Source organism: Paraburkholderia sp. BR14374, assembly GCF_040948685.1.
Classification (GTDB): domain Bacteria; phylum Pseudomonadota; class Gammaproteobacteria; order Burkholderiales; family Burkholderiaceae; genus Paraburkholderia; species Paraburkholderia youngii.
In genome coordinates this window covers 57,145-172,487 of the sequence record NZ_JBFPKF010000015.1, presented here as the reverse complement: position 1 = coordinate 172,487, position 115,343 = coordinate 57,145, and the positions used below count along the sequence as shown (strand labels likewise).

The following is a 115,343-nucleotide window of genomic DNA, read 5'->3' as shown; positions in this document are numbered from 1 at the left end:
AAGCGCGTGACGCCGTTCCTATCAGCGCATCCGACTGCGAGCTCGAGTCACGTTCGCGGCGCCGCGCACCAACGCATCTTTTGCACGACACACGTCGCCGTTGATTCCCGCTGCCACAAGAACGCGCTCGATGATGCGGGTTTCGCTCGCACCTGCTGCGAACGAAGCGCAGCACTGGTCGCATGCAAAGCCGCCGCGATTGATAACGACAGAACATCAATCGTTCCGAAAGTTGCACTTATCGTTTTGCCGCCTCCAGGCCAATATTTCCAAAACCACAATCGGCCGGACCACCGCGTCTTTTCAAGATCTCAGGAGACACCTCGATGCACCCCTCGTCTAACCTTTCCAGCGGACGTTCGAAGGCCGCCACGGTTTTCCGTGTAACGGCCGGGAATTTCCTGGAGCAGTTCGACTTCTTCCTGTTCGGCTTCTACGCCACGCAGATCGCCAACGTTTTCTTTCCCGCCCACAGCGAGTTCGCCTCGTTGATGATGACGTTCGCCGTGTTCGGCGCCGGCTTCCTGATGCGCCCGCTGGGCGCGATCGTGCTCGGCGCCTACATCGACGACGTCGGCCGCCGCAAGGGCCTCATCGTCACGCTTTCCATCATGGCGAGCGGCACGATCCTGATCGCGTTCGTACCGGGCTACGCGACGATCGGACTTCTGGCGCCCGCGCTCGTGCTGCTCGGCCGGCTGCTGCAGGGCTTCTCGGCGGGCGCGGAGCTGGGCGGCGTGTCGGTGTATCTTGCCGAGATGGCCACGCCCGGCCGCAAAGGGTTTTTCACGAGCTGGCAGTCCGCGAGCCAACAGGTGGCGATCGTCGTCGCCGCGGGCCTCGGCTTCGGGCTCAATCAGTGGCTGAGCGCATCGGCCATCGCAGCGTGGGGTTGGCGCGTGCCGTTCTTCGTGGGCTGCATGATCGTGCCGTTCATCTTCATGCTGCGCCGCAATCTGGAGGAAACGCAGGAGTTCAAGGCGCGCCAGCATCGTCCGACCATGAAGGAAGTATTCGGCACGCTGGTCCAGAACTGGGCCGTCGTCGTCGCAGGCATGATGCTGGTGGCGATGACCACCACGAGCTTTTACCTCATCACGGTCTACGCGCCGACCTTCGGCAAGACGGTCCTGCACCTGAGCACCGCCGACAGCCTGCTCGTGACGCTGTGTGTCGGCGTATCGAACTTCGTGTGGCTGCCGATCGGCGGGGCGCTCTCCGACAAGCTCGGCCGCCGGCCGCTCCTCGTCGCCATGACGGTGCTCGCCATCGCGACCGCCTACCCGGCACTGTCGCTGCTCGCTCACGCGCCGAGCTTCGTCAACATGCTGCTCGTCCTCCTTTGGCTCTCGTTCATGTACGGCATCTATAACGGCGCGATGGTCGTCGCGCTCACGGAAGTGATGCCGGTGCAGGTGCGCGTTGCCGGGTTCTCGCTCGCCTACAGCCTCGCGACGGCCGTGTTCGGAGGCTTCACGCCCGCGATCTCGACGGCGCTCATTCATATGACTGGCGACAAGGCCGCGCCCGGATACTGGATGAGCCTCGCCGCAGCGTGCGCGCTTTTGGCGACGTTCGCGCTCTATCGCCGCCGCGCAGTCACGCTGACGCCGGCGCACTGATGCGCTTGCCCCGCATCCATCGCAACCGCACACGACCATGACCATGAAAAATCTGCTTCTGAAACTTTGCGCCGCGGCGCTCGTCGCGGGCTCGGCCGCTGCGGCGAACGTGCAGGCCGCCGACCTGCACGTCATGAGCTCCGGCGGCTTCACCGCCGCGTACAAGGTGCTCGGCCCGAGGTTCGCGTCCCAGACTGGCAACACGCTCGACACCTCGCTCGGGCCCTCGATGGGCAAATCGCCCGAAGCGATCCCCAACAGGCTCGAGCGCGGCGAGCCCGCGGACGCCGTCATCATGGTCGGCTACGCACTCGACGAACTGATCAAGCAAGGCAAGGTCATCCCCGGATCGCGGGTAGAGCTGGCCGATTCGCGCATCGGCATGGTCGTGCGCGAAGGGGCGGTGAAGCCCGACATCAGCTCCCCCGAGGGCCTCAGGCAGACCCTGTTGCAGGCGAAGTCGATCGCCTACTCGGACAGCGCGAGCGGCGTTTATATAGAGCGAGATCTGTTCAAGAAGCTGGGCATCGAGGATCAGGTCAGGTCGAAGGCGAAGATGATCCCGCGGATTCCGGTGGCGTCGGTGGTGGCAAACGGGGACTACGAAATCGGCTTCCAGCAGGTGAGCGAATTGCTGCCCGTCCAGGGCGCCACGTTCGTCGGCAAGATTCCCGAGTCTCTGCAGTCCGTCACGCGTTTCGCCGCCGGCATTCCCGTCGGTGCGCGGCATCCGAAGGAAGCGAAAGCGCTTCTCGACTATCTTGCTTCACCCGATGTACAAGCGGAAGTGAAATCGACCGGGCTCGATTCCGTCCTGGCGCATTGAGGCAGAACCACGGAAAGGCTTGTCTCAGCCAGCATTCCCGTCACCGCAAGGCGTCTGTCGCGGGATCATTCGCGACGTCCGGGCGGACTGGCTCGGTCGCCCTGAGCATCTGTGCGAGACGTGCTCGATCGCACGCGCCTTCCCACATCGAAACGAAGATCACTGCGCACGCGTTGCTGATGACACTCGTCAGCGCGCGCGCCTCGGACATGAAGCGGTCGATGCCCACCAGCAGCGCCGCCCCGGCAACCGGCAAGTCCGGAATCACCGTGAGCGTAGCGACGAGCGCGACCAGCCCGCTGCCGGACACGCCGGCCGCGCCCTTGGAAGTGAGCAGCATGACGGCGAGCATCGTCGCGGTCTGAGACGCGGATAGCGGCACATCGCACGCCTGAGCGATGAACATCGAGGCGAGCGTCAGATAGATCGCAGTGCCGTCCAGATTGAACGAATAGCCCGCGGGCAGCACGAGCCCGACGACGCCCTTGTCGCAACCGAGCGCCTCCAGCTTCCCGATCAAACGCGGCAGCACCGGCTCCGTCGACGATGTCGCGAGAACGATGAGCAATTCCTCGCGCATGTAGCGCAGGAGTCGCCAAAGCGCGAAACCGTGCAGCCGCGCGAGCGGCGCGAGCACCAGCGCAACGAACATCACGCATGCGACGTAGAACGACACCATCAGCATGCCGAGCGAGCCGACCGAGCGGATGCCGAAGCGGCCCACCGTGAACGCCATCGCGCCGAACGCTCCGAGCGGAGCGAGCCGCATGATCATCGCGAGGACGCGAAACAGGATCTGGGCGACGCCGTCGATGAGCGCCAGCACGGGCCGGCCGGCCTGCGGATATGAATTCAGAGAGAAGCCGAACAGCAGCGAGAGCAGCAGCACCGGCAGCACCTCGCCCTTCTCGAAGGCCCCGAGCATCGTCTCCGGGATCACGCTCAATCCGAACGCCACAAGTCCGCCCGCCTGCGCGTGCTTCGTATATTGCGCGAGGATGCTCGAATCGAGATGATGTACGTCGATGTGCATGCCCGCGCCAGGTCGCAGCACGAACGCGATGCCGAGTCCGAACACGAGCGCGACGGCCGTCAGGCAATAAAAAAGCGCCAGCGCCCGGATGATCGTGCGTCCGATGGCCTTCCCGCTGGCGAGCGACGTAATGCCCGAGACGATCGTGCAGAAGACGATCGGCGCGACCATCATTCGCACGAGCCCGAGAAACGCGTCGCTGAGCGGCTTGAGCTGCGCGCCCGCTGCCGGCCAGAAATGGCCGAGGATCATGCCGAGCACCATGGCCAGCAGGACTTGCACATAGAGCGGTCGAAGCGGTCTTGCCAACCTCACGATGCGGTCTTCCTTCCTGTCTTGACTGTCGCCGTTACGTTATTGCCCACGGCATCACCGCTTGCGGCTCCGGCGCGCTTCATCTCGATGATCGTCCGATGAAACTCCTGGGCGGCCGGTGTGAGCGGCCGTCCGCGCCGTCTTACGATTCCCACGCGTCGTCTCACCACCGGTTCGACGAGCGGCACGCTCGTGAGGATGGGGTGGTCATGTCCGGGCATGGCCATCGACGGCACGGCGGCGACGCCGAGCCCCGCTTCGATCAACCCGAGCATGGTCGTCACGTGTCGCGTCTCGCAGACGCTCGGCGCACGTGGCGCGACGCTCGAGAGCGCCTGGTCGAGCAACAGACGGTTGCCGGAAGTCTTGTCGACCGAGACGTAATCGTGCTCGTAAAGCTCGGTCCAGGTCACGCGCTTCTTGCGTGCGAGGGGATGATCGCGGCGGCAAGCAGCAACAAACCGCTCTTGCAGCAGGACTTTGAACTCGATCTCGGACTCTTGACTGCCCATGAAGCTCACGCCGAAATCAGCCTCGCCGCTGATGACGGCGCCAAGCACCTCGTTGGCGCTCGCATCCAGAAGCTTGACCCGGATGCGTGGAAAGCGGCGATGGTAGCTCGCGATGACGCTCGGCAGAAAGTAGTACGCCACCGATGGCACGCACGCGATAGTCACATGACCCAGGCGGCTCGATGAAACATCGCGAATGCCGAGCAGTGCGACGTCAAGGTCATCCAGCAGTTGTTCCGCGCTCGGGGCGAACACGCGGCCGACAGTTGTGAGTGTGACGCTACGCGTGGTTCGCTCGAAGAGACGCACGCCGAGCGCTTCCTCGAGCTTGTCGATCCGACGACTCAAGGCCGGTTGGGAAATGCTCACCGCCTCGGCGGCCTTGCGGAAGCTGCCCAGTTCCACCACCGCGCGAAACGCCTGCAAGTCGTTCAAGTCGAAGTTGACGCCCACGACCGGTCTCCGCATCTTGGAAACCGATTATTTTGCATTATTCAGGAGGCGCAGCGATCAAAGATGCTGCGTTTGCTCGGGGGGATTGCCCCAGTCATTGTGCAACCCATCCCGATAGATCACGGGCGCACTCAACGCCGCATCGAGATCGAGTTCATCGATGCACATGATATTGACGTTGATATACGGATACCCCGTGCCGTTCGGCATATCGATCCGATCGAATACATGGACCCCGCAGCGCCGGCAGAACGGATGATGCGCGACCGCATTTTTCCCCTGATATTCGCTGAGCGCGGCTTCGTCCGAAAGCAGACGAAAGTCCTCGCGGCGAACCTGCACGTGCCAGAATCGCAGCCTGCTGCAATAACTGCAATTGCATTTCGACGTGCCCTTGTCGAAATCGATGCGAGCCTCGAACTTCACGAATTGGCAATGGCAGCTTCCGAGGTACGTGCGCAGCATGGGGTTCTCCGAGGTTGAGGGCCGCTGCAATTATGGACGGCACGACTTCGCGCTGCCAACGCACGAGCCGTCGCAACCCTCGCAGTAGTGGCGGTCGCGCACCGCGCGATCCACACGCCAGACGTTAGCCTCGGCCGGCCGCGCCGTTCCCACCGAGCGGCCGTTTTCCCGCGCATGAAAGCTCGGCTCGCCCGCCTTGCCGCGGCGAATCGCTTCATCGATGCCCGGCTCGCCGAACGCCGCCTTCAGTTCGGCCACGAACGCCGCGATCTCGGGCATCGGATGCCCGGCCGGCTTGCGCACTCGCATGTCCATTCATCCGCTCCCGAAAAAAGTGCCTATTCGCCATATCTTAAAAACGATGTAGGATACTGTATATCCATACAGGTATTTTCGCAAATGACAACCGCCCTGCCAGCACCGGAAGCCATTCACCCGTCCTTGTGGCGGGCGTCCCAGCTTGGCGCTGGCCGCGGCCGCAGCGTTGATACCGGCTATCCGGCCCTGTCGGCGGAATTGCCCGGCGGCGGCTGGCCGCTCGGCGCGCTGGTCGATCTGCTGGTGCAGCAGGCCGGCGTCGGCGAACTGCGGCTGTTGCAGCCGGCGCTCAGCGCCGTCGGCGAGCGTCCGGTCGCCTTCGTGCAGCCGCCGCACACGCCGGACGGCCTCGGGCTCAACTACATCGGCCTGTCGCTGCAGCAGGTGCTGCGCATCAACGCGCCGAAAACCGCCGACGCGCTGTGGTCCGCCGAGCAAATCCTGCGCGCCGGCAGTTGCGGCGCGCTGATCTTCTGGGCGCAATACGCGCAGGCGTCGTCGCTGCGCCGCCTGCATCTGGCCGCGCAGTCGTCGGAGACGCTGTTCATCATGGTGCGGCCGCTCGCCACCGCGCAGGACGCGTCGCCCGCGCTGCTGCGGCTCGCGCTCAGGCCATCGGCCGAGGGTCTCACCATCGACATCGTGAAACGACGAGGGCCCGCTCGCGCAGAGCCCCTGTCGATTCCCCTTCAACCCACCCCCGTTCTGCTTTCCCGACATGCGCGTCTTTCTCGCCGTTCATCTGCCAAAGTTGCCGCTCGAGGTCTTCAGACCGAAGTGGTCGCCTGAGCCCGCGCATGGCTGCGCGGTGCTGGAGAAAGACAAGGTGGTCATGGCCGATCCCGCCGCGCGCTCGGCGGGCGTGCGTGCGGGCATGAAGCGCGGCGGCGTGCTGACGCTGTCGCCGGAAACCGAGATGTACGAGCGCGACAGCGGCCGCGAGGCGGCGGCTCATCGCGAGGTGGGGATCGCGCTGATGCGCTTCTCGCCCGAAGTCGCGCTGCTCGATGAGGCGACGGTGATCGTCGAGATCGGCGCGAGTCTGCGGCTCTTCGGCGGCCTGCTCGCGCTGTGCCGCGACGCCAAGGCCATCCTCGAGGCGCTCGGCTTCACCGCGCGCATCAGTGCCGCGCCGACCGGCCAGGGCGCGTGGCTGCTCGCGAAGTTCGGCAACCGCCGCGTGCTGAAGCTCGCCTCGCTCGAACAGCGCCTCTCAGCGCTGCCGATGCTCGCCGTGCCCGAAGTCCGCCCGTTCGCCGACTGGTTCACGGGCCTCGGCTGCGAGCGCATCGCCGATCTGCGCCGCCTGCCCCGCGCCGGCTTGCAGCGCCGCTGCGGCGAACATCTGCTCGACTCGCTCGACCGCGCGTTCGGGACCGCGCCCGAACTGTTCGACTGGCTCGAACTGCCGCCCACGTTCTCGGCGCGCATCGAGATGCCGGACCGGCTCGAACACGCGGATGGCGCGGTGTTCGGCGCACAGCGGCTCGTCGTGCAACTGTGCGGATGGCTGTGCGCGAAGCAGCTTGCGGTCAGCGGCATTCGCCTGTCGCTCGAACACGAGCGCGGACGCAATGCGATCGAGCCGACCACGATCGACATCGCGCTCGGCGAGCCGACCTGGCGCGAAGAACATCTGATGCGGCTGCTGAAGGAACGGCTGCATCGCATCGAGCTCGCCGCGCCCGTGATTGCGTTGCGGCTCGACGCATCGAACGTCGAGTCGGCCGCGCCCGCGTCCGCGACGCTGTTTCCCGAACCGGGCGGCTCGCAGGAAGACCACGAGCGGCTGCTCGAACTGCTGGTCGCGCGGCTCGGCGAAGAGAACGTGCTGAAACCCGCGCCGAGTGCCGATCATCGCCCGGAGATCGCGAACCGCTGGCTGCCGGTGTCGCAGCCGGTCAAGCCCGGACCGCTGCCGCAGAATCTGCCGCGCCCGACGTGGATGCTCGACACGCCCGTGCGTCTGTTGATGCGCCAGCACCGTCCGTTCTATGGCTCGCCGTTGCGCATGGTGTCGCCGGGCGAGCGTATCGAGAGCGGCTGGTTCGACGGCGAGCTCGTCACGCGCGATTACTTCGTCGCGCAGGCGGACGACCAGAGCTGCTACTGGATCTACCGCGAACGCGTGAGCAGCCGCGACGCGGAAGAAGAGCAACGCTGGTTCCTTCATGGCCTGTTCGGCTGACAGGCGCGGCTGATATGCGCGGATGAACGGCCATGGACACCACCTTCACGATGCTGCCGGCGTATGCCGAGCTGTTCTGCTTTTCCAACTTCACGTTTCTGCGCGGTGCGTCGCACGCTGAGGAACTGGCCGAGCGTGCCGCGCAACTCGGCTACTCCGCGCTCGCGATCACCGACGAATGCTCGCTCGCGGGAGTCGTGCGCGCGCATGTCGCGGCGAAGGAAGCGAAGCTGCCGTTCATCGTCGGTTCGTATTTCCGGCTCGTCAATGCCGATGGTTCGCCGGCCTTCGGCCTGATCCTGCTCGCCCGCAACCGCAACGGCTACGGCAATCTGTCCGAGCTGATCACGCTCGCGCGCATGCGCGCGCCCAAGGGCGAATACCGGCTCACGCCGCAGGATCTGTCGCGGCCGGAGAAGGAATATCGCCACCTGCTCGGCATGCCCGACTGCCTCGCGATTCTGGTGCCGGATTTCCCGGCCAGCGAAGACGCGCTCGACGCGCAGGTCGAATGGCTCGACGAAACCTTCACCGGCCGCGCATGGGTCGGTCTCGTGCTGCATCAGCGCGCGATGGACGACATGCATCGCGGCGCGGTCGAATTCGTCGCGAAGAGCCGCGACGTGCCCGTCGTCGCGCTCGGCGAAGTCGTGATGCACGTGCGCTCGCGCAAGCCGCTGCAAGACACGATGACCGCGATCCGGGTCGGCAAGCCGGTCCATGAGTGCGGCTATGATCTCGCGCCGAACGCCGAGCAGCATCTGCGCTCGCGGTTGCGCCTCGCCAACCTGTACCCGGAAGACGCGCTGGCCGCGACGGTCGACATCATGAGCCGCTGCACGTTTTCGCTCGATGAGCTGCGCTACGAGTATCCCGACGAGCTGGTGCCGGCCGGCCATACGCCGGCCTCGTATCTTCGCCAGGAGACCTATATCGGCGCGCAGCGGCGTTTTCCGGCGGGGATTCCGCATCACGTGCAGCAGCAGATCGAGCACGAACTCGAACTGATCGCGGACCTGCAGTACGAGCCGTATTTCCTGACCGTCTACGACATCGTCCGCTTCGCGCGCAGCCAGCACATTCTGTGTCAGGGGCGCGGCTCGGCCGCGAACTCGGCGGTCTGCTACTGCCTCGGCGTGACCGAAGTGGACCCGGCGCGCGGCAACATGCTGTTCGAGCGCTTCATCAGCAAGGAGCGCGGCGAGCCGCCCGATATCGACGTCGACTTCGAGCACCAGCGGCGCGAAGAAGTGATCCAGTACATCTATCGCAAGTACGGCCGCGACCGGGCCGCGATCGCGGCGGCGGTGTCGACCTATCGTCCGCGTGGCGCGCTGCGGGAAACCGGCAAGGCGCTCGGCGTCGATCCGCAGATCGTCGATGCGGTCGCGAAGTCGCATCACTGGTTCGATGGCCGCCAAGATCTGCTCGCGCGCTTCGCGGAATCCGGCCTCGATCCGGACAAGCCGCTGATTCAGGCCTGGGCGAAGCTCGCCGCGCAGCTGCTGAACTTTCCGCGCCATCTGTCGCAGCATTCGGGCGGCTTCGTGATCAGCCGCGGCAAGCTCACGCGGCTCGTGCCGGTGGAAAACGCGGCGATGGCCGACCGCTCGGTGATCGAGTGGGACAAGGACGATCTCGAATCATTGGGCTTGCTGAAGGTCGACGTGCTCGCGCTCGGCATGCTGTCCGCGATCCGGCGCACGCTCGACCTCGTTTCGGAACAGCGCGGCGAACGTTTCGAAATGCAGGACATTCCGTCTGAAGATCCCGCGACCTACGCGATGATTTCAGCCGCCGATACGGTCGGCGTGTTCCAGATCGAATCGCGCGCGCAGATGAGCATGCTGCCGCGCATGCGGCCACAGACGTTCTACGACCTCGTGATCGAAGTCGCGATCGTGCGGCCGGGTCCGATTCAGGGCGGCGCCGTGCATCCGTACCTGCAGCGCCGCCAGGGCTTCGAGCCCGTCACCTATCCGAGCGACGCGTTGAAGACCGCGCTGGGCCGCACGCTCGGCGTGCCGATCTTCCAGGAGCAGGTGATGCAGGTGGCGATTCTCGCGGCCGGCTTCACCGCCGGCGAAGCCGACCAGCTGCGGCGCGCGATGGCCGCGTGGAAACGCAAGGGCGGACTCGAAAAATACTATGACCGCATCGTGCTCGGCATGCAGGAGCGCGGCTACGATGAGGCCTTCGCCGAGGCGATCTTCGAGCAGATCAAGGGCTTCGGTGAATATGGCTTCCCCGAAAGTCACGCGGCCAGTTTCGCGCTGCTCGTCTATGCGAGCAGCTGGCTCAAGTGTCACGAACCCGAGGCCTTTCTCGCCGCGATGCTGAACAGCCAGCCGATGGGCTTCTATTCGCCGTCGCAACTGGTGCAGGATGCGCAGCGGCACGGCGTCACGGTGTTGCCGGTCGATGTGACGGTGAGCGGCTGGGACTCCTCGCTCGAACCGCGTGCGGGCGCGCCCCGCCCCGCCGTGCGGCTCGGTCTTTCGCTGCTGCGCGGCATGAAGGACGGCGCCGCCGAACGGATCGAGAACGCGCGCGCGGTTCGTCCGTTCGCGAGCGTCAACGATCTCGCGCGCCGCGCGCAGCTCGACCGCAAAGACCTGCATGCGCTCGCGGATGCGAATGCGTTGGCAGCGCTCGCGGGAAACCGCCGCGAAGCGCTGTGGCAGTCGGTCGCCGCGGTGCCGGACAAGGACATGCTCGCGGCCGCGGCGACTCAGGACGAAACGCCCGAACTGGGCGCACCGAGCGAAGCGCACGACATCGTCGCCGACTACCGCTCGCTCGGCCTGACGCTGAACCGCCATCCGCTGGAACTGCTCAGGCCGCAATTGCTCGCGAACCGGCTGATGCCGGCCGCGACGCTGCGGACCTATCGCGACGGCCGCCTCGCGCGCGCCTGCGGACTCGTGACGGTGCGTCAGCGACCTGGCACGGCCAAGGGCGTCGTATTCGTCACGCTCGAAGACGAGACGGGCAACGTCAACGTGATCATCTGGCCGGGCCTGCTCGAAAAACAGCGCAAGGAAGCGTTAGGCGCCACGCTGCTCGCCGTGTACGGCACGTGGCAGTGTCAGGGAGAAGTACGGCACCTCGTCGCGCAGAGGCTCGTCGATATGTCCCATCTGCTGGGCAAGTTGCAAACGACGAGCAGAAACTTCTGCTGACGCGAGCGCGCGAATGCGTATCATCGGAACAGCAAACGGAGGGCATCCATGTGCTATTCGGCTCAGATCGTGGCGGACTACCGGCGCTACGTTCGCATGTTCGGCGCGCAGATGAGCATCGAGGAATTCGCGCGGCTTTTCTTCGAACGCGCGCAAGACAATCAGGCGAAGATTCCCAAAGCGATGGAAGACGCCTTCTCGGAACCGCAGTCCGACGCGCAACGGGAAGTCTGGGCGCTAATCGAACGCTTCCGGTCGCAGCAGACCGTGAAGCTCGAACAGGAACTGTTCAAACAGCGCACCCGCTTCGCCGATGCCGAGCGCTCCTTGCAGACCAAAGTCACCAAGGCGGCGACCGAGAGCCAACGGATCGCCAAAGACAAGATCGACCGCACGCTCGAACGGCTCGACGACCTCCGCCGCGTCGATCCCAAAGCAGCCGACTCGCGCATCTTTCCAGGCTACTACGCGCCGGTACTGGTGATGGAAAACGGCCAGCGCGTCGTCAAGCCGATGCGCTATCAGTGCCGCCTCGCCGGCAAGCCCGCATCGCACGACACCCGCTATCCGGGCACGTACAACGCTCGTCGGGACAGTCTCGAAGGTTTCTGGAAAACGCTATTCGGCTACTCGCATGGACTCGTGCTGGCCAGTTCGTTCTATGAGAACGTATCGCGCGCGCGGATGGAAGGCCGTGAACTGGCGCCCGGCGACAAAGATGAAAATGTCCGGCTGGAGTTCAGCCCCAACCCGCCCCACGACATGCTGGTCGCATGCTTATGGTCACGCTGGAGCGGCAAAGGCGAGCCCGATCTATTGTCCTTCGCGGCCATCACCGATGATCCGCCACCCGAGGTTGCCGCCGCCGGCCATGATCGCTGCATCATTCCGATCAAGCCCGAGCATATCGACGCGTGGTTGAATCCCGATCCGCACGATCTGGCAGCGCTGTACGCGATTCTCGACGATCGGGACCGGCCGTTCTACGAACATCGGATCGCGGCCTGAATACAACATGCGGTTTTCCAGCCCGCGCAATACGATGCCGGATCATCCTTGCAATCTTCGCGCAGTAACATATTCTGCGTTATGAATCTTCGTCGGCTGGCAAAAATACCCGGTCGCAGAGGTTCGCGAACAGGTGCGATCCGGACCCCGTCGATCATCGAAGCGCCTGCGCAACGCGCCCACCGCCTGCACCATGCGCATACGCACGCCACGGACCGCGCCGAGGTCGCCGACTGGGTCTGGCCCTTCTGAACCTCACGCGCAGCACGCACCGGGGGAAAGCTCCATGGACGACGCTCCCACCACGACCACGCCGCAAAGCATGGATGCGGCGCGCACCGGCCTGAGCGCCGCCGCGCTGCAGCGCGGCGTGCTCGACAATCTGCTGTGCCTGCTCGGCCGCTATCCGGCCATCGCTTCGCCGCACGACTGGTACATGGCGCTCGCCTACAGTGTGCGCGACCGCATGCTGGCGCGCTGGGCCGCCTCCGTCCAGACCTACGCCGTCAGCGATTCGCGCGTAGCCTGCTACCTTTCCGCCGAATTCCTGATCGGCCCGCAACTCGGCAACAACCTCGCCAACCTCGACATCGAGGCCAACGCGCGTGAAGCGCTGGCCTCGCTCGGCGTCGACCTCGATACGCTGCTCGAGATCGAGGAGGAACCGGGGCTCGGTAATGGCGGGCTGGGCCGGCTCGCGGCCTGCTATCTGGATTCGCTCGCGACGCTGGAAATCCCGGCCATCGGCTATGGCATCCGCTACGAGTTCGGCATCTTCGACCAGCAAATTCGCGACGGCTGGCAGGTCGAAACCACCGACAAGTGGCTGCAAAGAGGCAATCCGTGGGAGATCGTGCGCGCCGAGGTGGCGTACTACGTCGGGTTCGGCGGCAGCACGCACAACGAGACCGACGCACGCGGGCACCTGCGTGTGCGCTGGACCCCCACGCGGCAGATCAAAGGCGTAGCGTGCGACATCCCGATGCTGGGCTATCGCGTCAACACCTGCAACACCTTGCGGCTGTGGAAAAGCGAAGCGGTCGAGTCGTTCGACCTGCAAGACTTCAACGCCGGCGACTATTACGAGGCCGTCAACGAAAAGGTCATCTCCGAGACGCTGTCGAAAGTGCTGTATCCGAACGACGAGCCCGAGATCGGCAAGCGCCTGCGTCTCGCGCAGCAATACTTCTTCGTGTCGTGCTCGCTGCAGGACATGCTGCGGCTGCTCGAAATCAAGGGCGAACCGCTCGGACACTTCGCGGATCTGTTCAACGTGCAGCTGAACGACACGCACCCGTCGATCGCGGTCGCCGAGCTGATGCGTCTGCTGGTGGACGACAAGGAGCTGCCGTGGGACGAGGCCTGGGACATCACGCGGCGCGCGCTCGCGTACACCAATCACACGCTGCTGCCCGAGGCGCTCGAAACCTGGGGGCTGCCGCTGATGCGCAACCTGCTGCCGCGCCTGCTCGAAATCATCTACGAGATCAACCGGCGTTTCCTCGACGAGGTCCGGCAACGCTTTCCGGGCGATGAAGCGCGCCTCGCACGCATGTCGCTGATCGACGAGCGCGGAGACAAGCTCGTGCGCATGGCGCATCTGGCGACCGTCGGCGCCCACGCGATCAACGGCGTGGCCGAACTGCATTCCGGGCTGCTCAAGCAGACCGTGCTGCGGGACTTCGCCGAATTGTGGCCCGAGCGGTTTCACAACGTCACGAACGGCGTCACGCCGCGCCGTTTCATGCTGCTTTGCAATCCGGGGCTCGCGCGGCTGCTCGACGAGACCGTCGGCGCTGGCTGGGTCACGGATCTGGCGCGATTGCGCAAGCTCGAAGCCTATGCCGACGACGCCGCGTTCCAGCAGCGTTGGCGCAGCGTGAAGCAGTCGAACAAGGCGGTGCTCGCCGAGCATATTCGCCGCGTCACGGGCATCGGCGTCGATACTGCCGCGCTGTTCGACGTGCAGGTCAAGCGCATCCACGAATACAAGCGGCAGCATCTGAACGCGTTGCTGATCGTCACACTGTACCGGCGCCTGCTGCGCGATCCGCAACTCGCGCTGACGCCGCGCTGTTTCGTCTTCGGCGGCAAGGCCGCGCCCGGCTATGTGATGGCCAAGCTGATCATCCGTTTGATCAACGGCATCGCCGAAGTGGTGAATAGCGACCCGGTGGTAAACGGCCGGCTGAAGGTCGTGTTCTATCCGGACTTCAACGTGAAGAATGCCCACTTCATGTACCCCGCCGCCGATGTCTCCGAGCAGATTTCGACGGCCGGCAAGGAGGCGTCTGGCACCGGCAACATGAAGTTCATGATGAACGGCGCGCTGACGATCGGCACGCTCGACGGCGCCAACGTCGAAATCCGCGAAGAAGTCGGCGACGAAAACTTCTTCCTGTTCGGCCTGACCGCCGACGAAGTGGCAGGAGTGAAGCGCGCGGGTTATCACCCCGCGGACTACGTGAAGGACAACGCGGAACTGGGCGAAGTGCTGCAACTGATCGCCGACGGTCATTTTTCGCGCGGCGACCGTGAAATGTTCCGCCCGCTCATCGACAATCTGCTGCACGCGGACCCGTTTCTCGTGCTCGCCGATTACGCCGCTTACGTGGCGCGTCAGGACGACGTCAGCGCCGCCTGGCAGGACACGCGGCGCTGGACCCGCATGTCGATCCTGAACACCGCGCGCTCGGGCAAGTTTTCCTCCGACCGGGCCATCGGCGAATACTGCAAGAAGATCTGGAGGATCTGCCCGATAAGGATCACCCTTGACCAATGACCCTGAAACGGCATTGCTGCGTGCTCACGCGATTCGCCCCGGCTCGCGGTTTCCGACGGGCGTCAGCGCGGTGCCCGGGGGCATCAATTTCTGCATCTTCTGCCGCCACGCGACGCGCGTCGAGCTATTGCTGTACGAGGCCGCGGACAGCCCCGAGCCGTTTCAGATCATCCCTCTCTGTACCGATGAGAATCGAACCTTCTTCTTCTGGCACGTGATGGTGGAAGGACTGCCGTTCGGCACGCACTACACGTGGCGAGTGGATGGTCCGCGCGATACGCAGTCCGGCGGCTTCGCGTTCGATCCCGAACGCGAACTCCTCGATCCGTATGCCCGCGCGGTCAGCGACGTTCTGTGGACACGGCGTGGGGCCCGCAACCCGAACCCCGCCGCGCACGCCACGCACCGCGCGATCGTGACGGAACCGCTGCACGCGCCCCCCAACCGTATCTCGCGCGGCCTCGACAACGCGATCATCTACGAGTTGCACGTGGGCGGCTTCACGCGTCATCCGTCGAGCGGCGTCCAGCATCCCGGCACCTTCGCCGGCCTGGTCGAGAAGATTCCGTATCTCACGCAACTCGGCGTGACCCACGTCGAGCTGCTGCCGGTGATGGCCTTCGACGAGCAGGACGTTCCGCCCGGGACGGCAGCCCTCGGCCTGATCAACTACTGGGGCTACAGCACGCATAGCTTCTACAGCCCGCATCCTCGCTACTGCCTGGACCCCGCGCGCGCGCCGCAGGAGTTTCGCGCGCTCACCGACGCGATGCACGCCGCGGGCATCGCGGTGCTGCTCGACGTCGTGTTCAACCATACGGCGGAAGCCGGCGAGACGGGGCCCGTCATCAACTTCAAGGGCCTCGTCAACGATATTTTCTACCACCTCGACGAGACCGACCGGCGTCGCTATCGGGACTACACCGGCTGCGGCAACACGGTCAACTGCAACCATCCGCTGGTGACGGCGTTTATCGTTCATTGCCTCGAATACTGGGTGGAGGAACTGGGCGTCGACGGGTTCCGCTTCGATCTGGCGAGTGTCTTCGCGCGCGACCAGCACGGCGAGCTGATGGCCGATCCACCGCTGCCCTGGGCGATGGAGTCTTCGCGTGTGCTTGCGCACGTGCCGTTGATCGCGGAAGCGTGGGACGCCGCCGGCATGTACCAGGTGGGCGCCTTTCCCGGCATGGCGTGGGCCGAGTGGAACGGCCGCTATCGGGACGTGATTCGCCGTTTCGTGCGCGGCGACCCGGGCCTGATCGGGGAGGTCGCCACCTGCATCGCGGGCAGTTCGGACCTGTATGCGGACGGCGGCAGGCTGCCCGACAACAGCATCAACTTCGTCACGTGCCACGACGGTTTCACGCTGATCGATCTGGTGAGCTACGAGACGAAACTCAACGAGGTCAATGGCGACGGGAATCGCGACGGCAGCTCCAATAACCTGTCGTGGAACTGCGGGACCGAGGGCGAGACCTCCGACCCGACGATTCTCGCGCTGCGGCTGCGCCAGGCGCGCAACTTGATGGCCATTCTGTTTCTGAGCCAGGGCGTGCCGATGATGCTCGCCGGCGACGAGGTGCTGCGCAGCCAGCGCGGCAACAACAACGCCTATTGTCAGGACAACGCGCTCAGCTGGTTCGACTGGACACCCACTGAAACCGGCTCGGCCATGTCGCGCTTCGTGCGTGAATTGATTGCGCTGCACATGCGCCACGCAAGTTTGCGCCGGCAGAACTTCCTGACCGGCCGGCCATCGCCCGGGCAAACGCGGCCGGATGTGGCATGGCATGGCGAGCGCCTGAACGAGCCCGGCTGGCACGATGCCGGCGCGCGGCTTCTCGCCGTCACGCTGGGCGGCGAAAAGCCGGGCGAGCCGGCACTGCACATGGTGTTCAACATGAGCGATTGCGCGCGCACGGTCGAGTTGCCCGCGCCAGACGCGCGGCACTGGCGGCGCATCGTCGATACCGCGCGCGACAGTCCGCATGACATCGTGCAAGTTGCGCAGCAGGGCGTCATCGAAAGCGAGCAATGTCGCGTGGAAGCGCGCAGTGTCGTGGTCCTCGAAGAAGCGAGCTGAAGTTACCCAAATCACCCGGTCTGTCATCCTCTAATGTCGATCGCGGAGGGCATCATGAGAATCAGCGTATATGGGCCGTCCGTCGTCCTCGCGATGGGTGCGCTCGTGGTGCATGGCAGCGCATTCGCGAGGTCCGAAACCTGCCATCCCGCGTCGGAGAAGCAGATTTCCGCACTGTTCGATCGCTGGAACGACTCGCTGAAAACCGGCGACCCGCAGAAGGTCGTGGCGAACTACGCACCGAACTCGATCCTGCTGCCGACCGTCTCGAACAAGCCGCGTTTGACCGCCGACGAAAAGCTCGACTATTTCAAACACTTCCTCGAAAACAAACCGGTCGGCACGATCGACTTCCGCGACATCATGATCGAATGTAATACGGCGATCGACTCGGGGCTCTATACGTTCAAGTTCGCGGACGGCTCGGTCGTCAAGGCGCGCTATACGTTCACCTACGCGTGGAATGGACACAACTGGCTGATTACCAGCCATCATTCGTCGAAAATGCCGGAAGGCAATTAGGCGATGTGGTTGAGAAGAAATCAGGCTGGGACTTGAACCTCATTCACGAATGGCCTGAATACGTCCCGCCTTGACTGCCGCTTTCAAAACCGTCCAGTCCGCCTCATTCTGCTCCGCATAAGCGAGCGCGAATTGCACGACGGCTTCGTCGAATGCCTCCGACTTGCCGACATATCCGCTGAGCAATGCGGGGTCGCCTGCTTTCGCCATCGAATGCGCCAGCGCGTGAGCGCAGGACACCGCATATTCCCCCAGATCTTCGACGTCGAACGTGGTGAAGTCGAACGCCCCCTTCATGTCGCGCAATTGCCGCACATAGAAGTCGTTGCCGGTGTGATGCATCTTCGACCAGCCGAGGAAAATGTCGCTGGCCGACTGCAGCAGACGCTGCCCGTTCACCACGCGCTGGCCGTGATTGGCATAGCGGCTCGGCGGCAGATACTCCTCCAGCACGGAAGCCCGCGCCTCCTTGAGTTGCAGGAACAGCGGGCACTCTCCGTCGGCCATGAAGAGCGTCTCGTAGCAACGCGTTCCCACCGAGCCGATGCCCACCACGCGAATGGCGATATCCACCAGCTCATAGCGATCGAACAGTGCGCGCCTGTCATCGGGAAGCGTCAGCCGATAGTCGGCGAAAAAGCGCCGTACCAGCGTTTGGTACTGTTTCTGGTCGTGCTTGCTCTCGAGCGGGACGTGGTACACGAGCGGGGGCGAGTCCTTGATGCGCAGCTTGCCGTTGACCATCTCGGTTGCGCGAGTCAGCACGGAACGTGATGACTGCTGCCTCGCCTTTTCGATGACGGCCAGTTCTTTCCGTCTTTCCTCCACCGAATCGGCAATCGCCAGCATGCTCGCTGCCTTGAACTGGCAATACCAGACGTCGAGCGTGTCCATGCTGCTCAATCCGGCGAGCCGTTGCCGGAAGGTCTCGCAGAGCCGGCGTACCACGGCGCGCTGGTCGCGAATCGTAAAGCCTCGTTCGCGCGCGGCAATCACGAACGAAGCGGCGAGCCTGCGCACGTCCCAGTCGAACGGACCCGGCAGGGTTTCGTCGAAGTCGTTTGGCCCGAAAAGAATGCGCCGTTCCGGACTCGCGAACAGTCCGAAATTAGCGAGATGCGCATCGCCGCCCAATTGCACGCTCACGTTGGAATGAGGCAGCTTCGATAGGTCGTGCGCCATCAGCGGCGCGGCACCCCGATAGAACGCGAACGGACTCGCGACCATCCGACCGTAGCGGATCGGTATCAGCTCCGGCACGCGGCCCACGTTGGACGCATCGAGCAGAGCGATGGGATCGCGATCGACGATCTTGCAGATTCCCAGCTCCGCGCGCGGCGCCTTCTTGCGCGCCGCCTTGCCCTGCTCCATGCGCGCGGCCAGCGAGCCACGCCCGGCGAACAGCATGGACGGATCTTCCTGTGCCGCCAGCGTCTTCGGAGCGGCGCGATCCGTGGCGGGTTGGATGGACTTCTCAGCAGCGGAATCAGACACGCGTCACTCCTTGTTCGAATCGGGATCAAGCGGCCCTGTCATGTCACTTCCCTTCCCGTCACTTCACTTTGCCTTGCTTTATCCCGGCTTGTCGGCGTCCGGGGCTGCCGCCCACGCGGGTGGCGACAGATCGCGCAGTGCGTCGATCGCCGCATCGACCGTCTCGAAGATCTCGCGATGCGCGCCGCTCGTCCGCAGTGCCTTATACCGCTCGAGTTCGTGCCGCACGCCAGCCGGCACCGCGACCACCGCGATACCCAGGCCGCGCTGGTCGAGTTCCGCACCCAGCTGGAGCAAGGTCTTGCCGGCCGTGTAGTCGATATTGCTGATCTCGGTTGCGTCGATCACGACCCAGCGCAACGGAACGTTCGCTTCGTTGACGATTTTCAGCACTTCCTCGGTGAAGCGCCCCGTGTTCGCATAGAACAGATCCGCCTCGAACCGGTAGATGACGATGCCGGGTGCCGCGAGCAGATTCGGCTCGACGTGATGAGGAATCCAGTGGCCGGCGGGGCCGCGCGTCAACACGCGCGTGCGCAGCCGATAGCTATGCCGCGCATGCGCGATCAGCGACAGCACGACGGCGGCGAGAATGCCGTGCATCACATCGACGAACACGACCACGCCCGCCGCGAGCAACGCAACGACGAATTCGTCCTTCTGCATGCGAAACAGTTCGGCCATCCCCTTCACGTCGATCAGCTTCACACCGATCATGAAGACGATTGCCGACAGCACGGCGGCAGGCATCAGGCTGAGCGGCCTCGTGAGGAACAACAGCACCAGCAGCACGATCACGGCGGTGCTCAGATGAGCGACCTGGGTGCGTCCTCCCGCATCGTCGATGATCTCGGTCTTGGTCGGACTGCCGTTCACGACGAAGGTGCCGGCAAACGCCGCGGCCGCGTTCGCCGCCGCGAGTCCGATGATGTCGGCGTTATCGTCGCCCTTCTCGTTGTTGCGGGCCGCGTAGGCACGCGCCGTCGCGGCGCTCTGCGCGATGATGACGATGAAGCACGAGGCCGCCGTCGCCAGTACCTGGTTGATCTCGCTCATGTGCAGCGGCGGCACGAACAGCGACGGCAGTCCGCCGGGCACTTCGCCCGTCACCGCGATGCCGTGTGCGGCGAAATTGAACACCCCGCTCGCCACGATGGAGCCGACCACGGCGATCAGCGCGCCTGGCGCATGCGGCGCGAGACGCTTGCAGCCGATGATCACCGCGAGTACGGCAAGCGAAAGGAGCGTGGTCGGATAGTTCGCTGCGGCCACACGTTGAACCACGCTCACCAGTTGCATGACGGGGCCATGCCCCTCTTTCGCGAGCCCGAGCAGCCCGGCGAGTTCCCCCGCCGCGACCTGCACGCCTACCCCCGTCAGAAAGCCGATCAACGCGCTACGTGAAAGAAAGTCGGCCAGAAAGCCGAGCCGAAAGATTCGCGCGATCACCAGCATCACGGCGACCGTCAGGGCCACCGTGCTCGTCAGGCCGATGTATTCCTTGCTGCCCAATGCAGCCACGGTCGTCAAGGTACCGGCGAGGATCGCGGCCGTCGCGGAGTCCGCCGCGACTACCAGTTGACGCGAAGCGCCCAGAACCGCGAACGCCACCAGCGGCAACAGGATCGTATAAAGGCCCGTGACGGTGGGTGTGCCCGATATCTTCGTGTATCCCATCACCTCGGGTATGCCGAGGGCCGCGAGCGTGAGCCCGGCGATGATGTCGCGCGGCAGTTGAGAGGAATTGAAGGGCAGAAGCCCTTGCAGAAACAGCGAGTGATGCAGATGAGAGCGCGTGGAAGCCGCTGGTTTCATGTGTCCACCTCCACTCAGGTCGTGAGCTTGCCGACCAGCGCGTTCGCGATGATCTCGTTCGCGATCACCACGTTGGATGCCCCCGCGCTCTCGAACAACATCTTTCTCAAGGGGTTTTCGCCGGGCACTGCAATCGCGAGCGACGCATTCAGCGTATGCGCCGCCAGCGTGATCGCCAGATTGTTGTTGCTGTCGGGGGTCGTCACGACCAGCGCTTTGGCACGGTCCAGCCGCGCGTGCTTAAGCACGTCGTCGAATTCGCCGGGCGGACCTTGCACGACCTGAAAATCGTGATCCGCCGCCCGTTCGGCCTGCCCCTGATCGCCCACGAGCACGAGCACCGTATGTCCGGCGTCGCGCAGCCGCCCGGCGACCAGTTCACCGAGCGAATGAAATCCCACTACCACGACATGATCGGCGAGTTGGTCGAGCTTGCGCTCCATGATCCTGTTCTCCCGATAAGCCATCACGTCGTCGCCGGATAGCATGCCAGTGAGCCTCGAAACCGCGAACCCGCCGATCAGCATGGTCGCGATCATCGCTACCAGCATGAAGATCTTTTGAGGCCGATTGAATTCGCCAAAGGCGCCGAGTGTCGTGACGAGGTTGAGCCCATTCCACACCGATGTAAGTGCTTTGTTTGGGAACGAGGTATTGGACTGATCCAGGATGAACAGCCCGGTGGCGGCACTGCAGAGCAGCAGAACTAGAAGGCCGACCGTGTGGCGTGCGCGGCGGCGCCATTCGCGAATACGGATGGCTCCAAGACGAGGCTCATTGACACGGAAGATCCACATGGTCACCTCGGATAGTCGAAACGATCGAGACAACAGCGAACCCAACCCAAGCAGAGAAGCTCCCCCTTTTTGCGCCGGTAGTCAATAGTCAAGAGCCCCATGAAAGAGGCTCTGTAAGCGCCTCGATCGCCTTCTACGGCAATGCTCCCCCTGCTTCGGAGACGGGCTCGAACGCCACCCGCTGCTCCTGCGAGTCGTAGCGGCAAACCACCCGCATCCCTTCACCGATATCGCCATTGATCAACGCCTTCGCCAACGGATTTTCGACGCGCTGCTGAATCTGCCGGCGCAGTTCGCGCGCGCCGAACTCGGGCCGGTAGCCCTCGGTCGCGAGATGGTCGATGAGCGAGTCGTCGAAGCTCAACTCGATGTCCTGACTGCTGGCAATGCGCCGCACCTGCTCCAGCAGAATCCGCACGATATGGCGCGTCTCGTCGCGGCCCAGCGACTTGAACACGATGATGTCGTCGATCCGGTTGAGGAACTCCGGCCTGAAATGCTGCCGCAGCACGTTCATCACGCCGCTTTCCACGCTGACGGAGCCCGCCTGGCTGAAAAATCCCGGCCCCGTGCGATTCTGTCCGGTGATCACGTCGGACGCGAGATTGCTCGTCGCGATGATCAGCGCATTGCTGAAATCGACGACGCGCCCTTTGCCGTCCGTCAGGCGTCCATCGTCGAAAACCTGCAGCAGCACGTTGTACACGTCGGGATGCGCCTTTTCGATTTCGTCGAGCAGGATCACGCTGTACGGTCTGCGCCGCACCCGTTCGGTCAGCTGCCCGCCCTCTTCGTAGCCGACGTAGCCGGGCGGCGAACCGATCAAACGCGCGACGGTATGGCGCTCCATGTATTCGCTCATGTCGAAGCGCAGCATCGCATCCTCGTCGCCGAACACGACTTCGGCGAGCGCTTTCGCCAGCTCGGTTTTGCCGACACCGGTCGGCCCCAGAAACAGAAACACGGCGGTGGGCCGGTGCCGCGCCTGCAAGCCGGCACGCGCGCGCCGCACCGCATCGCTGACGGCCACGACGGCTTCATCCTGGCCGATCACGCGCTGATGCAAGCGCTGCTCCATATTCAGAAGCCGCTCCTTTTCCTCGGCCGTCAACTGCGCGACGGGAATGCCGGTGAGCCGCGCGACGATTTCGGCGACCTGCCCGATACTCACATGCGATGTGTGGGTGCCGATGCTCTTCTTCCACGCGTCGGTCGACTCGCGCAACTGCTCTTCCTTCGCGGTGATCTCGCCGCCGAGCGCATGCGCGCGATCGAACTGCTTACGCGATGCCGCATAGTCCTGCTCGCGGCGCAATTGGCCGATTTCCGCTTCGAGTTCGAGCACGGCGGCAGGACGCGATGTCGACGACAGATTGACACGCGCCGCGGCCTGATCGATCAGGTCGATCGCCTTGTCGGGCAGAAAGCGCCCGGAGATATAGCGATCCGACAACTCCGCCGCGCCGACGATCGCATCGTCCTGGATCGTCACCTTGTGATGCGCCTCCAGCCTGTCGCGCAGTCCGCGCAGAATGTTGATGGTCTGCACGACGGACGGCTCGGCGATCAGCACCGGCTGAAAGCGCCGCTCGAGCGCCGCATCCTTTTCGATGTACTTCTGATATTCGGCGAGCGTCGTTGCACCGATCAGATTGAGTTCGCCGCGCGCCATCGGCGGCTTGAACACGTTGGCGATGTCGAGACCGCCTTCGCCACCGCCCTGCCCCGCGCCGACGATCGTATGCACTTCATCGACGAACAGCACCAGCGATTCCTGGTTTTCCAGCACTTCGTCGATCACCTGCTTCACGCGCTCTTCGAATTCGCCCCGGTACTTCGCGCCCGCGACCATCGAATTCACGTTGAGCTCGACGAGCCGCTTGTTGCGCAGCGACTCCGGCACGTCACCGTTGATCATCCGCTGTGCCAGCCCTTCGACGACCGCCGTTTTGCCGACGCCGGGCTCGCCGATCAGCACCGGGTTGTTCTTGCGCCGGCGCGCGAGCACTTCGACCATCGTTTCGATTTCGCTGGACCGTCCGATCACGGGGTCGAGCCGGCCTTCGCGCGCGAGGACCGTGAGGTCGCGGCTGTGCTTGTCGAGCTGCGGCGTGCGCGACGGCTGGCGCGGCGCCGCTGGCTTCTGCACGCCGGCCGCACGCAGCGTCTGCTGACGCAGCGCCGGCGCTTGAACGCCGAGCCGGCCCAGCAGTTGCCCCGCAAAGCTCTCCGGCACTTCGGCCAGACCGATCAGCAGATGTTCGGCGCCGACCGAGCTGTGACCCAGTTGGCGGGAAGCCAGGAACGCGCGATCGAGCGCGCTCTTCAGCCGCGGCGAGACACCCATCGGCTCGCGCGGGCTCGGTGCGGCGGGTTCGCGCTTCTCTGCGTTCGCGTCGATATAGGCGCGCAAATCGCTTCCCTTCACACCGAGCGAAGCGAGGATCGCTTCGACGGCCGCATGGTCGGCGAGCACGTACAGCAGGTGTTCGGTATCGACCTCGCGACGGCCGAATTGCGCCGCGGTTTCAGCAGCGCGCTGCAGCATCTCCATTGCGACGTCGCTGAAATGCCGCTCGATGCTGAACGATTCGCCGCCTTCGACGGGCTGCTGCGCGGCATGCGGATCGGCAGCGGACGGCTCCTGGGCCGATGCCTGTGCGCGAAACAGCGCTTCGAGCGGCGAGATAGAGCGTTGATGGCGGGTCAGTTGCGCGTAGTGAAAATCACAGACGTCGAGCACCTGACGCTGGTTGTTCTGAAGTACCGCAAGCCGCACCGTCGCCGGCCGGACACCGCAGATATCGCAAAGCAAGCGTGCCATTGTGTGTCGTCTCCATTGCGTCAAGACTTCGAGGGAAGCATACCGCGCGCCAGCCCGCCTTCCCGACGACGGCGACGCCGACATGCACGGCCGGACTCTGCCCGACCGCGATACCTTACCTCGCTATCCGATCCTTTGCGCCCGATGCGCGGCCTCCTGCACACCACGCACAGCGGCGGCCACGATCAAGCCGGTGAAGACCACGCCGATCAGCCCGAGGCATGCGGCGTCGATCCGGCCAAACGACGAAGTGGGCACGACGTCGCCGTACCCGATAGTAAGTGCCGTGATCGCGCAGAAATACACCGTTTCGCCCAGCGGCGACGGTGTGCGGTTCGCGGTCTCGACTGGCGCGCCCCAGTAGTACATGCCAATCGTCAGCAGCACGAATAGCAGAAGCAGGCCGATCAGAATCGCTCGCAGATACCACACGGTGATCGCCATTTCCCTCAGGATCTCGCCGGCCCGAGGTCGGCCCGCGCCGTCGCCTGTCGCATTTTCCATTGCACGCTCCTGTTGCGATCACCGGGTCGGCTTTGCGGCATGACGCACCACCTCACTCCACCCGGCGGTGTTGTTCGAAAAGCAGAAGCATCAAACATGCGTAGACCGTGACGGCCAGAAAGAGCCCCATTCGCACGGCAAACGCGGTGTAGACATCCTTGCCCGCCACGCTGTCCTGCACCGATTGCCCGAGCAGAATGATCATCGTCACGAGACTGTTCAGCCAGAAGCCCGGCGAGCAACGCGTCGGTTGCAGGCCGTACAGTTTGCGCCCCACCAGCAGACCGAACAGCAGCATCCACAGAAAGAACATCCACAGATGCACGAACAGCCTCAGCGCAAACCAGAACGCGATCGCGAGCAGACCGCCGAGCAGCGTCGAGCCGATCAGATCGCGCGCGGCGCCGCGAGCCGAGGTCGTGCAGGTTTGTCTGCCGAGGCTCACGGACTTCATGATGATCGGCATGTAGTTCGCCGGATCGGTCATCGCGAGCAGATAAGCCGGCATCACGACGAGCGCGGCACGCAGCGCGATATAGGCGGCCTTGTCTTGCGCCATCGCTGCCGCGGCGGGCTGTTCTCGTGCGTCCATGCGCTCGGGAAACAGGCTGTACGTAAGCGTCGACACCAGCACGGCCAGCAGCAGCCCCTTCGCCAGTGCGCCGACTACTGTCAAGGCCAGCTCGAAGTCGGCCGTGCCCGCGGCGGAAATCATCGTCAGTCCCGCGACCAGAAAAGTGGCAACGAGATTGTTGCCGCCGCGCAGACCATAACGAAACGCGAAGAACAACATCAGGCCGACGATCATCACACCGGCCAGCGCGTAATGACGCAGCAACGGAACCAGCAGCAAGCCGCTGCCGGTGGTCGACGCGACGACCAGCGACAGAATCACGCCGGCCTTCAACGACAGCGGACGATTCTGCGTGGCCAGCAAAAAAACCGTGAATACCGGCGCGACGACCGGGATCGGGAAATCGAGTCCGAAGCTGACCGCAACGGCGATCGCCGTTCCCAGCGCAACACGTATCGCGCGATATCCGAGGCGTTGGGTCACGAGCTGCATGGGCCTCTCAATAGACATAGGAAAGCCAGCTCATCAGCCGGATGAACGCGTGTCCCAGCGGATTGAGCGGATTGCCCTGGGTCGGAAACGCCATCACTTCGGCCTGCCCGCCCACCCGCAGATCACGCAGACGGGCGCGCTCGCTGTCGTCGAATTCGACGATCACCGGAAAACGTTGCGCGGGACGCAGCCAGTCGCGGCTATTCTGCACGGTGGGCAGGCTGCCGGCCGGCGTGGTCTGTCCTACGCTCACGCCATAGCCGACACTGCGGACCCGCCCGCCGAATACTTCACCGGGCAGCACGTCCAATGCGATCTCGACGCGCGTGCCGGGTTTCAGATGGCCCAGATTGTTCTCCGTCATGTCGGCGCTAACCCACACGTCGCGGATCGCGATCAGCGTCATCACCGGATTGCCCGCGGCCGCGAACTGACCGACTTCCGTGCGCAGATCGGTTACGACACCGCTCGAACGGGCCCTGATCCGCGCATTGGCGAGATCGAGTTCGGCCTTCTCCAATGCGCTGGCTGCGCTGCGCAACTGCGCGTTCTCTGCCTCGTGTCCGCCCTGTTGCTCCCGCGCGCGCGCGACTTCGGCACGCGCTCCCTCGACCTGGCTTCGCGCCTGTTCATGCGTCGCCCGCGCGACCTCGAGACGTCGCAGCGACACAGTGCCCTCGTCTTCGCGATAGAGCCGCTCGAGTCGGTCGCTGTCCTGGCGCGCCTTGACCTCGTTCGCGACGGCGGCCCGCAACGCCGCGAGAGCCGATTCGATGCCGGCCGTGCCGGCACCGACCTGACGGCGCGTGGACTCCAGATCGGCGCGCGCGCGGTCAGCGGCAATGCGGTAGGGCTCGCTGTCGACTTCGAACAGCACGTCCCCGGCGTTGACATCCTGGTTGTTGTGGACGAACACCCGGGTCACGCGTCCCGACACCTCGGCGGCAACGGGCACGACATAGGCCTGAATGCGCGCCTGCTGCGTATACGGCGTGAAACGGTCGGCGAGCAGATACCAGATCAGGCTCAGTACGATCAGACAGACCACCACTTTGACCGCCCTGCCGGAAGGGTCGGCGGCGGGCGTCGACGACTTCGGCGCGGCGGCGGTTGGAGGCTCGCGAGTATCCTGGGTATCGCTCATCGTGACGCCCCTTCGGCCTGCCCCGGCGTACCGGAAGCCGGCGCCGTTTCGTCGAGCAGGTCGCCCCAATCCGTGCGTTGCCGCATCTGCGCGCGGGTCGCCGCATCGACGAGTGGCTGTTCCGTCTCCCAGCCGCCTCCGAGCGCCTTGTAAAGCGCGATCACGCTGCCGAGCGCATTGCTGCGATTGACCACGTACGCGTCCTGCTGCGCAAACAGCGCGCGCTGCGCATCAAGCACCCGCTGGAAGTCCGAATACCCTTCCCGATAGATCGTGTTGGCGAGCGTCAGCGAGCGCCGTGCCGCGCCTTGCGCGTCATTCAGAATGGTGTCGCGCTGCAACGCGGCGATCAGCGCGGTCGCGGCATCGTCGGCCTCGCGCGCTGCCTCGCGCACCGTGTTCTGATAAGCGAGCGTCAACTCTTGCAGCCGCGCGTCCTGGACGCGCACGTTGTTCGTGATCCTGCCGTAATCGAACACGTTCCACGTGACGCTCGGGCCCGCGGCAAAAAGCAGTGTGCTCGGCGCGCCCGCGAGCGAACTGGCGCTCCACGTCAGCGTGCCGAGCAACGATACGGACGGGTACAGATCCGCTTTAGCGACGCCGATCAGCGCCGACTGCGAAGCCATCTGATGCTCGACCGCGCGAACGTCGGGGCGGCGCAACAGCAGATCGGCCGGCACGTCTTGCAGCACCGCATGATCCACCAGCGGCACCACGCCTTCCTTGCCCGCCTGCACGTCGAGTTCCGGCAGCGGCCCAGGCGCTCGCCCGATCAGCACCGACAGCGCATGACGCGCCAGCACGATCTGGCTTTCGAGATCGGGGATGCTGCTCAGTGTCCCCAGGTACTGCGTCTTCGCCTGCTGGAAGTCGAGTTCATCGGATTCGCCGGCCTTGAAGAGCTTTTGCGCGATGTCGTAGCTGCGTTTCTGCAATTGGGCGTTCTCGCGCGCGATACGTAGCCGCGCCTGTGCGACCCGCAGCGTGAAATAGGTATCCGCCACCTGAGCGTGCAACAGAACCAGCGCATCGTCGCGGTTCGCTTGCGCGGCGAAGAACGCGGCGTCGGCCGATTCGATCGCGCGGCTGAAACGCCCCCAGAAATCCAGCTCCCAGCCGATCGCGAAACCCGCGCCGTACTGCACGAACGCACCGGAGCGCGGATTGGAGCCCCCCGAGCGCTTGCGCGCCGACGCGAGTACCTCGGCACTCGCCTGCTGCACCTGCGGATAGCGTCCCGCGAGCGCGATGCCGAGCTGTGCGCGCGCCTCGAGAACGCGCAGTCCGGCGATCTTCAGGTCGCCGTTGTTCGCGTCGGCTTCCGCGATCAGACGTTCGAGATTCTGGTCGCCGAAAATCAGCCACCATTGGCGCACGTCCGGCTGTGCGCTTTGCTGCGTGACCTGCGTGATCGACGCACTGCTCCAGTGCTCGCTCCACGCTTCATGCTGCGGCTTGAAGTCCGGACCCACCCGCATACATCCGCTCAGGCCGAGCGCCCCAAAGAGCGCTGCGATCCCGTACGGACGCGTGAACGGTGACACGGAGCCATCCTCGCGCTTCAGGTCTGCTTTTGTTCGTGGATCTGCGCGGTTTGCGTGGGTTGCGGCTGGTCACGAACCCAGCGCCAGAACAGCTGATAGCCGACGGCCAGCATCACGGGCCCGACGAATAGCCCGATCACCCCGCCCGTCACCATGCCGCCGAGCGCTCCGATCAGCACGACGGGCATCGGCACCGCAACGCCGCGGCCCAGCATCAACGGTTTGAGCACGTTGTCGGCGAGGCCCGCGACGAACACATACACCGCGAAGATGATGTTTGCGGTGCTCACGCCGTCCGTGACGATCACGAACGCGATCACCGGAATGGTGATCAGCGTGGCCGGCAGTTGCATGATGCCGAGCAGCAGCACGGCCAGCGCGAGCAGCCCCGCGCCGGGTATCCCCTTCACGATGAAACCGATGCCGATCAGCAGCATCTGGATAAACGCGATGCCCACCACACCTTGGGCCACCGCGCGAATCGTCGCCGTGCAAAGATCGGCGATCTGAACCCCGTTCTCGGGACCCGAGATGCGCGAGGCGATCTGCACCGCGCTGTGATAGCCCTTCTCACCGTGGGCCATCAGGATTCCCGCGATGATCAGCGCGACAAAAAATATCACCAGTCCGGCGCCGAGGCCCGTCACCGTTGCCAGCACGGCAAGGCCGGCCTCCTTCAGCTGCGGGGCGAACCTTTGCGCAAGGCCGGTCAGATCCGTCGATGCCTGTTGCCAAAAGTCGTACACACGCTGGCCGACCAGCGGCCAACTCGCCACCGACTCCGCCGGAGGCGGAATCTGGAAGCTACCGCTCTTCGCAATGGCTATCGATTTCTCGATCGAATCGGCGACCGCGAGACCCAACGCATACGTGGGCACCAGAATCACGGCAAACGCTACGAGGATGATCAGCGTGGCGATCAGACCATCCTTGCCGCCGAGCGTATGGCGCAGACGGACCTGCAGCGGATACAGCGTGATCGCCAGAATCACCGACCAGGCCATCAGGTTAAGAAACGGCGCGAAGATCCGAAAGCAGAACACGGCCAGGATCGCAATGAGTCCGGCGCGGATCAGCACATCGAGCATCTCTCTCGCAGGCGTGCGTTGGGAAAGCGGTGTGAGCAGCATAGGTTCCTCTCCGGCCAGGTCGCGGCGCGGATGCGCGGCGACACCGTGATATGCCAGCAATCGCGAAAACTCGAACCCACTGGAACGTTTTTGACGCCAATACCAAGGCCTGCCTGCAATTCCGGCATCTTCAGGAAGAGAATCGCGCCGGCCTTGTCGTCGACAGAACGCGGCGTTTCACTACTATTGAACCCGCACCTCAAAGATTCAATTGGACTTTGGTCTCATAGCCTCGAACCGTCCGCCGTTCCGCTCGCCGACGACGATCATGGAGAGCACCGTGAGATTGATGCTTATCGTCGCCGTTCTGCTGGCCTTGGTTGCTGGCGCGCCGGCCCGCGCCGCCGGGGTCGGCTTTCAGAAGGTCGACATACCGAACGGCGCCGAGCCGCCGCTCACTGCCGGAATCTGGTATCCGACCGACGCGCCGGCCACACCGCACGCGTTGGGCGGCGCTACCCAGACCGTCGCCGCCGACGCTCCGATCGCGGGCGATCACCTGCCGCTGGTGGTGTTGTCGCACGGCGGCGGCGGCTGGTACGGCGCTCATTACGACACGGCTCTCGCGCTGGCTCGCGCGGGCTTCGTCGCGGCGGCGGTCAGTCACGCCGGCGATACCTTCGATGATCAGAGCCACGTGCTGGAACTCTGGCGCCGGCCCGCGCAGCTTAATCGGCTGGTGGACTACATGCTCGACGACTGGCGGGGGCACGAGCGGCTCGATGCAGACCGCATCGGCGCATTCGGCTTTTCCAACGGCGGCTTCACCGTGCTCGTGGCCGCGGGCGGCATCCCGGATCTGTCGAAAATCGCCCCGTTTTGCGAAGTCCACCCGGATCATGACCTGTGCGACGCTTTGCGGCATGCGAGCGTCGACGTCCATTTCGGCGCGCATGTTCCCGCCGGTGTCTGGGTCCACGATGCGCGCATCAAAGCGGTTGTTATCGCCGCGCCATCGTTCGGCTTCGCGTTTGGCCGCGCGGGCTTGGGCCGCGTGCGCGCTGCGGTCCAACTGTGGAGCGCCGCCGACGATCGTCATCAGCCGCATCCGTGGTACGACGAGCCGGTGCGGGACGACCTGCCCCGCGCTGCCGATTATCGTCTGGTGGCTAACGCAGGCCACTATGACTTCCTGCCGCCCTGCGATACGCGTCTTGCGCGGCTGCGCCCGCAGATCTGCGAAAGCGCGCCGGGCTTCGACCGGGCGGCGTTCCATCAACGATTCAATGCCGAGGTGGTACGGTCTTTCGAGGCAATGCTGCGATAGGAAAAGAGTTAGCCGAATTCGTCGTGTTGGGGCAGTTGATCAGTGATCGAATACCACGGCGCCTTGGAACCCACGAAAATGTGGGCAGTGGGAGAGATGGAAGGCGAGTCCGTGAGGGTGCCGAGCGTGACGTGAACGTATTCACCGTTACGAACCACTGAGAACATCAGGCTTCCACATTTTTTGCAGCGCACATCGTGCGACGCCTGCTCATCACCGAAGAACAACAGGCTGTCTTCGCCCTCCGTGATGCGCAGCTTGTCGCGCTCGATCCCCGCGAAGGGTTTGAACGCCGATCCGGTTGCGCGCCGACAGTTCGAACAGTGGCAGTTCAACGCATAGACGAATTCGTCTCTTACCGAGTAATGGACGGCGCCGCAAAGGCATCGGCCGGCAAGCAATGGTTTCATGGCTGCCTTTAGACAGAAGGTACATCGCTAGTTGGAAAGTCGCGCAGCCATGATATTCGCGAGTCGAAGCGCGATGTCGAACCGGAAAACCGCTAGCGCCTGAACATCACCTGCGCCGTGCCGGCCTTGATCGGAGAAGAGGTGTGCTGGTGGACGATCTTCCATCCTCGGCCTGCTGCCTCAGCGCCATGGTCAGGCGATTGTCCATCGCACGCAGTTCCACGCCGCCGGCGTCGACGGCTTTGTATGTCGCGAAGGCGTGAACGACGACAAGGTCCGCGGCAACCATCGTATGCGCGTCGCTGAAATCCACGATCACCCGTTCCGCACCCAGCGAACCGAACCAGCCCTCAGTCATCGCGCGCCACGATGCGATGCCGTTGTACGACCATGTACCCCACATGTCGAACACCACCGCATCGCGGTCGTAGAGCGCGACGAACGAGTCCACGTCTTTGGCCCATACCGCGGCCTTGTAGCCTTCCAGGACTTGCAGGATCGGATTGTCGAGTTTGTTCACAGTGTGTGCTCCTGAGTGGGACTACGAGGGGTTCGTGACCGATTGTCTTGCCAGGTAACGACGATCGACGCACCACCGGATCGACATCCAGGCGGAAAAAATCTTCAACGCGATATGTCGTTGCATTGATCAGATCACGCGCACGTCACTGGGCGGTCTGCTGACGTTGATACTCGTTGTGCTTCATCTGCAGATAGTCGGCGCGGCTGACCTCGTGCAATTGCCGCGGATACTGCTCGGTCGCATCGAACCAGTCGGTCAGACGTTTGTCGAGACGGGCGGTGGGCGGGCTGGCAAGCGCGCCAAGATAGGCATCGATGGCGAGGAAATAGCGCATCGTATTGCGTTCGACCAGGCCGCGCACGCCGCCGATGTATTGCGGCTCGCTCGCCGACGAATCGGGCGTCAGGGAAAAGCCGACTTTGTCGCTGCCGATCGTCGCCAGATAGGTTTTCATCGCAATCCGTCCCGCGGTGCCGTATCCGTATGCGTAGGTCAGGTGAATAAAGGTGCGGTTATCGCCGACCGGGATCGCTTCCAGCACGATACGGTAGTCTTTCGTGCTCAGCGGACCCGTGGCCGCGGAGAGCTCGACGCGAAAATAATCAGGCGTGCTCGCTACCGGGCGAAAGTTGAATTGCACGCGGTACGACGACGAAAGAGCTTCCTCGGTCTTCTTGCCGATGTTCACGGTGAGGACCGTACCGCTGTCGCTAGTGGACGCGTGGCAGTATTTGGTGTTCTGATGCAGGATCAGCACGTCGCACCAGTTGGCCGGGCCTTGAGTCGGGTCGCTGAGCGCGCCGCTCACTATCGCGAAAGGATGGTTGAGCACGCCGTAGATATCACCCTTGAGCGCCGACGGCAACTCCTGGGATTCGAGGTGCAGCGGTCGATGAAACTGGTTGTGCGCGAGTTGCTGCGTCAGACTTTGATATTTCTCGCGCAGGCGAGCCGCGCTGTCGTCCGCTTGCGCGACGACGCTGTGGCACAAGAAGCAGAACACCGTGGCGATCAGGACGATCCACCGCGATCGCATCCGCCGATTCTCTGCCAGCGATGTAGCAAGCCTGCTCATGGTCCTTCTCCTACTTCGAATCAGGTTGTGGCGCAACGGGCGTGGATACGATCCTGCGAACACTCATCGCTGGCCCGGCTCCCATTCCGGACTATAACCTCCGAGCGCCGGGTGATACATCTCATCGCCCGAGTGCTGAGTGAATTCGACGTTGAGCCGGTCTTCGCGCAAGCCCAGAATCTCGATGCAGAGCGAGCAAAGTGCTTTGGCCAACTCCATGCGTAACTCCGGCGGCCGCCCTCTTCTGATATCGAGCATCATCAACGCGACAGGCACTGGCTCCCCGCTCTCCTCCTCAATGCGCCACACGCTGCCCGGACCGAGATCTCGTATGGCTACGCTGATTCGCCTGACATCGACCGACATCATTCGGGCATACGTCTCACTCATTTTCGCTGCGAGCAGTCTTTTACTCTCGACAGAGTAGTGATCGTTTACATCAAGTTGCAGATAAGGCATCGCGTCGATCTCCGAGGAAGTTTTTCGCACGCGCCAACTATATGCCGCACCATCAAATCGATCAAAACCATCGCCATTGCTATCACGTTCCCGACGTGCCGCGTGGCCGAGGTGGACTCTGTTTTGGCTATTCACTTTGCATGATGGTCTTCACTATTTACGCGAGTTCGCTGTCGTGAACTTGCGCCCGCATTCAACAACAATGAGTCGTTTATTTCATTGGCTGTCCTACTGTTTGCGCACCTTCTCGCCCGCAGCGTGCCTGCTGTCAAATCGATCGTCAGGAGAATCGTCATGCGTAAGATGCTTACCCTCGCTGTCGCAGCGTTTTGCATTGCGTCCTTTTCGCACGAAAGTCGCGCGTCTGGCGACGATGACGTCCCACAAGCCCGATGCACGCTACCTCAAGGTACGGTCGCATTGGTGGAAAAGCAGTTACATACGGTCGTGAACCTGCCCGATGGCAACGGCGGGATCTTCAAACCCAACCGGATGTGGGCGGCCATCGTCGATCGCCAGGGACATCTTTGTTCGGTGATCGTGACCGGGGACGCCTGGCCTGGCAGTCGCGCCATCGCCATCGCGAAGGCCTATACCGCGAACGGCTTTAGCAACGATGCGCTCGCGCTATCCACGGCAAACCTCTACGCGGCCACGCAACCGGGCGGCTCGCTTTACGGACTGAATAATTCGAATCCTTTTGACGCGCGCTTCCTCGAACAGGGCAGCGGCATCGGACACACGCTTGGCGGCGTCATTACCTTCGGCGGCGGCGTCGCGCTTTATGCGGGAGGGAAAGTCATCGGAGGATTAGGCGTGAGCGGCGATAGCGCCTGCGCCGATCATGCGATCGCGTATCGCATGCGCAAGCTCGCGGGGCTCGGCAGTGTGCCCGCCGGCCAAGGCCCGAACAACACGGATAACATCGTCTACTCGACGACCGGATCTCCGATGGGCTTCGAACATCCGCATTGCTTCCCGAGCGACCTGAGCGCCGCCAAAATCGAGCAGATACCTTCGCATTGACGGCAATCATCACCCATGGAATCGGGCTTCCGGACAACGGACCGGAAGCCCGCACGCCGATGGGGTGTGAATCGTCAGCGCATCTGCCCGTCGATTTGCTTGCGCAGACGGTTTTCCTCTTCCTGAAGCTCGGGCGTAAAGGCTTCGCCAAAGTCCGCCGGCTCAAAGAACGGGCGAATCTCGATCTCCGAATCACTCATCATCGGATTCGGGCAGCGCTTGACCCATTCGATCGCTTCGTCCATCGATTCAACCTGCCACAACCAGTACCCGGCAATCAATTCCTTGGTTTCCGCAAACGGGCCGTCGATGACGGTGCGGTCCTTCCCTGAGAACCGCACGCGAGCGCCGGCCGAGCTCGGCTTCAGCCCGTCGCCGCCCTGCATGATGCCGGCCTTGACCAGTTGCTCGTTGTACTGCCCCATCGCCGTGAGGAGTTCCGTACCCGGCATTTGCCCCGCTTCCGATTCGGGGGTTGCCTTGATGATGACCATGACGCGCATTTGGGTTTTCCCTTTGAAGACGAAAATATCTGAAGGCAACGGCGCCTCCAGCGACTACGACGAATCATCACGGGAGAAATCGACATGCGCAAGACACGCCTGCTCCGATTTACCGAACGCTTCTCGATCAGGGTAAAGGCGTCTGGCTGCCTTGAGCATTGACATCGATACCCTGAACCCGCATCACGGGCTCCGCATCGCCAGGCACGAGCTGAGGTTGCGATGAAAACCGCACCTGCAAAACCGCGGCGAACGCGCGGTCGAAGGCGTTGGCATCGTCGGCCGGCATAATCGCCTCGAGCGCCTTTGCGAAGCCGGATGCGCCTTCGATGTCCGCACGGCTGAAAGCACTGCTGCCGCGCGAAAAGACGCGTTGCACGTCTTCTTTCAACTGCTGAAGGGCCGCGACGACCTTTTCATAGGCGTGAGCAGGCGCTTCCGTGTGGTCCGGAGGTTCGGCTGTGCACAGCGCCGGCATGAAGGCGAGCACGTTCCTGTCGATATCGACGCGCGCAGCAAGGGTCTTGATGTGTGACGCCTGCACTGATGGACCGGCGTCGCGACGGCGACACCACGCTTGCGCGCGCGCCGCACCCAGCATCGCCGCTGCGAAACACCGGAAATCATCGAAGCGCAGATGCCTCGCGGCACAGTCGAGCACGGCGTCGGGCGTCAATTCCAGCTCGTGCGCCACCGCCAGGCTGGTCTTCATCACGATCAGGACAAGCTCGCCCCACTCGTCCTGACGCCCCCCTCTCGTCGAGTTCGCGTACATCGTAGGTCCCTCTATGCACGCCCCGGACACGTCGCTGAACCCTCGCCACCGGCGACATGACCGCGCGTCACAGCTCAGGCTAGCCATCGCGGCGACACGAAGCGCAGTTCTGCTCACGGCACCGCGAGCACTCTGCGCACCGGCTTTTCGCCGGTATCGGCGGGCCATTGTGAGCGGATCTTCGTCACGACCAGGTCCGGCAGCGCTACGTAGTCCAGTGCGTTGACTGTCGGTCCGCCGTGGCTCAACGCCCATTCGAAAAACTTCAACGTGGCTTTGTCGTGGCCCGGCTGGTTCGGCGTCGCGGGTAGCAACACATAGGTCGCGCCCATGACCGGCCAGGCGTCCTTGCCCGGCTGGTTGGTCAGCCACTGCGACAGGGAACCCGACCAGTCGGCGCTCGCCGCCGCTGCGTTGAAGGTGGCGGCGCCGGGCTGCACGACATTGCCCGCCGCATTGGTCATGGCCACGTACTTCAAGCGGTTCTGTTTCGTGAAATCCCACGCTACATAGCCTATCGCGCCGGGCAGATAGCCGACGTACGTGGCAATGCCCTCGTTGCCTTTGCCGCCGATGCCGAGCGGCCATCGCACGCTAGTGCCTTCGCCGACCCTGCGCTTCCATTCGGGACTGACCTGCGCGAGGTAGTGAGTCCAGATCAGCGTCGTGCCCGAGCCATCCTGGCGACGCACCACGGCGATCGGGTAATTCGGCATCTTTATCTTCGGGTTCAACCGCACGATTGCCGGGTCGTCCCAGAACTGAACCTTGCCGAGAAAGATATCGGCGATGACCGGCCCGGTCAGCATCACTTCGCCGGCTTTGAGCCCCGGAAGGTTCACGACGGCCACCACGCCGCCGATCGCGATTGGAAACTGCCGCAGGCCGTTGCGGGTCAGTTGATCGTCGGTCAGTGGCGCGTCCGAGCCAGCAAAGTCGACTTCCCGGGCGATCACCTGCTTGAGCCCATCGGACGAACCCGTGCCCTGATAGATCACCCTGCTTCCACCCGACTTCTGGTAGTCGGCGGCCCAGCGGGTGTAGAGAGGAGCGGCGAACGTGCTGCCGGCTCCTTTAATGTCGGCCGCGTAGGCAGCGGCCGCGCATGAACAGCAAATCAGACCAGCGCTGATGGCGCCCAGTGTTCTCACCAATGTCTCCCGTCGGTTCTTGTTCCGGGACATCGCTGATCCAGACCTGCAGTGCGTGAACTCGTTGGAGGGCGACCGTGCCGGCGATTCGATGTGCGGCTTTCATCCGGGGTGTGGCTCTCCTGCATTACGCGCCATATCGCACATTAAAGAACGGTGCCTGGCCGAATTCCAGTTGAATCATGCTATCGAACGCGCCACGGCCGGCGCCCGCCGCCGCTTTTGCAGGCCTCCCGTGTCGGGAGTTGCCGACCCCATCCCTTCACGTCTTGTCCCACGGCGGCACGCCCGAGAACGCGTTGACCAGAAAATCGATTGCCGCACGAACTTTTGCGCTCACGTGGCGACGGCTCGGATACAGCGCGAGCACATCGATATCCGGCAAGCGGTATTCAGGCAATACCCGCAGCAGCCGGCCCGCGCGGAGGTCCTCGCCGATCAGAAAGGTCGGCTGCCAGATCACGCCGTGCCCCGCGAGCGCCGCCGCGCGCGCGGTGTCGCCGTTATTGGTGTGCATCTGGCAGTTCACCTCGACAGCATGCGTTTTGCCGTCTTTGTCGATCAGTTGCCAGACGTCCGCCGTGGCCGCGTACGTATAGCCGATACATCGATGTCCGAGCAGATCCAGCGGCGTTTCCGGATATCCCGAACGTTTCAGGTAATCGGGCGATGCACACAGGATGTTTGTCGACGTCGCCAGTTTGCGGGCCGCGTGATCGACCGTGCCGGCGCGCGAGATGCGAATGGCGAGATCGAAGCCCTCTTCGACGATATCGACGACGCGGTCTATCAGCGTGATGTCGAGCTCGACGTCGGGATATTGCTGCATGAACCGTGGCCACAGCGGCGCGAGATGCTGGATGCCGAAGCTGACCGGTGCATTGATACGCAGCCGTCCACGCGGTTCGATCGACGTTGTCGACACGAGTCCTTCCGTTTCGGCAACGTCTTCGAGAATGGCCTTGCAGCGCGAATACAGCGTTTCACCGGCCTCGGTAAGAGACAATCGGCGTGAGGTGCGATTCAGCAGTCGCGCGCCGAGGTGCGCCTCCAGGTCATTCACATAGCGGGTCACGTTCGCGGGCGAGGTTTCGAGCGCATCGGCCGCGCGCGCGAAGCTGCCCCGGGTGACGACCGTTACGAAAACCTCAAACGCGCGCAGCCGGTCCATATGGCGCTCCAATCATTCATAAAACCTGAATGATACTGCGATGTTTTTGGTCTTTCTGTCTCAAGAACGGAATCTTATAGTGCTTCTCAACGAGCCGACGCAGTGGGCATCGGCCGCTGATCAAACCGGAGATCCAACATGCAACGCTTGACAGGAAAAGTCGCTATCGTCACCGGCGCCAGCGCAGGCATTGGTCGCGCTGCCGCAAAGTTGTTCGCCGCGGAAGGCGCGAAGGTTGTGGTGGCCGCACGCCGCGAAGCCGAACTCGACACGCTGGTCAGCGAGATCGCTCGCGACGGCGGTACGGCTGTCGCGCTGGCAGGGGACGTGCAATCCGAAGAATTCGCGAAAGCGCTGGTCGCACTCGCCGTCAGCCGTTTCGGCCGTCTCGACATCGCGTACAACAATGCGGGGACGCTCGGTGAGATGGGACCGTCGACCGGCGTGTCGGAAGCAGGCTGGTCAGCGACGCTGGCCACCAACCTGACCAGCGCGTTCATCGGCGCCAAGCATCAGATTCCTGAAATGATCAAGCAAGGCGGCGGATCGATCATCTTCACGTCGACCTTCGTCGGCTACTCGTTCGCCTTCCCGGGAACGGCCGCCTATGCCGCGAGCAAAGCCGGGCTGATCGGACTGACACAAGCGCTCGCGGCCGAATATGGTGCGCAAGGCGTGCGCGTCAACGCGATCCTGCCGGGCGCGGTGGACACGGAGATGTACCGCGGCATGAACGATACCGCTGAATCGCAGACGTTCGTGACCGGTCTGCATGCGCTCAAGCGGGTCGCGAGGCCAGAAGAGATTGCCCGCTCGGCGCTGTACCTCGCTTCCGACGATTCGTCCTTCGTGACGGGTACGGCTTCGTTGGTCGACGGTGGGGCTTCGATTACGCGTACCTGAGCTGGTTCGGGCGCGAACGTCGATCAGCCTCGGCTGATCGACGAGCCCGTTACCATAAAAAATAAACGAACACTGTATGGTTCCTCACCTAATCTTTGATCAGCTGACCGCGAAAAGCGAAGCGCGAGTCAGTTGGAGTAATTAACAAGGAGGTGGGCCATCATGAAGACGTTAGTCCACACGGTTTGCGCGGTCGCTGTCATGGCTTTGCCAATTGCATCGGCGGCACAGACCGAAAGCACGCTGACGCACGCACAAGTCCAGGCAGAGATCGCGCAACTCGAACAAGCCGGCTTCAATCCGGCCAATGCGAATACCGTCGACTTTCCTACCTATATGCCGACCATCACCGCCCCTGCCGCAGGTCAGAGCAGCGGCTATGGCCCTGCGACCAGCGGTACGCAGCAGATGGGCCATCCGGCCGGCGCGACTGGGATGAAGCCGGTGTTCTTTGGCGGATCTTGAGCTTGCTCGTCTGACCGGCTCGACGATGCTGAAAATGCCGTCCCTGCCTGGGACGGCATGGAGCGTCGTGCTTTACGCGCTTGCTTTGGAATATTTGCCGAATTTCGCACGCACCCGCACCCGGCGCCATATTGCATGACGCCCGCTGAATTGCTGATCCTCTTTCGCTGAGCGCCTGGGCGCGACCAGCTAACACATATCAACGTTTATTAACGTCGACGGTCAGGATTTCGTATCCGGGATCGGCGTTCTCGGTCGCGACTTTATTCGCTTCCTCGTACGAGCGAAACGACGTGGCCTCCTTGATCTCCGGCGCCATGCCGATGTCGCCATCCTCAGCGGTGCAGAGGAACTTCTCGCCGGTCTTTACGACGTAGACGGTCGTCATATCTCCCTCCGTAGCTTGCAGGGCCATTTCCAGTCTAGCAGGCTGGAAGAGTTGCGCAGGCTCCGCCGGGTCACCGAGCGCCACCAACCAGCCGCTCCGCCGAATCCGCCAGCACGTCCCGCAGCTTTTCCAGCGACAACGGCTTGCTCAGATGATGATCGAAGCCCGCGGCAAGCGTTTGGCTGCGCTCCGAGTCCGACGAATAGCCGGTCAGCGCGACGAGTATCGTGCCGTCCAGCTCGGGGTTCGCGCGAATTCTGCGTGCCACCTCGAAGCCGTCCATCACGGGCATCGCCACGTCGACGATGGCAAGCTCCGGCCTCGTTCGCGTGATCAGGTCGATGGCCGCGCGACCGTTGTCGACCGCGGACACGCGATAACCCTCCAGGTCGAGCAGCACGCACAGAACGTGCAACGCGTCGACGTTGTCGTCCACCAGAACGATGCGCAGCGCCCGGAAGTCCCTGCCCTTGTCGGTGGCGTCGCCAGGCGTCGCTAGCGGCTGCGTTCGCAGGATCGGCAAACGCAAGGTGACGCAGGTGCCGCAGCCCGGTCCATCGCTATGGATGTCGATTTCGCCATCGTGCAGCTCCACCAGCCGTTTGGCGACAGCCAGACCGATACCGAGCCCGCCTTCCGAGCGCGCGCTGCCGCTCGAGCACTGCGCGAACAGGTCGAACACATGCGGGGCGATCGACGAATCGATGCCGATGCCGTTGTCGCTGACCTCGATCACCAGCATCCGCGCGTCGGACGGATTGCCCGAGCGAACCGTCAGCTCGATCAGTCCGCCCGCCGGCGTGTACTTCGCCGCGTTCGACAACAGATTGCCGAGCACCTGACTGAGCCGCACATGGTCGGCGCGCACCGGAATCGCGCGGTCCAGACCGGTCAGTTTCAGCGTATGGCCGCGCGAGCGCACGTCGTGGTCGATCGCGGCTACCGCGTCGGAAACGATCTCGGCCAGCAACGTATCGCTGCGCCGTATCGTCAGCTTTCCGTGCTTCAGACGCGCGGCGTCGAGCAGGTCATCGACGAGGGTGCGCAGATGCTTCATCTGCCGTTGCGCGATGGTCAGCACCGCGTCCGCCTTGTCGTTATCGACCACCAGACGCTTCGCCGCGGCGATCGCGCCATCGATCGGCGCCATCGGGTTGCGCAACTCGTGCGCGAGCATCGCGATGAACTCGTTGTGGCGGCGGTCGTTGTCCGCGCCATCGTCGCGAACGTTGACCATCGTCACGGCCGCGCCCGCGACCATCGCGAGATCCGACAGCACCCGTGCGTCTTCGCTGTCGAAGCGGCACCCTTTGTTGTGCGACATCACCCAGATCGCGCCGAGGTGGCCGTTATCGCACGGAATGGGTACGACGATCCCCTCGGGCACCTCGACGCCCGGAAAGTTCAGACTGGGAAACTGCTGTTGCGGATCGACGAACAGGCGCGCCGCGCCCCCTTCGAGCGTGACGCCGCATGGACATTCGTCCCACGCGGTCGTGCGCCCCTGCAGACCGGCGCACAGGCCCGCCACCGCGAGCCAGCGAAAGCGCCGGCCGTCGGGTGGCCCCTCGACCAGGCTGATGCCCGCGCTGCCCGCGCAGCATAACGCCATGGCCTCGCTGGCAATCGCGTTCAGCAGGTGTTCACGCGAGCCGGTTTGCGCGCGCGCGAGCCGCAGCAGCGACTGGTTCTCTCGGGCGTAATCAGCCTCTTTGGCTGGACGGCTCGCTAATTCGTCAGCACTGGGAGCCATGATGTTCCACCGACGTTGACGGGCACCCGCGCACAAGGCGGGCGTAAGGGCCGATACCGCGCCGATACCGCTGCCGACGAGTGTAGGTCAGCTGGGTCGCGCGGTCTCGGCTTCTGTCATTTGCACAGCGCTTTTTACTTCTATTTGTCCGCAACGATCTGCTCCGCTCACCGTCGACATGGCGTCCCATGGACAGCGGACGACGCAGTATAGGAACTCAGTGCGATGCCGCGGCTGTCCGTAACTCATGGGCACCGGACAGCCGTGCCAGCGTTGACGCAAGCACGCGCGCAATCAACTGGACGGCATTATCCGGATCGCGAAGTCGCGAAAAGCGTTGCGGCTTTGCGCATATGACGATCACTGGGATCGATAGCTAAATCCGTCGGCGCGCCGACGATCGAACGCGCCAACGCCCGGCGCAGCTATCTGGTGCGAGCGCTCGCGCCGCCGAACTTCAGCGAGCAGCAGACGATCGCCGACGCGTTCTATCGCGCGGGACTGCTGCCCGCGCCGGTCGAGACGAAGCAGGCGCTGTACTGGGACTTCGCGGCAAAACGGGCGAAGCCGGTCGGCGCGTGAGCGATCACTGCGCGATGGAGCGCCGCACATTGCGGGCAATCCACGCCGCGGCACCGGAGCGGCCCGCGATCGACAGCGTACGGCGCGGCCCCAGCACGATGCCGCCGACCACCAGGGCGAGCAGCAACGCGACATGCGGCGCCTCGGCGAGCGACGCGAGCACCGTGCCGACCGGGAAGCGCGACGCCGCGCGCGCCGCGGGCAACGCGGCAGTCCGGTTCGCCACTACCAGGGCGGTTCGCGATGCCTCCATGCGTTCCAGAATGGTGAGCCGGGCAAGCTCGTTTGCGTGACGTGGCTGACTCATTTGAGCGACTCCCTGAGAGCGTCCAGATCGGAGTGAATCTCGGCCTTGAGCACGTGAAGCGATTGCGCCGGTTTTTGCGCCCGCAAAACCAGCAAAGACACGATGCACACGAGCAGCCACGCGGCAGCCACGCCCCAGACCACCTCAAGAAAGTAAGGCGTCTGCCACGCGGTGGCGATGATCGCGATGCAAAAGAAGGACAGCGTGAACAGCCCCGCGACCGCCAACGCCACGAGTGCGCTCAACTCGCGCACCAGGCGCTTTCGCGTCTCCTCGACTTCCAGCGCGAACAGTTCGCTATAGTCGGTGACGCGCTCGACGCAGAATCGCCCGACGTTGCGCCACCTCGTGACCTTCGCATGGATTGACATTCCGTCCTCCTCACGATTCATTTGCGCCGGCTGCGACAAGCAAACACTTCGCTCCTTGGCCGACAGAGCGAAGCGGCACCAGCGTTGAACGCAGCGCAAGAGCCGGGCCCGCGCTCAACGCGATCGCACGCCGCGTGCCCGTAGCCGGATGGATGCCTTCACGCGTTCGCGTTGGCGGCACATAGTTTGCTGGAATCGGGCAGATCAATTCGCTCGCCGAGGACAGCATGACCCCGCTTCCCCCAACCGATCACACTGACCACAACGCCGGCGCCGGCATCGGCGAGACCGGCTCCGATATGGCTACCGCGGACGGACGCGCGATGCCGGCCGCGCGCGACGAGCGCGGCTTCCACCACGCGGTGCATGACGCGCACCGCGGCGCGCTGATCACGGTGACCACGCATCGGAACTCGCGAGGCGCCTGGATCGCCGACGTGTCGATTTCCCGCGACGGTCGACCGATGGAGATACCGGCCAATCTGGCCAACGTGGAGCCCGTGACGCCGGAATGGCTCACCGAGGAGGAAGCGTTGCGCGCCGGCATCGAACAGGGTCGCTATCTGATCGACCGGACTCTGGGCGAGCACGCCGCCACCCTATCGTCGTCGCAGCCGCGCCGCGACGACGAGCGTTAAGCACGGTCCGATTCGGAGGAAACTCACATGCTACTGAGCGATGAAGAACTGGCGCGGCTGGAAGGTGTCGAGCCGTTCCTGCGGGAAGAAGCCAGAAGCGCTCTTCCCGCCGACGCCGATTACGAAGTTCTCGCCGAACTGCACGAGCATTTGCAGCCCGGAATACGCATTCGTGTGCCGGCCGGCCCGGACATCGCGATGGAACCGCGAGTGCCGCCCTACCCGCTCGATCTGTTCGTCGGTTTGCCGCTCGACGAGCTGCGCGACGTCGCCAACGATGAAGGCGCCGCACGCGAAGCGGCGCTCGCGCGGTTCGCCACGACATTCGCCCCAAGGCTGCAGCGAGCGATCGCCGCGCTGACACCGCACCGGATCGATCTCGCGGCAGGCGTGCAAAGCGAGCGAGGAACGCTCACGGTGATGCTGGAGCCGGTGCGCTGACGCGTGAGCCGCACACGTGCATGTCGCAACCGCGTTAATCGTCGCTATCGAGCCCGCCCGGCGGCGGCCCGATCGTGATGCCCGCGCCCGACCCTTTGCGAGTCCCCGGCGGATAGGCATCGGTTACGGTCTCGGGCGGAACGTCCGCGACGCAGCGGCTCGCATCGCCGTCGCGCAGACACTGCTCGAAACGGTCCGCCTCCTGCGGCGAGCTAAATTGGTAGATCTTGCTGGCAACCTGCACCTGCGTGTCCGACAGTCGCTTCGACAGTGTTTCCATCACCACTCCTTTTTGCTCGTAGATCTATCGCCACGAGCAACGCGCGCGCCACCTCGTCATCAGAGGCCCTAGCGCGCCGCGCTCAAGCGTCTTGCGTCCGCGATGCCGACCGCGGCCCGCAAGTCGTCAGGATGAACCATTAATTCCCGAACCTCGCGCAGCGTCGCGTACTGGTCGAGCACCGTCCGCCATCTCGGCGATTCGAGCAACTGATGCCACACCGGTTCGAGATCCGCGCAGTCGGCGTCGCGTCCGTCCGCCAGCGCACCCGCGAAATCGAGGCTGGCTTGGGCCGACAGCAGCTGCATCCGACTCGCGGGACTCAGCACGCGCGGTGCCGCTTCGACGGGAGCGTCACAGCAATAGAGCACGGTGCTGCGAAGACCGGTTGCGTCGCTCGTCAGCGCGGCAAGCGACGCGCCGCTCAAATGCACCGTCCCCTGCTGCGTGCGAAACGAGTAGACGGTGTGCGGCTCCGCGTGCGCCAGCAGCGTCAGTCCGCGCACGAGCCGCGGCAGATCGGTGGTGGCCGCGTCGACCGATGCCTTCGCTTCGACGAGCAGGCATACGTCCCACGCCGCTGCGTCGGCCGGGGGCTGTGCCTGGCGCAGCAGCACCACATCCCATTCGGTTTTGGCGCGCTCATGGCTTGCGGGTATCGCGGCCGGCACGCGCATCGAGTTCACGACGCGGTAGGTGGCGACCGCTCCCTGAGCGTCATTGAGGCGCTGCGCGAGCGCGTCGAGTGCATCGGCGGCCAACGCTTCGACCGCGGCGCCGCGCTGCTTCGAACTCAAGCCTCGCTCGACCGCGCTCGAGCTTCCCGGACGCGGCCCCTGACGATCCCACAGCGTCTGGTAGTGGCGCACGCGCTCGTCGGACGTCAGCGCGTCAAGGCGCCGTAAGCGCTGCAGCGCGGCACTCTCCAGCAATTGCGCGAGGCCGCGTTGCAGCGCCGCGTCGTGCGCGATTTGCGGCGTATCGATGCAAGTTTGCACGGCTTCGGCCAGTTCGGGCCACGCTTCGGCGACCGCGAGCGCGTGCAGACGCGCCAGCGCGTCGCGTTGCGGACCGGGGAGCAGCCGCTGCTGTTTGGCCGGATGCGCGATCGCATTGACGGCCGCGTAGATCAGCCGGCGATCGACGCTCGCGTGCGCGGCCAGCGACGCGTACTCGCGCACCACCGCGCTGCGATGCCGTAGCAGCATCGCCTGAAACACCGGGTCGCCGGCTTCCTCGCGCAGCGCCTCGCGGATCATGCGCGCCAACGCCTCGACGAAGAAGCGCCGGTTCGCCGCATCCGGCGCTTCGCCACGCGCGCTCGCCTCGCGAGCCTGCTCGATCGCGAGCGCCAGCACGGTGGCGGGACTCGCTTGCGGCGTCGGCGCGCAGACGGCCGCGAGCGCCGGCAGGCGATAGCGGCGCACGACAGCGTCGAGCATCTCGTCGAGCAACGAAGGCGATGGCGTCACGGACATAGCGATATGTCGATAAGTTGGCGAAATAACTTTACCTGAAGGTTCGGTGCGGCGCGCGGACCGGCACGGGCCGCTCGCGGCTGGCGCGCGTCGTGCTGCATCAGCGCTCGACGGAGCCACTTTATCGTCGCGGCAGCGCGAGGCGAGCGTTCGCGCGCTGCCGCAAGCGGAGGACAGCATGTCAGCACCGCAACCGGAAACCGCAGCGAGACCCGCTCGCTGGCGCCACACGATCAACGTCGCGAGCGACGCCGCCGGCCGCTTTCTGTCGGACCGATGCGCGATGCTCGGCGCCAGCATCGCGTTCTATTCGGCGTTCTCGCTGGCGCCCACGCTGCTGCTCGTGCTCGCGGTCATCGGCTGGATCTTCGGCCGCGATGCCGCGCAGGGGCGGCTTTTCGAGCAGGCGCGGCAGCTGGTCGGCAACGACGCGGCGCACGCGATGCAGGACATCGTCGCCCACGCGCACTATGCGGGCGGCAGCGGCCTCGCCGCCGCGTTCTCGATCGCGCTGCTGCTGGTCGGCGCGTCGGCAACGTTCTCATCGTTGAATACCGCGCTCGACATCGTGTTTGCCGCGCACCCGCGCAAAGGCATTGCCGGGCTGGCGCTGCTGGTGCGCGCGCGGCTCGTGTCGATCGGTCTGCTTATCGGGCTCAGCTTTCTGCTGGTCGTGTCGCTCGTCGTCGATACGGCGATTCAGACCCTCGGCGGTGCGCTGTTCGGCAATTCGGCGCTGGGCATCGTTGCCTATGTGCTGCAATCGTTACTCGGTTTCGTCATTCTGGCCGTCGGGCTCGGCGCGCTGATCAAGTGGCTGCCCGACGCGGCGGTGCCGTTGCGCCCCGCGCTCGTGGGCGGCAGCGTCGCGAGCCTGCTGTTCACGGCGGGCCGGCATCTGTTCAGCTTCTATCTCGTGCATGCGGGCACGGCGGGCGTGTTCGGCGCGGCCGGCTCGCTCGCGGTGCTGATGATGTGGCTGTACTTCTGCGCGGCGGTGTTCCTGTTCGGCGCGGAAGTCACCGCGTCGTTGTGCCGGGATGCGGCCTCCCCCGCTCATCCCGGGCTTCGGCGAGCATGAAACCGTTCCGCGCACAAAACGGCATTGCCATAAACTCTGTAAAAAGATTGGCTCGCGGAAAATCCAGTTAAATATTACAAAAACGCCGCCAATAAACCGACAATTACATTTACCCGACATTAGACGATGCATGACAAATTCAGCACGAATATTGCTGCGCGCATTAACACGGAGAAAAACGGCCTCAACCCTGCAAACGCTTAATGCTCGGCGTACACTCGCCGGGACGGGCTTGCCATAAGGCGCAAGGGCTGCGGTTCCGGCCGCGATCGAACGCGGATTTGCGAATACCCAGGAGGACAATCAATGAGCTGGACTCGGGAACAGAGAAACGTCACGATCGCCGCCTATCTAGGCTGGACGCTCGACGCATTCGATTTCTTTCTGATGGTGTTCGTATTGAAAGATATCGCGCAGGAATTCAATACGGACATTCCGTCGGTCGCGGTCGCGATCATGCTGACTCTGATGATGCGCCCGCTCGGCGCATTGATTTTCGGCTGGCTCGCCGACAAATACGGCCGCCGTCCGACGCTGATGGTCAACATCGGGTGCTTCTCGTTGCTCGAACTGCTGTCCGGTCTGTCGCCCAACCTGATGACGCTGCTCGTGCTGCGCGCGCTGTTCGGTATCGCGATGGGCGGCGAATGGGGTGTCGGCGGCGCGCTGACCATGGAAACCGTGCCGCCGAAATCGCGCGGCATCGTCTCGGGTCTGCTGCAAGCCGGTTATCCGAGCGGCTATCTGCTCGCGTCGGTCGTGTTCGGCGTGTTCTATCAATACATCGGCTGGCGCGGCATGTTCTTCGTCGGCGTGCTGCCGGCGCTGCTCGTGCTGTACATTCGCGCGCACGTGCCGGAGTCGCCCGCGTTCCAGACGCTCGAAAAGAAGGTACGTCCGGGCCTCGTCGCGACCCTCAAGCAGAACGTCGGCCTGTCGATCTACGCGATCATCCTGATGACCGCGTTCAACTTCTTCTCGCACGGCTCGCAGGATCTGTATCCGACTTTCCTGCGCGTGCAGCTCAAGTTCGATCCGCACACGGTGTCGTGGATCACGATCGTCCTGAACATCGGCGCGATCTGCGGGGGTCTGTTCTTCGGCTGGGCATCGGAGAAGATCGGCCGCAAGCGCGCGATCTTCATCGCCGCGCTGATCGCGCTGCCGGTGCTGCCGGTATGGGCGTTCTCGACCACGCCGTTTCTGCTCGCGCTCGGCGCATTCCTGATGCAGATCTCGGTGCAAGGCGCGTGGGGCGTGATTCCGGTGCACCTGAACGAAATCTCGCCCGATGAAATCCGCGCGACCTTCCCCGGGCTCGTGTACCAGCTGGGCAATCTGATCGCGTCGGTCAACGGTCCGATGCAATCGAAGATCGCCGAGATGCACGACAACAACTACGCGCTCGTGATGGCCGTCGTAATCGGCATCGTCGCGATCGTGATCTGCGCGCTGATTCCGTTCAGCCGCGAGCGCCGCGGCATCGACATGACGCAGTCCGCGCGCGAGATCGTCGGCGCGGGCTCGACGGGCGGCGCGGTCGGAGGACAGCGCATATAACCGCTTCGGGCGTCCGAATGAACGCCTGGCGCCCATCAAATCGCAACGCAATACGAGGCCGTTCCGATTCGCGCGGAACGGCCTTTTCATTTCCGACGCGGAATCACGAGCCGCGCTTCGCAAGCACGGCTTTCGTCAGATCTTCTAGAGGAGTTAGTCGAGTCCCTTCCTTGCTCGCACCGGCCCTCCTTTTTTATCCTGCAAAAAACGATTGTTTCAAATACCAATTTGAATCGCGTGTTTGCGAGCCGGCGGCGCCGGCAACTGGGAGACGCAACATGGCAGTTCGCACCACGGGCCGGCATGCCGGCGATACGAAGTCACGCATTCTCGACGCCGCGGAGACGCTGTTCATCGAATGCGGTTATGAGGCGCTGTCGCTGCGCCAGATCACTTCGCGCGCCGAAGTCAATCTCGCGGCGGTCAACTATCACTTCGGCCACAAGGAATCGCTGATTCATTCGATGCTGTCGCGCCGGCTCGATCCGCTGAACGAGGAGCGCGTGAAGCTCATCGACCGCTTCGACGCGATGCTCGGCGCGCGTCTGACCTGCGAGCACGTGCTCGGCGCGATGTTCATTCCGGCTCTGCGTCTGTCGCGCGATCCGCGTGTCGGCGGCAAAGCGTTCCTGCGCCTGCTCGGGCGTGCGTACACCGAGCCGTCGTCGTTCATCCGCGACTTTCTGAACGCGCATTACGAGTCGGTGGCGATGCGCTTCTTCGACGCGTTCCAGCGCGCGCTGCCACATTTGCCGCGCGAGGAGCTCGGCTGGCGGCTGCATTTCGCGATCGGCGCGCTGTCGGGCGTGCTCGCCGGCACCGATCCCGACAGCCTGATTGGCGAGTTCTCGCGAGGCAAGCCGATGAACGATCTGCGGCTGATCGCACGCCTCGCGTCGCTGATCGTCGCCGCGCTGAAGGCGCCGCTGCCGGACGGCACGCAACTGGCCGCATTCGCGGCGGTACTCGGCGATGCGACCGACGAGCGCGGCGCGCTCGGCACGTTAGCTAGTGCGCACCGAGACACCAGCGGCGAGGCGGCTGCGTGCGCCGCGGCATGTGACGCATAGCGCGGCTCACAGGTGGCCCGGCGATTGCATCACCGCGGAAAAGGCAGCGAGGAAATCAGCAGAGCGCGAGCGGTCCGCGCCCGTGGGACGCACTCGCCCGCAGCATCGACAGAGGAGGAAGCATCATGCCGTGGTTCATCCTGGCGCTCGTCGTCGGCGCATTCGCTCTCGTCTACGTTCAGGCGCGCGCCTCGTGGTGGCTCGCGGCGCTGATCGTCTGGGTCGCGGCCGCGCACCTGAGCGGCGCGGCCGGCCCGCTGCTGACGACCCTGCTCGCGATCGTGTTCGTGCTCCCCGCCCTCGTGCTGACGATCAAGCCGCTGCGCCGCGCATGGCTCGCGAAACCGGTGCTCGACACGTTCCGCATGATCCTGCCTGAGATGTCGCCGACCGAGCGCGACGCGATCGAAGCCGGCACGGTGTGGTGGGACGCCGAGCTGTTCTCGGGCCGCCCGCACTGGGACACGCTGCTCGGCTACGGCGCGGCCACGCTCAGCGCCGAAGAACAGGCGTTTCTCGATGTTGAATGCGAGCAGTTGTGCGAGCTCGCGAACGACTGGGAAACCACGATGGTCTGGCAGGACCTGTCGCCGCAAACGTGGCAGTTCATCAAGCAGCACGGCTTTCTCGGCATGATCATTCCGAAGCAGTACGGCGGCAAACAGTTCTCCGCGTACGCGCATTCGCAGGTGATCATGAAGCTCGCGACGCGCTGCACGGCCGCCGCCGTCTCGGTGATGGTGCCGAACTTGCTCGGCCCCGCCGAGCTGCTGATGCGCTACGGCACCGACGCGCAGAAGAACCACTATCTGCCGCGTCTCGCGCGCGGCGACGAAATCCCCTGCTTCGCGCTGACGAGCCCGTATGCCGGTTCCGACGCCGCTGCGATTCCCGATGTCGGCATCGTCTGCAACGGCATGCACGAGGGTCGCGAGACGCTCGGCTTTCGCGTCACGTGGGACAAGCGCTACATCACGCTCGGACCGATCGCGACCGTGCTCGGCCTCGCGTTCCGCGCGCTCGATCCCGACCATCTGCTCGGCGCGAACGACGAACCCGGCATCACCTGCGCGCTGATTCCGACCAACCACCCTGGCGTGAATATCGGCCGCCGTCACTGGCCGTTGAACGCGGTGTTCCAGAACGGCCCGAACTCGGGCAAGGACGTGTTCATTCCGCTCGACTGGGTGATCGGCGGACGCGCGCAGGTCGGCAACGGCTGGCGCATGCTGATGGAGTGTCTGGCGGCGGGCCGCGCGATCTCGCTGCCGTCGTCGAATGTCGGGATGGCGAAGGTCGCGGTGCGCAGCGCCGGCGCGTACGCGGCGATTCGCCGCCAGTTCCGCGCCGCCGTCGGCAAGTTCGAGGGCGTGCAGGAAGCGCTCGGCCGCATGGGCGGCAACCTGTACGTGATGGACGCCGCACGCCGCCTGTCCGCGCTGGCGGTCGACCTCGGCGAAAAGCCGTCGGTCATTTCGGCGATCGCCAAATATCACATCACCGAGCGCGCGCGCAGCGTCATCAACGACGGCATGGACGTCGTCGCCGGCAAGGGTATTTGCATGGGGCCGTCGAATTTTCTGGCGCGCGCGTATCAGCAGATGCCGATCTCGATCACCGTCGAAGGCGCGAACATTCTGACGCGCTGCCTGATCATCTTCGGCCAGGGCGCGATCCGCTGCCACCCGTACGTGCTGAAGGAAATGACGGCGACGCGCGAGCCCGATCGCGCGAAGGCCTTGCGCGAATTCGACTCGGCCTTCTTCGGTCACGTGAACTTCACGGTGTCGACCTTGCTACGCAGCGCCGTGTATGGGCTGACCGGCGGCGCGCTGATCGCGAAGCCGCGCCGCGCGTATGCGCCGCTGCAGGCGTACTACCGCGCGGCGACCCGTCTGTCGACGGTATTCACGCTGCTCGCCGACGTGTCGATGCTGGTGCTCGGCAGCGATCTGAAGCGCCGTGAACGCATCTCGGGACGCCTCGGCGACGTGCTGTCGCAACTGTTCCTGATCTCGGCCACGCTGAAGCGTTTCGAGGACGACGGGCGTCAGCGGGACGACCTGCCGCTCGTGCGCTGGGGCGTCGAGGATGCGCTGTACAAGGCGCAGCATGCGCTCGACGGCGTGCTCGCGAACTATCCGAACCGGCTCGCCGCGACGCTCGTGCGCGTGCTTGCGTTCCCTTTCGGCCTGCCGCATCGCGAGCCGTCGGACCGCCTCGGCAGCGAGATCGCCGAACTGATGCAGACGCCCGGCGCCGCGCGCGAGCGGCTCGTCGCCGATTCTTACGTGCCGCATCCCGACGTCGACGCGCTCGGCTACGGCGAGCTCGCGTTCGCGCTGAATCCGCAGTTCACGCTAATCGAGCACAAGCTGCGCGACGCGGTCGAACAGGGCCTGCTCGAACCGCTGCCGCAAAGCCTGCCGCAGCTCGCCGCATGGACCGATGCGGCGCAACGCCAGGGCCTGATCGACGCCGACGAGCGGCGCGTGCTCGACGACTACGCGCGCTACGGTGCGCAGGTCATCAAGGTCGACGATTTCCCCGCCGATTTCGACCTGCTCGCGAGCTTGCAACAGCGCAAGCAGGCGCTCGAAAAGGCGCTGGATCTGGCGGCCTGACGCGCGCGCTCACGCAGAAAAAACTACCGATGCGGCGCGGCAAACCGTACCCGAGTCACGCAACTCAAGGCACACTGACACACGTCCGGCACCCCTGAAACATCTATGGGGCCGCCCGAAGCGCGTCCAGTGGAGCAACCGATAACATGAACGACTCCTACCTGAAGTTCGTCAACTCGCCGTTCGGCGGCCGTCTCGCGCGCTCGCTCGGCCTGCCGAAGCCCGAGGTGCTGCGGCGCTACCGCGCGGACCGGGCCGAGTTCGACGGTCTGATCGCGATCGGCGCGGGCCGCGAGCCGCGCCTGTTCGACGCGCTCGCGAGTCTGATCGCCGGCATCGGCATGACGAGCGTCGCGCACGAAAGCGCCGGGCTGTGGGTGCCGCTCGCCACTCGCCACGGCCTGATGACCGGCCGCTTCGAGCCGGCCGAAGCCGGTGCGCCGGGCAAGCTCGCCGTGCTGCTGTTCGACGCGAGCGGTATCGACGACAGCAGCCAGTTCCAACCGCTGCACGGCTTTTTCCACGACACGCTGCGCTCGCTCGGCAAGTGCGGGCGCATCGTCGTGCTGGGGCGTCCGCCCGAGGCCTGCGCGAGCCCGCGTCAGTGGACCGCCCAGCGCGCGCTCGAAGGGCTCGTGCGTTCGCTCGGCAAGGAAGCGCGTCGCGGCATCACCGCGAATCTCGTGTACGTCGAGGACGGCTCGGAACGCGCCATCGACGCGACGCTGCGTTTCTTCCTGTCGCCACGCTCGGCCTATGTGTCGGGTCAGGTGGTGCGGATCGCGGGCAGCCGCAACGAAGCGCCGCCGCCCCACGCGCCCGCGTTGGACTGGCGCCAGCCGCTCGCCGGGAAGCGTGCGCTCGTCACGGGCGCCGCGCGCGGCATCGGCGCTGCTATCGCGAGCGTGCTTGCGGCCGAGGGCGCGCATGTGATCGGCGTCGACATTCCGTCCGCGCGCGACGCGCTCGATGCGACGACGCGTCAGCTGAACGGCAGCGCGCTCTCGTTCGACATCGCCGCGCCCGAAGCACCCGCGCAGATCGCAGCGGCGCTCGATGAGCTCGGCGTCGACATCGTCGTGCACAACGCCGGCATCACGAAGGACAAGACCATCGCGAGGATGACCGACGCCGCGTGGCAAAGCGTGATCGACATCAATCTGAGCGCGCAGGAGCGCATCGACGACGCGCTGCTCGCGGGCGGCATCCTGCGCGACGGCGGGCGCATCGTCGCGGTGTCGTCGATCAGCGGCATCGCGGGCAATGCCGGCCAGACCAATTACGCGACGTCGAAGGCCGGCGTGATCGGCCGGGTGCAGAGCATGGCGCCGCAACTGCGCGCGCGCGGCATCACGATCAACGCGGTCGCGCCCGGCTTCATCGAAACGCAGATGACCGCGAAGATTCCGCTCGCGCTCCGCGAGGCCGGCCGCCGCATGAACTCGATGAGCCAGGGCGGCCAGCCGGTCGACGTCGCGCAAACCATCGCGTGGCTCGCGCATCCGGGCTCGGCCGGCGTGACGGGCCAGGTCGTGCGCGTGTGCGGTCAAAGCCTGATCGGCGCCTGAACGGGAGCGTGGGCATGGACGAACCGCGTGATCCGTTCGGCAGCCGTCATCTCGCACCCGCGCCGGGCGGCGACGGCGCGCGGCCGAAAACCGTCGTGATCGAAACGCTGCCCGCGCCGGCGAAACTGTACGGGCGCGCGCTGACCGGCATCGTCAAGCGCGGCCGCGAATCGCGGCTGCCGCCGTTGCGGCTCGTGCGCCCCGCCGTCGTGCTCGAGCCCGGCCCCGCGTGGCGCTATGCGCGCGTGTGCGGCTTCATTCCCGAGCACGGCGTGCCGCTCACCTACCCGCATCTGCTCGCGTTTCCGCTGCATCTGCTGATGCTGACCGACCCAGCGTTTCCGTGGCCCGCGCTCGGTCTCGTGCATCTGGCCAATCACGTGCGGCTGCGCCGGCCGCTCGCCTACAAGGATCTGTTGCGCATCGAGGTCGAATTCGGCGCGCTGCTGCGTCACGACAAGGGCCAGGCGTTCGTCGTGCATACGCGCATCTATCGACGCGGCGAGGCGGTGTGGGACGGCGACAGCATCTATCTGAAGCGCGCGGTGCCGGCGCTCGGCCATCCGCTCGAAGCGCTGACGCTCGACCCCGACGCGCTGCAACGGATCGCGCGCTGGCAGCTCGCGCCGCAACTGGGCCGCGACTACGCGAGCGTGTCCGGCGACTACAACCCGATCCACCTCAGCGCGTTGTCGGCGAAGGCGTTCGGCTTTCCGCGCGCGATCGCGCATGGCATGTGGACGCTTGCGCGCGCAGCGTCGTCGCTGCAGCCGCCGAAGCCGCTCGCCGAAGCGACGCTCGCCGCCGAGTTCAAGCTGCCGATGCTGCTGCCCGGCGAAGCGTCGCTGTGGAGCGCCTCGCCTTCGCTGATCGAGCGCGATCTCGAGGTGCGCGATCTCGCCGGGGTCAAGCCGCATTTGCGCGCGCGCATGCAGTGGCGGCTGCTGTGAGCCGCGAGCGCGCCGTTCGTAGCGTTTGCATCGTTTGCTTCCACCGATAATCTGGGTACGACCCAAGGAGCCGAGCATGTCCCACCCGCAATCCGCCGTGCGCCGTGTCGCCGTCATCGGGGGCAACCGGATTCCGTTTGCGCGCTCGAACACCGCGTACGCGAGCGCATCGAATCAGGACATGCTGACCTTCACGCTGCAAGGGCTGGTCGATCGCTACGACCTGCACGGCGTGCGTCTCGGCGAAGTCGCGGCGGGCGCGGTGATCAAGCATTCGCGCGACTTCAACCTGACGCGTGAGTCCGTGCTGTCCACCACGCTCGCGAAGGGAACCCCCGCCTACGACGTGCAGCAGGCCTGCGGCACCGGCCTCGAAGCCGCGATCCTCGTCGCCAATAAGATCGCGCTCGGGCAGATCGACGCGGGCATCGCGGGCGGCGTCGATACCACGTCCGATGCGCCGATCGGCGTCAACGAGCGGATGCGCAAGATCCTGCTCGAAGCGAATCGCGGCAAAAGCACCGGGCAACGTGTTGCCGCGCTCAGCAGGCTGCGGCCCGGCATGTTCTTCAAGCCGCTGCTGCCGCGCAACGTCGAGCCGCGCACGGGGCTGTCGATGGGCGAGCATTGCGAGCTGATGGCCAAGCGCTGGAACATCTCGCGCGAGGCGCAGGACGTGCTCGCGTACGAGAGCCATCGCAAGCTCGCCGATGCGTACGCGCGCGGCTTCGTCAACGATCTGATGACGCCGTACAAAGGCCTCGCGCGCGACAACAACCTGCGCGCCGACCTGTCGCTCGAAAAGCTTTCGAACCTGAAGCCGGTGTTCGACCGCGACGCCGGCACGCTGACCGCCGGCAACTCGACGCCGCTGACCGACGGCGCATCCGCGGTACTGCTCGCGAGCGAAGCATGGGCGGCCGAGCGCGGCTTGCCGGTGCTCGCGTATCTGAGCTGGTCGGAAACCGCGGCGGTCGACTTTTTCGACAAGCAGGAAGGCCTGTTGATGGCGCCCGCCTACGCGGTGCCGCGCATGCTCACGCGCGCCGGCCTCGCGTTGCAGGACTTCGATCTCTATGAAATCCATGAAGCGTTCGCGGCCCAGGTGTTGTGCACGCTCGCGGCATGGCAGGATGACGAATATTGCCGCACGCAGCTTGGCCTCGCCGGCGCGCTCGGGTCGATCGATCGCACCAAGCTCAACGTGAACGGCGGTTCGCTCGCGACCGGCCATCCGTTCGCGGCGACGGGCGGACGTATCGTCGCCGCGCTCGCGAAGATGCTCGCGCAACTCGACAAACCGGCTGGCGGCGCACGCGGGCTGATCTCGATCTGCGCGGCGGGCGGCCAGGGGGTCGTCGCGATTCTGGAACGCTAGCGCGGCAGCGGATACCAACATCTCAGGAGCAACCGATGATCGAGCCCACCACCCAAGCGCCGCAGCACGTGCCGGATGCAGGAAGCGCTCGTGCGCCAAACCCGGCGCCAAGCCCCGCGCCGAACACCGACGGCATCTGGTACGCGTCCTACCCGGACGACGTGCCGCGCGAGATCGACGTCACGCAATACGAATCGCTCGATCAGTTCTTCGACGAATGCACCGCTCAGTTCCGCGAGCGCGTCGCGTACGTCAGCGTCGGCTCGAGCCTGACGTACGGCGAGCTGGCCCGCAAGGCGAGCGCGTTCGCGGCCTACCTGCAAAGCATCGGCGTGCAGCCCGGCGAGCGCGTCGCGATCATGCTGCCGAACACGTTCCAGTATCCGGTCGCACTGTTCGGCACGATCAAGGCGGGGGCCGTAGTCGTCAACGTGAATCCGCTCTATACGGTGCGCGAACTCGCGCACCAGCTAAAGGACAGCGGCGCGCAGACGATCGTCGTGTTCGAAAACTTCGCGAAGACGCTCGAAGACGCGTTGCCCGGCACCAGGGTGCGCAACGTGATCGTGACCGGCCTCGGCGATCTGCTCGGCGACGGCGTGAATCTGAAGGGCCACCTGCTCAATTTCATGCTGCGTCACGTGAAAAAGATGGTGCCCGCCTACGAGCTGCCGCAGGCTGTGCCGCTGCTCAAAGCGCTTTCGATCGGTTACGCGCGGCCGCACACGCCGGTGCGCGCGAGCCACGAGGACATCGCGTTCCTGCAATACACGGGCGGCACCACCGGCGTCGCGAAAGGCGCGATGCTCACGCACCGGAACATCATTGCCAATCTGTTGCAGGCGAAGGCGTGGGCCGCGGGGCAACTGTCCGGCGAAGGAGAAACGGTGCTCACGCCGCTGCCGCTTTATCACATCTACTCGCTGACCGTGAACGCGCTGATCTTCATGGGGCTCGGCGGGCGCAACATCCTGATCGCGAATCCGCGCGACATGAAGCGCGTGATGATGATCCTGCGTCACGAAAAATTCACCGGCATGACCGCGGTCAACACGCTCTATAACGCGTTCCTCGACAACGAGGAATTCTGCCGGCGCGACTTCTCGGACCTGAAGCTCGCGATGGCGGGCGGCATGGCGACGCAGAAGAGCGTCGCGGAGCGCTTCAAGGCGGTGACGGGCAAGCCGATCGTCGAAGGCTACGGGCTCACCGAGTGCTCGCCGATCGTGTCGATGAATCCGGTCGATCTGCGCGACTTCGAAGGCTCGATCGGCTTGCCCGCGCCGTCCACGCAGGTGCGCTTCAGGAAAGACGACGGCAGCTGGGCCAATATCGGCGAGGCGGGCGAGCTGTGCGTGAAGGGCCCGCAGGTGATGAAGGGCTACTGGAACCGCCCCGATGAAACCGCGAAGGTGATCGACGACGAGGGCTGGCTCGCAACCGGCGACATCGGCGTAATGGACTCGCGCGGCTTTATCCGTCTGATCGATCGCAAGAAGGACATGATCCTCGTGTCGGGCTTCAACGTGTATCCGAACGAAATCGAGGATGTGATCGCCGCGCATCCGGACGTGCGCGAAGTGGCGGCGATCGGCGTGCCCGATCCCGCGCAGGGCGAGCGCGTGAAGGTGTTCATCGTGCGGCGCACGCCGACACTGACCGCCGAGCAGGTGATCGCGTACTGCCGCAAGAATCTGACTGGCTACAAGGTGCCGAAGCTCGTGGAGTTTCGCGACGAGCTGCCCCAAACCAATGTCGGCAAAATTCTGCGCCGTGCGTTGCGCGACGAGGAACTCGCGAAACAGGGGTCTGCCTGACGGGAATAAACATTGCTTCAATGCGTTATAGCTTTGTTGCCTGGCGTTATTGCCTTGCATGTTGCATGAGCGGCCGCGTCACTTTCTGGAGCAATTCATGAAGCACCGCATGTCCGCCCGTTCGCATCGTCTGCGATCCCGCTTGCGACCCCGCTTGCTGCCGGGTGCGCTGCTCGTTATGCTCGCCCTGCTTTCGGGACCGATGGCGTTCGCGCAGAACGACGACCGTCCGCCCCCGCTCGACACCGCGAGCGCCGTCAAGCCGCCCACCACGCCGCCCGCGCAGGTCGGCAAGCTGACGCTCGACCAGCAGGTCAAATGGCTGCGCGCCGCGCAGCAAAGCGGCACGCTCGAAAAACTCGACGACGCGCAACTGGTCGCGCTGTTCAAATCGCTCGATCCGCTGACGCTGCCGCGCTATATCAAGGAAGGGCCGAACGGCTACCCGTCGTACGAGTTCACGATGTCGCGCTCCGAGCGCATTCGCGGCATCTGGCCCGACAAGCCCGATCACATGCTCGTGCGCGTCGCGCACGACCCGCTGCGCATCTACGCCAAGTGGCTGCCCGACGGCGCGCACGCGGGCCAGGAAATCATCTACGACGAGTCGAAACGCAGCGACGAAACGTTCGGCCACCTCGGCGGCATCATGAACGTGATGCCGTTGTGGACGTCGCTGACCGGCGCGCTCGCACGCTCGCAATCGAATCACAGCGTGCGCGATCTCGGCACCGAGTACGTGGCCGACCAATACCTGAATGAAGGGAAAAAATACAGCCAGACCGGCTTGCCGCGTTCCGTGCAGATCGAAGTGAAGACGATCGACGATGTGCGCGTCGTCGCGTTCACGTTCGAAACACCGGTCGGCCAGCCGCAGTTCTACGCGAAAAAGGAAACGCTCGGGCTCGATTTGCGGCATCCGTTCTTTCGCACCATCGAGTCTTATGACAACGAAGGCAAGATTTTCGAGCAGATCGTGTTCGAGAGCATCACGCCGAAGACGTTCGACGATTCGACCTTCGATCCGAACAACAAGGACTATAAGTTCTAGCCGGGTTTTAGCCGGGTTTTAGCCGCGCCCGCTGCGCGGCGTCAGCGCGAAGGCCACGTGGGCGGGTTGCGCAAGCAGCCCCTCGCGCGCTTCGTGACTATGCTCGACGAAGCGTCCGGTGCGCAGCGCGAGGTGTTGCAGCACGAAGTAGTCGGACGCGCGCGTGAAGCCGATCAGCGCGGGCATCGCGTGTGGGGTCCGGCCGTCGTCTAGCAGGGGCGCGAGGGTGGCGAACCACAGCGCGCCGGCATCGTCGCCGGTTTCGAAGGTCGGCAACCGCAGGTGCGCGGCATAGCGCGCGAACGACGCGCCGCATTCGAGCGTCGAGTCGACGATCGCGAACGCGCGCGCCTCGTCGGCGCACGCGGCGGCTCGCGCGAGCCACGGCCATGCGCCGCCCGCTGCCGTCGCGAGCCATGCACCGGTGAGCATGAAAGTGCGTCGATCCATTGGCGTGTACGCTCCATTCACTCGTTGTTCACGCGTTGTTCACGCGTTGTTCACGTATAGCCTCGCCGGTCGCGCCACGCCGCCGGCCAGATGCCCTGCTTGCCCGGCGCGAGAATGCCGTTCGGGTCGAGCGCATCCTTCAGCGTTTCCGCGAAGCGCAGCGACGCACCGTCGTTGAAGCTGTATTGCGCGGCCGCGAAATCCATATACGCGAGATGCGCGCGGTATTCGCCGTAGCCGGCCGCGCGCGCGTCGCTCATCAGCGAGCGCAGCAGTTGGCCGGCCTGCTCCACCTGGTTCGCGTCGTTGCGGTCGAAAATCGCCGCGAAAATGTGATGCAGATGCCGCGTACCTGCCGTGAAGCCGCCGTAGTAATCGAAGCCGTATTCGGCGGCTCGCGCTTTCACCATCGTGTACTGGCGCATCGCGTCGCGCCCGGTCGCCGGACAGATCGGCGCGAAGTCGACGTGCGCACCCGCGCCGCCGCGCCAGTCGAGCATGCGAAACGCCGTCATCGCGGGAATGCCGGCCATGTTGCGGTCGCCGCCGCCGCTCGGCTGCGCGTCGCCCGCATAACGTGCCGCCGCGAGCCGCGCATCCGGCACCCGCGCGAACGCGCGTTCGATCAGCGCGTAGCGCGCGTCGATCAGCTCGGGCGTGCCGTAGAGCGCGAAATGAAGGTTCCAGCGGCCGACGCCGAGTTTGTCGAGCATCGCCTGCACCGCGCTCTCGGGCATCGCGCCCGCGCCGTGGTACCACTGCCGGCGTGGCGACAGGCCCGCCGCGCGCCGCAAGCCGCCCTCGATCACCGCGTGATTGCGGATCGTGCCGTCGAGCCGCAACGGCCGCAGAGTCTCGACGATCGCCTCCAGATCGGCCTCGCGGCGAAACTGGATTTCGCCGAGCAGATACGCGGGCGGTGCGGGCATCAGCCACACACCTAGCTTCGTCACGATGCCGTAGTTCGACTGCATGAACAGCGCATCGAATGACGGCCCGTAGCCCGGCTGATACAGCTGCCACGCCGTGCCGATCTCGACGCCGCCCATGCCGGTGCGCAGCAGGTCGCCGTTGGCGAGCATCACCTCCATCCCGCATTGCGCGGCCGCGTGGTCGCCGTAGTCGGTATAGCCGAAGCCGCGCTCGAGCGTATTGCCGACCACGCTGCCCCAGCCGGCGGCCGGTGGATCGACCCACAGCTCGTAGCCCTTGTCGCGCAGATGCGCGTACAGATCGAAATAGCTGACGCCGGGTTCGACGAGCGCATAGGCGAGCGTTTCGTTGACTTCGAGAATGCGGTTCATGCGCTGCAAGTCCAGCACGACCGACCCGGTCAGACGCGGCGCGGCGCCGCCGTACGCGAAGTTGCGCCCGGTCGACACCGTCCACAGTGGAATCCGGTACTGATTGGCGACGCGCAGCACCGCGCGGATTTCATCGACCGACGCGGGCAGCACCGCGGCGCTCGCGGCAAACGCGGCCGGCTCGCCGGGCGCGAATGGATCGATATAGACGGCGAGGCCGGCGTCGGAACTCAGCACGTGCGCGTCCCCGACGATCGCGCGCCAGCCGGCAAGCGCACGGTCGAACTGCGCGGCGGTCAGGTTGGGCGGCAGCGTCTGGGGCAAGGCGTCTCCTTGTCGGTCGGGTAAGCCGAGGGTGCGGTCCCGCATGGCAGCAGCCATGCGTGCGTGGCCGCCAACGGCCTTTACGACACGCTACCGCCCGCTACTGCTGCCACGTCTCTGGCTTACCGCCGAGGTCGCTGCAAACGTCGATCGCGATCTCGCGCAGCTTGCCTTCCGCGATCGCGCCGGACAGCGCGTAGCCCATGCGGTCGCTGATCCAGTAGAAGGTGCGGCGGTTGCCGTCGCGAAACAGGCGGAACGCGGTTTCGTCGCGCGTGACGCCCGTCACGTACAGCGTCAGGCGCGCGCCGTCCTGGTTTTCGTACATGAACTGCGCGGCCGGCCCGGCCTCGCCGGGCAGCAGCCGGCCGCCCACCAGCGAATAACCATACTCCTGCAGCGACGGCACCGACAGCGGACGATTCAGCCGCTTCGACAGCCACGCGATCAGATGCTCCTCTTCGCTCGCCGCGACTTCGACCGGATGACGCCGCTCCGGTGAGTACACCGCGTACGCGACATCCGCGCGCTGCGCAAAACCGGGCGGCTGGCCGCCGAAGCCGCTCCACGCGCCGCCGCTCAGCCGCGGCGCGAGCGGGCCGAGCACCAGCGCGAGCCCCGCGCCGGCCGCGAGCCAGCAGGCGGCGAGACCCGCGCGCTGCCACCACGGCCGCGCACGCCGCACCACGATAAAGGCCGGCTCCTCCGCCTCCGCGGGCTGGCTGCCCGCGTAATGTCGCTCGCCCGATTCAGCGGCTTGCTGCTCAAAGTCGGCCCCGTGCCCCGCTTGCGCTTGCCATGCATCGCTGCCCGGCACGCCGCACAGCGCGCGCAGCGCCGCCTTCTGCGCGCGCCACGCCGCGACGCGCGCGGCGGCCTGCGGATGCTGGCGAAGCTGAGTTTCGACCGCGGCGCGCTGCTCATCCGTCAATTCGCCGTCGACATAAGCCGACAGCGAGCGCAGATCGGGCTCGTCGGGCAATCCGGATTCGGGGTTATCGTTGTTCATTATCGGTTTCTCACCACTTTCAGCGGCGCTACTTTGTGCGCCGCCCGCGGCGCACGAGGCTGCGGTCCGTGCATTGGCCCCGGCGGCTCCTCGCACAGCAACGCGCGCATATGCTCGCGCGCCCGCGACAGCCGCGACATCACTGTACCGATCGGCACCCCCAATGCACTCGATGCCTCCTGGTACGACAACTCCTCCACGCACACCAGCAGCAGCACTTCACGCTGCTCGAGTGGCAGGCAGTACAGCGCGCGCTGCACGTCGCGCAGTACCAGACCGTCGACCTCGCCGTGCGGCGCCTCGAGATTGCGCCACGGCGCGCTTTCCTCGTCGACGGCGATCTCTCGCCGCCCGCGCAGTTGGTCTATGTACAGATGCCGCAGGATCGTCAGCAACCACGCGCGCAGGTTGCTGTTCGGCCGGAATGCCGACCAGCGCGCAAGCGCGCGCTCCGCCGTATCCTGAACGAGATCGTCGGCCCAGGCGCGGTCGCCCGTCAGTGCGCGCGCATAGCGGCGCAGCTGGGGCAGCCACGCGATCACTTCCGATTCGAAGGTCACCCGGTGTGCCAGGCCCGGTCGCGGCTCTAGTAGCCGCCGCTGCTGTTGCTGTTGCCGCTCGAGCTCGACGCGGCGTTGTCGGTGTCGGCCGCGTGAGCAAGGGAGCCGCACGCGAGCGCGAGCAGCACGAAGAGCGCTGACAGAATACGGGATGCTTTCATCATGTTGAATCTCCTCACGGATGCCCAGCGCGCGATCGACCGACGGGCGCGGCGGGCGGTGGGCGGCAGGCCGCGCAGTGCGGTGCCGCCATACTGGGCTTAACGCTGCGACCGCGTGGTTTATTCCACCGCGGTCGTGGCGCCGTGTCGCTGCGCTGCGGTTGCGCTGCTTTCTCCGGAATTCTTGGCTTTTTTCGGGCGCTTCGACGCCGCCGCAGGTGCTCGCGCAGCACAGCACTATGTTCTTCCTTTTCCGCCAACCTTGCCGGCAATGCCTGGAGAGACCGGAAGAAGACGCCATTGACCAGCAGATTCGTAACTCAACGTTACAGTCTCGCGGTATCGGATGCTTATGGGCTCACAAGCCGTTATAGTTGACAAAGTTCGCCCCGTCGACGCGTACTGCCCCGCCCGGAACAGAAAGGGTAGAATCGCGGCGAACCACCGTCTATCTAACCTGAATTGTCCATGGCTTCCGCAGAATCGCATCCGCAAAACGACTTCATGAACGCCGCGCGCAAGGAACGAAAGCGCGTCGAGATCTATCTGGTCAACGGCATCCGCCTGACCGGATGCATCGAGTCGTTCGATCAGTACCTGGTGATGCTGCGCACGCCGGTCGGCCTGCAAGGCATCTACAAGCGCGCGATCTCCACGATCCAGCTCGATACCGGCACGCGGCCGGCGCCGCGCACGGGCCGAACGTCGCATGGCGAACATGGCGCGCGCGGTCCGCATGGTTCGCGCGAACATCGCGAGCCGCGCGAGGGGCGTGAACCGTATGGCGCGCCGGCGGCGGAACGCGCGCCGGGCGAGCGCAGCGGCAACTCCGAGGGCCCGGTCGTTGTCACCCGGCGGCGGCGTCTATTCGGCACCGGCGGCGAAGGCGGCAATCATGGCGGCAACCACGGCAGCAGCGGCCCCGGCGGCAATCAGGAATAAACACGAAGAAGCGGTAACGCCCGCGCCTCGCTAGTCCGCTGACAGACCGAGGCGCTGCAGAATTTTCTCCAGTTGGATCAGCTGCCGCTCGGTCAGCTCGAAACTCCCCTTGACCGCCAGCACGCGGCGCCGCCAGTAGCCGGCGTCGAACAGGTGCAGCGCCGGTTGCCGCGTCGCCCAATCCAGGTGTTCCAGTTCGGCGTCCACGACGTGGGCTGCGAGCACTCGTCGCGTAGCCACCGGCTTTTTCCCGTTCATGTGGTTCGCTGTCTGATGGATCGATGGAGGTGTCGCTTGCGGCAAAAGCACGGCTCAAGCGCAGCTCAAGCGCGGCCGGGACACTCGGAGAACGAATCGATGCGGGCCGGTTTCAAACGACGCGCCTGCGCGATTCGGCCGACGTTCGTCGATAGCCGCAATGCGCTATGCTGAATCATTGATCCTCTACCGATGGAGCGCGCCATGACCAGCAAAAGCCAGCATGCCTCCCGGCCTGCGCGCACGCGCCGGACACCACCGACGTCCGCCGACACGCGGCTCGATGAAGCGCTGATGGAAAGCTTTCCCGCCAGCGATCCGATCGCCGTCGATGTGACGGAGCCGTTTCGCGAGCGGATGCGCAAGACTCAGGCGGATACGCGCAAGCGGCATTGAAGTCGCGCCGTCTTGGGTCGCACGGCGGCGCGGCAGCGAGCCATCGTGGCTTGCGAACAATGTCGAGTGGAAATGCCGAAAAGCCCGGCGGCCAGAGTGCGAGGCGCGGGTTGGCTGGTGCGGAAAGCACCGATCAGACTTAACGACGGTAACGCTCGCGGACGGGTCGGACGGCGCATCGAATTGCACGCCGTCCCGCCCCTCCACCGAGGCTCACATCGTCGTGCTCAATGCAGCGGCAAGCCGCTCTCGAGCTGACGCTGCAGGTTGCGGACCTGACGCTGCGCGACGCGCAACTGATCCTGCGCGGCGGCCTTCTGCTGCGCCAGTTCGGTCGCCTCGGCGCGCTTCTGCTCCTGCTGGCTCGCGACGATGCTCTGCTGCTGACGCGCGACGTCGAGGTCGGCCTGCAGCCGGCTCGCGCGTTCCTGCGACAACGCGACCAGGCGCTGCGTGAACGCCTTCTGCGCTTCGAGTTGCGTACGGCGGATCTCAACGTCCGACAACTGCATCGTCTGCCGCGCGAAATCCTTGTAGATCAGCTCGGCGCGCCCGGCGTCCTGCGTCTTGATCACGCGCCAGAAGTTTTTCTGTTGGAACAGCGCGACGTAGTAGGTCATCTCCTTGCCGTAGAACAGCAGGCTCGCGCCATAGCTGCCGTTATACGTGGTGCGCAATTCGCTCAGATCCGATCCGTGGATCATCTGCTGCAATTCAGCCACGTTCCCGGTGGCGGATTGCCGGCTTTCATCCGGCGTCAGCGCAGTGGTCTCTGCCTGGCCGCCCTGCGACGTGTCGGTCGGCGCGCTCGTGGGAGCCGGCTGGGACACGATCGTACCGCTCGCATCACTGTTCTGCAGAGCCTGTGCATTCGCGCCCTGAAGGGCCCCCATTACGATGCATGCGGCCAGAGCAATCTTTCGTAGCTTTGACTTTCGGTCCATGTGACACCTGTTGAACAGATCTTGTTTTAGTAGAAAACGGGGAATTATTACTCAATTTTGCGAGTTCCGGGCTCTTCGTCGAAAATATGGCAGTTACGCATTTGCTCCCTTGGCGGCGCGGTACTACAGCCTCGATCTTTTCGTCGCGAAAGCGGTCATGGATGCACTGGTGGACAGCTCAACGCGAGGCTCTTCCGAATAGCTGAATTGACACACCTCCGAAGTACCGCGTGGCGATTAGAAGCTCCTCTATCAAACGGCGCATGCAGTTTCGCGTATTCTGCGCTGGCGTGCAAACGGCACGCCGTTCGCATCGTCCCGCATCGCGAAGACCGGTGCCGCAGATCCGACCACGATGCCGATAATGCCGCGCGACCACGATCGCGCCGTCTCATATCAAGGAGGAAGGTAATGACTCGATTCACTCAACGTGTGCGCGCGCATGCGCTGCGCACCGCCCGTCACGCCGCGCTCGCCAGCGCCCTGCTCGCCAGCGCCGTGACCGCGATGGCGCAGACTGAGACACCGATCGGCACGTGGCAAACCATCGACGATCATACGGGCCAGCCGAAAGCGCTCGTGCAGATCACACAAGACGCCAATGGCGAATTGAACGGCAAGGTCATCAAGGGTATCGGCGCGAACGACCAGTCGGATCGCCGCTGCAGTGCGTGCACCGACGCGCGCAAGGACCAACCGATCCTCGGCATGACCATCATCAACAGCATGAAGAAGGATGGCGACGCGTGGGATCATGGCCAGATTCTCGATCCTGAAAATGGCAAGGTCTACAAGTGCAAGATGCATCTCGAAGACGGCGGCAACAAGCTCGTGGTGCGAGGCTATATTGGTGTCGCGCTGCTCGGCCGCTCGCAGACGTGGATCCGGCAGCAGTGAGCTTCGACGTGGGGCCCATGTGCGGCGCCTCGCACATTGCCTGAATGAGCGCCTCATGCCGCAACGATGGCGCGCTCAGCCCCAGCAGGTACAGCATAAAAAAACGGCCGGCGATCAACAATCGCGCGGCCGTTCTTCATTGGGGCAAGTTGTTTGCGAGGGTCATGCTGCCTGCTTGAACGATGCAGCGTAACGTAACGGCGTCGCCGGCACCGACGTGGCGGATACCTGGTCATACACGGCGGGCGGAACACGGAACGCCGCGGCTGCGCGGCGGGCCGCGGCGCGCTTGTGCTTCGCGCTCGCGTGCGTGCGCATACGCGCTTCCATCAACCTGCAGAGATCTTCGCTCGCGGTACCGAGCAGTTGTTCCGTGACGTGTTTGAGCACGCCCGATTGGTACCAGGACTTGAAGCGGCGATGACAGGTCTGATACGACGGGTAGCGGCGCGGCATGGTGGACCAGGTCGCGCCGCTATACATGACCCAAAGCACGCCGTTGAGCACTGAGCGGGTATTGGCAAGCGGACGGCCACGCATTTCGGTACGCGGCCGGAGTTCGGGCAGCAGTGGCGCAACGCGCTGCCATTCTTCATCGGTGATTTCGCGGTACGAGTTCATGCTTCCTCCTTTGTCAGAACAACGACAAAAGATAGCCAGTCACCCGCGCGCGGAATATAAGACCACTCCGATTCCTAAAAACTGTCGTATGCCGATGCTCAGGTTAGAGACGTGTCGACGATCCGGCGAGGTGTATCGAGATACTCCTTCGACTGCATCTCGACGATTCGCGACACCGTCCGCGTGAATTCGTTGGCCATCGGGCCATCGACGTACAACTCCTCCGGCGGCACCGCGGCCGACATCAGCAGCTTGACCTTGTGGTCGTAGAACACGTCGATGAGCCACGTAAAGCGGCGCGCTTCCGACGCCATGCGCACCGACATCTGCGGCACGTCCGACAGGATCACCGCGTGAAACCGGGTCGCGAGTTCGAGGTAGTCGTTTTGCGAGCGCGGCCCGCCGCACAGCGTCGCGAAGTCGAACCAGACGACGCCGTCCGCGCGGCGCAGCGCCTTCAGCTCGCGCTTCTCGATATGCAGCAGCGGACTTTCGTCGGGCACCGCGGCGAGGCGCGCGAAAGCGTCGCGCAGCGCCTTGCCGGCAGCGGCGTCCAGTGGCGTGTGATAGACCTCGACCTGGGCCAACGTGCGCTGGCGATAGTCGATCCCCGCATCGACGTTGACCACGTCGAGCTTCTGCTTGATCAGCTCGATCGCGGGCAGCATGCGGTCGCGATGCAGGCCGTCCGGATACAGCGTGTCGGGCGCGTAGTTGGACGTCATCACGAACTGCACGCCGTTCTCGAACAGCTTGTCGAGCAGGCGGTAGAGGATCATGGCGTCGGCGATATCCGAGACGTGGAATTCGTCGAAACAGATCAGCCGATAGCGCTTCGCGATGCGGCGCGCGAGTTCGTCGAGCGGATCAGCCGTGCCCTTGAGCTCTTCGAGCTCGCGATGCACTTCGCGCATGAACTCGTGGAAATGCAGCCGCGTCTTGCGATGCAACGGCACGATCATGTAGAAGCTGTCCATCAGGAAGCTCTTGCCGCGGCCCACACCGCCCCACATGTATACGCCGCGCGGCAAATCCGGGTGAATGATCAGCTTCTTGAACGCGTTCGAGCGACGCGACTTGTATGCGGTCCACTCTTCATAGCACCGCTGCAGGCGGTCGACCGCCGCGCGCTGCGCTGGATCGGATTGGTAACCGCGCGTCTGCAGTTCTTTTTCGTAGTATTCGGTGACGTTCATCGTGTTGCTGCAAAAAGAAAGGCGGGAGGGAATGAACCCCGCCCGCCTTTGGTGATACCAAGGTTGCGTTTCGCTCAGGCGTGCGCGCTTACATGTTCAGTGCGCGCTTGTCGACGGCGAGTGCCGCTTCGCGCATGACTTCCGACAGCGACGGATGCGGATGGCAAATACGGCCGATGTCTTCAGAGGCCGCCTTGAACTCCATCGCCACCACGGCTTCCGCGATCAGGTCCGATGCGTTTGCCGAGATGATGTGCACGCCGAGCAGTTCGTCGGTCTTCGCGTCAGCGATCATCTTGACGAAACCGTCCGCCTTGTTGATGCCGAGCGCGCGGCCGTTCGCCATGAACGGGAACTGGCCAGTCTTGATCTCGCGGCCTTCGGCCTTCAGCTGCTGCTCGGTCTTGCCGACCCACGCGATTTCCGGCTCGGTGTAGATCACCCACGGAACGCAGTTGTAGTCGATGTGCGGCTTCTGGCCGTCGATCACTTCCGCGACCATCACGCCTTCGTCTTCAGCCTTGTGCGCGAGCATCGGGCCACGCACCACGTCGCCGATCGCGTACACGTTCGGCACGGCCGTCGCGCAGTGGTCGTCCACGTCGATGAAGCCGCGCTCGTTGGCCTTCAGGCCGATCGATTCGAGGCCGAGGTTGTCGGTGTTCGGCACGCGGCCGACCGACACGATCAGGCGGTCGGCTTCGAGCGTCTGCGCGTTGCCGTCCTTATCCGTATAGGCGATCGTCACGCCGTTCTCGCTAGTCTTCACTTCGCCGACCTTGACGCCGACGTGGATGTCGAGACCCTGCTTCTTGAACTGCTTGGCCGCTTCCTTCGACAGCGCCTGGTCAGCCGAACCGAGGAACTCCGGCAGCGCTTCGAGCACCGTCACGTCAGCGCCGAGACGGCGCCACACCGAGCCGAGCTCCAGACCGATCACGCCTGCGCCGATCACGGCGAGCTTCTTCGGTGCCGTGTCGAACGACAGTGCGCCTTCGTTGTCGGCGATCAGCTTGTTGTCGACCGGGATGCCCGGCAGATGACGCGCCTTCGAACCCGTCGCGATGATTACGTTCTTCGCGGTGACGACTTCGGTTTCACCCTCGCCGCTCACTTCGATCTGCACGCCGGCGCCGGTCTTGCCGGTGAACTTGCCGTGGCCCTTCAGCCACGTGATCTTGTTCTTGCGGAACAGGAATTCGATGCCCTTGGTCATCTTCTCGACGATGCCGTCCTTGCGGGCCATCATCTTCGAGATATCGACCGAGACGTTATCCACCGAGATGCCGTGGTCGGCGAGATGATGCGACGCGTTTTCAAACTCTTCCGACGACGCGAGCAGCGCCTTCGACGGAATGCAGCCGACGTTAAGGCAGGTGCCGCCGAGCTTCAGCGCGCCGGCCGGGTTCTTCCACTTTTCGATACATGCGACGGTCTTGCCGAGTTGCGCTGCGCGGATGGCGGCGATGTAACCGCCAGGGCCTGCACCGATCACGACGACGTCAAATTCTTTGGACATGACAATCCCTTTGATAGCGGAACGGCGCCGGACCACCCAAGGTGGCGCGCGCCGTTCCTGTACTGCGGAATGCGAGATACGTACTGACTAGATGGCGCCGGTTTGCGGATTCACAAGCCGGCGCGGTCCGAGCGGGCGCTTACAGGTCGAGCAGCAGACGTGCCGGATCTTCCAGCGCGTCCTTCATCGCGACCAGCGACAGCACGGCTTCGCGGCCGTCGATGATCCGGTGGTCGTACGACAGCGCGAGGTAGTTCATCGGGCGGATCACGATCTGGCCGTTTTCGACCACAGCGCGTTCCTTGGTGGCGTGCACGCCGAGAATCGCGGACTGCGGCGGGTTGATGATCGGGGTCGACAGCATCGAGCCGAACACGCCGCCGTTCGAGATCGAGAACGTACCGCCGGTCATTTCTTCGATCGACAGCTTGCCGTCCTTCGCCTTCTGGCCGAATTCGGCGATCTTCTTCTCGATGTCGGCGAGGCTCAGCTGATCCGCGTTGCGCAGGATCGGCACCACCAGACCGCGCGGCGAACCGACCGCGATACCGATGTCGAAGTAGCCGTGATAGACGATGTCGTTACCGTCGATCGACGCGTTCACGAGGGGGAACTTCTTCAGCGCATGAACAGCCGCCTTCACGAAGAACGACATGAAGCCGAGCTTCACGCCGTGTTCCTTCTCGAACTTGTCCTTGTACTTGTTGCGCAGATCCATGACCGGCGCCATGTTCACTTCGTTGAACGTCGTGAGGATGGCGTTGGTTTGCTGCGACTCGAGCAGACGCTCGGCGATACGAGCACGCAGACGCGACATCGGCACGCGCTGTTCCGGACGGTCCTTCAACCACTGGTCGGCCGATGCCGGAGCCTTGACGTCCGGCAGCGACGGCTTGGCAGCCTTCGGTGCGGCAGCCGGAGCCGGTGCAGCCTTGGCAGCCGGTACGCCTGCGCTCAGCACGTCGCCCTTGGTGATGCGGCCGTCGCGGCCCGTGCCGGCGACGTCGCCAGCGGCCAGACCCTTCTCGGCCATCAGCTTGCCGGCAGCCGGCGAAGCTGCGGTGTTCGAGCCTGTTGCGGCGGCAGCCGCAGTTGTCGACTGCGCCGCCGGCGCGGGAGCCGCTGCGGCGACCGGAGCCGGCTTCACTTCGGCTTCGACAGCGGCGGCGCCTGCGGTGCCTTCGGTGTCGATCTTCGCGATCACCTGGTCCGCCGTGACCGTGTCGCCGTCGTTCGAGATGACTTGCGCGAGCACGCCTGCTGCCGGAGCCGGCACTTCGAGCACGACCTTGTCGGTCTCGATTTCGATGAGGATTTCGTCCTGAGCGACAGCCTCGCCGGGCTTCTTCTTCCACTGCAGCATGGTCGCTTCCGAGACCGACTCGGAGAGCTGGGGAACCTTGACTTCAACAATAGCCATTATGAGTATCCTGAATACGTATCGGGTGACGGCGCTTCATCGCGACCGCCTGCGAACCACGAGCGCCGCGCCTGAATCTCATGGGATCGTTCGGCGCGGCGCGGGAAAACGCACTGCGTTCTCCCGGGCTCGTCTGTTTCTTTACTTGGCGATCGACGCGCTCTTGAGGCGGGCGAAGGCGCCTTCGACCAGCGCCTTCTGCTGCTCGTAGTGCTTCGCGTAGTAGCCCACCGCAGGCGAAGCCGAAGCCGGACGGCCGCTGTACGCCAGCTTCTGCCCTTCCTTCATGCCTTCCTTCAGATGGTGCTCGATGTAGAACCACGGGCCCTGATTCTGCGGCTCGTCCTGCACCCACACCACTTCGGTTGCGTTGTCGTACTTCTTCATTTCCGCTTCGAACTGCTTGTGAGCGAACGGATACAGCTGCTCGATACGGACGATCGCGACGTCGTTCACCTTCGCTTCGCGGCGATGCGCGACCAGGTCGTAGTACACGCGGCCCGAGCAGACCAGCACGCGCTTGACCTTCTTCGCGTCGATGGTTTCGTCCACTTCGCCGATCACCGGCTGGAACGAACCCTTCGCGAGTTCCGACAGATCCGACACGGCTTCCTTGTGACGCAGCAGCGACTTCGGCGTTGCGACGATCAGCGGCTTGCGGAACAGACGGATCATCTGGCGACGCAGCAGGTGGAAGATCTGCGCCGGCGTGGTCGGCTGTACGACCTGCATGTTGTGGTCTGCGCACAGTTGCAGGAAACGCTCGATACGCGCCGACGAGTGCTCCGGACCCTGGCCTTCGTAGCCATGCGGCAGCAGCATCGTCAGGCCCGACACGCGGCCCCACTTCACTTCGCCCGACGAGATGAACTGGTCGATTACGACCTGCGCGCCGTTCACGAAGTCGCCGAACTGCGCTTCCCACGCGACGAACGTATTCGGTTCAGCGGTCGAGTAACCGTATTCGAAGCCAAGCACCGCTTCTTCCGACAGCACCGAGTCGATCACCGTGAACTTCGCCTGACCTTCGGCGATGTTCTGCAGCGGCACGTAGGTGCCGTCGTTCCAGCGCTCGCGGTTCTGGTCGTGCAGCACCGCGTGACGGTGCGTGAACGTGCCGCGGCCCGAATCCTGGCCGGTCAGACGAACTGCGTAGCCCGATGCGACCAGCGATGCGAACGCGAGGTGCTCGCCCATGCCCCAGTCGAGCTTCGCTTCGCCGCGGCCCATCGCGCGACGGTCGTTGATCACGCGCTCGACGAGCGGGTGAACCTTGAAGTTTTCCGGAATCGTGGTGATGCGCTCGGCGAGGCGCTTCAGTTCCGCGAGCGGCACGGCCGTGTCGGCCGCGTCGGTCCACTTGCGGTTCAGGAACGGCACCCAGTCCACCGCGTACTTGCTCTTGTAGTTCGAGAGCACCGGGTCGACTGTGTGATGGCCTTCGTCCATTGCCTTGCGGTAGGCCTTGACGAATTCATCGCCTTCGTCGGCCTTGATCACGCCCTGCTGAACGAGCTTTTCAGCGTACAGCGCGCGCGTGCCCGGGTGCTTCGAGATCGTCTTGTACATCAGCGGCTGCGTGACCGCCGGGGTGTCCTGCTCGTTGTGGCCGAGCTTGCGGAAGCAGACGATGTCGACGACGACGTCCTTGTGGAACTGCATGCGGAAGTCGATCGCCATCTGGATGGCCAGCACGACCGCTTCGGGATCGTCACCGTTCACGTGCAGCACCGGCGCTTCGATCATCTTGACGACGTCCGAGCAGTACAACGTGGAGCGCGAATCGCGCGGATCCGACGTCGTGAAGCCGATCTGGTTGTTGATGACGATGTGCAGCGTGCCGTGCGTGCCATAACCGCGCGTTTGCGCGAGGTTCAGCGTTTCCATCACGACGCCCTGGCCTGCGAACGCCGCGTCGCCGTGGATCTGCACCGGCAGCACCTGGACGCCGTTTTCGTCGCCGCGGCGGTCCATACGGGCCTTCGCCGAGCCCTCGACCACCGGGTTGACGATTTCGAGGTGCGACGGGTTGAACGCGAGCGACAGGTGAACCGGACCGCCTTCGGTCGCGACGTCTGACGAGAAGCCCTTGTGGTACTTCACGTCGCCGGCCGGCAGATCGTCGACGTGCTTGCCTTCGAATTCGGCGAACAGGTCGGCCGGCATCTTGCCGAGCGTATTGACCAGCACGTTCAGACGGCCACGGTGAGCCATCGCGATGACGATTTCCTGAACGCCGCGCAGACCGCCGTGACGCACGACTTCGTCCATCGCCGCGATGAAGCTCTCGCCGCCTTCGAGCGAGAAGCGCTTCTGGCCGACGTACTTGGTGTGCAGGAAACGCTCGAGGCCTTCGGCGGCCGTCAGGCGGTTCAGGATGTGCTTCTTTTTGTCGTTGCTGAAGTTCGGCGTCGAACGGATCGATTCGAGGCGTTCCTTCCACCAGCGCTTCTGTTCCGGATCGCTGATGTACATGTACTCGGCGCCGATCGTGCCGCAGTACGTGTCGCGCAGGGCTTTGACGATCTCGCGCAGCGTCGCGCGCTCGAACCCGAAGTACAGATTCGTTGCGCTGAACTCCTGGTCCATGTCGGCTTCGGTGAAGTCGTAGAACGCGGGCTCAAGCTCGGGGATCGCGGGACGTTCGCGGCGCTTCAGAGGATCGAGATTGGCCCATTGCGAGCCGAGGAAGCGATATGCGCCGATGAGGGATTGGACGTAAACCTGTTTGCGGGCGGTTGCGAGATCTTCGCCGCCGGTAGTTGCGCGCGGCAGGAAGGCATTGGCCTTGGCGCGCTGTGCAAAGGATTCGACGATCGGGCCGTGGGCCACGTCGTTGGCGTTGCTGCCATCCGATGCAGGCACGTTCTGCAACGCATCGAAATAGCTGCGCCAGGTCTCGGGCACTGACGCCGGATTATCGAGATACGCTTCGTACATTTCTTCAACGTACGGAGCATTGCCGCCGAACAGATAAGAGTTCGACTGGAATTGCTTCATCATTTTTACGCTCACCTTTCTTCGAGTTTCTCGAGAAATAGCGGGTTACAGAACCTTCCGCGACACGGCCTGACCGTTTAGCGGATTGCGCGAATCAAGTCTTGCTTGGAAGGACCTAAAACTTTGCACCCGGGAGCATAGCACAGAACGAATAGCCCAGATAGCGGACAGCACACGCGGGAAAGCCTGTGATGGCGGGCGTTTCGCGGGTAACGGGGTGCTTCTTCACAGCGAGCAATAGTGTTCTGTGGAAATTGAGAAGGCGAATCGCGCAATAGGTGTCTACACCTGTGGCGCCCGGAAAGTGCCGGGCATGATGCAGCGCCACAAGTGTCGATGCGCCGAAAACGAAAGAGCCACCCGAAGGTGGCTTCCGTTTCCTGCTATCCAAACGGATTCGAAACCCGCTTATTCGCCGGCAACCTTGTTGCGGCTCGCGCTGCGGCGCTCATGTTCCTTCAGGTAGCGCTTGCGCAGACGGATCGACTTCGGCGTGACTTCGACCAGTTCGTCGTCGTCGATGAACTCGACCGCGTATTCGAGCGACAGCTGAACCGGCGGCACGAGACGCACGGCTTCATCGGTGCCCGACGCGCGCACGTTGGTGAGCTGCTTGCCCTTGATCGGGTTCACGACGAGGTCGTTGTCGCGGCTGTGAATGCCGATGATCATGCCTTCATACAGCGCCTCGCCCGGCGACACGAACATGCGGCCGCGATCCTGCAGCTTCCACAGTGCGTACGCGACTGCCGCGCCGTCGTCCTGCGAGATCAGCACGCCGTTGCGGCGCTCGCCGACCGCGCCTTCCTTGACCGGCTGGTATGAATCGAACGTGTGGCTCATCAGACCCGTGCCGCGCGTCAGCGTGAGGAATTCCGACTGGAAGCCGATCAGACCACGTGCCGAAATACGGTACTCGAGACGCGTGCGGCCACGGCCGTCCGACGCCATGTCGAGCATTTCGCCCTTGCGGCGGCCGAGCTCTTCCATCACGCCGCCCTGGTGGGTGTCCTCCATGTCGACGGTCAGGTTTTCGTACGGCTCGTGCTTCTCGCCGTTGATTTCCTGCATCACGACTCGCGGACGCGACACGGCCAGCTCGTAGCCTTCGCGGCGCATGTTTTCGACCAGAATGGTCAGGTGCAGCTCACCGCGGCCTGCCACTTCGAACGTGGTTTCGTCGCCGGTATCGCGCACGCGCAGCGCGACGTTGTGGTTCAGCTCTTTCATCAGGCGATCGCGAATCTGACGGCTGGTGACGAACTTGCCTTCGCGGCCCGCGAGCGGCGACGAGTTGACGAGGAAGTTCATCGTCAGCGTGGGTTCGTCGACGGTGATCATCGGCAGCGCTTCCGGCTGCTCCGGCGAGCAGATCGTCACGCCGATGCCGACTTCCTCGATACCGTTGATCAGCACGATGTCGCCGGCTTCAGCCGAATCGACCTGGACGCGATCGAGGCCCTTGAACGACAGCACCTGGTTGATCTTGCGATTGAGGATTTCGCCTTCAGGGCCCGAGCGCACCGCGACGGCCATGCCCGGCTTGATGCGGCCGCGCGTGATACGGCCAATGCCGATACGGCCGACGTACGACGAGTAGTCGAGCGACGTGATCTGCAGTTGCAGCGGACCTTCCGGGTCGGCCGGGCGCACCGGCACGTGCTGAAGGATCGCCTCGAACAGCGGACGCATGTCGCCGTCGCGCACGTCAGGCGTAAGACCCGCATAGCCGTTCAGCCCCGATGCGTAGACGATCGGGAAGTCGAGCTGCTCTTCGCTCGCGCCGAGCTTGTCGAACAGGTCGAAGGTCTGGTTGATCACCCAGTCGACCCGCGCGCCCGGACGGTCGACCTTGTTGATCACGACGATCGGCTTCAGGCCGAGCGCGAGCGCCTTCTTCGTGACGAAGCGGGTTTGCGGCATCGGGCCTTCCACCGCGTCGACGAGCAGCAGCACCGAGTCGACCATGGACAGCACGCGCTCCACTTCGCCGCCGAAGTCGGCGTGCCCCGGCGTGTCGACAATATTGATGTGCGTGCCTTCGTACTCCACCGCGCAGTTCTTCGACAGGATCGTGATGCCGCGCTCTTTTTCGATGTCGTTCGAGTCCATCACGCGCTCGGCGATCTGCTGGTTCTCGCGGAACGTGGCGGTCTGACGGAGGAGCTGATCGACGAGCGTGGTCTTGCCGTGGTCGACGTGAGCAATGATGGCGATGTTGCGTAGGGCGCGGGTCATAGGAAACCTGAAGACGGTTGAGTGCGCCGCTTGCTTATGCTGCTGGTTGAGGAGCCAAACCACGACAACAAGCCCAAAGCGCACTTTTGGGAACCCAAAATTATAGCACGCGCGGATGATCCTTTCTGGTATTCCCCGATAGACCGTACGCCCTCCGCGTCCCCGCTGACTTCGCGAATACCGCGTCGCCCGCGCCCTACGCCGTTCCGTACGGCATCTTACTTGAGCAGGAAATAATCCTTGCCTAAGCTGTATTTACGCTTGTCGTGTCAATCAACAGCCAGCTATACTAATGCCTAGTCAACCATTGCAATCGCACGAGAATCATGACGGAGCCGTCCAACGAACCCACGCCGGATCTCAGCGAGTATCAACTCGGCGAAAGCGTCGGTTATCTCATCTCGCGGGTGAAATCGACTCTGCACAATCTGGTTACGCAGCGCAGCATGGCCGAACTCGGCATCACTAGCCAGCAAGGCAGCATCCTGTTCATGGTGGCGAGCGGCAAATGCCTGCTCGCGGCCGAGTTGGCGCGTGAATATGGTATCGACGCAAGCGCCGTCACGCGCCTGATCGACCGGCTCGAAAAGCGCGGCCTGCTCACGCGGGTGCGCAGTAACGAAGACCGGCGCGTCGTGCGCCTCGCGTTGACGCCGGAAGGCAATGCGATCGCGGCCCGCATGCCGGCAATTTTCAACGGCGTGCTCGATACCCTGCTGAACGGGTTCACCCCGGAGGAAGTGGGCTTCCTGAAGAGCATGCTGCGCCGCGTGCTCGCCAATTCCGGCGAACACACGGGACTTTCCCGCGATGCCTCAAGCCATCCCGATAATAAATCGTAATAGCTTGCTTGCTGCGTCCATCAATACATTCCACTCAAAGAAGAGTCGAGCGATGAAATCCCTTTCCCTGTCCGCGCCCGCGCTGTCGAGCCGGGCTGCTGTCGCCGCCGCGGTGACGGCGCTCGCCCTCACAGGCTGCGCGAACTACTTCGGCGTCAAGAGCGACAAGCAGATCGCCTCGCCGACGCAGTATGAGTCGACGCAGAGTCTGCCCAACGAGGGCGGCCAGTGGCCATCGCTCGACTGGGCCAACCAGTTCGGGGACCCGCAACTGCCGAAGCTGATCGCGGAAGCGCTCGAGGGCAGCCCGTCGATCGCCCAGGCGCAGGCGCGGCTCGCGAAGGCTTCGTCGTATATCGAAAGCTCGCGTTCGGCGCTGTTCCCGAAGGCCGAACTAAGCTATTCGTGGACCCGCGAACTGTACTCGGCGAACGCCCTCTTCCCGCCTCCGTTCGGCGGCAGCTGGTTTAGCGAGAACAACGTGCTCGCGAGCGCGTCGTGGGATCTCGACCTGTGGGGCAAGAATCGTCAGCGCCTCGGCCAGGCCGTGTCGCAGCAGAAAGCCGCCGAAGCCGACATGCAGCAGGCGCGCGTGACGCTCGCCGCGTCGGTCGCGAGCACCTACAACCAGCTCGCGCAGCTGTACGCGTTCCGCGACATCGCCGCGCGTGAAATCGCGAACCGCCAGGACGTCGGCCGTATCACGGATAACCGCGTGAAGGCCGGTCTCGACACCAACGTCGAGAAGCAGACCGCCGCCGGCAACATCGCGACGAGCCAGTCGAACCTGACCGACCTCGACGGCCAGATCACCGTCGTGCGCTACCAGTTGGGCGCGCTGCTCGGCAAAGGCCCGGACCGGGGCCTGCAGATCGACAAGCCGGTGCTCACCGGCGGCAACGTGGTCGCGCTGCCGGACAACATCCCGGCCGACCTGGTGGCGCGTCGCGCGGACATCGTCGCCGCGCGCTGGCAGGTCGAAGCCGCCATGCACGACGTGAAGGAAGCGAAAGCCGAGTTCTACCCGGACGTGAATCTCGCGGCCGGCTTCGGCTTCGACGCCTTCGGCTGGGGCCGTTTCCTGACCTCGTCGAGCCGTCAGATCCAGTTCGGCCCAGCGATCCATTTGCCGCTCTTCGACGCCGGCGCGTTGCGCGCGCAGTTGAAGGGCCGTTACGCCGACTTCGAGGGCGACGTCGCGAACTACAACCAGACGCTGATCAACGCGCTGCAGGACGTGTCCACGCAGGTGTCGTCGATCCGCTCGATCGACCGCCAGGAAGGCGACGCCCAGCGCGCGCTCGAGGCGTCGAGCAAGGCGTACCAGCTCGCCGTGATCCGCTATAAGGCCGGCCTGTCGCCGCAACTGCAGGTGCTGACCGCGGACGACAACCGCCTCGCCGCCGAGCAGACGGTCACCGGTCTGCAGATGCGCCGCCGCAGTCTGCAGATCGGCCTGATCAAGGCACTGGGCGGCGGCTTCGACGCGACCCAGACCGGTCTCGTTGTGCCGACCGATGCTCCCGCATCGGCCAACGCCGCGAACCACGCCACGAGCACCGCCGCGAACTGAGCGAGACCGCCCGCGCCAACCCACACGCATACACACGAACACCCGAATAAACGACGACGTTCAAAAGAACCCGGAGCACATCAATGAGCACCCCCCAGCAGCCCGCCACTCCACCGCAAGCGGCCAACAACGGCAAACGCAAGCGCATGATGACGCTGCTCGTCATCGTGATCCTGATTGCCGCGGTCGCGTACGGCCTGTACTACTTCCTCGACGCACGCTTCCATGAAGACACCGACGACGCCTACGTGAGCGGCAACGTCGTGCAGATCACGCCGCAGGTCACGGGCACCGTGATCGCGGTCAATGCGGACGACACCCAGGTCGTCAAGGCCGGCGACCCGCTCGTCGTGCTCGACCCGGCCGACGCGCGCGTCGCGCTCGAACAGGCCGAGGCCAATCTTGCGCAGGTAGTGCGCCAGGTTCGTGGCCTGTTCGCCGACGACAGCCAGTACGAAGCGCGGGTCGCAGCGAGCCAGGCCGACCTGTCGCGCGCCCAGGACGACCTGAAGCGCCGGATGACGGTGGCGCAGACCGGCGCGGTATCGCAGGAAGAAATCTCGCACGCACGCGACGCCGTGAAGAGCGCACAAGCCGCGCTCGACGCCGCCAAACAGCAACTCGCGGCCAACCGCGCGCTGACCGCGAACACCACGATCGCCAATCACCCGAACGTGCAGGCCGCCGCCGCGAAGCTGCGCGACGCGTACCTGAACCACGCTCGCAATACGCTACCCGCGCCGGTCACCGGCTATGTCGCGAAACGCTCGGTGCAGGTCGGCCAGCGCGTATCGCCGGGCACGCCGCTGATGGCGATCGTGCCGCTGCACGACGTGTGGGTCGACGCGAACTTCAAGGAGGTGCAACTGAAGCACATGCGCATCGGCCAGCCGGTCGAACTGACGGCCGACGTCTACGGCTCGTCGGTGCCCTATCACGGCAAGGTGATCGGCTTCTCGGCCGGCACGGGCTCGGCGTTCTCGCTGCTGCCAGCGCAGAACGCGACCGGCAACTGGATCAAGGTCGTGCAGCGTCTGCCAGTGCGTATTTCACTCGATCCGCAGGAACTGGAGAAGCATCCGCTGCGTATCGGCCTGTCGATGCAGGCTGACGTGAACATCAAGGACGACACCGGCGGCCAGCTCGGTCAGGCGCCGTCCACGGCTTACCAGACCAACGTCTTCGACAAGTACGGCGCGGAAGCCGACGCGGAAATCGCGCGCATCATCGCGGAAAACGCTGGCCAGAACGCGAACGGCGGCGCGCAGAAGTCGACCGCGGCGAGCGCCGCGGCCGCCACGAAACCGGCGGCCCACAAGAGCTAAGGCTCCGCCCGACGATTCCTAGAAGGCTCTTTTAATGGCTCAGGCTCAGGCGCAAGTCCCTCACCCGCCGCTCGAGGGCGCGCAACTGGTGATCGGCACCATCGCGGTGTCGCTCGCCGTGTTCATGAACGTGCTGGACACGTCGATCGCCAACGTGTCGATACCGTCGATTTCCGGCGACCTCGGCGTGTCGTCCGACCAGGGCACTTGGGTGATCACGTCGTTCGCGGTGGCCAACGCGATCTCGGTACCGCTGACCGGCTGGCTCACCGACCGCATCGGCCAGGTGCGGCTGTTCATGGCGTCCATTGTGCTCTTCGTGCTGTCGTCATGGATGTGCGGGCTGTCGCCGAACCTGCCGTTCCTGCTCGCGTCACGCGTGCTGCAAGGCGCGGTGGCCGGCCCGATGATCCCGCTGTCGCAAACGCTGCTGCTCGCGAGCTATCCGCGCGCGAAGGCGCCAATGGCGCTATCGATGTGGGCGATGACCACGCTGATCGCGCCGGTTGCCGGTCCGATTCTCGGCGGCTGGATTTCCGACAACATCTCGTGGCCGTGGATCTTCTACGTCAACATTCCGGTCGGCGCGGTCGCGGCCGCCGCGACGTGGATGATCTTCCGTAACCGCGACTCGGTGATCAAGAAGGCGCCAATCGACGGCGTCGGCCTCGGTCTGCTGATCGTCTGGGTCGGCTCGCTTCAGGTCATGCTCGACAAGGGCAAGGATCTCGACTGGTTCTCGTCGACGACGATCGTCGTGCTAGCGCTCGTCGCGGTGATCGCGCTCGCGTTTTTCATCGTGTGGGAGCTGACGGCCGAGCATCCGGTGGTTGACCTGTCGCTGTTCAGCCGGCGTAACTTCACCGGCGGCACGATCGCGTTGTCGATCGGCTATGGGCTTTACTTCGGCAATCTCGTGCTGTTGCCGCTGTGGCTGCAGACCGATATCGGCTACACAGCGACCGAAGCGGGACTCGTGATGGCGCCCGTCGGCGTGTTCGCGATCCTGTTGTCGCCGATCACCGGCAAGGTGTTGCCGCGCACCGATCCGCGCTATATCGCGACGCTGTCGTTCCTGATTTTCGCGCTGTGTTTCTGGATGCGCTCGCGCTATACGACGGGCGTCGATACGTACTCACTGATGCTGCCGACGCTGATTCAGGGAATCGGCATGGCCGGCTTCTTCATTCCGCTCGTGTCGATCACGCTGTCGGGCTTGCCGGGCCATCGGATTCCGGCGGCCTCGGGGCTGTCGAACTTCGTGCGGATCATGTGCGGCGGTATCGGCACGTCGATTTTCCAGACCGCGTGGGATCACCGCACGATCATGCATCACGCACAACTGACCGAGCAGGCGAACGCTTACAACCCGGTGTTTGGTCAGTCGATTCATCAGATGGGCGCAGCGGGCCTGGATCAACAGCAGACCTATGGTCTCTTCAATACCATGGTCACGCAGCAGGCCGCGCAGCTCGGCGTGAACGATCTGTTCTTCATTTCGGCCGGTATTTTTGTCGCGCTGATCGCGCTGATCTGGATCACGCGGCCGGAACGGGCGGGCGGTGACTCGGGAGCGGCGGCGGCTGCGGCGCATTGAGTGGGTTGTTCGCGGTGTTGCTTGAGTTCGACCCGCTCCACTGTAGGGCATAAAAAAGCGGGATCGCACAATGGCGTTCCCGCTTTTTTATTGTCCGCGCCGTGCTGGCAAAACGGCGGCCTTTAGCTCTCCGTCGTCACGACCAGACGTTCGGGTGCGAGAACGCCTTCGCCCGGTTTCGCGACCCCCAGAAGCCGCCCTTGCGCCGAGTACACCCTCACGCGCGGGGCATTCACGGCATCGGCGGCGATCGTCAACGACGACAGCTTCAGGCGCTGGCCGTGCAAGAAGCGACGCGTGTCGTCGTCGTTCAGCGTGACCTGCGGGAACGTCGACAGCAACGCGTCGACCGGTTGCAGCCATGCGTCGCGTTCGAGCTCGGTCGCGGCGGACAAGGCGTCGAGCGTGACCGAATGATCGAGCGTCAGCGCGCCGACGCCCGTACGGCGCAGCGCGACCAGATGCGCGCCGCAGCCGAGCGCCTCGCCGATATCCTCGGCAAGCGTGCGCACGTACGTGCCCTTGCTGCACGTCACGCGAAACGTGACATCCGGCAGCGCGCACGCAATCGGCTCGAGCGCGTGAATCGTCACGTGCCGCCCTTCGCGCTCGACCGTTTGGCCGGCGCGCGCGTACTCATACAGCGGCTTGCCGTCGCGCTTGAGCGCCGAGTACATCGGCGGAACCTGAACGATCTCGCCGACGAATCTCGGCAAGGCCGCCCGCACCGCCGCTTCGTCGCAGTCGACGGCGCGGATGTCGAGCGCCTCGCCCTCGGCATCGCCGGTGGTCGTGCGGATGCCGAGGCGCATCGTGGCCTCGTAGGTCTTGTCGGCTTCGAGCAGGTCTTGCGAAAACTTGGTCGCCTCGCCGAAACACAGCGGCAGCAAGCCGGTAGCGAGCGGATCGAGCGTGCCGGTGTGGCCCGCCTTTTTCGCCAGATAGAGACGTTTCGCGCGAACCAGCGCGTCGTTGCTCGACAAGCCGAGCGGCTTGTCGAGGAGCAGCACGCCGTCGAGCGCGCGACGCGGCACGCGGGGGCGTTGAGGTGCGGTCATGTCGAGGGAGGCAGAACGTTCGGGAAACACGAAAAACGGCGCCGCGCGCTACATGGAACGCGACGGCATCGAAGACGCTCAGTCGTCTTTCGCGCGCGTGGAATTTGCCTCGTCGATCAACCGCGACATCTCCACGGCGCGCTCGATCGTCTTGTCGTAGTGGAAATGCAGCGTCGGCACCGTATGGATATGCAGGCGCTTGAACAGCAGATTGCGCAGATGGCCGGCCGCGTGCGTCAGCGCTTCGAGCGTCTGCTGCGGGTCGCCCGTCAGCGTCGTGAAGTAGACCTTTGCGTGCGCGTAGTCGGGTGTCAGCTCGACGCTCTGAAACGTGACGATGCCGATGCGCGGATCCTTGACCTCGCGCAGCAGCTCGGCCAGGTCGCGCTGGATCTGATCGGCGATCTGCACGTTGCGATTGGGAGTAGTACGTTTCTTAGGCATGGTGTTAAGTGCTCCGCTATAACGGATGCAAAAATTGGTTCGCGCGAGCCCTGTTCGTTATCCGTTCGATACAACGGCGTCGCACTCGCCGCGGCCAGCGAGAGTCCATTTGCGACGAACGCGACAACGAAGCCAGCGGCAAACTCGACGCAGCGGGCTCAAAAACAACGGGCGGAGCGGGCGTCAAGCCCGTTCCGCCCGTTGTGCCGTGTCGCGTGGATTACAGCGTACGCGCGACTTCGGTGACCTCGAAGACTTCGAACTGATCGCCTTCGACGATATCGTTGAAGTTCTTGATCGACATACCGCACTCGAAGCCCTGACGGACTTCCTTCACATCGTCCTTGAAGCGCTTGAGCGAATCGAGCTCGCCCGTGAAGATGACGACGTTGTTGCGCAGCACGCGCACCGACGACGAGCGCTTGACGAAACCGTCCGTGACCATACAGCCCGCCACCGTGCCGACCTTCGGTACCTTGAAGACCTGGCGCACTTCGACCGTGCCCGTCACGACTTCACGCTTCTCCGGCGCCAGCATGCCCGACATCGCCGCCTTCACGTCATCCACGGCGTCGTAGATGATGTTGTAGTAGCGGATATCGACGCCATTGGCTTCCGCGAGCTTGCGAGCCTGCGCATCCGCGCGGGTGTTGAAGCCGATGATGACCGCCTTCGACGCCGTCGCGAGGTTGACGTCCGACTCGCTGATGCCGCCGACCGCGCCATGCACGATCTGCACGCGCACTTCGTCGGTGGAGAGTTTCTGCAGCGACTGCACCAGCGCTTCCTGCGAACCCTGCACGTCGGCCTTGACGATGAGCGGCATGTACTGCACTTCGCCTTCGCCCATCTGCTCGAGCATGGTCTCGAGCTTCGCGGCCTGCTGCTTGGCGAGCTTGACGTCGCGGAACTTGCCCTGACGGAACAGCGCAACTTCACGCGCCTTGCGCTCGTCCGGCATCACGATCACTTCTTCGCCTGCCTGCGGCACTTCCGACAGACCCTGGATTTCGACCGGGATCGACGGACCCGCGGACTTGGTCGGCTTGCCGGTTTCGTCGAGCATGGCCCGCACGCGACCGTAGGCGCTGCCTGCCAGCACGACGTCGCCACGGTTCAGCGTACCTGACTGGACGAGGATCGTTGCAACCGGGCCCTTACCCTTGTCGAGCTTCGCTTCGATCACGAGGCCCTTGGCCGGCGATTCGACCGGTGCCTTCAATTCCAGCACTTCGGCCTGCAGCAGCACGTTTTCGAGCAGATCGTCGATGCCCGCGCCGGTCTTCGCCGACACCGGCACGAACGGCGAGTCGCCGCCGTATTCTTCCGGCACGACGCCTTCCGTGACGAGTTCCTGCTTCACGCGCTCAGGATTCGCTTCCGGCTTGTCGATCTTGTTGATCGCGACGACGAGCGGCACGCCGCCAGCCTTCGCGTGGGAGATCGCTTCCTTTGTCTGCGGCATCACGCCGTCGTCGGCGGCCACCACCAGAATCACGATGTCGGTCGCCTTCGCACCGCGGGCACGCATTGCCGTAAAGGCTTCGTGACCCGGCGTGTCGAGGAACGTGATCACGCCGCGCGGCGTGTCCACGTGGTAAGCGCCGATGTGCTGCGTAATACCGCCCGCTTCGCCTGCCGCAACCTTAGCGCGGCGGATGTAGTCGAGCAGCGAGGTCTTGCCGTGGTCGACGTGACCCATCACGGTAACGACCGGCGGACGCGGCAGCGCTTCGGCATCGCTCGCTTCGCCTTCGACCAGCATGGCTTCCGGATCGTCCAGCTTCGCCGCGAGCGCACGGTGGCCCAGTTCCTCGACGATGATCATCGCCGTTTCCTGGTCCAGCATCTGGTTGATCGTGACCATCTGGCCGAGCTTCATCATCACCTTGATGACTTCCGAAGCCTTCACCGCCATCTTGTGCGCGAGATCCGCCACCGTGATCGTTTCCGGCACGTGCACTTCACGCACGATTGGTTCGGTCGGCGCCTGGAACGTAGTGGTCTGCTCCTGATGCTTGCCACGACCCTTCGGACCGCCGCGCCAGCCGCGATCGACGCCGCCGCTCGAATCGCCACGCGTCTTGATGCCGCGGCGCTTCGCTGCGTCGTCCTGCCAGTTGCCGCCGCCCTTGCCGCCGGCGCCGGGCTTCTTCTTGTCGCCCGCGGACGGAGCGCTTGCGGGTGCCGGAGCCGCGGCTGCCGGCTTCCTGGCTGCCGGGCGAGCCGGTGCTTCGCCAGCCGGACGCGCCGGCTTGTGCAGCGTACCCTTGGCTTCGGCCGCCTTGGCCGGCTCAACGGGCTTCGGTGCCGGTTCCGGCGCCTTCACCTGCGCCTTGCGCGGCGTGTTCATCATTTCGCGAATCGCGCGCGCTTCGGCTTCGGCCGCGGCACGGCGCTTGGCGATTTCTTCCTGTTCGGCGCGCGCCTTTTCGGCAGCCACGCGCGCAGCGTCTTCCGCTTTCTTCGCAGCTTCGCGTTGCGCGGCGCGTTCCGCTGCCGCGCGTTCGTCGTCCTGCTCGCTTGCCTTCGCGGCAACCGGCGCAGCGGCTTGCGCCGCCGCCTGCTGAGCCTTCTCGCGAGCGGCCGCCTCGGCCACAGCCGCTGCGCGCTTCTTCGCTTCTTCTTCCGCGCGCTGACGCTCGGCTTCCGCAGCCTGCTCGCGCGCCTGGCGCTCGGCCTCTTCGCGCTCGAGCTGTTCCTGACGCGCCTTCAGCTCCTGCGCCTGCTTTTCCAGCAGCTCGGCTTCGTGACGTGCTTCTTCCTCACGACGCTGCAGTTCGAGATCTTCGACGTCCGCGCTTTCGGCCACATGATTCGATGCATCCCCGCCTTCCGCGACGGTCTCGTCGCGGCGGACGAACGTGCGCTTCTTGCGCACCTCGACCTGAATGGTGCGAGCTTTGCCCGTCGCATCGGACTGCTTGATCTCCGACGTATGCCGGCGCGTCAGCGTGATCTTGCGCTTGTCGGCATCGTTCGAGCCATGCGACTTGCGCAAGTGATCGAGCAGACGCGCCTTGTCCGCCTCGGACAGGTTGTCGTCTTCGCTCGCTTTCTGGACGCCCGCTGCCTGCAGCTGCTCGAGCAGCACGCCAGCAGGCATTTTCAGTTCCGCGGCAAATTGGGCTACGTTGTTACTCGCCATTCATTCCTCTTAATGCAAGGACCGATTCCTTGCGGTTAGCATCGGGTCATGCGGCCTCGCGGCCGCGTTCAATTCAGTGCGCCATGGTCATTTCTCACTGGAACCAGTGTTCACGTGCTTTCATGATCAACGCCTTAGCGGCATCCTCTCCCATCCCAGTCATCTCGACCAGTTCATCCACGGCCAGCTCGGCGAGTTCGTCGCGCGTCTGGATCTGATGTTCGGCCAGTTTCGCGAGCAGGTCGGCGTCCATGCCGTCCAGGCTCTTCAGGTCGAGCGCTACATTCTCAACCTTTTCTTCGTTCGCGATCGCCATCGTCAACAGCGCGTCGCGCGAGCGGTTGCGCAGTTCGTGAACGGTGTCTTCGTCGAATGCCTCGATTTCGAGCATTTCGTTGAGCGGCACGTAGGCGATCTCTTCCAGGCTCGTGAAGCCTTCGTCGATCAGGATGTCGGCGACTTCCTCGTCGACATCGAGACGCGCCATGAACAGGTCACGCAGGACGCCGCGCTCCTGATTCTGCTTCTGCGCAGATTCGTCCGGCGTCATGATGTTGATCTGCCAACCGGTGAGCTCGCTGGCAAGTCGCACGTTCTGGCCGCTGCGGCCGATCGCGACCGCGAGTTCGTTCTCGTCGACGACGACGTCCATCGAATGCTTTTCTTCATCGACGACGATCGACTGCACGGCTGCCGGCGCGAGCGCGCCGATCACGAACTGGGCGGGGTCTTCCGACCATAGCACGATGTCGACGTTTTCGCCACCGAGCTCGTTGCGCACTGCCTGCACACGCGAGCCGCGAATACCGACGCAGGTGCCGATCGGATCGATGCGCTTGTCATAAGCGATCACGCCGATCTTCGCGCGCACACCCGGATCGCGAGCCGCCGCCTTGATCTCGAGCAGGCCCTGCTCGATTTCCGGCACTTCCATCTCGAACAGCTTCATCAGGAATTCCGGCGCCGTACGCGACAGCTCGATCTGCGGACCACGCGCGGTGCGGTCGACCTTCGCGATATACGCGCGCACGCGGTCGCCCACGCGAAGGTTTTCCTTCGGGATCAGCTGGTCGCGGCGCAGCAGCGCTTCGACGCGGCCCGACTCGACGATGAAGTTGCCCTTGTCGAGGCGCTTCACGGAGCCGGTCATGATGTGTTCGCCGCGCTCGAGGAAGTCGTTCAGGATCTGCTCGCGCTCGGCATCGCGCACCTTCTGCAGGATCACCTGCTTGGCGGCCTGCGCGCCGATACGGCCGAATTCGATCGACGGCACCGGCTCCTCGATGAACTCGTCGAGCTGGATGTCGGGCTGCTGCTCGCGCGCCTCGAACAGCAGGATTTCCTGATCCGGCTCCTGCAGACCGGCTTCGTCCGGCACCACTTTCCAGCGGCGAAACGTTTCGTGCTCGCCGCTTTCACGGTCGATGTGGACGCGGATATCCGCATCTTCTTCGAAGAGTTTCTTGGAGGCCGAAGCGAGAGCCGCTTCGAGCGCGGCAAATACCACGTCCTTGTCGACATTCTTCTCGCGTGCCAGCGCATCCACCAGCATCAACACTTCGCGACTCATTGTTTGCGGCTCCTAAAGTCAACTTTCGGAACAAGGCGCGCCTTGTCCATGTCCGCGAGCGTGAAATCGAGCATCGCGGCGCCTTCTTTTCCTTCAAATTCCAGACCGATCGTCTCGCCCTGCGGAGCATGCAAAATACCCCGGTACGATTTCCGACCGTCCAATGGCTTTTTCAGTGTGATAACCGCTTCGCTGCCCGCGAAACGTTCAAAATCCGCCAGTTTTTTCAGCGGGCGGTCGAGACCGGGCGACGAAACTTCGAGCCGCTCGTAATCGATATTTTCGACCGTCAGAACGTGCTGGAGCTGACGCGTGACTTTCTCGCAGTCTTCGATTGCGATGCCGGCTGGCTGGTCGATATAGATACACATCATGCCGCGCCCGGTGCGCTCGAGATCGACGAGCTCGTAGCCGAGTCCCACGACCGTGGTTTCAATCAGTTCCGTCAGTTGCACAGTGCCCTCTTAGATGTTCGCGCAGCGAGCCTCGCCTCTTCTGCAAACAACCAATGCGGGCCGCGCGCCAAGCCGGCGCACGTTGGTGCGAACCCGAGATGCCGAACCACGATGAACTGAGCGGCAAAAAAAAATGGGCTGAACGCCCATCATCTTATTGCCGGTGGTCGCACCTGAGCCGCACATGAAACCGTACGCCCAGCGACTTCGCGATTGTAGCCATTTTTCGGCCCAAAGGCAATCTGCAGAACGACGGGCGATGCGCATTTCCGCTTGATTTGATAGGAATCTTTCGACAATGTGGCGGCAAATCCGCGGTTTTGTAAGGTCGCGCGATCTGTGCGGAAAGGGACCCGGACAGGTTACCGCAGCGCGTTGCGGTGAATCGTGCTTATGGCATTCGGCACCGTCTCGCACGGAGTTTGACGCATCGGAAAGCCGCTCGCTTGAACGCAGCAAAGGAGAGGCGGCATCAAACCGGCAAGAACAAAAAACGGCTCGTCCGGCAAGCACTCCGCATTGACGTGCGTCGCGTTTGCCGAACGAGCCGTCTGAAGCGGCCGTAACCTTGCAGGTCGTACCAACTGCACCGAAGGGTATGACAGCATCGGTACAGCGCCCCGCTTAACGGCCCCGCGAGCGACCGCGCGCCGTGCCACCACCACGATTCGCGCCACCTGGACCCGCGTTACCACCGGCGCGGTTGGTGTTGCCGCCACGATTGCCACCCGGCCCGCGATTGCCGCCGCTGTTGCCGGCCGGGCCAGCACGCTTGGCACCCGTGCGCGCACGATTGCCGTTGGGCGACGGCGCGCGATTGCCGTCGACGTCGCGGCCGCGCTGCCCCCCGCTGCCACGATTGCCTGCGCCGGCACCGAAACCAGCGCCGCTCCCCATGCCCGCGCCGAAGCCGCCGCCTGCCGCGCCGCGGCGGCCCTGGCCGCGCGGCTGCTGCTCGAAGCGGCTATGCGACATCAGCACTGGCTCGCGGCTGATGAAGCCCATCGACGTCTGCATCGGATCCGGCTGACGACGCTCCGGCGCCGCATTGCGGCTACCGCGTTCCTCGGTCGGCGCCTTCAGGCCGACCGAGGCCATCAGCGCGCGCACCTGATTGTCCTCGAGCTCTTCCCAGCGGCCGCGCTTCAGACCACGCGGCAGCGAGATCGGGCCATGACGCGTGCGGATCAGCCGGCTGACCATCAGGCCCGCCGCCTCGAACATGCGGCGCACTTCGCGATTCCGCCCTTCGGCGAGCGCGACGTGGTACCAGTGATTAGTGCCTTCGCCGCCGCCATCGCGGATGCGCAGGAAGTTCGCCGGGCCGTCCTCGAGTTCGACGCCGTGCAGCAGTTTCTGGCGCATACCCTCGGCCAGTTCGCCGACGACACGCACCGCATATTCGCGCTCGACGCTATAGCGCGGATGCATGAAGCGGTTCGCGAGATCGCCCGATGTGGTCAGCATCAGCAGACCTTCGGTGTTGAAGTCGAGGCGCCCGACCGCAACCCACTTGGCGGTTTTCATCGGCGGCAGCTTGTCGAACACCGATGGACGGCCTTCCGGGTCCGCGTGGCTGACGATTTCGCCGGTCGGTTTATGGTACAGCAGCACGCGCGGCGGCTTGCTGGCGAGCTTGCGCTTGACCGGCTTGCCGTTGATGCGGACCTGATCGGTCGGCATGATGCGCTGGCCGATGTGCGCCGGCTCGCCGTTCACCGACACGCGGCCGGCGATGATCAGCTCTTCCATGTCGCGGCGCGAGCCCATGCCCGCCTCGGCGAGCACCTTATGCAGCTTCGGCGCGTCATCATCGGGCGACAACACCCGCTTCGGGCCCGCTGCCTTGCCACGGCGCAACATCGGCGCGCGTACGCCGCCAGTCGTGGTGTTGTCGGCATCGAATGCAGGCGACGTCACGTACGAGAACAGATCGTCCTGAGCCGATTCGGTAGCCGCGGGTGCATCGGCGCCGCGTCGATTCTGGCGCTGGCCCTCACGTTGACCTTCGCGCGGCTGACGCTCGCGCTGGCCTTCGCGCGGCGCGCCCTCGCGCTTCGCCGCGCCGCCGGCATTGCGACGTCCGCCCTGTTTCGCGCCCGCGTCCTTGCGCGGTGCGCGCGCCTGGGCGCCAACCTCGCCGTCCGGCGGTGTTTCGGCGACGACCGGCGCGCCCTCGGCTGCCTTCGTCTTCGCGCCGGCGCGGCGACGCGCGATCAGGCTGCGCGGCCCGCGACGCAGACCGCGGCGGGGGCGCTCTTCGCCCTCTGCTTCCGCGCCGTGAGCCGGGCGCTCGCCCTCGCCTGCCGACGCTTGCGTAGTGCGTTCGTCGGTCCGCGCCGACGGCACGGGGCGCTCGGATTCGGACGAATCGGTGTCGTGGGTATGTGTCAAAACAACCTCAAAATGTCAGGTCGCGCGCGACCGTTGCGGGCGCGGCAAAAAAGTTCGGTTACGTCAGGCGCTGCGCGACTCGGTTTCGTCGTCGGTCAGAAAACCTGCGTCCTGCGCGGCATCCCGGCGGTCCTCGGGACCGTCGTGCGCCGCCTCGATCGGGTTCGGCTCGGCGGCGTGCTCCGTATTGCGAGCCACGCCCGAGTCGTGCGCGGGTGTTGCCGGATCGGTCGGGGTGACCGGATCTTGATGCTGTGCCGAACCGGCGACGCTGGTCTGCGTTGCCGTGGGTGCCGGTTCGGGCTGTTGTTGCGTGTCGTGCAGCGCGCTCGACGCGTCTGATGCACTTGACGCATTCGTCGTGCCGGACTGCCCAGTCGCTTCTGCACGGGGCTCCGACTCGAACGTCGACGCGGCTACGGTCTCGGGCGGCGCTCCTGCAAATCCCGACGCCGACTGCTGCCCCGCTTCCGGCGAGGCCGGCTCGCCCGCGTCACCCGCCGTGTCGAGTCCTGCATCCTGATCTGGCTGCGGCACGCTATGCGCGTCGCCTTCGGCAAATTCGATTGCGTGCTGACCCAGCAGATCGGCGTTCAGTTGCGCGGACGGATCGGCCAGCGGCGGCAATTCGTCGAGCGCTGTTAGGCCAAGGTCGTCGAGAAACTGACGCGTGGTCGCATACAGCGCTGGACGCCCCGGCACGTCGCGATGACCGATCACCTCGATCCAGCCGCGATCCTCGAGCTGCTTGACGACCTGCGTATTCACCGTCACACCGCGAATTTCTTCGATATCGCCCCGCGTCACCGGTTGCCGGTAGGCAATGATCGCGAGCGTTTCGAGCACCGCGCGCGAATATTTCGGCGGTTTTTCCGGATGCAGTCGATCCAGATACGAACGCATCGCGGGCTTGCTTTGAAACCGCCAGCCCGACGCCAGCCCGACCAACTCCACACCGCGCCCGGACCAGTCCCGCTTCAGGTCTTCGAGCAAAGTCCGAACAGTGTCTGCCGACACGCCGTCGGCAAAGAGCTTGCGCAATTCGCCGAGCTTTAACGGCTCCTGCGCGCAGATCAAGGCAGTCTCGAGGACGATCTTCGCCTCTTGGGTATTCATGCAGCTAGGTCAGACCCTGTGGTCAAAGAACCGGATCAAACAGACGATGTGGAACTGAAGACGCGCTCGCCCGATTCTGATCGGTCATATTGATGGGAGCACGCACCGGGGGTGGCGAACAGACTTATCGAGCCAGACCCAGCCGGACGGAGCGGCGATATCCTGAAAGGATTCGCGTGAACTGAGCGCCATATTACGCAAAAACGACCGGGGCGTAAAGCCGCGATCCTCCGTGCATCTTCTGCCGCGGCGGCGACCGGTGTGCCCGCGCTCGCCGGGACACGGTCGCCAGTGAAATATTTCCACGATTCGCGGCCTTTCGCCGCTTGCGGCGCGCCAGGTCAATACGCGACGGACGCGCGACGCCATGCGCTCACGCGCCGGCGCGGCGCGCCAGAAACCGCATCAAGCGCTCGACGCCCGCATCGAGCCGCGCCGTATCGCACGCATAGCACCAGCGCACGAACCCCTCGCCTTGCGGCCCGAACGCGCTGCCCGGTGCCACGCCGAGCCCGACCTCACGCACCATCGCCTTGCACAAATCGAGACTGCGCGTCGAACCCGGCATCGCGAAGAACAGATACATCGCGCCCAGCGGAGCCTTCACGTCGACGCCGGGAACTGTCGACAGCACGCGCACCAGATGATCACGCGAGCTCCTCAGGTCGCGCACCAGCTCCTGCGTAAAGCGCTCGCCCTGTTCGAGCGCCGCGATGCCCGCCTGCTGCACGAACGACGGCGCGCATGACGTGTTGTACTCGACCAGCTTCGCCAGGTCATCCATCAACGCGGCCGGGGCGACGATCCAGCCAAGCCGCCACCCGGTCATCAGCCAGGCTTTCGAAAACGAATTCACGCAGATCACGCGTTCGTCGCGCGTCGCGAGATCGAGAAACGAAGGCGCCGTGCGCGCGCCGGCCGCCTGCGCCGCGTCATCACGGGGATAGTAGAGGCGCTCGTAGACCTCGTCCGCGACGATCCAGATACCGTGCCGCCGGCAGTGTTCGAGCACGGTGCGCTGGTCGTCGCGATTCATCACCCAGCCGGTCGGATTGTTCGGCGAGTTGAGCATCAGCATCTTCGTGTCGGGTGTCAGCGCGGCAAGCAATTGCCCGACGTCGAGCGCCCAACCGCGTTCACCATAGCCGAGCGCGACGGTTTCGACCTGCGCGCCGAGAATCTTCGGAATCTCGACCAGATTCGGCCATAGCGGTGTCACCGCGACGACCCGGTCACCGGCGCCGACCACCAGTTGCGCGGCGAGCATCAGCGCGTTGACGCCGGCGCTCGTAACCGCGATGTGCTCCAGTGACGTTGCGCCATGCAGCTCGCTGACATAGCCCGCGAGCGCCGCGCGCAACGGCGCGATGCCGAGGTTGTGTGTGTAAAACGTTGCGCCGGCGGCGAGCGCGGTGCTCGCGGCGTCGCGGATGAATGCGGGTGTGACGCGGTCGGACTCGCCGAACCAGAACGGCAGCACGTCGCCGACGCCGAAACTGGCGTTCGCGACTTCCCGGATTTGTGATGGACGCAGCGCGCGCACGGCGTCGCGCGCATTCGGGATGGAGGGCACGGGCAGGTCCAATTCGCTCATCGAGGCTTCCGGGAGGGTGGAGGATAAGGGGCTCTGGGCGCAACCGCGAAGGCGTGCGCGATGACGGCGGTAGTTTAGCGCGCCGGGTGACCGGACAGCGGCGAAGCAGACGCCGGGTGGGCGGCGGGCCAGGCCTACAGGTCCACCGACAGGTCCACCGCCTCCACCAGTCGAACAGACCGCACACGATCCCGCCCGTTAATTCAACTCCTCGGCCCGTCCGGGCAACTGCCGGATCAGATCCCACACCGCCTCGGCCGCGGGCGACAGCGACCGGTCGCGCCGCCGCACCAACTCGACGCGGCGCTCCGCGCGCGGCACCAGCGGACGCGCGACCAGCGACGCCCCCGCCGGCAGCGGCAGCGCGAGCCACGGCAGCACGCTGATGCCGACGCCCGCCTCGACGAGCCCGAACACCGTCGCCGAATGGCCGAGTTCCTGCACCACGGTGGCGTTCACGCCCTGCGCCTGCATCACGGCGTCGATGAGTGGGCGGCTGCCGGACGCATAGTCGAGCATCACGAGTTGCTCACCGTCGAGGTCCTTCCACGTAACCTGTTTGCGCGCGGCGAGCCGGTGATCGTCACGCGACACGATGCAGAACGAGTCGGTCATCAGCGTTTCGCTGAGCAGGTCGTCGTCGGAGAACGGACCGATGATCACGCCGAAGTCCACTTCACCCGACTTCACCTTGCGCACGACGTCGCTTTGCACGTCGTCGCGCAAGCTAAGCGTCACATAAGGAAACTGCTGCCCGCACGATGCGACCACGCGCGGCATCAGCCGGCACGCAACGGTCGGGCTCGCCGCGACCACCACGCGTCCACGGCGCTGCTCGCCGATTTCGCGGATCTCGCGCAACGCGTCGTCGAGATCCGACAGCAGCCGCGACACGCTCGACACCAGATTGCCGCCGACGTCGGTTAGTTGCACTTCGCGCGTCGTGCGATCGATGAGCTTCAGGCCGATTTCGCCTTCGAGCTCGCGCACGCAGCGACTGACCGCCGACTGTGTGAGGCCGATTTCATCGCCGGCCCGACTGAAGCTTTGCAAGCGCGCCACCTCGATGAAAACCCTGAGCTGTCGCAGCGTGACATTCATTTGCTGACCTCATCAATAAGGCAATTTAATGCACATTGTAAGTTAAATCCGTGCGGCATAGCGCCGGTCACAATGGGCATCGCGATGCAGCAAAAAGGCGCGAACGCCCGCTGGCCGGGCCCGTCTGCACAAGATTGGTGATTGTCCCGATTTGCGAGATGGACTTTTTGGATTCATATACGGCCCTGGTTGGCGCCCGCGTTGGCCCGCCGCCACGGGGCTTTCAGGCAATCGATATCAAATTGGCACATTTCGTGCGTTACGAGACGCGCAGGGTGGGCGCCATGATTTCCGACTGAAATGGCAATCCGTGGCAAGCCCGTCCCCTTTGGCACTCGCCTATCGAGTGTATGAAGAGTGCGCGGCGCGGGGCAGCGCACCGGAGTTAGCTTCGCTGAGGTGATACATGATGCTGTTCGACGATTTGAGAGATAACGAGTGGGCGCTGGTCGAGGCTTTGTTCTGTGCCGAGCCGGCGCGCAGCGAACGGCGCGGTCGACCGCGCGTGGAAGCTCGGGCGGTGGTCAACGCCGTACTTTGGGTGTTGTCGACGGGCGAAGGCTGGTCCAAGCTGCCGGGCCGCTATCCGTCCCCGCCGACTTGCCGCCGGCGTTTCGACGAGTGGCAGGCCGATGGCACGCTCGCTGAAATTGTGAAGCGGCTCGGCACCAGCGGCCGTGAGATCTCGTTGCGCGGCAGGATCGGCGCAACGGCCGCGAAACCGCCGGCACCACCGAGCCGCGACCGTATGCGCGGCGCGTTCTGGACCAATCCGGAATCGTGGCGCGCGCCGGTCAAGATGGCCTGACGCGAAACTACGTTGTCACCGGGCGCCTGCGGGCGCCCGGTTTTTTATCCAGCCGCCTTATTCTCGATCGCGTGCACGCCACCACCCGTCAGCATTTGACGGGCGCCGCGGGACGCCCTTGGTTTCGGGCCCACTTTCGGCGCGCCATCCGCACGGCCGCCAGAGTGATCATTGCGCTCTGCCTCAGACTCGCAAACTGCCCGATAGCTCCGGGTGAAACATCCATTTACTATTAATTACAGCACCCTTTCTTACCCCGGCATAACTTAATACCTATGCAAACAGGCCTTGAGTCAACGGGCTCGAGGTTGAGGGGGATTTCGGAATGAAACCAATGTCACTGCTGTTGTGCGGCATTGTGATTTCATCGATGGCCGCGCCGGCATTTGCCCAACAACGCCCGCAAGGGTGGAACTGGCGCCCGGACCGTCAGGCTACGCTGGAAGCGTGGCAGCAAAGCGAGGCCCACAATCGCGACTTCACGCCGCCGACGCCGCGAGGCGATCTGCGCGGCGATATCGCCAGCAATGTGCGGGCACGGCCCGATGCGCCGCGCGCGGAACAGCGACGGCGTTGATGTCGTGTGTCGCCGCGTGGATGGGCGCGTCGTGCGACGCGGCACCAAGTCTCTCGCATTCCGTATGCACGATCGGGGAACCACCGGACGCGGCACCAGTCTGACTCAACGCCATTAGCACAGCGTGGCAGTAGTAATTCCGGTATGCCCGTATCCTCGTGATACGGGCTTTTTTTCGCCCCCGTGGCGTTGATGGCATGACAGGCGCGCAACGGCAAACGGCCGGCGCGGAACGCGTCGCCGCATCGTCGATGGGGAAGCCGAGAGTCGCCCGCGGACGCGCACAGCGACCGGCCGACTGTAGAGACCGCCCGCCGTGGGGGTGACAGGCCCGGGCGGACAGAGATTCAGATAAGCGATGAACCTTGAGCTAAGGCCTGACTTCGGCTGTCGCCGCGGACTGCGTTTCAGCCGCGCCGAGAACGTAATCATTCATGCGTTGCGCTGTCCATGTGAGCAGACGCTCGTCGTGCTCGAGCCGCGCAAACTCCGCTTTGCCGCGTTCGGTGAGCACGGCGATGTCGACGGGGGCATGAAAGCCCGGCGCCGGTGCGACGGTTCGCTGACGAACGGTGTCCATCAGCCCCAGCGCGCGAAGATATTGGAAGACACCCGGCCTTCTGGCCCAGGGAACCTGGCGATATTGCGCTCGCCGCAGCGCTTCAAGTACCGCTTCGTTGGAATACGTGGTCATCTCACTTCTTTCTTAAAGTGCAGCTATGACACATTCATGCCCACGCGTCGCTGCGCCACCGGCGACGCGTGTAGCACCCGCTCCTGGTCAGAAGCTCGCCGTCTGTTCGACAGCGGATTTCCGCCAGACGCTGCCTGGTCTCGTTTTCGGAACCCCCGTCAGAACGGCATGTTAGCGTTCTCTCCCCGAACCGACGATGCAACCGCCGCGGCGCGATGGCTGGCCCGTGGATTTATCCCGAAAGACATACGTTACCCCATTTAAATTGATTCTATTCACTTTATTAGCGCTTTTTTTTGCAGCAATCGTGCTATGGAAACGTGCGCGACGGCCGCTCATCGTCTGCATGATCGCGCTGTTCTGGCTGCTCGCGGCCGGCTGGCTGAGCGCGCCACTGCTCGATCTCGCGCAGCCGCAACGACAGAGCGCCGAGGCCGCCACCTTCGCGCCACGCACCGCGATCATCCTGCTCGGCGGCGGCACGATCTACGACCACGACCACGTGCTGGTGCCACCGCGCGACGTGCTTTCGCGCATCGAAGTCAGCGCGCAGAACTATGCGGCCTGCAAGCGCACGGCGATCGTCTGCCAGGTGATAGTGAGCGGCGGCAATCCTCAGCGGCACAGCGCGACCGAAGCTGACACCTACCTGCCCTATCTGCTGCGCCAGCAGGTGCCGCGCTCGGACATCGTGCTCGAGAAAAGCAGCCGCACGACCTACGAGAACGCGCGCAACGTCTCGGTCATTGTCGGCCAATCACATTACGACACGTTGATACTCGTCACTTCCGCGTATCACATGCCGCGTGCGCTGCTCGACTTTCGCCGTTTCGGCGTCGAGCCACAGCCGCAGATTTCGAGCGCGCGGCGCGTGCGGCTCGGCGTGTTGCCGCGCTTCGGTAATCTCGTGGCGGCGGAGATAGCGTTGCATGAGCTCATCGGCCTCGCGCAGTTTCACCTGTATCGCGCGATCGGCTGGTTCTGACGAACGATGTACGCCGACCGCTCTCGCAGATCGACGAAGCCATTACAAAACGTAACAAATGTTGAGCGCCGTTACAAAGCCATCGGCTGGAGCGGAGTTTGCTCGATAGAATGAGTTGTCTTTCCGACTGGACGGGCAATACTCGGGTCCACCACCACTCTATGGAGGTAACGATGAAGAAAGTGTCCATGGCGATCCTGGTTTCCCTGTGTGCCGCGGCCGGCGCAGCTTACGCGCAGGACCAGGGCATCACGACGAGCACCGATCCGGCCAAGGCCGCCGACGTCGAGCAGCGTGCGCAAGCTTTGCAAAACCGCGAGCAGTCGATGGAAAGCGCACCCGCCGCCCCGGCCAAGCATCACAAGATGGCTCCGCATCATCCGAAGAAGGGTGCGGACACGTCGGGTACCTGAGCGACTTCGCGGATCTGGCCTCGCGGCCTCGTCGTAAAGGTGAAAAAGCCGAAGCCGGCAGCGCCGGTTTCGGCTTTTTTATTTGCGTGATCGGCTCGCTGCCGACGAGGCACTCCGAACGCACACCGGTCTGGCGAAGCCTCCGGCGCACAGCATTCTGTATGCTAAAGTCGCGCACCGACCGGCGAGCCGCCGGCATCCCCTAACCCGTGCGCACCCTGGTGCGGAGGACAGCATGAGCAACATCCAGCTTGATATCGAATGGACGGAAGCAGCATCTCGCAAGATCGAAAAACTGATGCCGCGTGGCGGTCAGGAAGCGTACCTCGCGCTGCCGCCCGTCGAATGCCTGCCGATGGAAGGCGACGTGCTGTTTCTCGGCCCGGCGGGCAAGCAGCAGCCGTTCATCGTCGCGGAGCGTCAGTATCACCATGACGGCGACGCCGACTGGACCATCATCCTGATTCTCGATGTCCCGCAAGCAACTCACTAATCGCTGACGGCGCGCCGGCGGCCGCGGTGCCGCCGCACCTGGCCGGCGTGTTGTCCGCGCGCCGCTGACGCCCGCACCCGGACTCAGGCGATCTTCGACACTACGCGAATCTCCGCGTGCTCGATCCAATCCGCGGCCGCTTTCTTATAAGCCTGGATATGCGCGGATTTCGCATGCGCCGCGAGCGCGTCCTGGCTTACCCATCGCTCGACGAACACGAACCGGCGCGGCTCCTGCACGTCGCGGTGCAAGTCGTACTGCAGCACACCCGCTTCTTTGCGCGTCGGCCCGACGATGCCTTCGAGCGCCTCGCGCAACAGCTCCTCGTGCCCCGGTTTCGCTACCGAAATTGCGACCACCGCGATTTCCGCCATGCCTGATCTCCTCCTTAAGAAAACCAGCAGCATACCCGCCGGTCGCTGAACCTGCCGACGACGGCGCTAACCAGCCTGGCGACGCACGAATCTCGACTCTGCCCGCCATGCCGGACCACCGTCGCGTCAAGCCAGAATCCGCCCGGCAAAGCAGTGCCAAGCCCGCCGCCCGAACCGCCACATCAGCCCGCGCACTGGCGCTAACATGGGTGCACCGTCGGCGCCTGGAGTTTGGCGGGCGACCACTGGGCGCCCTGCTACCCTCGGCGTGGTATGGCAACTGATTGCGATTGAGAATCGGTTTCACGCGTGGCAAGCGCGCGAAACGCTCCGGCGCATGACCGCAACGGGTTGCCGCACGGCCGTTGGCAGCCGTTTTGCGGACTATTTCGCGCTTATGCCTCTGTGATAACCCGCACATTGATGCACGCTGCAAACTGCTAGACTCATTTTGACCAATTCGCCGGAGTCCAGCGTAGCTGGTACTGCCCTCCGCGATCGCGGGACACTTTCGTGTCGTCCCGGCGACGCTTCGGGTGGGCGAGCGCTGCGCGCCGAATGGGTTTGCGAGCCCCTTCACCCCTTGCCGCAACAATCCCATGTCAGCTCTGATGCCCGCTTCTATGCCATCCGTCAGCGAATTGACCGTGAGCGGCGTGCTCCCGCACCTGGTCCGCGGCGAGTCGGGCTGGACCGCGACCTGGCGCGCATTGACATTGCACAGCGTGTTCCAGCCGGTGCTGTCGGTCACGCATCAGTGCGTGGTCGGCTACGAGGGGCTGTTGCGCGCGTTCGATCCGGTCGGCCTGCCCGTCTCGCCCGAAGTACTGTTCTCCGGCACGCGCTCGGCCGCCGAAGCGCGCGAACTCGACCGCATCGCGCGCTGCCTGCACGTGGCGAACTTCATGGAGCAAGGCATCAGCACCGGGTGGCTGTTTTTGAACACGCGCCCGCAGGTATTCGAGACCGGCTGGCCGCAGCGCGCGTTCATCGACGAGTTGTCCGCGCATTTCGGGCTGCCGCAGGAGCGCATCGTGATCGAAGTGCTCGAGCAACCCGCCGACGATGAATCCGCCGTCGCCAGCATGCTCGCCGCCTCGCAGCCGCGCGATTTCCTGATCGCGATCGACGACTTCGGCACCGGCTTCTCGAACTTCGACCGCGTGTGGCGCTTCCGCCCCGACATCGTCAAGCTCGACCGTTCGCTCGTTGCGCGCGCGGGCAAGCGCGAGGGCGACGAATCGATGATCAGCCATCTGATCGCGATGCTGCATCAGTCGGGCACGCTGGTGCTCGCCGAAGGCGTCGAAACCGATGAAGAGCTGATGATCCTGATGCAGGCCGACGTCGATTTCGTGCAGGGCTTCTGGTTCGGCCAGCCGAAGAGCAGCGTGCGGGCCGCCTGCACGAAGGTGCCCGCGCTCGTCGAGTCGATCTGGAGCAAGTTCGCCGACTACGAGCGCGCGCACGCCGGCCACCAGCGGCTCGGCTTCGAGGGCTTCGCGGAAGCGGTGCTGGCCGCCGCCGACACCTACAAGGCGACCGGCGACCTCGAGGAGGCTGCGCAAAAGGTCTGGCATTTGCCCGAAGCGCGCCGTGTATTCCTCACCGACGGCCAGGGGGAGCAGACCCAGCCTTCGGTGACGGCCGCCTCGGTCTCGCCGCCCCCGAAGCGGCTCGCGCCGCTCTATACGGAGACGCGCAGCAACTGGTCGCGTCGTGCGTATTTCCGGCACGCGATGGCGGCGCCGGGCCGCGTCGCGATGATGGGGCCGCACTATTCGCTCGCCGATGGTCAGGACTGCTACACCGCGGCGATCGCGTTCGAGCGCGACGGCACGAACGTGCTGTGCGTCGACTTCGTGCCGGAGGCATCGCCGCCGGATGGGCGCACCGGCAGACGCGGCGCGAAGCGTTAGCGACCCGCGCCGCTACTCGTGCACGCGGCCGCGCCCCGACTTCACCTCGCTGCGCTTTGCCTTGCTGTCGAGCCGTCGCAGGTTCGACGCGCGGGTCGGCCGCGTCGCGACCCGATGCTTGCGGGTCACGCTGACACTTTCGATCAGTTCATCGAGCCGCGCGAGCGCCGCCGCGCGGTTCATCTCCTGGGTTCGATGCTCCTGCGCCTTGATGACCACGACGCCGTCGCGCGTGAGCCGATGGTCGGACAGCGCGAGCAGACGCATCTTCAGCACTTCCGGCAGCGACGAGGCGCGCACGTCGAAACGCAGGTGGATCGCGCTCGATACCTTGTTGACGTTCTGCCCACCCGCCCCTTGCGCGCGCACGGCGGTCAATTCGATTTCGTTGGGCGGGATCGGGTAGCGGGATGTCATGGGCGGTCGGGAAGAGAGATGCATCAGTGTACAAGCGCTCGGCGCGAGATGCCCGAGGTCGCCGGAGCACGCCCGAGCGCCAGGTGCAGTGCTCGGCTGCGCCGGCTTGCTATCGCGTTACGAAAAAAACCATTTGCGTCGGCGCGACCGGTTCATCGATACTGGCTCTTTCGCTTACGGCGTAAATTCAAATGAAAATCCGTCCCGGTTTCGTGCTCGAACTGGCGGTCAACTTTCTGCTGCCGTGGCTGGCCTACCGGCTCGCGTTACCGCGGGTAGGCGAGACCGGCGCGCTGATCGCGTCCGCCGTGCCGCCGCTCATCTGGAGCGCTATCGAGCTCGCGCGTTTCAGACGCGTCGATGCGCTCAGCGTGATGGTGGTTGCGGGCATCGTGTTGTCGGTGGCGGCCATGGCGCTCGGCGGCAGTCCGCGCATGCTGCTGTTGCGCGAGTCGCTGGTATCCGGCGCGGTCGGCGTCGTGTTTCTGCTGTCGCTGCCGATGCGCCGTCCGCTGATCTTCTACCTCGCGCGCGCGACGGTCGCGCGCGAAATGGAAGGCGGCGCCGCGCATTTCGAGACGCTGTGGCGCGAACGCCCCGGTCTCGCCCCCGCGATGCGAACCATGACGCTCGTGTGGGGCGTCGGCCTGACCGCCGAAACCGCGCTACGCGCGTGGATGGCGCTGACGTGGCCGATCGAACGCTTCCTCGTCGTGTCGCCCTTTATCGGCTACGGTATCTACGCGGGACTCGCGCTGTGGACGCTGTGGTATCGCAAGACGATGCGCAGCCGCGTCGAAGCCATCGAGCGGGCGAGCGGCATGGCCGGTTGAGCGCCGCTCGCACTTTGGGCCCCCGCTCCGCGTGTTCCGCCCGCGCTCGCGCGATCAACGCGACGCCTCCGCGATTCGCGCGGCCAGCCCCGAATCACGCTGCGTCGGCGTCGCGATCGCCTGCGCGAGCACGGCCCGCGCGCCGATCACCTCGACGCGTTCGCGCGCGCGAGTAATCGCCGTGTACACGAGCTCACGCGACAACACCCGGCTGAACGCCGACGGCAGCACCAGCACCGCGTGCTCGAACTCCGAACCTTGCGACTTGTGGACCGTCAGCGCGAACGCGGTGTCGTGCGGCGGCAGCGCGGCTGGCGACACCGCGCGCACCCCGCCGTCGCCGGTGCGGAAGTACACGCGCAGCGCGCCGCCCGCACCCGGCAACGCAATGCCGATGTCGCCATTGAACAGCCCCAGCGCGTAGTCGTTGCGCGTAACCATCACCGGACGTCCAGCAAACCACTGCGCGCCGACCGCGAGCGTGACGCCCGCAGCACGGCGCACCTGGGCCGCCATCGCCGCATTGACCTGATCGACGCCGCGCGGTCCGAGCCGCGTCGCACAGAGGATGCGGAAGCGGTTGAGCGCGTCGAACAGCGACAATGGATCGGGCGTCTCGGTGGCGAGCGCCGCCGCAAGTGCATCGGCGTACGGCGCGAAGCCGGCGGCAAGTCGCGTGACGGTGCGCTCGGCGAGCGTCGTGTGCGCGTCCTCATGCAGCGCCGCGGCGCAGTCCTCGGTCGGGTCGGTCCACAATACGTCGAGCGCCGCGCTCGCTGAGCCGTTGCGAATCGCAACCGACAAACGCCCGATCGGCGACTCGAGGCCGAACCGGTAGTTGCGCTCGAGCCAGACGACGCAGTCCGCGAGCGGATTGCGTTCGTTCGCCAATTGCATATCGTGACCGGCCTCTTCGTCAGCCGCCGCCGTCGCGACACCGGCGAACAGATCGCCCGATGCATCCGGCTCGAACGTGTGCAGCGCCTCGGGTGGCACAAAAAAATCATCGACCGGCGCTTCATCGTCCTGACGCGACGCGCGCGGCAAAGCCCGCGCGAGCCGCGCTTCCTCGATGTCGAGCGCCTGCGCGACCCGTCGCAAGCCGCTCGCGCTCAACGCCGGCCGCGCACTGAGTTCGGCGAACACCGCGCCGGCTTCGACCGCGGCGAGCTGGTCCTTGTCACCGAGCATCACGAGCCGCGTTTGCGGCCCGATCGCGTCGAGCAGATGCGTGGCCATCGCGACGTCGATCATCGACGCCTCGTCGATCACGACCACGTCATACGGCAACGGATTATCGCGATGATGCCGGAAGCGTCCGCCCGGCCCCGAGCCCAGCAATCGATGCAGCGTGTACGACGTCTGCGGCAAACGCTCGGCGAGTTCAGCCGGCAGCTCGCCCGCACGCGCGAGCAATGCTTCCTGCATCCGTTGCGCCGCCTTGCCGGTCGGCGCCGCGAGCGCAATGCGCAGATCGGCGCGCGCATCGAGCAGACACGCGAGCACGCCTACCACGGTCGTGGTCTTGCCGGTGCCCGGACCTCCGCTGACGATCGTCAGCCGCCCCGACAGCGCCATCACGGCCGCGACGCGCTGCCAGTCCACTTCGTCGTCTCTCGGCGGGCCGAAGTAGCGCAGCAGGCGTTCGCGCAACGCGGTGGGCGCGGAGTCGGCGTTGACATTCGCAGTGTTCGCGTCGGCCGTCGCCTGTGCGACCAGAGCGTGCGCCAGGCGCCGCTCGTAGTCGTAGTAGCGCGCGAGATAAAGACGCCCCTGCGCGTCGATCACGAGCGGCCGCAACGCCGCAGCACTCGCCGCGTCCGCTGCGCCATCGCTTGCCATGCCGCTCGCGAGCAGCGCCGCGCGCACCTCGGCGCTCGATGCGTCGAAGCGGCGCGCAAGCGCCGCGAGCGGCACGCACACGTGCCCTTCGGCGGTCGCACGGCTCGCCGCGAAGGCGCCGCGCGCGGCCCATTTCACCACCTCGGCTGATGCACCACTGCGCCGCGCCAGCATGCCGATCCGACGCGCGAACCCTTCGGCCAGCGCGATGCTGAAATCTGCCGGCGCGGGCAGGTTGACGCCGATGTCTTCGAGCCCGAGCGGCGCGGCCGCGCGCTCGTCAAGCGTGCCGCGCGTGCTCATGCGCCACCTCCGACCATCGCCGCGTCGAGCAGCGCCACCAATTCGAACGGCGCGCGCCGCCTATACACGGCGGCGGCGCCGTCGACGTCGCGCCAGTCCGGCCGCACGCCGCGCACGAACAGATACAGATAGCCGCCGATATGCGTGTCGTACGCATAGTCGCGCACGCGCGTCTTCAGATAGCGATGCAACGCGACCGTATAAAGCAGCGCCTGCAGGTGATACGCGTGGCTCGCCATCGCCGCTTCGAGCGGCGCAGCCGCGTAATCGGCCGCGGTGTCGCCGAGATGGTTCGATTTCCAGTCGACGATCCAGAAGCGGCCGTCGTGCTCGACGATCATGTCGATAAATCCTTTGATGTACCCACGCAGCACGCCCGGCTCCAGCGCGACGTCGGGATAGCCGTATTCCATCAGCAGTTCGCGCAGCGCCGGAAAATCCAGCGACGGCGCCGCAAACAGAAATTCGAGTTCGTTCAGGCGCCGACGCGGATCGAGCCGCGCGAGCGTCATGCCGGGCGCGAGTTCGGTCGAGACGACGTCGGCGATCAGCCGATGCATCATCGCGGGCAAACGCGCGGCGAGCTCGGGGGCGGCCGGCGCCGGTCGCTCCCGCAGCGCGCCGCGGATCGCGTCGGGCCAGCTGCGCACGTCGCTGAAATCGGCGAGCTCGAACATCCGATGCAGGCAATCGCCAGCCGCCGCACCGCGCGGGAACGCGAGGATGTCGTCGTCGGCATGCGCCGGGGCGTTGGTCGCGACGACCGGCGCGAGCAACGGCGCGGACTGTAGCGCGTCGGCGATCTCATCGTGATCGGGCCGCACGTCTTCCTGCGGCGCATGCGCGTACGCCTCCCCGTTCCTCGCGCCGGACGCGATCAGGCCGCTGAAACTCGCCATGCGCCACTGATCGCGCAACGGCCGCCGATTCGCGCGCGCGTGCAGATGCGCGCCCTCGTCCTGCAGACTTTCGAGCGGCACGCGACGCGTCACTTCGGGCAACGCCCGCAACATGACCGGTCCGCCCGCGAGTGCATGCCAGCTCGCCGCGAGCGCGGCTTCATCGGGCGGCTCGGCGAGCCATGCGTCGAACGTATGGCCGCTGCCGCCGACGAGCCAGTTCAGCACGCTGCGGCGCGACTCCTTGGTCGAGCGCGAAGACAGATAGGTGCCCGCGACCAGGTAGCAGCGATACACCGCGCGCGTGAACGCGACATAAACGAGCCGCGCGCGTTCCGCTGCCTGCTCGCGCACCGCGTAACGCGACGCGCGCTCGGCTTCCTGTTCGTCGCAACCGTAGTGCAGCACCGCGTCGCCGCTGTCGTCGTGATACTCGCGCGCATCGGGCAAGCCCGACGACGGCGGCTCGCGCAAGCCACCATCGTTCAGGAACGGACAGAACACGACCGCGTATTCGAGTCCCTTCGATTTATGGACCGTGACGATCTGCACGAGATTGCGATCCGACTCGAGCCGCAGTTGCGCCTCTTCCCCGCCGCCCTGCTCGCGCTGCGCGGCGAGCCAGCGCAAGGTCGGCGCGATGCCGGGCTGGGTGGCCGCGCGCGCCTGTACGAGCTCGGCGAGATGGTTCACATTGGTCAGCCGGCGCTCGCCGTCGACACCCGCGACGAGCCGCTGCGCAACGCGCAGCTCGCGCATCAGCGTACGCCACATCACGGCGAAGCCGCGTTCGTGCCACAGCATCCGGTAGCGCGAAAAACGTTCGACCCAGCCCATCGCGTCGGCGGGATCGAGTGTTGGCGCGGGTTCGTCAAAGGCCTCAGGCGCTGGCGCCTCGGCGACCTGCGTAAGACGCCACAGCGCGGCGGCGTCGAGCCCGAGCCAGTCGGTGGCGAGCGCGGCGCGTAGACGCCGCAGATCGCCGGGCGTGTCGATGGCGGCCAGCACGCGCTCGATCTGCTCGGCATCCAGCGTCGCGAACACCGACGCCTGCGCAAGCTCCACGCTGCCGACGCCCCACGCCGCGAGCACGCGTTTGACGAGGCTGCCCTGCTTGTGCGTCTGCACGAGCACTGCGATATCGCCCGGCGCGAGCGGCTTGTCGCCAATCGTCACGACGCCTGCGCGCGCCCCTCGCAACAGCCGCACGATCTCGGCCGCGCACGCTTCGCTCGCCGCGCGCTGCGCGTCGCGTTTGCTCAATGCGGTCTCGCCTTGCGGCAACGTCCAGATGCGGAAATCGCCGCCGGCCGCGTCGGGATCGGCGAACGGGGCACGCCGCCGCTCGCCCGCGCGCACCGGCTGATAGTCGAGCCCGTCGAGCACAAACGCTCGAGGGTTCGCTTCGAAGATCCGGTTGCACGCGTCGACGATCGGTGCGGTCGAGCGCTGGTTGACCGCGAGCGTGTAGCACGCGGACGCCGCCTCGCGCGCCGCAAGGTACGTATGCAGATCCGCCGCACGGAAGCTGTAGATCGCCTGCTTCGGATCGCCGACGAGGAACAGCGGCCCGGCCGGCGCGAAGATGCGGCTGAAGATCGCGAATTGCAGCGGATCGGTGTCCTGGAACTCGTCGATCAGCGCGGCCGGATAGCGGTTACGCAACGCGTCGGCGAGCCACGGATGCGCGGCCAGCGCGCGATACAGATTCGCGAGCAGATCGTCGAACGACACGACGCGGCGCGTGCGCTTGCGCGTCACCAGCTCGGCCGGCGCGAACTCGAGCCATGTCTGCACGAGCCCGAGCCAGCGCGCGCGCTGCGCGGCCTCGGCGGCGACCACGGCCGCGGCCAGCGCTTCGGCATGCTCGAAGAACGGATGCGCGGGCGGCTCGAACTTGACCTTGGTCGCCTTCTTCAGCGCCGACGCCGTCAGCTTCAACGCCGCGCGCGGCGGCGGCGCATGGCAGTCGCCCCGCGCGAAGTAGTCGGTCCACGCGGCGATCGCGGCGCTGACGTGATCGGGCTTGTGCGTGGTCTTGCTCAGGCGCTCCTGGACCTCCGCTAGCAGCGCGACGATCGCGTCGCGCTCGGCCTGCCAGATCGCGCACGCGACATCGAAGCCGGCCTGCGGATCGGCGCTGGCGCCGTCCGCGTCGACGCTGCCCCAGCGCAATTGCGCGAGCGGCTTTTTCAGGCGTCGCGCCAACTGTTCGTCGAGCGACGCGGGACCGGCGCGCCTCGCCACCAGCCACGCAGCGAACGCCGGATGCGCATGCGCAACCGGCTCGACCTGCTCGCGCCAGAAGTCGGCGGCGAGTTCGAAGCGCAGCGCCGCGTCGTCGGCTTCCATCTCGAACGCGAACGGCATCGCGGCGGCGAACGGGGCTTCCTGCAACGCGCGCTGACAGAACGCGTGGATCGTGTGGATCGCGGCCTGATCGAAGGTGCGCAGCGCACGGCGCACGACCTTCAACGCCGCCTCGCGCTCGATACCGTTCTGCGGCGCGAGCGTCGTTTCGAATAGCCGGCGGATGAACGGATCGTCGCCGTCGTCGTCCATCTCGATCGCGCGATGCAGTTCCGCGAGACGGCCGCGAATGCGCTCGTGCAACTCCGCGGTCGCGGCCTTCGTGAAAGTGACGACGAGAATCTGATCGGCGTTCAGGTTCTTTTCGAGCAGCAGCCGCACGTACAGCGCGCAGATGTTCCACGTCTTGCCGGTGCCCGCCGACGCTTCGATTTGGTTCACGCCGTCGAGCGGACACGCGAACACGTCGAGCTCGTCGGCGACGAGGTTTTGATTGCGCAGCGCTTCGCTCATGAGGCGCTCCGCAGATGCTGGATCAGTGGCTTGAAGACGATCGCGGCGAGGCTGCCGAACGGTTCGGCGAGAGTGAGCGGCGTGCCGCGCAGCGCGATGCGCAACGCGGGGTCGTCGGATTCGCCGCGCACGCGGTCGTTGATCCATACGCCCTGTGCCGCCGCTTCGCTTTCGCTGACTCTCGCCCATGCGCTCTTTGGGAAGAAGCGCAGCGGCAGCCGGCGGCCGGCCTTGAAGAGCGCCGCCAACGGCGCGAGTTCGTCGAGCGGCGCCGCGACGGGCGCGAGCTCGAAGCTCTCGCCGCTGCCGTGCCACACGGTGCGGCGCGGACCGTCCGGCTGCGACGCGCAATAGACCAGATGCGCGAGCCACGCGGACAGATAGTCGCGCGCGCTGGCTTTGGCATAACGAAAGATCACTTGTCCCGTTCCGGTCAGCAGGTTCAACGTGCCGCGCATTTGCAGCAGCGTTTCGGCGGACTCGCGCAGCAGCGCGTCGTAGTCGCCGAACAGCGAATTGGCGCTGTCGGTGCGATCACCGTCTTGCGGCCAGCGCGGCATGATGTCGAGCACGAACGGCAAGCGCTCGACACCGGCGGCCACTTCGCGCCGCACGCTTTGCGCCAACTGCCGCAGCGCGGACAGTTCGCGCGCGCGCCACACCGCGCCGGTCGCGCCGCCCGGCAACTCGGGGCTCGCCTCGGCGACGCGCTGCACGCGGCTGTACGTCACCTCGTCTGCGGTGTCGGCGTCGAGCAGCACCGGCAGCAGGCGCTCGGCGAGCGCGTCCCGGCCCGCATAGTCGAGATCGAACGGCTCGGTATCGAGCAGTTCGCCCTGCGCATCCGACAACGCGATGCCGAGCCGGTCGCGCAACAGCGCGCGCGCCGGATGACGCCAGAAACGCACGAAGTCGTCGAACTGCACCTCGTGCATATCTTCCGGCGGCAGCGGTTGATCGAAGAACGGCGCGGCGGCGGCATGCTGCGGTTCGGCGAGCAATGTGGCCAGCTCGGCGCGATCAGCGTCGTAGGTGAACAGATCGGGCTTCGCCGCAAAATAGTCCGACGCGAACGCCTGCAACGGATGCTCGACGATGAACTCGCGCCGCGCGCTGTCGACCTCGGCCGGACTCGCGTCCTCGCCCGCCGACACCTGCGCGAGATGATCGAGCAGTTCGTCGACGAGCGCGGCAGGCGGCAGCGGCGCGTTATCGCGAATGCTGCGGCCCGTGTACGCGATGAAGAGCCGCTCGCGCGCGGCGAGCAGCAGATCGAGGAACAGATTGCGCTCGTCGTCGCGGCGCTGACGGTCGCCGGCCTTGCCGAACGCGGCCATCAGATCGAATTCGTCGGCGCGCGCGAGCGACGGCAGCACGCCGTCGTCCATGCCGAGCAGGCAGACCACACGGAACGGCAAACCGCGCAAGCTCGTCAGCGAAGAAAACGTCACGCTGCCCCACGGCACGCCGCCGCGCGCGGGGTCGTCGAGCGCTTCGGTGAGCGCGGTGCGCACCACCGAGGCCGGCAGCAACATATCATGCGCGCCGGCCTGCATCGCGGCGCTCATCGCATCGAGCGCGTCGCGCACGGCCGCGAGCGAATCGGCGAACTCCACGCCGCCGTCGAAGCACTGCCCGAGCGTTTCGAGCAGCAGCTGCGACCAGCCGGCGGGCGTGCGCTCGATCGCACAGCTCGCCGCGAAGCTGTCGATATCGTCGACGAAGCGCGACAGACGGCCGAGCAATTCGGCGTCCGAACCGTCCGCGCCTTCGACCGGCAGCCACGCATCGACCGGCTCGCCGCCGGCCGGCATCGCATAGCCGAGGTACAGGCGCGTCAGCGCATCGGCGAACGTATGACGCGCGACCGGCACATGCTCGCCGACCGGTTCGAGCGGCGCGAGCCCGCGCCGCGCGCCGGCGGCCGCGAGCCATTCCTGCGCCGCTTCGAGCGAATTCGCATCGATGCCGTAACGCACCGCGACCGCATCGACACGCAGCCACTCGATCAGATCCGGCGCGCCGACGCTGCGCTCGGGCAGCGCGAGCCAGTCGAGCAACAGACGCGCGACCGGATTGGCCTGCGACGGCGGCAAGCCGGTGATTCGGTACGGAATGCGGCGGGTGTCGCCGGCGGGCGTGGTGCCGAACACCGCATCGATCAGCGGACCGGCCGCCGCCAGATCGGACACCGCGACCAGCACGTCGGACGGCTGCAGATCGTCGAACTCGTCGAACCAGCCGAGCAGGCGATCGTGCAGCACTTCGAGCTGCCGGGACAGGCTATGGCAAACGTGGACCTCGATACCGCGCTCGATAGGCAACTCGTCCGCATCGGCTTCATTGCGCAGATCGAGGATGCCGTTCTGCACGGCGGCGAGCCAGCTCGGCTCGGGGTTCTCGGTGAAGTCGCCGGTCTCGGCCGATGCCGCGCTTTCGGTCAGCTCGTGCAGCATATGCAGCTGCGCCTGAGTCTGCCGTCCCCATTCGGCGAGCAGCGGATGACCGACTTCCTGATAGTCGAGCTGCCCCGCCGCGTCGAGCGCCTGCACGCGCCCTTCGCTGACCACGTCGAACCAGAACTCGCGGCATGGGTTCATCACGTACAGACGCACGTCGATCCAGCGCGACAGCGCGCGCAGCAATGCGATATGCAGCGGCGGCATGGTCGGCAGCGCGAACACGCTGACCGCCTCGGGCCATCGCGCGTTCGAGATTGCCTCGAGATCGAGCGAGCCGAATTCATCAAGGAACCGATACGCGGGCGGCAGCGCGGCCGCGGATGTTTGCGCATGCCCCCCGGCTTGCGCGAGTTCGGCGAGCACCGCGCGCCACAGCGCCGCTTGCCAGCGCTCGTCTTCGCGGGCGGCATCGCTCGCGCCGGTCAGACGCGGACCGGTGTCGTCCGCCGCGCCACTCGCGAAGATCGAGCCGCCCTTCTGCCACTGCAGCAGCCATTCAGGGCGATAGGTCAGATAGTGGTCGAGCACGGTCGCGACGCGCCGCGCGAGTTCGTAGCGCATCGACGCGTCGGCCGCATCGAGATAGGTGCGCAAACGCGGCGACGCATTCCACGGCAGCGCCTCGTCCGTGTCGTCGAGCAGCCGGTAGCAGCGCCACACGAGGCGGTCCGGCGCGAACGGCGAATGCTTCGGCACCTCGATCACGCCGCCGATCTGCGCCCACAGCCATTGCGCGAGATAACCAAAGTTCACGTTCGCGCAGATGCCCTGGCGCGCGGCGATATCGAGTTCGAGCCGCCGGCGTACGGCCGCGCTCGGCACGATCACGGGACGCGCAGTCCAAGGGTCGGACGGCGCTTGCGCGAGGTCGTCGAGCAGCGCACCCACCAGCGTTTCGTAGCGGTTCGAGTAGAAGAGCTGAAGCATGGATTCCAGATCATAATTGGCACGCTGATGGCCCGCGAGTGATGCTCGGGAGCCGCGGCGGACATTGAAGCGACAGCATAACAAACCGATCCTCAGGGCATAACCTGGCCGAATGGGCGAGGTCAGAACGCGCGCAAAATCAGTTAGACTCGACGGCAGTTTCGCGCTGTTTTTCCAACTGCGGTTTTCTCGATGAATGGATTCAGGTAGTCGATGCGCTATTCGGTCGAAATAAGAAAATTCCTTTATAGCCAGTACTTTTATGGCGGCCTGCGCATCGCGGTCGGCGTGTCGTTGCCGGCCATCCTGTGCCTGATCGTGTTTCACAATCGTGAACTCGGCTTCACGATCGCGACCGGCGCGCTCGGCGCCTGCGTCGTCGACATGCCGGGCCCGCTCAAGTACAAGCACAACGAGATGCTGGCCTGCTCGGTGATCGGCTTTCTGTCCGCGCTCGCCACCGGCCTCGCCACCGTCAATCCGATCGCGCTGTGGTGTACGGTCGTGCCGCTTACGTTCGTGCTGTCGCTGATCGTCGTGTACGGCAACCGCTGGCCGCAGATCAGCTTCGCGACGCTGTTCATGATGATCATGACGCTGGAGGAGCACTTCACGCCGCTGCAGGCGCTCGTCAATGCGTCGTGGATACTGCTCGGCGGCCTCTGGTACACGTATTGGTCGACCCTCGTGAGCCGCTGGATGGTGCATCGGATCGAGCAGCAGGCGCTCGCCGAAAGCGTGTTCGCATGCGCGGACTATCTGCTTGCGCGCGCCGCGTTCTACGATCTCGACAACGACCTCGACGAGTGCTACCGCAACCTCGTCGACAAGCAGATCTCCGCGGTCGATCGCCAGGAGGCCGCGCGCGACATCGTGCTGCGCAACCTGCCCAGGCTCAAACGCGGCAAGCTCGAACCACGCCGCGCGATGCTGTACAACCTGTTCATCAATACCGTCGATCTGCACGAGCTGTTCGTCGGCGCGCAAACCGATTACACGCTCGTGCGCAGCACGTTCGGCGGCTCCGACCTGCTGGTGTTCTATCGCGATCTGATCCGCAAGGCTGCCGAAGATCTCGAGGAGATCGGCCTCGCGGTGCTGCAGAACCAGGCGCCGCGCAAGCGCGTGAACGTGAAGGCCGAGTTGCGCGCGATCGAGTATGAAATCGAGCTGATGCGCAAGCAGGAACTGCCGACCCAGAACCCGGAGGCATATTCGGCGGTGTCGTCGAATTTCCGCCGCATCTGGAGCGCCACGCGGCTGATCGACAAGATGCGCCGCAGCCTCACCACCGAGCCGAGCCCGACCGAAACGGAACTGCGCATCGATCAGGCGCTGAGCCGCTTCGTGACGAGTCGGCGCGTGCCGTTCGGGCAGATCTTCTCGAATCTGACCATGGCCTCGCCGAGCTTTCGCCATGCATTGCGCGTGACGATCGCGGTCGCCGTGGGCTTCTGGCTCGGCCGCCTGCTGCCGCTGACCAACGCGTACTGGATCGTGATGACCACCGTCATCATCCTGAAGCCCGGCTACTCGCTGACCAAGCAGCGCAACGGGCAGCGGATCATCGGCACGCTGATCGGCTGCGCGGCGAGCATCGCGCTGATCATCTTCGTGAAGGAGCCGCACATCCTGATGGTCGTGATGTTCGCGTCGATGGTGATGAGCTACAGCCTGCTGCTGTTCAACTACACGGCGAGCGTCGTGTTCACGTCGTCGTATGTACTGCTGCTGTTCCATCTGCTTGCGCCGGGCAGCCTGCGCATCATCGGCGAGCGCGCGATCGACACCGTGGTCGGCTGCGCGATCGCGATCGCGGCGAGCCACCTGTTCCCTTACTGGGAGTACCGCTTGATGGGCAAGCTCGTCAACAACATGATCAGCGCGACGCGGCAGTATCTCGAAGCGAGCTGGTGGTGGAGCGGCAAGCCGGCCGCCGCGGTGGTCGCGGCCGTGACCGAAGCGGGCGCGCGTGCGCCGGCGGCCGCGATGGCGGACCCGGCGCTCGGCTTTGGCGGGCCGGCGCTCGCTGTCGCTGGAGCCGAAGCCGAAGTGGAGAGTGGCGCCGGTGCGCGCCGCGCGGAGCGCGCGAGCCGTGCACAGCCGGTCGCCGACGCTGCTGCCGAGGCGAACGCGGGCGACGCAGCCCAAGGCACCACCACGATCCGCAATCCGACCGCGCGCCCGGCAAGCGGCGCATCGGCCGCCGCTGCCGCGGCGGCGACCGCGCTCGACCGCGATTACCGCTACCGGCTCGCGCGCAAGAACGTTCACGTCGCGTTCGCGAATCTCGGCCAGGCGTTCCAGCGCATGATGCTCGAACCGAAGTCCGCGCAGAAGTTCGTGCCGGAGTTGAACGGTCTGCTGGTGCGCAGCCACGTGCTCGCGTCGCAGATCACGGCCGCCGCGCCGCTGCTGCGCACCTCCGCGCAACAGCAGCAACAGGTCGAGGACATCTCGCTACAGCCGCTGCAGCGCGCATTGAGCCTCGTGCGCGACAACCTGAGCGCCGCCGAAGCAGGCACCGCGTTGCCCGCCGAGCAGAGCGAGCAGATCAAATTGATGAGTCGCGAACTCGATGCGATGGTCGTCAACACGGAGAAATCGCCGGACTATACGGCCGATGCGGTGCACGACACGAAGCTGCTCGCGCATCAATGCAAGCAGATGCTCGCGGCGTCCGCGCAGATTCGCAAGGACGCGAGCATCATCCGGTTGCCGGAGGAGTGAAGCTGCGAGGCGCGCGGGCGTTATTGCGCTGCGCCGCTCGCTGGTTTCAGTGCGTTGACTGCCGCGGCTGCCTCCGAGGCCACCGGCGGCACCTGCGTGGGCTGGCTCTCGAACTCGTGCTTTTGACGGATCGCGTTGTAGATCAGCGTTGCGATCACGAGCAGAATCGCCACCACGATAAAGACGGCGATGCCAAAGGTCGGGTTCTTCTTGCGCGGCGGTCTGGTCATGAAGCGGGCTCGGTTCGCGTAGCAGTCGCGGATGGGTCGGAGAAGGCGGCATTCTACGCCCAGTGAGCTTGCACGCGGCTTGCAGCCGACGGGAGCAGTATGGATGCGCCGCGGCGCGTTTGCTATCGAAACAGCAAGCGGCGCTCCTGGCACTCACGGATGCTCCACGAGCATCACGTTACCGCCGACGAACGCACCGGCAACGCCGTCGAATACTTGATCTGCTCCATCGCGAAGCTCGAACTCACGTCGTACAGCGGCACGGCCGTGATCAACTGCTTGTAGATCCGGTCGTAGTCGTCGATATCGGAGACCACCACGCGCAGCAGATAGTCGGTCTCGCCGCTCATCCGGTAGACCTCGACCACTTCGGGAATATCGCGCACCGCCTGCGTGAACGCGGCGGCCCATGTCTCCGTGTGCTGGTTCGTGCGCACCGCCACGAACACCGTGGTTCCGACGCCGAGCTTGCGCGCGTCGCACAGCGCCACCTGCGCGCGAATCACGCCCGCCTCCTTCAGGCGCTGAAGCCGCTTCCAGCAAGGTGTCTGTGACAGATTCACGCGCTGCGCGAGTTCGGCGATCGGCATCGTCGCGTCCTCCTGCAGCAATTCGAGCAGCTTCCGATCGATGATATCCATACCCATACCCCCACCCCTGATAGGAAATTATTCTACTTTTCTGTTGGTCGAGGGAATTATATGGAAACTCTTTCTCCGGGCAAACCGGTATAAATATCGATACCGAAAATTGCCAACCAGCAGCGCGCGCGCTGCATCACCACCATGAGCGACGACCTTCGCGCCACCGCTTTCGAGCATCTTCCCGACTACCTGAAGTCGCTGCCGGACCCGGCCCGACTCGAAGCGGCCGCGTTATCTACGAACCCGCTGCGCGATTTGAAGCGCGCACCGCTCGTGCGCCTGTGCGACACGCTCGAGGCGATGTTCGAAGCCTGCGCGAAATTTCCGGAACCGTCGCATTCGACGTTCTTCGCGCGCAGCATGCGGCTCGCGCTCGCCGAGGCGGCCGCCGATCCGGCGCTGCTTGCACCGATACAACGCGAAGGCTCCGCCGACACCTATCGGCGCCATCTGCTCGTCGCCGATCCGCAAGGCCGCTATGCGATCGCCGCGCTGGTCTGGCAGCCCAACCAGGCGAGCCCCGTGCATGCGCATCACACGTGGTGCGGTTACGCGGTGGTCGAGGGCAAGCTGAGCGAAACGGTCTTCGAATGGGACGACGCGCAGCAATGCGCGAGTGCGCTGCGCATTCAGACACGCAAACGCGGCGCGGTGTCGTACGTGCGCGGCGGCCGTGCCGCGATTCATCGGCTCGGCAACAGCAGTGATGCGCCGGCGGTGTCGCTGCATATCTACGGCGTCGAAGGCGCGCGGATCGGCACGCACGTGAACGACATCGTGCGCACGGCCGACGCCGCGGAGATGGCTTCACAACGG

The 115,343-nt window shown here is 64.9% G+C and carries 97 protein-coding genes and 1 pseudogene (1 of these 98 running past the window's edge); 41 read left to right on the top strand and 57 right to left on the bottom strand.

Annotation, left to right across the window (positions count from 1 at the left end; all coding sequences use genetic code 11):
- Positions 1-326 precede the first annotated feature (326 nt).
- Both AB3X86_RS28105 and AB3X86_RS28100 read left to right on the top strand, forming a co-directional pair.
- Positions 327-1,622, top strand: a complete 1,296-nt coding sequence (locus AB3X86_RS28105; protein ID WP_368598534.1) for an MFS transporter — start codon at positions 327-329, stop codon at positions 1,620-1,622.
- 43 nt (positions 1,623-1,665) lie between these two features.
- The gene (locus tag AB3X86_RS28100) at positions 1,666-2,448 is read left to right on the top strand and encodes a substrate-binding domain-containing protein (RefSeq protein ID WP_368598533.1); all 783 of its coding nucleotides are present in this window, start codon (positions 1,666-1,668) and stop codon (positions 2,446-2,448) included.
- Between the two features lie 40 nt (positions 2,449-2,488).
- On the opposite strand, the gene dctA is transcribed toward AB3X86_RS28100, so the two are convergent.
- From dctA to AB3X86_RS28080, 4 genes are read right to left on the bottom strand one after another with little or no spacing between them, the layout of a single operon-like run.
- The gene (dctA, locus tag AB3X86_RS28095) at positions 2,489-3,796 is read right to left on the bottom strand and encodes a C4-dicarboxylate transporter DctA (protein WP_368598532.1); all 1,308 of its coding nucleotides are present in this window, start codon (positions 3,794-3,796) and stop codon (positions 2,489-2,491) included.
- The gene (locus AB3X86_RS28090; RefSeq protein ID WP_176119987.1) at positions 3,793-4,761 is read right to left on the bottom strand and encodes a LysR family transcriptional regulator; all 969 of its coding nucleotides are present in this window, start codon (positions 4,759-4,761) and stop codon (positions 3,793-3,795) included. The genes dctA and AB3X86_RS28090 overlap by 4 nt, the downstream gene beginning before the upstream one ends.
- Positions 4,762-4,818: 57 nt before the next feature.
- A complete protein-coding gene (locus tag AB3X86_RS28085; RefSeq protein ID WP_368598531.1) occupies positions 4,819-5,226 on the bottom strand; it encodes a GFA family protein in 408 nt (135 codons plus the stop codon).
- 30 nt (positions 5,227-5,256) lie between these two features.
- Positions 5,257-5,541 carry a hypothetical protein gene (locus AB3X86_RS28080; RefSeq protein ID WP_176108854.1) on the bottom strand — a complete coding sequence of 95 codons (285 nt, stop codon included), beginning with the start codon at positions 5,539-5,541 and terminating at the stop codon, positions 5,257-5,259.
- Between the two features lie 84 nt (positions 5,542-5,625).
- Here AB3X86_RS28080 and imuA point away from each other — a divergent pair, with 84 nt between their 5' ends.
- From imuA to AB3X86_RS28045, 7 genes are all read left to right on the top strand, one after another.
- Complete coding sequence (gene imuA, locus AB3X86_RS28075) at positions 5,626-6,333, top strand: translesion DNA synthesis-associated protein ImuA (RefSeq protein ID WP_026228047.1); 708 nt, start codon at positions 5,626-5,628, stop codon at positions 6,331-6,333.
- A complete protein-coding gene (locus tag AB3X86_RS28070; RefSeq protein WP_368598530.1) occupies positions 6,263-7,732 on the top strand; it encodes a DNA polymerase Y family protein in 1,470 nt (489 codons plus the stop codon). The genes imuA and AB3X86_RS28070 overlap by 71 nt, the downstream gene beginning before the upstream one ends.
- A gap of 32 nt (positions 7,733-7,764) precedes the next feature.
- Entirely contained in the window at positions 7,765-10,914 is a 3,150-nt protein-coding gene (locus AB3X86_RS28065; protein WP_368598529.1) for an error-prone DNA polymerase, read from the top strand.
- Positions 10,915-10,962: 48 nt separating this feature from the next.
- Entirely contained in the window at positions 10,963-11,922 is a 960-nt protein-coding gene (locus tag AB3X86_RS28060) for an SOS response-associated peptidase family protein (protein ID WP_368598528.1), read from the top strand.
- 286 nt (positions 11,923-12,208) lie between these two features.
- Positions 12,209-14,704, top strand: coding sequence for a glycogen/starch/alpha-glucan phosphorylase (locus AB3X86_RS28055; RefSeq protein WP_368598527.1), 2,496 nt, complete (start codon positions 12,209-12,211; stop codon positions 14,702-14,704).
- Positions 14,694-16,790, top strand: coding sequence for a glycogen debranching protein GlgX (gene glgX / locus AB3X86_RS28050; protein ID WP_368598526.1), 2,097 nt, complete (start codon positions 14,694-14,696; stop codon positions 16,788-16,790). Before AB3X86_RS28055 ends, glgX begins: the two co-directional genes overlap by 11 nt.
- A 54-nt stretch (positions 16,791-16,844) precedes the next feature.
- Positions 16,845-17,312, top strand: coding sequence for a nuclear transport factor 2 family protein (locus AB3X86_RS28045; protein ID WP_368598525.1), 468 nt, complete (start codon positions 16,845-16,847; stop codon positions 17,310-17,312).
- 39 nt (positions 17,313-17,351) lie between these two features.
- Here the strand turns inward: AB3X86_RS28045 and AB3X86_RS28040 are convergent, their stop codons facing one another.
- From AB3X86_RS28040 to AB3X86_RS28000, 9 genes are all read right to left on the bottom strand, one after another.
- The gene (locus AB3X86_RS28040) at positions 17,352-18,806 is read right to left on the bottom strand and encodes a DUF2252 domain-containing protein (protein WP_368598524.1); all 1,455 of its coding nucleotides are present in this window, start codon (positions 18,804-18,806) and stop codon (positions 17,352-17,354) included.
- Between the two features lie 78 nt (positions 18,807-18,884).
- Positions 18,885-20,621, bottom strand: coding sequence for a SulP family inorganic anion transporter (locus AB3X86_RS28035; protein WP_368598523.1), 1,737 nt, complete (start codon positions 20,619-20,621; stop codon positions 18,885-18,887).
- 14 nt (positions 20,622-20,635) lie between these two features.
- Positions 20,636-21,463 (bottom strand): TrkA family potassium uptake protein, encoded by an 828-nt coding sequence (locus AB3X86_RS28030; RefSeq protein ID WP_368598522.1) that lies wholly within the window; start codon positions 21,461-21,463, stop codon positions 20,636-20,638.
- Positions 21,464-21,551: 88 nt separating this feature from the next.
- Entirely contained in the window at positions 21,552-24,242 is a 2,691-nt protein-coding gene (locus tag AB3X86_RS28025) for an AAA family ATPase (RefSeq protein ID WP_368598521.1), read from the bottom strand.
- Positions 24,243-24,365: 123 nt separating this feature from the next.
- The gene (locus tag AB3X86_RS28020; RefSeq protein ID WP_368598520.1) at positions 24,366-24,746 is read right to left on the bottom strand and encodes a potassium channel family protein; all 381 of its coding nucleotides are present in this window, start codon (positions 24,744-24,746) and stop codon (positions 24,366-24,368) included.
- 52 nt (positions 24,747-24,798) lie between these two features.
- Positions 24,799-25,812, bottom strand: coding sequence for a DUF2955 domain-containing protein (locus AB3X86_RS28015; protein ID WP_368598519.1), 1,014 nt, complete (start codon positions 25,810-25,812; stop codon positions 24,799-24,801).
- A gap of 7 nt (positions 25,813-25,819) precedes the next feature.
- Positions 25,820-26,956 (bottom strand): HlyD family secretion protein, encoded by a 1,137-nt coding sequence (locus AB3X86_RS28010; RefSeq protein WP_368598518.1) that lies wholly within the window; start codon positions 26,954-26,956, stop codon positions 25,820-25,822.
- Entirely contained in the window at positions 26,953-28,503 is a 1,551-nt protein-coding gene (locus tag AB3X86_RS28005) for an efflux transporter outer membrane subunit (RefSeq protein WP_368598517.1), read from the bottom strand. The genes AB3X86_RS28010 and AB3X86_RS28005 overlap by 4 nt, the downstream gene beginning before the upstream one ends.
- 17 nt (positions 28,504-28,520) lie before the next feature.
- A complete protein-coding gene (locus AB3X86_RS28000) occupies positions 28,521-29,633 on the bottom strand; it encodes an AI-2E family transporter (RefSeq protein WP_368598516.1) in 1,113 nt (370 codons plus the stop codon).
- Between the two features lie 268 nt (positions 29,634-29,901).
- On the opposite strand from AB3X86_RS28000, the gene AB3X86_RS27995 reads away from it, so the two are divergent.
- Positions 29,902-30,900 (top strand): alpha/beta hydrolase family protein, encoded by a 999-nt coding sequence (locus AB3X86_RS27995; RefSeq protein WP_368598515.1) that lies wholly within the window; start codon positions 29,902-29,904, stop codon positions 30,898-30,900.
- Positions 30,901-30,908: 8 nt separating this feature from the next.
- On the opposite strand, the gene AB3X86_RS27990 is transcribed toward AB3X86_RS27995, so the two are convergent.
- From AB3X86_RS27990 to AB3X86_RS27975, 4 genes are all read right to left on the bottom strand, one after another.
- Complete coding sequence (locus AB3X86_RS27990) at positions 30,909-31,310, bottom strand: GFA family protein (RefSeq protein ID WP_368598514.1); 402 nt, start codon at positions 31,308-31,310, stop codon at positions 30,909-30,911.
- 106 nt (positions 31,311-31,416) lie between these two features.
- Complete coding sequence (locus tag AB3X86_RS27985; RefSeq protein ID WP_368598513.1) at positions 31,417-31,830, bottom strand: nuclear transport factor 2 family protein; 414 nt, start codon at positions 31,828-31,830, stop codon at positions 31,417-31,419.
- Positions 31,831-31,975: 145 nt separating this feature from the next.
- Positions 31,976-32,908 carry a hypothetical protein gene (locus tag AB3X86_RS27980; RefSeq protein ID WP_368598543.1) on the bottom strand — a complete coding sequence of 311 codons (933 nt, stop codon included), beginning with the start codon at positions 32,906-32,908 and terminating at the stop codon, positions 31,976-31,978.
- Positions 32,909-32,971: 63 nt separating this feature from the next.
- Positions 32,972-33,367, bottom strand: coding sequence for a 4-oxalocrotonate tautomerase family protein (locus tag AB3X86_RS27975; protein ID WP_368598512.1), 396 nt, complete (start codon positions 33,365-33,367; stop codon positions 32,972-32,974).
- Between the two features lie 423 nt (positions 33,368-33,790).
- Here AB3X86_RS27975 and AB3X86_RS27970 point away from each other — a divergent pair, with 423 nt between their 5' ends.
- Positions 33,791-34,393 carry a heme-binding protein gene (locus tag AB3X86_RS27970; protein ID WP_368598511.1) on the top strand — a complete coding sequence of 201 codons (603 nt, stop codon included), beginning with the start codon at positions 33,791-33,793 and terminating at the stop codon, positions 34,391-34,393.
- A 74-nt stretch (positions 34,394-34,467) separates the two neighbouring features.
- Here the strand turns inward: AB3X86_RS27970 and AB3X86_RS27965 are convergent, their stop codons facing one another.
- The 4 genes from AB3X86_RS27965 to AB3X86_RS27950 form a co-directional block, all read right to left on the bottom strand.
- Positions 34,468-34,896: a YciI family protein gene (locus tag AB3X86_RS27965; protein WP_368598542.1), complete on the bottom strand. Its 429-nt coding sequence runs from the start codon at positions 34,894-34,896 to the stop codon at positions 34,468-34,470.
- A gap of 127 nt (positions 34,897-35,023) precedes the next feature.
- On the bottom strand, positions 35,024-35,671 hold the full coding sequence (locus AB3X86_RS27960) for a hypothetical protein (protein ID WP_368598510.1): 648 nt from the start codon (positions 35,669-35,671) through the stop codon (positions 35,024-35,026).
- A gap of 113 nt (positions 35,672-35,784) precedes the next feature.
- Complete coding sequence (pstS, locus tag AB3X86_RS27955) at positions 35,785-36,855, bottom strand: phosphate ABC transporter substrate-binding protein PstS (protein ID WP_368598509.1); 1,071 nt, start codon at positions 36,853-36,855, stop codon at positions 35,785-35,787.
- A 229-nt stretch (positions 36,856-37,084) separates the two neighbouring features.
- Positions 37,085-37,993, bottom strand: a complete 909-nt coding sequence (locus AB3X86_RS27950) for a LysR family transcriptional regulator (protein WP_184225618.1) — start codon at positions 37,991-37,993, stop codon at positions 37,085-37,087.
- A gap of 138 nt (positions 37,994-38,131) precedes the next feature.
- Here AB3X86_RS27950 and AB3X86_RS27945 point away from each other — a divergent pair, with 138 nt between their 5' ends.
- Together AB3X86_RS27945 and AB3X86_RS27940 are read left to right on the top strand one after the other, a co-directional pair.
- Positions 38,132-38,896, top strand: a complete 765-nt coding sequence (locus AB3X86_RS27945; protein ID WP_368598508.1) for an SDR family oxidoreductase — start codon at positions 38,132-38,134, stop codon at positions 38,894-38,896.
- 162 nt (positions 38,897-39,058) lie between these two features.
- Positions 39,059-39,361: a DUF4148 domain-containing protein gene (locus AB3X86_RS27940; RefSeq protein WP_176377973.1), complete on the top strand. Its 303-nt coding sequence runs from the start codon at positions 39,059-39,061 to the stop codon at positions 39,359-39,361.
- A gap of 199 nt (positions 39,362-39,560) precedes the next feature.
- On the opposite strand, the gene AB3X86_RS27935 is transcribed toward AB3X86_RS27940, so the two are convergent.
- On the bottom strand, positions 39,561-39,749 hold the full coding sequence (locus AB3X86_RS27935) for a hypothetical protein (RefSeq protein WP_176108878.1): 189 nt from the start codon (positions 39,747-39,749) through the stop codon (positions 39,561-39,563).
- A gap of 70 nt (positions 39,750-39,819) precedes the next feature.
- Positions 39,820-41,502 carry an ATP-binding protein gene (locus tag AB3X86_RS27930; protein ID WP_368598507.1) on the bottom strand — a complete coding sequence of 561 codons (1,683 nt, stop codon included), beginning with the start codon at positions 41,500-41,502 and terminating at the stop codon, positions 39,820-39,822.
- A gap of 384 nt (positions 41,503-41,886) precedes the next feature.
- Here AB3X86_RS27930 and AB3X86_RS27925 point away from each other — a divergent pair.
- A pseudogene (locus AB3X86_RS27925) lies at positions 41,887-42,084 on the top strand (aliphatic sulfonate ABC transporter substrate-binding protein); the annotation flags it as partial.
- Between the two features lie 4 nt (positions 42,085-42,088).
- Here the strand turns inward: AB3X86_RS27925 and AB3X86_RS27920 are convergent.
- The gene (locus AB3X86_RS27920; protein WP_368598506.1) at positions 42,089-42,391 is read right to left on the bottom strand and encodes a hypothetical protein; all 303 of its coding nucleotides are present in this window, start codon (positions 42,389-42,391) and stop codon (positions 42,089-42,091) included.
- A complete protein-coding gene (locus AB3X86_RS27915; protein WP_368598541.1) occupies positions 42,388-42,762 on the bottom strand; it encodes a phage holin family protein in 375 nt (124 codons plus the stop codon). Before AB3X86_RS27915 ends, AB3X86_RS27920 begins: the two co-directional genes overlap by 4 nt.
- A 227-nt stretch (positions 42,763-42,989) precedes the next feature.
- Here AB3X86_RS27915 and AB3X86_RS27910 point away from each other — a divergent pair, with 227 nt between their 5' ends.
- Positions 42,990-43,400 (top strand): DUF6566 family protein, encoded by a 411-nt coding sequence (locus AB3X86_RS27910; RefSeq protein WP_368598505.1) that lies wholly within the window; start codon positions 42,990-42,992, stop codon positions 43,398-43,400.
- Positions 43,401-43,427: 27 nt separating this feature from the next.
- Positions 43,428-43,841: a hypothetical protein gene (locus AB3X86_RS27905; RefSeq protein ID WP_176377977.1), complete on the top strand. Its 414-nt coding sequence runs from the start codon at positions 43,428-43,430 to the stop codon at positions 43,839-43,841.
- Between the two features lie 34 nt (positions 43,842-43,875).
- On the opposite strand, the gene AB3X86_RS27900 is transcribed toward AB3X86_RS27905, so the two are convergent.
- Together AB3X86_RS27900 and AB3X86_RS27895 are read right to left on the bottom strand one after the other, a co-directional pair.
- Positions 43,876-44,121 (bottom strand): hypothetical protein, encoded by a 246-nt coding sequence (locus tag AB3X86_RS27900; protein WP_176377978.1) that lies wholly within the window; start codon positions 44,119-44,121, stop codon positions 43,876-43,878.
- Between the two features lie 68 nt (positions 44,122-44,189).
- The gene (locus tag AB3X86_RS27895; protein WP_368598504.1) at positions 44,190-45,599 is read right to left on the bottom strand and encodes a 3-deoxy-D-arabino-heptulosonate 7-phosphate synthase; all 1,410 of its coding nucleotides are present in this window, start codon (positions 45,597-45,599) and stop codon (positions 44,190-44,192) included.
- 178 nt (positions 45,600-45,777) lie between these two features.
- Here AB3X86_RS27895 and AB3X86_RS27890 point away from each other — a divergent pair, with 178 nt between their 5' ends.
- From AB3X86_RS27890 to AB3X86_RS27850, 9 genes are all read left to right on the top strand, one after another.
- Entirely contained in the window at positions 45,778-46,680 is a 903-nt protein-coding gene (locus AB3X86_RS27890) for a YihY/virulence factor BrkB family protein (RefSeq protein WP_368598503.1), read from the top strand.
- Between the two features lie 306 nt (positions 46,681-46,986).
- A complete protein-coding gene (locus AB3X86_RS27885) occupies positions 46,987-48,240 on the top strand; it encodes an MFS transporter (protein WP_368598502.1) in 1,254 nt (417 codons plus the stop codon).
- 278 nt (positions 48,241-48,518) lie between these two features.
- On the top strand, positions 48,519-49,310 hold the full coding sequence (locus tag AB3X86_RS27880) for a TetR/AcrR family transcriptional regulator (RefSeq protein WP_368598501.1): 792 nt from the start codon (positions 48,519-48,521) through the stop codon (positions 49,308-49,310).
- Between the two features lie 125 nt (positions 49,311-49,435).
- A complete protein-coding gene (locus tag AB3X86_RS27875) occupies positions 49,436-51,934 on the top strand; it encodes an acyl-CoA dehydrogenase (protein WP_368598500.1) in 2,499 nt (832 codons plus the stop codon).
- 146 nt (positions 51,935-52,080) lie between these two features.
- On the top strand, positions 52,081-53,502 hold the full coding sequence (locus AB3X86_RS27870) for a 3-oxoacyl-ACP reductase (protein ID WP_368598499.1): 1,422 nt from the start codon (positions 52,081-52,083) through the stop codon (positions 53,500-53,502).
- Between the two features lie 14 nt (positions 53,503-53,516).
- Positions 53,517-54,452, top strand: a complete 936-nt coding sequence (locus AB3X86_RS27865) for a MaoC family dehydratase (RefSeq protein ID WP_368598498.1) — start codon at positions 53,517-53,519, stop codon at positions 54,450-54,452.
- Positions 54,453-54,528: 76 nt separating this feature from the next.
- A complete protein-coding gene (locus tag AB3X86_RS27860; protein WP_368598497.1) occupies positions 54,529-55,830 on the top strand; it encodes an acetyl-CoA C-acetyltransferase in 1,302 nt (433 codons plus the stop codon).
- Between the two features lie 35 nt (positions 55,831-55,865).
- Positions 55,866-57,647 carry an AMP-binding protein gene (locus AB3X86_RS27855; RefSeq protein ID WP_368598496.1) on the top strand — a complete coding sequence of 594 codons (1,782 nt, stop codon included), beginning with the start codon at positions 55,866-55,868 and terminating at the stop codon, positions 57,645-57,647.
- 97 nt (positions 57,648-57,744) lie between these two features.
- Entirely contained in the window at positions 57,745-58,698 is a 954-nt protein-coding gene (locus tag AB3X86_RS27850; protein WP_368598495.1) for a DUF1571 domain-containing protein, read from the top strand.
- An 18-nt stretch (positions 58,699-58,716) separates the two neighbouring features.
- On the opposite strand, the gene AB3X86_RS27845 is transcribed toward AB3X86_RS27850, so the two are convergent.
- The 5 genes from AB3X86_RS27845 to AB3X86_RS27825 all read right to left on the bottom strand — a co-directional run bounded on the left by AB3X86_RS27845 (position 58,717) and on the right by AB3X86_RS27825 (position 62,509).
- Positions 58,717-59,148 carry a hypothetical protein gene (locus AB3X86_RS27845; RefSeq protein ID WP_368598494.1) on the bottom strand — a complete coding sequence of 144 codons (432 nt, stop codon included), beginning with the start codon at positions 59,146-59,148 and terminating at the stop codon, positions 58,717-58,719.
- Positions 59,149-59,198: 50 nt separating this feature from the next.
- Positions 59,199-60,776, bottom strand: a complete 1,578-nt coding sequence (locus AB3X86_RS27840) for an FAD-binding oxidoreductase (RefSeq protein ID WP_368598493.1) — start codon at positions 60,774-60,776, stop codon at positions 59,199-59,201.
- 100 nt (positions 60,777-60,876) lie between these two features.
- The gene (locus AB3X86_RS27835) at positions 60,877-61,785 is read right to left on the bottom strand and encodes an anti-sigma factor (protein WP_368598492.1); all 909 of its coding nucleotides are present in this window, start codon (positions 61,783-61,785) and stop codon (positions 60,877-60,879) included.
- Positions 61,785-62,345 (bottom strand): sigma-70 family RNA polymerase sigma factor, encoded by a 561-nt coding sequence (locus AB3X86_RS27830; RefSeq protein ID WP_013089172.1) that lies wholly within the window; start codon positions 62,343-62,345, stop codon positions 61,785-61,787. The genes AB3X86_RS27835 and AB3X86_RS27830 overlap by 1 nt, the downstream gene beginning before the upstream one ends.
- A gap of 26 nt (positions 62,346-62,371) precedes the next feature.
- Positions 62,372-62,509 (bottom strand): hypothetical protein, encoded by a 138-nt coding sequence (locus tag AB3X86_RS27825; protein ID WP_176108899.1) that lies wholly within the window; start codon positions 62,507-62,509, stop codon positions 62,372-62,374.
- A gap of 465 nt (positions 62,510-62,974) precedes the next feature.
- Between AB3X86_RS27825 and hfq the strand changes: the two genes are divergently transcribed.
- Positions 62,975-63,448 carry an RNA chaperone Hfq gene (gene hfq, locus AB3X86_RS27820; RefSeq protein ID WP_368598491.1) on the top strand — a complete coding sequence of 158 codons (474 nt, stop codon included), beginning with the start codon at positions 62,975-62,977 and terminating at the stop codon, positions 63,446-63,448.
- A 30-nt stretch (positions 63,449-63,478) separates the two neighbouring features.
- Here hfq and AB3X86_RS27815 read toward each other — a convergent pair whose 3' ends face one another.
- The gene (locus tag AB3X86_RS27815) at positions 63,479-63,706 is read right to left on the bottom strand and encodes a hypothetical protein (protein ID WP_368598490.1); all 228 of its coding nucleotides are present in this window, start codon (positions 63,704-63,706) and stop codon (positions 63,479-63,481) included.
- A gap of 204 nt (positions 63,707-63,910) precedes the next feature.
- Here AB3X86_RS27815 and AB3X86_RS27810 point away from each other — a divergent pair, with 204 nt between their 5' ends.
- Positions 63,911-64,102 (top strand): hypothetical protein, encoded by a 192-nt coding sequence (locus AB3X86_RS27810; RefSeq protein WP_018432239.1) that lies wholly within the window; start codon positions 63,911-63,913, stop codon positions 64,100-64,102.
- Positions 64,103-64,329: 227 nt separating this feature from the next.
- Here AB3X86_RS27810 and AB3X86_RS27805 read toward each other — a convergent pair whose 3' ends face one another.
- Positions 64,330-65,046 (bottom strand): DUF2968 domain-containing protein, encoded by a 717-nt coding sequence (locus AB3X86_RS27805; RefSeq protein WP_368598489.1) that lies wholly within the window; start codon positions 65,044-65,046, stop codon positions 64,330-64,332.
- A 411-nt stretch (positions 65,047-65,457) separates the two neighbouring features.
- Here AB3X86_RS27805 and AB3X86_RS27800 point away from each other — a divergent pair, with 411 nt between their 5' ends.
- Positions 65,458-65,943 carry a DUF2147 domain-containing protein gene (locus AB3X86_RS27800; protein WP_368598488.1) on the top strand — a complete coding sequence of 162 codons (486 nt, stop codon included), beginning with the start codon at positions 65,458-65,460 and terminating at the stop codon, positions 65,941-65,943.
- A 162-nt stretch (positions 65,944-66,105) separates the two neighbouring features.
- Here AB3X86_RS27800 and AB3X86_RS27795 read toward each other — a convergent pair whose 3' ends face one another.
- The 6 genes from AB3X86_RS27795 to typA all read right to left on the bottom strand — a co-directional run bounded on the left by AB3X86_RS27795 (position 66,106) and on the right by typA (position 75,937).
- Positions 66,106-66,564, bottom strand: coding sequence for a transposase (locus AB3X86_RS27795; protein ID WP_368598487.1), 459 nt, complete (start codon positions 66,562-66,564; stop codon positions 66,106-66,108).
- A gap of 98 nt (positions 66,565-66,662) precedes the next feature.
- Positions 66,663-67,760: a cell division protein ZapE gene (zapE, locus tag AB3X86_RS27790; RefSeq protein ID WP_368598486.1), complete on the bottom strand. Its 1,098-nt coding sequence runs from the start codon at positions 67,758-67,760 to the stop codon at positions 66,663-66,665.
- Between the two features lie 88 nt (positions 67,761-67,848).
- Positions 67,849-69,279, bottom strand: coding sequence for a dihydrolipoyl dehydrogenase (lpdA, locus tag AB3X86_RS27785; protein WP_368598485.1), 1,431 nt, complete (start codon positions 69,277-69,279; stop codon positions 67,849-67,851).
- Positions 69,280-69,418: 139 nt separating this feature from the next.
- Positions 69,419-70,699, bottom strand: a complete 1,281-nt coding sequence (gene odhB, locus AB3X86_RS27780; RefSeq protein WP_368598484.1) for a 2-oxoglutarate dehydrogenase complex dihydrolipoyllysine-residue succinyltransferase — start codon at positions 70,697-70,699, stop codon at positions 69,419-69,421.
- Between the two features lie 141 nt (positions 70,700-70,840).
- Entirely contained in the window at positions 70,841-73,702 is a 2,862-nt protein-coding gene (locus AB3X86_RS27775) for a 2-oxoglutarate dehydrogenase E1 component (protein WP_368598483.1), read from the bottom strand.
- 405 nt (positions 73,703-74,107) lie between these two features.
- Complete coding sequence (gene typA, locus AB3X86_RS27770; RefSeq protein WP_176108910.1) at positions 74,108-75,937, bottom strand: translational GTPase TypA; 1,830 nt, start codon at positions 75,935-75,937, stop codon at positions 74,108-74,110.
- 326 nt (positions 75,938-76,263) lie between these two features.
- On the opposite strand from typA, the gene AB3X86_RS27765 reads away from it, so the two are divergent.
- The 4 genes from AB3X86_RS27765 (at position 76,264) to AB3X86_RS27750 (ending at position 81,274) form a co-directional block, all read left to right on the top strand.
- Entirely contained in the window at positions 76,264-76,779 is a 516-nt protein-coding gene (locus tag AB3X86_RS27765; RefSeq protein WP_176108911.1) for a MarR family winged helix-turn-helix transcriptional regulator, read from the top strand.
- Between the two features lie 52 nt (positions 76,780-76,831).
- The gene (locus AB3X86_RS27760; RefSeq protein ID WP_368598482.1) at positions 76,832-78,352 is read left to right on the top strand and encodes an efflux transporter outer membrane subunit; all 1,521 of its coding nucleotides are present in this window, start codon (positions 76,832-76,834) and stop codon (positions 78,350-78,352) included.
- Between the two features lie 83 nt (positions 78,353-78,435).
- Entirely contained in the window at positions 78,436-79,677 is a 1,242-nt protein-coding gene (locus AB3X86_RS27755; protein WP_176108913.1) for an EmrA/EmrK family multidrug efflux transporter periplasmic adaptor subunit, read from the top strand.
- A 34-nt stretch (positions 79,678-79,711) separates the two neighbouring features.
- Positions 79,712-81,274 carry a DHA2 family efflux MFS transporter permease subunit gene (locus AB3X86_RS27750; protein WP_368582705.1) on the top strand — a complete coding sequence of 521 codons (1,563 nt, stop codon included), beginning with the start codon at positions 79,712-79,714 and terminating at the stop codon, positions 81,272-81,274.
- Between the two features lie 122 nt (positions 81,275-81,396).
- Here the strand turns inward: AB3X86_RS27750 and truB are convergent, their stop codons facing one another.
- From truB to AB3X86_RS27705, 9 genes are all read right to left on the bottom strand, one after another.
- Complete coding sequence (gene truB / locus AB3X86_RS27745) at positions 81,397-82,332, bottom strand: tRNA pseudouridine(55) synthase TruB (protein ID WP_368598481.1); 936 nt, start codon at positions 82,330-82,332, stop codon at positions 81,397-81,399.
- A gap of 78 nt (positions 82,333-82,410) precedes the next feature.
- Positions 82,411-82,776, bottom strand: coding sequence for a 30S ribosome-binding factor RbfA (gene rbfA, locus AB3X86_RS27740; RefSeq protein ID WP_008922231.1), 366 nt, complete (start codon positions 82,774-82,776; stop codon positions 82,411-82,413).
- Between the two features lie 220 nt (positions 82,777-82,996).
- Positions 82,997-85,924, bottom strand: coding sequence for a translation initiation factor IF-2 (infB, locus tag AB3X86_RS27735; RefSeq protein ID WP_368598480.1), 2,928 nt, complete (start codon positions 85,922-85,924; stop codon positions 82,997-82,999).
- A gap of 94 nt (positions 85,925-86,018) precedes the next feature.
- Positions 86,019-87,494, bottom strand: a complete 1,476-nt coding sequence (gene nusA / locus AB3X86_RS27730; protein ID WP_368598479.1) for a transcription termination factor NusA — start codon at positions 87,492-87,494, stop codon at positions 86,019-86,021.
- A complete protein-coding gene (rimP, locus tag AB3X86_RS27725) occupies positions 87,491-87,949 on the bottom strand; it encodes a ribosome maturation factor RimP (protein ID WP_368598478.1) in 459 nt (152 codons plus the stop codon). Before rimP ends, nusA begins: the two co-directional genes overlap by 4 nt.
- A gap of 624 nt (positions 87,950-88,573) precedes the next feature.
- Positions 88,574-90,343, bottom strand: coding sequence for a 23S rRNA pseudouridine(2605) synthase RluB (gene rluB, locus AB3X86_RS27720; protein ID WP_368598477.1), 1,770 nt, complete (start codon positions 90,341-90,343; stop codon positions 88,574-88,576).
- Between the two features lie 63 nt (positions 90,344-90,406).
- On the bottom strand, positions 90,407-91,459 hold the full coding sequence (gene scpB / locus AB3X86_RS27715; protein WP_368598476.1) for an SMC-Scp complex subunit ScpB: 1,053 nt from the start codon (positions 91,457-91,459) through the stop codon (positions 90,407-90,409).
- A gap of 373 nt (positions 91,460-91,832) precedes the next feature.
- On the bottom strand, positions 91,833-93,053 hold the full coding sequence (locus tag AB3X86_RS27710) for a pyridoxal phosphate-dependent aminotransferase (RefSeq protein WP_368598475.1): 1,221 nt from the start codon (positions 93,051-93,053) through the stop codon (positions 91,833-91,835).
- A gap of 198 nt (positions 93,054-93,251) precedes the next feature.
- Positions 93,252-94,154 (bottom strand): LysR family transcriptional regulator, encoded by a 903-nt coding sequence (locus tag AB3X86_RS27705; protein ID WP_176378008.1) that lies wholly within the window; start codon positions 94,152-94,154, stop codon positions 93,252-93,254.
- A gap of 406 nt (positions 94,155-94,560) precedes the next feature.
- Between AB3X86_RS27705 and AB3X86_RS27700 the strand changes: the two genes are divergently transcribed.
- Positions 94,561-94,962, top strand: coding sequence for a transposase (locus AB3X86_RS27700; RefSeq protein WP_013089147.1), 402 nt, complete (start codon positions 94,561-94,563; stop codon positions 94,960-94,962).
- Between the two features lie 325 nt (positions 94,963-95,287).
- On the top strand, positions 95,288-95,539 hold the full coding sequence (locus AB3X86_RS27695) for a hypothetical protein (protein WP_176108922.1): 252 nt from the start codon (positions 95,288-95,290) through the stop codon (positions 95,537-95,539).
- Between the two features lie 370 nt (positions 95,540-95,909).
- Here AB3X86_RS27695 and AB3X86_RS27690 read toward each other — a convergent pair whose 3' ends face one another.
- Positions 95,910-96,233, bottom strand: coding sequence for a hypothetical protein (locus AB3X86_RS27690; protein ID WP_176378009.1), 324 nt, complete (start codon positions 96,231-96,233; stop codon positions 95,910-95,912).
- 346 nt (positions 96,234-96,579) lie between these two features.
- Between AB3X86_RS27690 and AB3X86_RS27685 the strand changes: the two genes are divergently transcribed.
- From AB3X86_RS27685 to AB3X86_RS27675, 3 genes are all read left to right on the top strand, one after another.
- On the top strand, positions 96,580-97,218 hold the full coding sequence (locus tag AB3X86_RS27685) for a YdcF family protein (RefSeq protein WP_176365856.1): 639 nt from the start codon (positions 96,580-96,582) through the stop codon (positions 97,216-97,218).
- Between the two features lie 173 nt (positions 97,219-97,391).
- Complete coding sequence (locus tag AB3X86_RS27680) at positions 97,392-97,631, top strand: hypothetical protein (protein ID WP_018432260.1); 240 nt, start codon at positions 97,392-97,394, stop codon at positions 97,629-97,631.
- Between the two features lie 235 nt (positions 97,632-97,866).
- On the top strand, positions 97,867-98,124 hold the full coding sequence (locus AB3X86_RS27675) for a hypothetical protein (protein ID WP_008923870.1): 258 nt from the start codon (positions 97,867-97,869) through the stop codon (positions 98,122-98,124).
- Between the two features lie 83 nt (positions 98,125-98,207).
- On the opposite strand, the gene AB3X86_RS27670 is transcribed toward AB3X86_RS27675, so the two are convergent.
- Positions 98,208-98,498, bottom strand: coding sequence for a putative quinol monooxygenase (locus AB3X86_RS27670; protein WP_176365756.1), 291 nt, complete (start codon positions 98,496-98,498; stop codon positions 98,208-98,210).
- A 599-nt stretch (positions 98,499-99,097) separates the two neighbouring features.
- Here AB3X86_RS27670 and AB3X86_RS27665 point away from each other — a divergent pair.
- Positions 99,098-100,417, top strand: coding sequence for an EAL domain-containing protein (locus AB3X86_RS27665; protein WP_368598474.1), 1,320 nt, complete (start codon positions 99,098-99,100; stop codon positions 100,415-100,417).
- 12 nt (positions 100,418-100,429) lie between these two features.
- Here AB3X86_RS27665 and arfB read toward each other — a convergent pair whose 3' ends face one another.
- Positions 100,430-100,834, bottom strand: a complete 405-nt coding sequence (gene arfB / locus AB3X86_RS27660) for an alternative ribosome rescue aminoacyl-tRNA hydrolase ArfB (protein WP_013089140.1) — start codon at positions 100,832-100,834, stop codon at positions 100,430-100,432.
- 191 nt (positions 100,835-101,025) lie between these two features.
- On the opposite strand from arfB, the gene AB3X86_RS27655 reads away from it, so the two are divergent.
- Positions 101,026-101,667 carry a VC0807 family protein gene (locus AB3X86_RS27655; RefSeq protein WP_368598473.1) on the top strand — a complete coding sequence of 214 codons (642 nt, stop codon included), beginning with the start codon at positions 101,026-101,028 and terminating at the stop codon, positions 101,665-101,667.
- Between the two features lie 54 nt (positions 101,668-101,721).
- Here the strand turns inward: AB3X86_RS27655 and AB3X86_RS27650 are convergent, their stop codons facing one another.
- The 3 genes from AB3X86_RS27650 to recC are packed head-to-tail and all read right to left on the bottom strand — an operon-like array spanning position 101,722 to position 110,923.
- A complete protein-coding gene (locus AB3X86_RS27650) occupies positions 101,722-103,812 on the bottom strand; it encodes an AAA family ATPase (protein ID WP_368598472.1) in 2,091 nt (696 codons plus the stop codon).
- Complete coding sequence (gene recB / locus AB3X86_RS27645; RefSeq protein WP_368598471.1) at positions 103,809-107,534, bottom strand: exodeoxyribonuclease V subunit beta; 3,726 nt, start codon at positions 107,532-107,534, stop codon at positions 103,809-103,811. Before recB ends, AB3X86_RS27650 begins: the two co-directional genes overlap by 4 nt.
- Complete coding sequence (gene recC / locus AB3X86_RS27640) at positions 107,531-110,923, bottom strand: exodeoxyribonuclease V subunit gamma (protein ID WP_368598470.1); 3,393 nt, start codon at positions 110,921-110,923, stop codon at positions 107,531-107,533. The genes recB and recC overlap by 4 nt, the downstream gene beginning before the upstream one ends.
- A 213-nt stretch (positions 110,924-111,136) precedes the next feature.
- On the opposite strand from recC, the gene AB3X86_RS27635 reads away from it, so the two are divergent.
- On the top strand, positions 111,137-113,653 hold the full coding sequence (locus AB3X86_RS27635; protein ID WP_368598469.1) for an FUSC family membrane protein: 2,517 nt from the start codon (positions 111,137-111,139) through the stop codon (positions 113,651-113,653).
- Positions 113,654-113,673: 20 nt separating this feature from the next.
- Here the strand turns inward: AB3X86_RS27635 and AB3X86_RS27630 are convergent, their stop codons facing one another.
- Together AB3X86_RS27630 and AB3X86_RS27625 are read right to left on the bottom strand one after the other, a co-directional pair.
- Positions 113,674-113,883: a hypothetical protein gene (locus AB3X86_RS27630; RefSeq protein ID WP_176108931.1), complete on the bottom strand. Its 210-nt coding sequence runs from the start codon at positions 113,881-113,883 to the stop codon at positions 113,674-113,676.
- Positions 113,884-114,056: 173 nt separating this feature from the next.
- Positions 114,057-114,530 (bottom strand): Lrp/AsnC family transcriptional regulator, encoded by a 474-nt coding sequence (locus tag AB3X86_RS27625; protein ID WP_368598468.1) that lies wholly within the window; start codon positions 114,528-114,530, stop codon positions 114,057-114,059.
- A gap of 138 nt (positions 114,531-114,668) precedes the next feature.
- Between AB3X86_RS27625 and AB3X86_RS27620 the strand changes: the two genes are divergently transcribed.
- A protein-coding gene (locus tag AB3X86_RS27620; RefSeq protein WP_368598467.1) for a cysteine dioxygenase crosses the window boundary here: on the top strand, positions 114,669-115,343 show its 5' portion. Its footprint extends 33 nt past the window's final position; only the first 675 of its 708 coding nucleotides appear in the window; it begins with the start codon at positions 114,669-114,671; its stop codon lies beyond the right edge, outside the window.

Bases quoted from the DNA above. Each gene is read 5' to 3' on its own strand.
- AB3X86_RS28105 (WP_368598534.1), top strand. From the start codon at position 327: ATGCACCCCTCGTCTAACCTTTCCAGCGGACGTTCGAAGGCCGCCACG.
- AB3X86_RS28100 (WP_368598533.1), top strand. From the start codon at position 1,666: ATGAAAAATCTGCTTCTGAAACTTTGCGCCGCGGCGCTCGTCGCGGGC.
- AB3X86_RS28085 (WP_368598531.1), bottom strand. From the start codon at position 5,226: ATGCTGCGCACGTACCTCGGAAGCTGCCATTGCCAATTCGTGAAGTTC.
- AB3X86_RS28080 (WP_176108854.1), bottom strand. From the start codon at position 5,541: ATGGACATGCGAGTGCGCAAGCCGGCCGGGCATCCGATGCCCGAGATC.
- imuA (WP_026228047.1), top strand. From the start codon at position 5,626: ATGACAACCGCCCTGCCAGCACCGGAAGCCATTCACCCGTCCTTGTGG.
- AB3X86_RS28070 (WP_368598530.1), top strand. From the start codon at position 6,263: ATGCGCGTCTTTCTCGCCGTTCATCTGCCAAAGTTGCCGCTCGAGGTC.
- AB3X86_RS28065 (WP_368598529.1), top strand. From the start codon at position 7,765: ATGGACACCACCTTCACGATGCTGCCGGCGTATGCCGAGCTGTTCTGC.
- AB3X86_RS28060 (WP_368598528.1), top strand. From the start codon at position 10,963: ATGTGCTATTCGGCTCAGATCGTGGCGGACTACCGGCGCTACGTTCGC.
- AB3X86_RS28055 (WP_368598527.1), top strand. From the start codon at position 12,209: ATGGACGACGCTCCCACCACGACCACGCCGCAAAGCATGGATGCGGCG.
- AB3X86_RS28045 (WP_368598525.1), top strand. From the start codon at position 16,845: ATGAGAATCAGCGTATATGGGCCGTCCGTCGTCCTCGCGATGGGTGCG.
- AB3X86_RS28035 (WP_368598523.1), bottom strand. From the start codon at position 20,621: ATGAAACCAGCGGCTTCCACGCGCTCTCATCTGCATCACTCGCTGTTT.
- AB3X86_RS28025 (WP_368598521.1), bottom strand. From the start codon at position 24,242: ATGGCACGCTTGCTTTGCGATATCTGCGGTGTCCGGCCGGCGACGGTG.
- AB3X86_RS28020 (WP_368598520.1), bottom strand. From the start codon at position 24,746: ATGGAAAATGCGACAGGCGACGGCGCGGGCCGACCTCGGGCCGGCGAG.
- AB3X86_RS28015 (WP_368598519.1), bottom strand. From the start codon at position 25,812: ATGCAGCTCGTGACCCAACGCCTCGGATATCGCGCGATACGTGTTGCG.
- AB3X86_RS28010 (WP_368598518.1), bottom strand. From the start codon at position 26,956: ATGAGCGATACCCAGGATACTCGCGAGCCTCCAACCGCCGCCGCGCCG.
- AB3X86_RS28000 (WP_368598516.1), bottom strand. From the start codon at position 29,633: ATGCTGCTCACACCGCTTTCCCAACGCACGCCTGCGAGAGAGATGCTC.
- AB3X86_RS27995 (WP_368598515.1), top strand. From the start codon at position 29,902: ATGGAGAGCACCGTGAGATTGATGCTTATCGTCGCCGTTCTGCTGGCC.
- AB3X86_RS27990 (WP_368598514.1), bottom strand. From the start codon at position 31,310: ATGAAACCATTGCTTGCCGGCCGATGCCTTTGCGGCGCCGTCCATTAC.
- AB3X86_RS27980 (WP_368598543.1), bottom strand. From the start codon at position 32,908: ATGAGCAGGCTTGCTACATCGCTGGCAGAGAATCGGCGGATGCGATCG.
- AB3X86_RS27975 (WP_368598512.1), bottom strand. From the start codon at position 33,367: ATGCCTTATCTGCAACTTGATGTAAACGATCACTACTCTGTCGAGAGT.
- AB3X86_RS27965 (WP_368598542.1), bottom strand. From the start codon at position 34,896: ATGCGCGTCATGGTCATCATCAAGGCAACCCCCGAATCGGAAGCGGGG.
- AB3X86_RS27960 (WP_368598510.1), bottom strand. From the start codon at position 35,671: ATGTACGCGAACTCGACGAGAGGGGGGCGTCAGGACGAGTGGGGCGAG.
- pstS (WP_368598509.1), bottom strand. From the start codon at position 36,855: ATGTCCCGGAACAAGAACCGACGGGAGACATTGGTGAGAACACTGGGC.
- AB3X86_RS27950 (WP_184225618.1), bottom strand. From the start codon at position 37,993: ATGGACCGGCTGCGCGCGTTTGAGGTTTTCGTAACGGTCGTCACCCGG.
- AB3X86_RS27945 (WP_368598508.1), top strand. From the start codon at position 38,132: ATGCAACGCTTGACAGGAAAAGTCGCTATCGTCACCGGCGCCAGCGCA.
- AB3X86_RS27940 (WP_176377973.1), top strand. From the start codon at position 39,059: ATGAAGACGTTAGTCCACACGGTTTGCGCGGTCGCTGTCATGGCTTTG.
- AB3X86_RS27935 (WP_176108878.1), bottom strand. From the start codon at position 39,749: ATGACGACCGTCTACGTCGTAAAGACCGGCGAGAAGTTCCTCTGCACC.
- AB3X86_RS27930 (WP_368598507.1), bottom strand. From the start codon at position 41,502: ATGGCTCCCAGTGCTGACGAATTAGCGAGCCGTCCAGCCAAAGAGGCT.
- AB3X86_RS27920 (WP_368598506.1), bottom strand. From the start codon at position 42,391: ATGAGTCAGCCACGTCACGCAAACGAGCTTGCCCGGCTCACCATTCTG.
- AB3X86_RS27915 (WP_368598541.1), bottom strand. From the start codon at position 42,762: ATGTCAATCCATGCGAAGGTCACGAGGTGGCGCAACGTCGGGCGATTC.
- AB3X86_RS27910 (WP_368598505.1), top strand. From the start codon at position 42,990: ATGACCCCGCTTCCCCCAACCGATCACACTGACCACAACGCCGGCGCC.
- AB3X86_RS27905 (WP_176377977.1), top strand. From the start codon at position 43,428: ATGCTACTGAGCGATGAAGAACTGGCGCGGCTGGAAGGTGTCGAGCCG.
- AB3X86_RS27900 (WP_176377978.1), bottom strand. From the start codon at position 44,121: ATGGAAACACTGTCGAAGCGACTGTCGGACACGCAGGTGCAGGTTGCC.
- AB3X86_RS27895 (WP_368598504.1), bottom strand. From the start codon at position 45,599: ATGTCCGTGACGCCATCGCCTTCGTTGCTCGACGAGATGCTCGACGCT.
- AB3X86_RS27890 (WP_368598503.1), top strand. From the start codon at position 45,778: ATGTCAGCACCGCAACCGGAAACCGCAGCGAGACCCGCTCGCTGGCGC.
- AB3X86_RS27885 (WP_368598502.1), top strand. From the start codon at position 46,987: ATGAGCTGGACTCGGGAACAGAGAAACGTCACGATCGCCGCCTATCTA.
- AB3X86_RS27880 (WP_368598501.1), top strand. From the start codon at position 48,519: ATGGCAGTTCGCACCACGGGCCGGCATGCCGGCGATACGAAGTCACGC.
- AB3X86_RS27875 (WP_368598500.1), top strand. From the start codon at position 49,436: ATGCCGTGGTTCATCCTGGCGCTCGTCGTCGGCGCATTCGCTCTCGTC.
- AB3X86_RS27870 (WP_368598499.1), top strand. From the start codon at position 52,081: ATGAACGACTCCTACCTGAAGTTCGTCAACTCGCCGTTCGGCGGCCGT.
- AB3X86_RS27865 (WP_368598498.1), top strand. From the start codon at position 53,517: ATGGACGAACCGCGTGATCCGTTCGGCAGCCGTCATCTCGCACCCGCG.
- AB3X86_RS27860 (WP_368598497.1), top strand. From the start codon at position 54,529: ATGTCCCACCCGCAATCCGCCGTGCGCCGTGTCGCCGTCATCGGGGGC.
- AB3X86_RS27855 (WP_368598496.1), top strand. From the start codon at position 55,866: ATGATCGAGCCCACCACCCAAGCGCCGCAGCACGTGCCGGATGCAGGA.
- AB3X86_RS27850 (WP_368598495.1), top strand. From the start codon at position 57,745: ATGAAGCACCGCATGTCCGCCCGTTCGCATCGTCTGCGATCCCGCTTG.
- AB3X86_RS27845 (WP_368598494.1), bottom strand. From the start codon at position 59,148: ATGGATCGACGCACTTTCATGCTCACCGGTGCATGGCTCGCGACGGCA.
- AB3X86_RS27835 (WP_368598492.1), bottom strand. From the start codon at position 61,785: ATGAACAACGATAACCCCGAATCCGGATTGCCCGACGAGCCCGATCTG.
- AB3X86_RS27825 (WP_176108899.1), bottom strand. From the start codon at position 62,509: ATGATGAAAGCATCCCGTATTCTGTCAGCGCTCTTCGTGCTGCTCGCG.
- hfq (WP_368598491.1), top strand. From the start codon at position 62,975: ATGGCTTCCGCAGAATCGCATCCGCAAAACGACTTCATGAACGCCGCG.
- AB3X86_RS27815 (WP_368598490.1), bottom strand. From the start codon at position 63,706: ATGAACGGGAAAAAGCCGGTGGCTACGCGACGAGTGCTCGCAGCCCAC.
- AB3X86_RS27810 (WP_018432239.1), top strand. From the start codon at position 63,911: ATGACCAGCAAAAGCCAGCATGCCTCCCGGCCTGCGCGCACGCGCCGG.
- AB3X86_RS27805 (WP_368598489.1), bottom strand. From the start codon at position 65,046: ATGGACCGAAAGTCAAAGCTACGAAAGATTGCTCTGGCCGCATGCATC.
- AB3X86_RS27800 (WP_368598488.1), top strand. From the start codon at position 65,458: ATGACTCGATTCACTCAACGTGTGCGCGCGCATGCGCTGCGCACCGCC.
- AB3X86_RS27795 (WP_368598487.1), bottom strand. From the start codon at position 66,564: ATGAACTCGTACCGCGAAATCACCGATGAAGAATGGCAGCGCGTTGCG.
- zapE (WP_368598486.1), bottom strand. From the start codon at position 67,760: ATGAACGTCACCGAATACTACGAAAAAGAACTGCAGACGCGCGGTTAC.
- lpdA (WP_368598485.1), bottom strand. From the start codon at position 69,279: ATGTCCAAAGAATTTGACGTCGTCGTGATCGGTGCAGGCCCTGGCGGT.
- odhB (WP_368598484.1), bottom strand. From the start codon at position 70,699: ATGGCTATTGTTGAAGTCAAGGTTCCCCAGCTCTCCGAGTCGGTCTCG.
- AB3X86_RS27775 (WP_368598483.1), bottom strand. From the start codon at position 73,702: ATGATGAAGCAATTCCAGTCGAACTCTTATCTGTTCGGCGGCAATGCT.
- typA (WP_176108910.1), bottom strand. From the start codon at position 75,937: ATGACCCGCGCCCTACGCAACATCGCCATCATTGCTCACGTCGACCAC.
- AB3X86_RS27765 (WP_176108911.1), top strand. From the start codon at position 76,264: ATGACGGAGCCGTCCAACGAACCCACGCCGGATCTCAGCGAGTATCAA.
- AB3X86_RS27760 (WP_368598482.1), top strand. From the start codon at position 76,832: ATGAAATCCCTTTCCCTGTCCGCGCCCGCGCTGTCGAGCCGGGCTGCT.
- AB3X86_RS27755 (WP_176108913.1), top strand. From the start codon at position 78,436: ATGAGCACCCCCCAGCAGCCCGCCACTCCACCGCAAGCGGCCAACAAC.
- AB3X86_RS27750 (WP_368582705.1), top strand. From the start codon at position 79,712: ATGGCTCAGGCTCAGGCGCAAGTCCCTCACCCGCCGCTCGAGGGCGCG.
- truB (WP_368598481.1), bottom strand. From the start codon at position 82,332: ATGACCGCACCTCAACGCCCCCGCGTGCCGCGTCGCGCGCTCGACGGC.
- rbfA (WP_008922231.1), bottom strand. From the start codon at position 82,776: ATGCCTAAGAAACGTACTACTCCCAATCGCAACGTGCAGATCGCCGAT.
- infB (WP_368598480.1), bottom strand. From the start codon at position 85,924: ATGGCGAGTAACAACGTAGCCCAATTTGCCGCGGAACTGAAAATGCCT.
- nusA (WP_368598479.1), bottom strand. From the start codon at position 87,494: ATGAGTCGCGAAGTGTTGATGCTGGTGGATGCGCTGGCACGCGAGAAG.
- scpB (WP_368598476.1), bottom strand. From the start codon at position 91,459: ATGAATACCCAAGAGGCGAAGATCGTCCTCGAGACTGCCTTGATCTGC.
- AB3X86_RS27710 (WP_368598475.1), bottom strand. From the start codon at position 93,053: ATGAGCGAATTGGACCTGCCCGTGCCCTCCATCCCGAATGCGCGCGAC.
- AB3X86_RS27705 (WP_176378008.1), bottom strand. From the start codon at position 94,154: ATGAATGTCACGCTGCGACAGCTCAGGGTTTTCATCGAGGTGGCGCGC.
- AB3X86_RS27700 (WP_013089147.1), top strand. From the start codon at position 94,561: ATGATGCTGTTCGACGATTTGAGAGATAACGAGTGGGCGCTGGTCGAG.
- AB3X86_RS27695 (WP_176108922.1), top strand. From the start codon at position 95,288: ATGAAACCAATGTCACTGCTGTTGTGCGGCATTGTGATTTCATCGATG.
- AB3X86_RS27690 (WP_176378009.1), bottom strand. From the start codon at position 96,233: ATGACCACGTATTCCAACGAAGCGGTACTTGAAGCGCTGCGGCGAGCG.
- AB3X86_RS27685 (WP_176365856.1), top strand. From the start codon at position 96,580: ATGATCGCGCTGTTCTGGCTGCTCGCGGCCGGCTGGCTGAGCGCGCCA.
- AB3X86_RS27680 (WP_018432260.1), top strand. From the start codon at position 97,392: ATGAAGAAAGTGTCCATGGCGATCCTGGTTTCCCTGTGTGCCGCGGCC.
- AB3X86_RS27675 (WP_008923870.1), top strand. From the start codon at position 97,867: ATGAGCAACATCCAGCTTGATATCGAATGGACGGAAGCAGCATCTCGC.
- AB3X86_RS27670 (WP_176365756.1), bottom strand. From the start codon at position 98,498: ATGGCGGAAATCGCGGTGGTCGCAATTTCGGTAGCGAAACCGGGGCAC.
- AB3X86_RS27665 (WP_368598474.1), top strand. From the start codon at position 99,098: ATGTCAGCTCTGATGCCCGCTTCTATGCCATCCGTCAGCGAATTGACC.
- arfB (WP_013089140.1), bottom strand. From the start codon at position 100,834: ATGACATCCCGCTACCCGATCCCGCCCAACGAAATCGAATTGACCGCC.
- AB3X86_RS27655 (WP_368598473.1), top strand. From the start codon at position 101,026: ATGAAAATCCGTCCCGGTTTCGTGCTCGAACTGGCGGTCAACTTTCTG.
- AB3X86_RS27650 (WP_368598472.1), bottom strand. From the start codon at position 103,812: ATGAGCACGCGCGGCACGCTTGACGAGCGCGCGGCCGCGCCGCTCGGG.
- recB (WP_368598471.1), bottom strand. From the start codon at position 107,534: ATGAGCGAAGCGCTGCGCAATCAAAACCTCGTCGCCGACGAGCTCGAC.
- recC (WP_368598470.1), bottom strand. From the start codon at position 110,923: ATGCTTCAGCTCTTCTACTCGAACCGCTACGAAACGCTGGTGGGTGCG.
- AB3X86_RS27635 (WP_368598469.1), top strand. From the start codon at position 111,137: ATGCGCTATTCGGTCGAAATAAGAAAATTCCTTTATAGCCAGTACTTT.
- AB3X86_RS27630 (WP_176108931.1), bottom strand. From the start codon at position 113,883: ATGACCAGACCGCCGCGCAAGAAGAACCCGACCTTTGGCATCGCCGTC.
- AB3X86_RS27625 (WP_368598468.1), bottom strand. From the start codon at position 114,530: ATGGGTATGGATATCATCGATCGGAAGCTGCTCGAATTGCTGCAGGAG.